Below are 115,343 nucleotides of genomic sequence, written 5' to 3'. Positions count from 1 at the left end.
GCCGATTCCGCCGAGCAGGTGCTGCCGGAAGGCCGGATCCCCGTAGGCCTCCGAGGCGTGGCCGAGGGCTGTGTAGAAGACCCGGCCCGCGCCCTGTTCGCGGCACCACACGAGCGGATGGTCGTCCCCCATCCCGCCTCCCTCGTACGAGGATTCGTCGGCGGAGACGAGCACGCGCACCGAACCTCGCGGGTTCGTGCGGAAGTCGTACCACTCGTCGGTGAACTCCCAGACGGCGGGCAGATGCCGGGTGGCGGGGTGATCCCGGTCCTCCACCACCGCCTTGCCCGGCTGGTGGTCGGGGTGCCGCGCGAACCTGGCCCCGAGCAACTCGCCGTAGTAGGGCCAGCCGTACTCCGTGCAGGCCGCCGCGTGCACCCCGACGAAGCCGCCGCCCGCCTCCACGTACGCGGCGAGGTGCTCCCGGCCGGCGGGCGTCAGGATGTCGCCGCTGGTGGAGAGGAAGACGACGGCCGCGTACGGGCCGACGGGGGCGTCGAAGAAGTCGGGGGCCTCCGTCGCGTGGACGGTGAAGCCGTGGGCGGCCCCGAGCGACCGTACGGCGGCGATGCCGTCGGGTATCGACTCGTGGCGGTAGTCCGTGGTGAGGGTGTGGACGAGGATGCGGGGTTCGAGGTGCTGCGCTGCCATGGGAGCCGACTCTATGGCGCGCTGTCGCGTGGGCCGGAGGGCCGGAGGGCCGGTGGCACACGGGCGGGGGTCCGAAATCTTCGGTCCGGCGGGCCTGCCGAGTGGCTCTCTCCGGTGGCCGCACCACTCGTTCCGCTGCTCGCCCCGACGCCCTCTGTGTGACTCAACCCGACGCGCCCACCTCGTTGTTGGGCGCCCCGTCGCCCACCGGGGGCAGGTCCCCGCGTTCGACCGGCTCGGTTGCGGTACCTTCGGGTGCCGGCGGCAGGAGGGCGGTCAGTTCGGCGGCGTCCGGGTGGTGTGCCGCCTCCGCGGCCTCGCGCAGCACGGCGCGGTCCAGCCGGTTCGCGTCGCCGACGAGCCGGATCACATGGCCGTCGCGCGGCAGGGCGTACTCGTGTTGGCCACCGGCCTTCCGGTACCAGGCGTCCCCGTCGCGCTCACAGGCGACCGACTCGCCCGATCCCTGCCCCACTTGAGTCTTCGGGCAGTTCTCCGCGGTCAACGTGCCCCGGTCCACGAAGAGTTCGAACTGGGTGTGGGTCTTCCGGGACACGTACGCGGTATGGAACCCGTCGCCCCCGAACACCCTCACCGACTGCTGGGCCACGGCGAACCCCGGGGCCTCGGTGACGTAGACGAGTCCCGGGGCGATCCCCAAAGCCCTGGCGCGGGCGGCGAGTTCAGCGGGATCGGCCGGGTCGTCCGGGCTGCCCGTGCCCTTGTCGGCACCGCCTGTCCCCGTGTCGGCACCTGCCGTACCCGTGCCCGCCCCGGCCCCCGCCTCCTCCGTACCGCAGGAAACGAGCAACAGGGGCAGGAACAGCAGCGGCAGGACACGTACGGCACGGTTCATGGGCGCCATCCTGCCGCACGGGTGTTCCCCTCCGGTGCGCGAAAGCCAGGATCTGTCCCGCAGCATCCGCTCCACGGGCAGCATCCGGTTGGCGGGCACCCGCCACAACGGATCGGCACCGCTGTCGGTGAAGGCCCTCCACATGGGCTCGCCGAGGAACTCCCGGTCCGCCGGGACCAGTTCGCCGGGACCGGTTCGCCGGGTCCGCAGGAGTGTGGCAGGTGGCTCGCCAGGGTGACGTCGCCGGTGCGGCAGCCGGCCGACTCCGCATCCGGCACGAGATGGGTGTCCACCTCAATCAGACAGGCGATCCGCGCCTGGGGAGAGCCGGCCTTGTCGTGGCAGCGGCTGTTTCCCGGACGGCCGAAGGCAGCCCTCATCGGCCGGGCTGTCGGCCACGTCCCAGCAGGCGGAGTCCACCGACGGCAGCCGCAGCCCCCGCCAGCAGCAACCCGGAGTGGCCTCGGTGCCCATCGGGGCCGCGGTCGTGGCAGACAGCACCCGCGGCGGCTCCGATCCCAGGCGCTGACGGCTGCCTTCGGCCGTCCGGGAAACAGCCCCGGCCACGCAGGCCCTCGACCAGATGCCGCATCACCCTCCAGCTACGGCGCCGGCGAGAACAGGGCAAGGGCGAGTACGAACTACGCCACCAGCCGGGCCGGCAGCAGACGTCCGCATTGGCCCTAAACCTTGTCCGTTCCCCAGCGGGAGCAACCGGGTCCGCTCGATCTGATCGGCGAATCGCACGGCTTCCCGCTGGCTCTTCATGGTGCCGATCAGGCCGTGTATTTGGGCGCGGGAGTGAAGGCGCGGCGCACGGTTTCCGCGAGGGCTCGGCGTCGGCCTTCGTGTTCGCTCTCGGGGTCGTCCGGAGAGGCGGTGTGGATCAGGCCGACCGGTGACCAGGTCAGCGCCATTGCTGTGACGATCGAGAGCACGTCGGCCGGGTCGAGCGACGGATCGATGTGTCCGGAACGCTGCGCAGTGGTGATCGCCTCCAGCTTGCGTGTCGTCTGAGCATCCATGCTGGTCAGCAGGGGGCCGGTGGGGACGCGCTCCAGGCGTGCCCATGCGGCCAGACGGACCAGCTCCGGGTGGAGCAGGCAGGTGTCGTAGAGGCGGGTGGCATAGTCGGGAAGATCTTCGGCCGTCATCGGCACGGCATGGATGATCTTTTCGGCGTGATCGTTGAAGACCGCGTCGAACAGACCGTCTTTGTTGCCGTAGTAGGCGTACATCTGCGCCTTGTTCGCTCGGGCGTTGGCCGAGATTCTGTCGACCCGGGCGCCGGCGATCCCGTAGGTGGCGAACTCGGCGGCGGCCGCGTCGAGCAAGCGGCGTCGTGTGGCCTGTCCATCCTTCATGCCCTCACTATAACTAACCAGTTTGTTTGACCGAAGGCCAGGGATGCGTCTACTGTCGGCGGAGAAAGTAACCGACTAGTTTGTTACATCATGGAGGTACCTCATGCCGACCGCCTCATCCTTGATCACCACATCGTTCAGCGCGCAGAGCAGTGCGGACGAGGTGGCGGAGGGCATCGACCTCTCCGGCACCCGCGTCATCGTTACCGGCGCCGCCTCGGGCATCGGTGTCGAGACCGCCCGTTCGCTGGCCCGCGCCGGAGCCGACGTCACCTTGGCGGTCCGCGACCTGGATGCCGGAGCTCGGGTCGCACAGGACCTGACCGCGACGACCGGTAACGCCGGCATCCACGTCGCGCACCTCGACCTCGCCGACCAGAGCACGGTCAGTCGTTTCGTCGAGGGCTGGAGCGGCCCCCTCCATCTGCTGATCAACAACGCGGGCATCATGGCCACTCCGGAGCTGCGCACCGCGGAGGGCTGGGAACTGCAGTTCGCCACAAATCACCTCGGCCACTTCGCCCTGGCGCTGGGACTGCATGACGCCCTCGCCGCCGGTGCCGCCGAGCGGGGCGACTCGCGCATCGTGGCGCTCAGCTCCGCCGGGCACATGTTCTCGCCGGTGGACTTCGACGACATCCACTTCCGTCGCCGGGCCTACGACCCGATGATCGCCTACGGACAGTCCAAGACGGCCGTCATCCTGTTCGCACGCGAAGCCACCCGCCGCTGGGCCGACGACGGAATCACCGCCAACGCCGTCAACCCCGGAGGGATCGCCACCGGACTCCAGCGGCACTTCCCGCAGGAGCTGCACGACCAGTTCGCCCAGCACGAAGCTGCCGGGGTCTTCACGTACAAGACCGTGCAGCAGGGCGCGGCCACGACTTTGGTCGCCGCGGTGGCACCGGAGTTCGCGAACACGGGCGGGCACTATCTCGACGACGCCCAAGAGGCGCAAACCGTACCCAACGACGCCGACCCTACTGAGAACCCCCATGCCGTTAAAGAGTGGGCGCTCGACCCCACAGCGGCCAAGGAACTGTGGGCCGTCTCGACCGACCTGCTGCGCAACCCCGCCTGAGTCCAGAGACCCTCGGGGGGCAAGGTCTCCCTGCTTGCAGGTCCCGGCCGCATGTTGGTGGGCGCGGCATACGGAACACCCGTCCGGACCCGGAACCGTATGTCGCCGATCAACTGCCGCCGAGGCCGGACAGGAGGCCACCCCGCTTTCGTGCCTTCGGCAACAACGGCTCCAGTGCCACCCACTGCTCGTCCGTCAGACGACGACGGCTTCCGCGCCCTGTACGCGGGGGACGAGTTCGACCGGAACCGCCACAACAGGTGGTCCCCGGAACAAGTGGTGGACATCGCGCTCGCCCACCCGCCCAACCTCCAGCCGGAGCAGGGAAGCAGGCCCGGTAGGCCCGGCAGGTGGGACCACTCCGACTCCAACTACGTCGTCGCCGGCATGGTCGTCGAGAAGGCCACTGGCGGCACCTATGTGCAGGCGGTCGAGCGTCTAGTCATCCGCCCGCCCAGCAGCGGCAGTTGCTCGACGCGGTCCACGCCGACGGCGACAAGGGCCACGGCGGCATGATCCCCGGCTCCGCGACCCGGACGCTCTCCTCGGCGGACGGCCGGCGCGTCATGACCATGAACCGCAACGGCGACCGGGGCGAGCAGCGACTGGAGGACGCGGCCGTCGGGACCGAGTTCTGCGAGCGCTGACAGCGCCTGCCCGTGCGCGGTGTCGTGTTCACCAGCTGATGCCGGCCGCCACCGGCAGGTGGTCGCTGCCGGTGGCCGGCAGTACCCACGAGCTCCGCGCCTCCACACCGCGGACCAGGATCTGGTCGATCCGTACGACTGGGAACCCCGCCGGCCAGCTGAAGCCGAAGCCGTCCCCGGCCGTCTCCTGGGCCGAGCGCAGCTCCGAGGTGAGGCCGGCGAACGCGCGGTCGTCCGTCGTGCCGTTCAGGTCGCCGAGCAGCACCACCCGCTCGTTGCGCTCGGCCGCGATCGCCTCGCCGAGCTTCTGCGCGCCGTCGTCCCGCTGGCCCGTCGACAGGCCCGCCCTGGGATTGACGCGTACGGAGCCCAGGTGGGCCACATACACCGCGAGCGGCCCCCGGTCCGTGGCCACCGTGGTGCGCAGCGCCCGGGGCGTGGCCGCCTTCTCCTCGGCCGACAGGTTCTCCGCCAGCGGCCCGGCCATGCCCAGCATCGCGACGTCGACCGTCCGGGTGTCCGAAAGCGGCAGCCTGCTCCACAGCCCGACCGTGCCCTTCACCGCGTGGTACGGGTACGCCTTCGCCAGCCCCTTCTCGTACGCGCCCCTGGCCTGCCCGCTCAGCTCCTCAAGGGCAAGCACGTCCGCCCCGGAGGCGGCCAGGTCGCGGGCGGTGCCGGCCGGGTCGGGGTTGCCGGCGCCGACGTTGTGGCTGACCACGGTGAGGTCGCCGCCCGGGTGGGACTTGTCACTGAGCAGCCCGCCGAAGAGGCTGAGCCACACCGTGACCGGCAGCAGCAGCGCGACCACCGCGGAGGCGGAGCGACGCCACAGCGCCCCGGCCAGCAGCACCGGGACGAACAGGCCGAACCACGGCAGGAACGTCTCCACCAGGCTGCCGACGTTCTTGAACCCGTCCGGGATCCGCGCGTGCAGCAGCATGAGCAGGCCGAGGAGCAGCGCGAGCGTCGCGAGCACCGGGCCGCGCTTCCAGGGCTCGGGCCGGGCGCCGGCGCGGATCGCCCGGCGGATGCCCGCGCGCCAGGCAACGGAGCCGTCACCCCAGGGGTCGTCACGCCGTCGGCCGGCGCCGTCCTGTCCGGCCTCGGCAGCCGTGTCCCGCGCGTCGGCGGCCACGGCGGCCACGGGGTCCACGGGTTCCTGAGTGTCCTGCTGGGGAGTGGTCGTCATCGCGTGGAGGCTCCCGGTGGGTCGGGCTGGAGTCGGGTGCGGGGACGGCCACGGCCGGCTCCTGTTCGTGCTGGTTCGCTGCGGGACATGCCCCCAGTCAAGGTGGCGTGGTGTTGCCGGCCCGTATGCGGTTTTCGATATGTCGGCGATATGCGTCGGCTCGTAGCATCGAGCGTATGCGTGTGCTGATCGTCGAGGACGAGCCCTTTCTGGCGGAAGCCATCCGCGACGGTCTGCGCCTGGAAGCGATCGCCGCCGACCTCGCGGGTGACGGCGACACCGCTCTGGAACTGCTGGGCATCAACACGTACGACATCGCCGTCCTCGACCGCGACATCCCGGGCCCCTCCGGTGACGAGATCGCCAAACGCATCGTCGCCTCCGGCAGCGGCATGCCGATCCTCATGCTCACCGCCGCCGACCGGCTCGACGACAAGGCCTCCGGGTTCGAACTCGGCGCCGACGACTACCTCACGAAACCCTTCGAGCTCCGGGAACTCGCGCTCAGGCTCAGGGCACTCGACCGCAGACGCGCCCACAACAGGCCGCCCGTACTGGAGATCGCGGGTCTGCGCCTCGACCCGTTCCGCAGAGAGGTCTACCGCGACGACCGCTACGTCGCGCTGACCCGCAAGCAGTTCGCCGTGCTGGAAGTCCTCGTGGCCGCCGAGGGCGGTGCCGTCAGCGCCGAAGAACTCCTTGAACGCGCCTGGGACGAGAACGCCGACCCGTTCACCAACGCCGTACGCATCACCGTCTCCGCCCTGCGCAAGCGTCTCGGCGAACCCTGGATCATCGCCACCGTGCCGGGCGTCGGCTACCGCATCGACGCACAACCGATCGACACGCAACCCATCGACACGCAACCCATCGACGCGCAACCCGTCGACTCACAACAAGAGGCCGGACGCGGGGGAGGAGACCGTGGGTAGGCGGCCCGGGGTGAGCGTTCGCCTCAAACTCACCCTCAGCTACGCCGGATTCCTCATGATCGCCGGTGTCCTGTTGCTCGGGGCGGTGTGGGTGTTCCTCCTGCGTTACGTCCCCGATCGGGCGATGCTCACGAACCCCGACGACAGGCCCGACGGTGTCTTCCCCATCCGGTCCGTCCTCCTGGACGTCTTCGCTCCGCGGGCGGCCGCGGTACTGGCGTTCCTGCTGGTGTTCGGCCTCGTGGGAGGGTGGATCCTCGCCGGCCGCATGCTCGCCCCGCTGACCCGCATCACGGACGCCACCCGCACCGCCACGAACGGATCGCTCTCCCACCGGATCCGGCTGCCGGGTCGCAGGGACGAGTTCCGTGAACTCGCCGACGCCTTCGACGCGATGCTCGCCCGGCTCGAAGCGCACGTCGCCGAACAGCAGAGATTCGCGGCCAACGCATCCCACGAACTGCGCACCCCGCTGGCGGTCTCGAAGGCGCTGCTCGACGTGGCCCGCGCCGATCCGGACCAGGACGCCGGTGAAGTCATCGACCGCCTCCACGCCGTCAACACCCGGGCGATCGACCTCACCGAAGCACTGCTCCTGCTCAGCCACGCCGACCAGCGGTCCTTCACCCGGGGACAGGTCGACCTGTCCCTCCTGGCGGAAGAAGCCACCGAAACGCTCCTGCCCCTCGCCGAGAAGCGGGGCGTCACCGTCGAGACCTCCGGCGACGTCACCCCCACCCTCGGATCGCACGCGCTCCTGCTGCAGCTGACCACGAACCTCGTGCACAACGCGATCGTCCACAACCTGCCCGAACAGGGCACGGTGCTGGTCGAGACCAGCGCCCGCCCCGACACCGTGGTGCTCACGGTCGAGAACACCGGCGAGAAGCTCACCCCACAGCAGGCCTCCACACTCACCGAACGGTTCCAGCGCGGCACCGAACGCGTACACACCGACCACGCGGGCGTCGGCCTCGGCCTGGCAATCGTCAAGACCATCACCCAGGCACACGACGGAACGCTCACCCTCACCCCGCGCCCCGACGGCGGGATCCGCGTCACGGTGGAACTAGCGGCCGCGACCTCCGGCGCGGGCTGACCAAAAGGCCCTGTTCAGGCCGAGCCGTCCCACAGTTCGGTGCTGTGGGCCCCGGTCAGTGACGCGACCCGGTCGACGACCTCCTCGGCCGGTCGCGGTTCGAGGCGGCGGCCGTCGCGCAGCCGGAGCGCCACCCGGTCGTCCACGGCCTCCTTCGCACCGATCACCGCCTGGTACGGGACCAGACGGGACCCGCGAATGCGGGCGCCCAGGCTGCCGCTCTCCGGTCCGGCGATCTCGGCCCGCAGGCCCCGTTCGGCACAGCGGGCGGTGAGGGAGGCGGCGTTCGGGAGCTCCGCGTCCGAGATCGGCAGGATCACCAGCTGGGTCGGGGCGAGCCAGGGCGGGAAGGCGCCGCCGTGCTGCTCGACGAGGTGCGCCACGGCACGTTCCACGCTGCCGATGATGCTGCGGTGGACCATCACCGGCCGGTGCTTGCCGCCGTCCGCGCCGATGTAGTGCAGGCCGAACCGTTCGGGCTGGTGGAAGTCGACCTGCACGGTGGAGAGGGTGGACTCACGGCCCGCGCCGTCGGCGACCTGGACGTCGATCTTCGGACCGTAGAACGCGGCCTCGCCCTCGGCCGCCTCGTACGGCAGCCCCGAGCGGTCCAGCACCTCGGTCAGCAGCGCGGTGGACCGCCGCCACAGCTCGGGCGCGGCGACGTACTTGCCGCCGGGGCCGGGCAGGGACAGCCGGTACCGGACCGGGTCGATCCCGAGCGCCTCGTACGCCCGGCGGATCATCGCCAGGGCCGCCCCCGCCTCGTCGGCCACCTGGTCCAGGGTGCAGAAGATGTGCGCGTCGTTGAGCTGGATCGCGCGTACGCGGGTGAGACCGCCGAGTACGCCGGACAGCTCGGAGCGGTACATGCCGCCCAACTCCGCCATTCTGAGCGGGAGTTCGCGGTAGCTGTGGGGGCGGGAGCGGTAGATCACCGCGTGGTGGGGACACAGGCTCGGTCGCAGCACGACCTGCTCCGAGCCCAGTTCCATCGGCGGGAACATGTCCTCGCTGTAGTGCGACCAGTGCCCTGAGATCTCGTACAGCTCCCGCTTGCCGAGCACCGGCGAGTACACGTGCCGGTAGCCGGCCCGCCGCTCCTCGCCGCGGATGTACTCCTCCAGGGTGTGCCGTACGGTCGCGCCGTCGGGCAGCCAGTACGGCAGCCCCGCGCCGATCAGCGGGTCGGTGTCGAACAGGTCCAGCTCACGGCCGAGCCTGCGATGGTCGTGGCGGTCACCGGGCTCGTGGCTGCTGTCGGTGTCGTTGTCGTTCATGGTGGCGGTCTCCTCGCGGACGGGAAGGTGTCCGGGCGAGTGACCGGGTACGCCGAAGCCCCGGGGCACTCGCCCCGGGGCTTCGGACTGGCTCATGAGTCAGCGCGCCGGGACATTCTCCGGCGTCGTCGTCATATGGGCGCGCTTCATGACGGGGACGGTAGCAAGGGGATGGTGAAGTCCGCGCGGGGTTTTTCCCCGGCCCGATTTTGGCCCGCCCCGCGGACCTCGCCCGGCCTGCGGACCTCGCCCGGCCCGCTCGGCTGCCGTGCCGATTTCTGCCATCGGTCCGGTCAGGAGTCGTTCTGCGAGTCCTCGGGCGGCTGTTTCCGGGCGAGACCGGATCCGGTCGCGATGCCGAACCCGACGCCCACGCACAGGCCGAGGCCGAGGCCGAGCGCCAGGTTGTCGAACACGAGCAGCCCGAGCACGACACCCATGGACATTCCCACGGCGATGCCCAGTGCCAACGCGATGCCTACGGTCTCGTTGCTGCGCTCTTCTTCGTTCGTCACTTGCCCATTGTCACGCCGCGCGTCATCGAGTGGAACCGTGCCGCCCGCCCCTCCCGCGACCCCGCCGACGCCTGGTCACCGGGATCATCAGCGTGACCAGCAGTCCGAGCGCGGCGGCGACCAGCCACCAGGCGCGAGGTATGAAGCTCTCGTCGGCCGCGTTCTGCGTACGCGCGGCCTTCGGTGCGGACGACTCCGCGGCGGCGGCTCGGGCGGTCGCGGACGGGCTCTCGGTCGCGGCGGCGGTCAGGACGACGTCGTTGCCGTCACCGCCCCGGTAGCTGATCCGGTACTTGGCCTTGTCGACCTCGACCGCGGCGCCTTCCTTCAACCCGGTGAACGTGCCGGTCGTCTTCGCCTTGCCCGCGTGGTCGATCAGCTTGACCGTCTCGGCCTTGGTCTCCGTCTTTGTCTCCGAACCCGAGCGGGCGTCCAGCTTCCCCGCCAGTGTCACCTTGCCGCCGACCTTCAACGCCTCGCCCCCTACGCCGAGTTGACCGCCCGAGCGCTGCGTGTAGTCCCCGGTCACAGTCACCCCGCCCGAGACCTTGCCCGTACTCGTCACCGAGCCTACGACCCTGCCCCTGCCGGACAGGGAGGTGGTCAGGTTCAGGGCCGTGCCGGGTGCCTTGCGGACGTCGAGCCGCGCGTCGGACCCCGTGAGGCGGATCGCCCTGCTGCGGGCCAGGCCCGTACCGTCGAGCGCGAGCGTGCCCTTCGTGACGGTCGTCGTACCGGTGTACGTCACCGCCGCGCCTGTCAGCGTGGTCGTCGCCGCACCCGACTGTGTGAGCGACCCGCTGCCGCTGATCCGGGACAGGGCCAGCGGCTTGGAGGTGTTGCGGACCACCAGCGAGCCGTCGTTCACAACCTTGTAGAGGTCACCCTCGGTGTACAGCCCGCCGTCGCCGCCCGCCTTTCCGCTGCCCAGCCGCAGTACCGCTCCCTTCTGGACGGTCGTGGAGCCGTTGTAGTGCTGAACGGCGGCGAACGTGACGTCGTTGCCTTTCGTCCCCTTGACGACGACGTCCCCGGCGCCGGGCGCGGACAGCGTGTCGTGGAACCGGCCGCCGCCGATGGGGGCGCCGAGCGTCACCGGCCCGTTGTAGTCGAAGGTGAGCAGTGAACGGGACCTGGCGGCAAGCAGGTTGATGTAGACGGTCTCGGCCGTACCCGGCATGAAGATCTTGTTCGTGGTCCCGTCGCCCCACTGGACGTCGGCGCCCTTGATGTTGGTGCCGCGCTTGTTGACGTTCTTCGCAGCGGGCCGCCAGTTGAGCCCCGGGTCGCTGAGCGAGGGGTTGGTGTCCCCGCCCTGGTTCGACCAGCTGTACTGGCCGGTGAGTACGACCTTGCTGCCGGGCCGCGACTGGACGTTGATGTCGCTGCCGTACTCCCGCTGGTAGAAGTTCTGCCGCAGGGTGACCGTCCGGCCGAGCGGGGTGTCGACGGTCCAGGTGCCCTGGTTGAGGATGGCGCGGGCGTTCGGCAGGGACACCGGGTACTCGGACTTGCCCGCGTCCATCTGCGTGCCGTTGTCGATCACCCCGGTGAACGGGTGCGTGCCCGCGATGTCGAGCTTGCCCCACATGAACCGCGGTTGGCTCACCAGCCCCGAACCGCTGATCGTGCCGAGGTTGAAGGTCCGTACGAGCGACAGGCGCAGCGTTCCGTCGACCCTGACGTTGAGCTGGTTCAGCTGGTAGCCCGGGGTGTTGTACGGGAAGTGTCCGATCAGACCCGTGCCGCCGCCCGTTCCGTACTGGAGGGTCGCCCCTCGCTCGACGGTGATCGCGGGCGGGTCCGGGTCGCTCACGGTGGTGTAGGGGTGGTTGCCGCCTTGGGTGGCGACCCGCTGGCGCTGCCGTGACTTGGGCAGGGTGAAGTCGCTGTCCTTGGTGAGGACCAGGGTGCCGGAGCCGCGCACGGTGAGCGTGCCCTCGCCCCGGAACACCCCGTCGTACGTGGTCTCCCCGGGCGGCACGTTCACCACGGTGTCGCCGCTCAGCGTCACGTCCCGGTCGGCGAGCACCGCGGCCGTGACGTCCTTCGCCCCAACGGGCGCCGCGACCGCGCCCGGTGCCATGACTCCTGTCGCGACGACGACGGCGAGCGCTCCGCCGACTCCCGCCGCCCGTACGCGGATGTTCTTGTTCACATCCGTGGAGACGGGCGTGGCCCGGGGCCGATAACAGAAACTTCGGTCGCAAAAGTTTCGCTCCTCGGATCGCTCCCGATCCGTTGACCTCCCCGGAACGCGCCCTTACGGTTTCGGCGTTTCTTAATGTCAGATGTTGTTCGAAATTGTGAACATGAGCGTGGAGGGACACACGCATGAGCCGCAATGACGACGTCGGCCCGCCCGAAGTCCCCGGCCGCAGACTCCTCCTGAAGGGCACCCTGGCCGCGGGCGCTCTCACGGCCGTGCCCGGGGTCGCCGAAGCCGTCACCGCCGAAGCCGCCGACGGGACCGGACCCGGCGGCCGGTACGTCAACCCGCTCGTCCGCAACCGCGCCGACCCGCACATCCACCGGCACAGGGACGGCCACTACTACTTCACGGCCACGGCCCCCGAGTACGACCGGATCATCCTGCGCCGCTCCCGGACCCTGCGCGGGCTGACCAGGGCCGCCGAGTCCGTGATCTGGACGAAGCACGCGAGCGGCGACATGGGCGCGCACATCTGGGCGCCGGAGATCCACCACATCGACGGCAAGTGGTACGTCTACTTCGCCGCCGCGCCCGCGAACGACATCTGGGCCATCCGCATCTGGGTGCTGGAGAACGCGAGCCGCGATCCCTTCCGCGGTGAGTGGGTCGAGAAGGGCCAGTTGAAGACGGCCTGGGAGACCTTCTCCCTCGACGCCACCACCTTCACCCACCGGGGCACCCGCTATCTCGCCTGGGCGCAGCACGAGCCCGGCATGGACAACAACACCGCCGTCTGGCTGTCCGAGATGGCCGATCCGCTGACCCTGACGGGACCTCAGGTCCGCCTCACCACACCGGAGTTGCCCTGGGAGGTGATCGGCTACAAGGTCAACGAGGGCCCGTCGGTCATCAAGCGCAACGGCCGCGTCTTCATGTCGTACTCGGCGAGCGCCACCGACTTCAACTACTGCATGGGCCTGCTGACCGCCGACGCCGACAGCGACCTCATGGACCCGGCCAACTGGTCCAAGTCGCCCACGCCCGTCTTCACCAGCAACGACACCACCAGGCAGTACGGCCCGGGCCACAACAGCTTCACCGTCGCCGAGGACGGCCGCACCGACGTCCTCGTCTACCACGCCCGCCAGTACAGGGACATCGTCGGCGACCCGCTGAACGACCCCAACCGGCACACCCGCATTCAACGGCTCGGCTGGAAGCCCGACGGCACCCCCGACTTCGGCATCCCCGTGGCCGACACCTCGAAGGAGAGTGTCTGAGATGAGACGTGCGTACGCGGTACTCCTGGCCCTCTGTCTGGCGCTGGCCGGCGCACTCGCCACGGCCGGTCCGGCCCAGGCGGCACCCCAGACCGTCACCAACGGCACGCAGTTCACCGACACCGGCGGCAACCCGCTGCACGCACACGGCGGCGGGGTCATCAAGGTCGGCTCGTACTACTACTGGTTCGGGGAGAACCGGAACTCCGACAACACCTTCCGGTACGTGGACGCCTACCGCTCCTCCGACCTGAAGAACTGGGAGTTCCGCAACCACGTCCTCACCGAGGCGAGCGATCCGGAACTGGCGACCGCGAACATCGAGCGGCCGAAGGTCATGTACAACGCGTCCACCGGCAAGTTCGTGATGTGGATGCACAAGGAGAACGGCGTCGACTACGGCGAGGCCCGCGCGGCGGTCGCCGTGTCGGACACCGTGGACGGCGACTACACCTGGCAGGGCAGCTTCCGGCCGCTCGGCACGCACATGTCCCGTGACATCACGGTGTTCGTGGACACCGACGGCGCCGGCTACATGATCTCGGCGGCCCGCGAGAACTACGACCTCCAGATCTACCGCCTGACCGCCGACTACACGGGTATCGCGAGCCTGGTCGCCGACCCCTGGCACGGCGGCCACCGTGAGGCCCCGGCGCTCTTCAAGCGCAACGGCGTCTACTTCATGCTGACTTCGGGCGCGACGGGCTGGAACCCCAACCAGCAGCAGTACGCCACGGCGACCTCGATCGCGGGCCCGTGGACGGCCATGACGAACGTCGGCGACTCGACGACCTACGGCTCGCAGACCGCGTACGTCCTTCCCGTGCAGGGGAGTTCGGGCACCTCGTACCTCGACATGGGCGACCGCTGGGGCAACTCGTTCGGCGGCACGGTCAACGACTCCCGTTACGTGTGGCTGCCGTTGACGTTCCCGAGCTCGACCACGATGTCCATGTCCTGGTCCCCGGAGGTCACCGTCGACACCACCGCCGGGACGGTCACCGGCACGAGCGCCACGTACAACACGCTCATCGCCCGCAACTCCTCCAAGTGCGCCGACGTGACCAGCCAGTCCCAGTGGGCGGGCGCCCAGATCAAGCAGTACACCTGCAACGGCGGCAACAACCAGAAGTACTGGTTCAAGTCCCTGGGCAGCGGCTACTACCAGCTGAACGTGCGGGGCAGCTCCCTGTGCGTACAGGAGAACGCCGACACCGTCACCCAGGAGAACTGCAGCTCCTCCGCGACCAACCAGCAGTGGTCGCTCACCACCAGCGGCTCCTACGTGACCATCACGTCCCGCGCGAGTGGCGAGTGCCTGGACGTGAACGGCGCGTCCACCGCCGACTCCGCCGCGATCATCACGTACACGTGCAACGGGGCGACCAACCAGCAGTGGACCCGAGGGACTTGAGGCACTTGAGGGACTTGGGGTACTTGATTCAGGGACTTGAGGAGTCGCGTTGAGACGCACGGCGATCACCCTGCTGGCCACGCTGACCATCGCCACGGCCCTGTCCGCCGTCCGGGCCCAGGCACACGACCGTGGCATGGGGAAGGGCGCGGGGAAGGGGCTGGGGATGGAGAACTGCACCGCGACGGCATGCCACTTCGACGTCGCGCCCGGCACGTACGACGTACGCGTCCGGCTCGGCGGTGACACGGCGGCGAGCACCGGCATCACCGGTGAGACGCGGCGCACCCTGCTGGCCGAGATGCCCACCGGGGCGGGCGAGCCGGTGACCCGCAGCTTCACCGTGAACGTCCGCACGCCCGAGGGCGAGCCCACCGGGGCCGAGGGCACGCCGGGTCTCGACCTGGTCGTCGGCGGTTCGGCGCCCGCGCTCGCCGACATCCGGGTCACTCCGGCCGCCGCCCGGCACACCCGCCGGATCTTCCTCGTCGGCGACTCGACGGTCTGCGATCAGCCGGGCGACCCCTACTCCGGCTGGGGACAGCAACTCCCGCGGTACCTCCGCAAGGGCGTCTCGGTCGCCAACTACGGTGATTCCGGGGAGAGTACGGTCACCTACCTCGCCGACCCGCGGCTCTTCGCGACCGTCCAGCCGCTGATCCGCAGGGGCGACCTCGTCCTGATCCAGCTCGCCCACAACGACAAGCAGACCGACGAGGCGACGTACCGCGCGAACCTCGAAACACTGGTCGCGGGCGTACGGGAAGAGGGCGGCCGTCCGGTTCTGGTCACTCCCATCGTCCGCCGCTGGTTCAACAGCGACGGCACTCTCAACAACGGCACGGCCCTGCTGGTGAACGGCCTCGGCGTCGACCACCCGGCCGTCACCCGCTCGGTCGCCGCCGCCCACGACGTACCCCTCATCGACCTCACGGCCAGGACAAAGGCCCTGGTCGAGTCGCTGGGCGTCGAGGGCTCCAAGGCGCTCTACCTCTACAACGAGAAGAGGGACAACACCCACACCTCCGCGCACGGCGCGACGGCCTACGCGGAACTCGTCCGCGACGAACTCCTTGCCCAACACCTGGTGCCCGAGCGCCTGGTGAGGTGAGCTGGACCCCTGGGGCGTCCCGTCCGGAACCGGGGCGTCCCAGGTACCACCCGTTCCACCCGAGCGAGACAGGAAGCCCGACCGATGTCCGCAGGCCCCGCCGGAGTCCCCGAGGACCGCACCCTCAGCCCGCACACCGGCTACACGCGCGCCCACTGGGAGGCAGCCGCCGACTCCCTGCTCGCGGCCGTGGAACCGTACGCGACCGGGGACCGCGCCCTCTACCACCTGCCCGGCGAGCACACGAGCTGGTCGGGCCGCCTCTCCGACGGCCTGGAGGGATACGCCCGTACGCTCATGCTGGCGGCCTTCCGCCGCGACGAGAAGGCCCTGGAGCGGTACGCCGAAGGCCTCGACGCCGGAACGGCCGGCGTCTGGCCGCGCATCGAGGACCGCAGTCAGCCACTCGTCGAAGCAGCCTCCATCGCCCTCGCCCTGCGTCTCACCCGGCCTCTCCTCTGGGACCGCCTCGACGACGGCGTACGGCAGCGGGCCGCCGCCTGGCTCGGCGACGCGCTGACGGCCGAACCCTGGCCCTGCAACTGGGAGTTGTTCCCCGTGACGGTCGGCGGCTTCCTGGAGGAGATCGGGTACGAGCCCACGCTGTCCCGCGCCGCGATCGACCGGGGCCTCGACCGCATCGAGCGGTGGTACGTCGGCGACGGCTGGTACACCGACGGCGACGGCCGGGCCTTCGACTACTACAACGGCTGGGCCATGCACCTGTACCCGGTGCTGCACGCCTGGCTGGCCGGCGACGAACGGCTGCTGGACCTCTACGGCGGCCGTCTCTCGGCCCATCTCGCCGACTACGCCCGCCTGTTCGGGGGCGACGGCGTGCCGATGCACCAGGGCCGCTCACTGACGTACCGCTTCGCGACGACCGCCCCCCTGTGGCTGGGCGCGCTCTCCGGCCGTACGCCCCTGCCGCCGGGCGAGACGCGGCGGCTGGCGTCCGGTGCGCTGAAGTACTTCCTCGACCGGGGAGCCGTGGACGACCGCGGGCTGCTGACCCTCGGCTGGCACGGCCCCAACTCGGCTGTTCTGCAAGGCTATTCGGGCCCCGCCTCCCCCTACTGGGCGAGCAAGGGCTTCCTCGGCCTGCTGCTGCCGCCGGACCACGAGGTGTGGACGGCGGAGGAGGAACCAGGACCGGTCGAGCGGGCGGACGCGGTGACGGCCGTCGCCGCCCCCAACTGGCTGCTGCAGTCGACGCGTTCGGACGGGCTCGTCCGCCTCCACAACCACGGCAGCGAGGACGTCCGCTACGACCCGTACTACACGCGCCTCGCGTACTCGACGGTGACGACGCCCTCACCGTCGTACGACAACAGCGTGGTCGTGGGCGACGATCCGAGCCGTACCGGCATCGAGCCGTTGGGCGTGGGCGAGGGCTGGGTGGCCTCCCGGCACACGACGGCCTCCGGTGCCCGCGTAACGAGCCTCGTGCTGGCCGAGGGTGCGGTGGAGGTACGGGCGTTCCGGGTGTCGAGCGCGCCCGAGGGGACGGCGGTACGGGTCACCGGATGGGCGGTGGGGGAGAGTGGCGCGCGGGCCGAACTCCTGCCCGTCCACGGCCTGTTGAGCAAAACCGACGGCTTGGGCGTAACCGAGGGCTTAGACGCAACCGACGACTTGAGGGCAAGCGACGGCCTGGCCGGTGCCACGACCGCCGCGGACACCTTCTTCGTCGCGCTCGCCCGTCTCACCGCCGAGCCGGAGCCCGCCCCGCTGGGGGAGTCGGTGGCCGTGACCGTCGTGGACGGGACGCACACGATCCACGTCCGCTGGAGCGGCGGGGGCGAGGTGCGGGCCCGGCTGGACGACGGCGCGGTCGAGGTCGGGGCCGTCCGGCCGGGCGGCTGAGCACGCGGGTCACAGGCGTGGGTTCTGCGGCAGCCGGGTGATCCCGACGAACACGGCCACGAACACCGCCGTCGCCGGAGCGAAGGCGGCGAACTCGCCCCAGTGCGAATCGTCGAGATCCGGCACCATCGCGGACAGGAGCCGGGCGAGACCCCAGCAGGCCGCCCCCGAGATCAGGAAGGCCGCCCAGCGGTGCCGCACACCCTTGACCACGTCGTCGAGCGCGGCCACCCACACGACGACCGTCATGATCGACGGCGTCAGGACGTCGTCGTCCGGGGTGAACACCGCGAAGAGGGCCCCCACGGCCAGCGCGAACAGCCACGCCCGCACCAGGGGCGGCGCCGCGGCCGGACGGCGTGGCATGTCCAGGGGCAGCCAGAAGAGCCGCCGTACGCTCCGGACGAAACCGTGCTTCCCACCGCCGGCCATCGCGCCGCCCTCCCTGTACCGGGCACGCAGGGGTGCCGACGCTCGTTGAGACGCACCGGTCCCGGCAGGGGTTGCACGGAGAGAGCGGGTCCGCCTCGGGCCGCCCGGGGTCCCGGACCGTTCGGCCGGCGCCGAAGCGTTCCGCCTCTAGCGTTGCCGTATGACCACGTCCGACGCACGCGCAGTAGCTGGGGAACCGGAAACACCCGCAGTCTCGGCGGCCTCCGCCTCCGCCTCCGCCGCCCCGCAGCGCCCGCGGCGCCTGCGGTGTCCGCTGCCTCCGGGGAGGACGCCCCGGCCACCGACGACCGCGATCCGGCGGAAGCCCGTAGGAGACCTGGGCGGCACGTCGTGACCGCCTTCGCCGCACTCCACCACGCCGGGACCCCGCTGCTGCTCCCCAACGCCTGGGACCACGCCTCGGCGGTTGCCCTGGCCGCCCAGGGCTTCGCGGCGGTCGGCACGACCAGCCTGGGAGTGGCCGCTGCCGCCGGACTGCCCGACGGGGCGGCGGCGACCCGCGACGCGACGCTGAACCTGGCCCTCGCGCTGGGCAGCGGCCCGTTCCTCCTCTCCGTCGACGCCGAGGGCGGTTTCAGCGACGACCCGGACGAGGTCGCCGCGGTGGCCCGCGAACTGGCCGCCGTCGGGGCCGTGGGCATCAACCTGGAGGACGGCCGCCCCGACGGCACCCTGGCACCCGTCGGACTCCACGCGGCGAAGATCGCGGCGGTGAAGTCCGCCGTACCGGGCCTGTTCGTGAACGCCCGGACCGACACCTACTGGCCGGGCAACGGCGATGACGGCGGTGACATGGGCGACACGAACCGCCGCCTCGACGCCTACCAACAGGCGGGCGCCGACGGCGTGTTCGTGCCGGGCCTCTCCGAACCGTCCCGGATCACCGCCCTGTTGAAGACCCTGGACGTTCCCCTCAACATCCTCTACTCGCCGACGGGTCCGACCGTGCCCGTACTCGCCGACCTGGGCGTACGCCGAATCAGCCTCGGCTCGCTCCTCTACCGCAGGGCCCTGGGCGCGGCGGTGGAGACGGCGGCCCTGATCCGGGCGGGCCGGTCCGTCGACGGGGCGGCACCGACGTACGGAGAGGTGCAGGCGCTCGTACGGCCGGCCTCAGAACGACCGGACGTCCTTGGGTGACCCTGGTACCGTTGACGCTTTCGTGGGTATAGAACCCTTTGGACTCCGACCGGCGAGAGACCGAGGAACCATGGACATGGAGATCCCCGGCGACAAGCGACTGGCCGCCGCCGTCGTGATGCACGAAGGCCGTGTGCTGCTGGTGCGCCGCAGCGAGACCGAGCGGTTCCTGCCCCTGGTGTGGGGCGTTCCCTGCGGAAAGCTGGAGCCCGGCGAGAGTTCCGCGGACGGTGTGCTGCGGGAGCTCAAGGAGGAGACGGGCCTTCTCGGCGAGGTCGTCCGGAAGGTCGGCGAATCGTCGTTCGTGAGTGAGTACCAGGGGCGCGAGATCAAGAACTGGCAGGACAACTTCCTGGTCAGGCCCCTCTCCTGGCACATCACCCTCCAGAAGCCGGATCAGCGGTACGTCTGGCTGAGCCCCGCCGAACTGCACAGCGTCGACATCGACGCGTACAACCTGGACATCGTCCGACAGGCCCTCACCACGGGCTTCTGACTCTCACGTACTTCTGAGCAACTCCGCCAGCGCGCCGAGTTCGGCCAGATAGTCGGCCACGTCGAGCGGCACCTTCGGCACCGCCCCCGGATGCGGCCCCGCCGCCGTGAACACGTCGGTGTGCTGCCGCCGTCCGCTCCCCGTCTCCAGGAAGAGCGTCACCGTCGGCTCGGCGGTGTCGCACCACGCGCGGTGCAGGGTGTGCGCCGGAAGGGCGTAGGTGCTGCCCGCCGTGTACTCCGCGACCTGCGTGAGGTGCAGCCGCGCCGGACCCGTCGGCTCCAGCAGCCAGTCGGCCGACTCGTCCGCCAGGGACTCCCGGTAACGGTCCGCCTCGACGCCGCCGCCCTCCCGGGGCGCGTACAGCTCCATCGCCAGCCGCCCCCGTACGACATGAGAGGCAAGCGGGGAACGGTGGTTGTGGATGTCCTCCTTGCCGATCGCCCCGCGTCCCGCGTGCCACAGATGGGCGCGCAGCATGTGGTGCGGTCCGCCGTCGACGAGCAGGAGCTTGTCGAAGCCGAGGACATGGCGGTACGAGAGGCGGGCGCAGCCTTCCGGATCGCCCTCGCCGGAGGCGAGTTCGGCGGTCAGCTCCAACAGGCGGTCGGGGGAGCCCAGTTCGGCGACGACCGAGCGGGCCGCCGACACCCGTTCGTGCTCGGGCAGTTCGCCGTCCAGCGCCTCGGCCAGCAGCCTCCGCGCCGCCTGGACCTGCCGACCACCCATGCACGCTTCTCCCGTCTCAGCCATGCGGTTGGTATACCCATACGGCATGCGCCCGCAGTGCCGAAAGACCCTGATATGCCATCCACATCGGGCGCCGCAGCTCGCTGGTGTCGTCGTGGACCCAGGTCCATATCCCGTCCGTCTGTCCCGCCCACACCGCGCTCACCGCGCCGTTCAGACGCTCCCGCCACTCGTCCTCCAGGCCGTCCTCGCGCGCGATGTCCCGGGCGCCGGGGGTGAGCAGGGCGCGGACGATCCAGGAGGCGGTGAAGTGCCGTACGTTCAGGACCTCGTGGCGGGACGGGTCGTCGGTGCGGGGCCTGCGCACCTCCTCGCGAAGGTTCGCCAGATCCAGGCACGCGTCGTGCGGGGCGTCCGGGCAGGCCAGCAGCCAGCGCACGCCGTCCTCGCGGGCCGCGCGGCCGTTGGCGCTCTCGCCGCCCAGCACCCGGGCCGCACGGTCCAGGGCGACCACGGCCTGCGCGGTGTGCAGCGGCGACGGCGGGCCGTGGAACGGCGCGAGCCGGTAGCCCCAGCAACGGCGGTGCTGGCGACGCGGATCGGTGACCGCGCCCTCGACGAGCGCGTCCCGCAGCAGCGGCAGCGCGTCCGAACCGGGCGCGGCACGCAGCAGACCGCGCAGCACGGTCGTCACGACATGCGTCAACTCCCGCCCCGTACGGTCCAGTTCGTGAGTGAAGCCCGCCTCGCAGTGCGCCACCTCGGCCACCAGCCGCTCCCGCGAGGCACCCGCCCGGGCCAGCGCGCCAAGCACCAGGGCGGTCACCTCCGGGCGGGCCTCGGACCCCTGCGAGCGCGCCGACCAGCCGCCGTCGGGCAGCCGCAGCCGCCACAGCGTGTCCACCAGGTCACCCGCGCCGATCCGGCCCTCGGGCATCCCGAGGTCGAGCATGATGTGCAGGCCGTACGCGGTGCCCACCGAGGTCGGCCGGCCGGGGCCGCTCTCGCCGAGGGAGTGCGACCATCCGGTGAGCAGCCCGCGGACCGGGTCGTCGACCACGCAGACCTGCTCGGCGAGGGTGTCGTACGCGGCGGAGAAGAGCGCGGAGAGCGGTCCCGGCCCCGACAGAGCCGCGGCGGAGACTGCCAACGGCTCAGGCGGCACAGGGGAGTTGTCCGCGTACCGGGACCGGAGCAGCGCCGCCGACAGCCAGGCCGCCACCGCCGTCGCGAGGCCGCTCACCACGGCGATCGCGTACCGCGCGGACTCCCCGTCGATACTGTCCGGCAGCACCCCGACCAGGGACTGGAACACCGCGTAGCCGGCGGCCGCGCAGCCGAGCCCGCCCAGCCAGCGCACGATTCGCGCGGGGCGCGGGCCATGGGGCAGGTGCGGATCGGGATCCGGCCTGGACGGCCCGCGTCGGAGCTGCTGTTGGGACACTGCGCGCTCCCTCCCCCAGGGCGGCATCTCAAACCGGCGAAGTTTCCAGTCTAAGTGGTCAGGGGGGCACCTGGGGTAGGGCAACTCGTGCGTGAAAGACGCGAGTTCGTGGGGGCTGGTCGGGCGGTCCCCCGTGCGCTACGGGGCACTCGTCGTCGGCCAGTTCTCCAGCAGCACATGGAGCGCGTCCACCGTCCGGTTCCAGGACGTCTGTACGTCACGGGCGGCGCCGAAGCCGCCGGAGGCCTCCAGGGCGCAGTAGCCGTGGAAGGTGCTCCTCAACAGGCGGACGGCGTCGGTGAGATCGGGCTCGTCGAGGCCGTACGCGCGAAGCATCCCGTACGTGACCTCGGCGGTCCGGGCGAAGGCGGGGGAGGCGGCGACGAGGGTCTGGTCGATACGGATCTGGGTGGCCGCGTACCGCCCCGGCCGCTCCAGCGCGTACTCACGGTAGGCGTCCGCGAAGGCCGCCAGGGCGTCCTTGCCGGCCCGCCCGGCCACCGCCGTGGAGATCCGGTCGATCATCTCGCCGCCCGCGAGGAGCGCCACCCGGGTGCGCAGGTCGTGCAGGTTCCTGACGTGCGAGTACAGGCTCGCGTCCTTCACGCCGAACCGCCGGGCCAGCGCGGACAGCGTGACGCTCTCGAAGCCGACCTCGTCCGCGAGATCGGCGGCGGCCTCGACGAGCCGGTCGGCCGTGATCCCGGCACGGGCCATCGTCGACCACCTTCTTCCTTCTCCTAGGGGTTATAGGTAAAAACCTGGAGATGGTAGCAAGGCGGCGGATCCCGGCCCCGGGGCGCGGGCGGTCAGCCGGCCAGGTGCTTGCCGAAGAACTCGGTGAGCCTGGCGACGGCGGGGGTGACGTACTCGTCCTTGTCGTACAGGTCGATGTGGGTGGCGCCGTCGATGACGAACAGTTCCTTCGGCCCGTCCGCCCGCTCGATCGCCTCCCGGCTGAAGTAGGCGGTCTCCGCCTCCGAACCGGCGATCATCAGCAGGGGACGGGGCGAGATGAGCCGGATCATCGCGTACGAGTCGTACTGGGCGAGCAGATCGACGCTGCGCAGCACCCATCCCCGGTTCGCGCGGGGGTGGTGGCCGCGCGGGGTGCGGTAGAACTCGACCGTCTCCCGGAACTGCCTGGTGGCCGTCGCCAGCAGTTCCTCGGCGTTGTCGGGTATCCACGCCTCCAACTGCGGGGCCGCGCCGCGCGCTTCCGAGGTGCGCAGGGCACCGGCCCGGTCGAGCATGGCCCGGAGGACCGCCGGGTCCTGCGTGCGGCCCAGTCCCTCACGGATCACCGAGCCCATGTCCACGGCGCTGACCGTGGCGACGCTCTTGATGCGGTGGTCGGTCTGCGCGGCGTAGGGGACGTAACCGCCGGACGCGCAGATGCCCAGCGCCCCGATGCGGTCCGGGTCGATGTCGTCACGGGTGGTCAGGCAGGACACGGCGGACTTGATGTCCTCGGCCCGCTGGAACGGGTTCTCCAGACCGCGAGGCTCGCCCTCGCTCTCGCCCTGGTGGGCGGCGTCGAAGACGAGCGCGGCGAACCCGGCAGCGGCCAGCCGCTCCGCGTAGATGCTCGGGCTCTGCTCCTTCACGCCGCCTCCCGGATGGGAGATGACGACGGCGGGCAACCGGCCGCCGAGGCGGTCATCGAGGCGGTCATCGAGGCGGTCGTCGGGGGTGAAGAGAATCCCGGCGAGGGCGAGGTTGTTGCTGGGGAAGGTGACGTTGGCCTTCATATCTCTGCGTCTCCTGGGTGCGGGTGCGGGTGCGGGTGCGGGTGCGGGTGCCGGTGTGCCGTGACCGCGGACGGGGCGGCTGCCTTCGGCGGGGCCTCCCGCCTCGCGGACGGTCCGTCAGCCGGTCACTTCACCGACGCTCGCACTCGATACGCGGGCGGATAAGGGGCGTCTTCTGTCCCCGGACAACCCTGTCCTGGGACACGTCAGGCCCCCTGTCACGGGCACTTCTCTCTGTAAGACTCGTACCTATGAGCAGCGGCAACGCGCACCACAGCGAGCTGGGTGCCTTCCTCAAGGCGCGGCGCATGGAGCTGAGCCCGGCCCAGGTCGGGCTGCCCGACTCGCCGGGCGGCAGGCGCAGGGTCAAGGGGCTGCGCCGGGAGGAAGTGGCCCTGCTGGCGTCGATCAGCCCCGACTACTACACGCGCCTGGAAAAGGGCCGCCGCCAGGCCTCCGAACCGGTGTTGGACACCCTCGCGCGTGTTCTCCGGCTCGACGACAGCGAGCGTGCCTACCTGTTCGAACTGTCGGGCAAGGACGCCGCCCGGCCCCGTCGGCGTACCACGCAGAAGGTCCAGCCACAGCTACGGCGCCTGCTGGACGACCTGGCCACCACACCGGCCGTCGTCCTGGGCCGCCGCACGGACATCCTCGCCTGGAACCCCATGGCCGCCGCCCTGTTCACCGACTTCGCGCGGATTCCCGAGAACAAGCGCAACTTCGTACGGCTGGTCTTCCGCGACCCGGCCATCAGGGCGCTGTACCCGGACTGGGACTGGGTGGCACAGACGAGCCTGGCGCAGCTGCGTATGGAGGCCGCCCGGGATCCGAAGGACCCGCGGCTGGTGGAACTGGTGGGAGAACTGTCGCTCCAGGACCCCGACTTCCGGCGTTGGTGGGGCGCCCATCGCGTCGCCGTCCAGGGCACGGGCACGAAGGTCCTGAACCATCCGATCGTGGGGGAGCTCACCCTCGACTGGTCCTTCCTCACCTGCACAGCCGATCCCGACCAGCAGCTCATCACCCTGACCGCCGAGCCCGACACCCCCAGCCACGACCGGCTGCGGATCCTCGCCTCCTGGGCCGCGCGATCCACCGGCGACTCCGTGGCGGACCGCTAGACGCCGGAGACCTGCCCGGCAGACTGCTTCGCGCGGTCGGCTGCCTTATGCGGTGACCTTGGCGATGAACGCGCCGAGGTTCGCGAGGGTCCGCTGGATCTTCTCCTCCATGGTGAGCGACTCGCGGAGCCGCGCGCCGACGCCCGCGTCCTTCCTGCCCCGCACGTACAGCGGGCAGGCGAGGTCGCTGCACATGTAGGCGCCCACGGAGTTGCCCTGCTGCCCCGCCTTGCCCGCCTTCGTGGCGACCATCAGCGAGACACCCCCGGTGTGGATGGTCAGGCATATCGAGCACATGCTGCGCCGCGTCTGCCCGGAAGCGGCACCGGTGCCGCGCAGTGCGAGCGCCACCGGGCGGCCGTCCAGCTCGGTGGCGAGGTAGGCGCGGTCGGGGGCCTGGGGGTCGCGCCAGCCGAGGAAGTCCAGCTCGTCCCACGGCTGTTCGGCCAGGTCGCGCGGGACGGACAGGCGCTTCGCCTCGCCCTTGGTGCAGTTCACGAACGCGGTACGGATCTCTTGCTCGGTCAGCGGTCTCATGTGAGGTAGGCTAATTTGCCTAAAACTATTAGGCAAATGCATAATGGTTCTCGGGGATAGGGAGGATGGTTATGGTTCGAGTAGGGCTGACCACGGAGCGCCTGACCCGGGCGGGGGCGGAGCTGGCCGACGAGGTCGGCTTCGACCGGGTGACCGTCTCGGAGCTCGCCCGGCGGTTCGACGTCAAGGTCGCGAGTCTGTACTCGCACGTGAAGAACTCGCACGACCTCAAGACCCGGATCGCCCTGCTCGCGCTGGAGGAACTCGCCGACCGGGTCGCCGCCGCCGTAGCCGGACGGGCGGGCAAGGACGCCCTGGCCGCCTTCGCGGACGCCTACCGCGACTACGCCCGGGAGCACCCCGGCCGCTACGACGCCGCCCGGTTCAGGCTCGACCCCGAGACGGCCGCCGCCGGCGCCGGGGTGCGGCACGCGCAGATGACGCGCGCGATCCTGCGCGGCTACGACCTGACGGAGCCCGACCAGACACACGCGGTCCGGATGCTGGGCAGCGTCTTCCACGGCTACGTCAGCCTGGAGATGGCCGGAGGCTTCAGCCACACCGCCGTCCCCTCGCAGGAGTCCTGGGCCTGGACCCTGGACTCCCTCGACACGCTGCTGCGCACCTGGACCACGACCCGAGGCTGAGGCGATGAACACCGGACACGACTGGATCACCACACCTGTCACCGCGGACATCCTGCGCGGCTTCCTCGACCTGGAACCCACCCCACACGGCCTGCTGCCGCACCGCCTGCCCGCCCGGGCCCGCCGGCAGATCCCCGACGACCAACTCGCCGTGGCCGAGGCCCAGCCCTCCGGCGTGCGGCTGGTCTTCCGCACCAGGGCCACCACCATCGAACTGGACACACTGCCCACCAAGCGGGTCCACCGAGGCTTCCCGGCCCCCGCGGACGGCGTGTACGACCTGCTCGTCGACGGCCGCCTCGCCGCCCAGACCACGGTGACCGGCGGCAACGTACACACCATCGTCGACATGGTCACCCAGGCCGCCGAACTGACCGAGGGGCCCGCCGGCACCGCCCGGTTCGCCGAACTGCCCGCGGGTGACAAGGACATCGAGATCTGGCTTCCGCACACGGAGATCACCGAACTGATCGCCCTGCGCACCGACGCCCCCGTCGAGCCGGCGCCGGACAACGGCCGCAAGGTGTGGCTGCACCACGGCAGTTCCATCAGTCACGGCTCCAACGCCACCCACCCGACCGCCACTTGGCCCACCCTGGCCGCGAGCAGGGGCGGGGTGGAACTGGTCAACCTGGGCTTCGGCGGCAGCGCGCTGCTCGACCCGTTCACCGCCCGTGCGATACGGGACACCCCCGCGGACCTGATCAGCCTCAAGATCGGCATCAACGTCGTCAACACCGACGCCATGCGCCTGCGCGCCTTCACCCCCGCGGTCCACGGCTTCCTGGACACCATCCGCGAGGGGCATCCGACCACGCCGCTGCTCCTCGTGTCCCCCGTCCTGTGCCCGGTCCAGGAGGACACCCCGGGCCCCCTCGCGCCCGACTTCGACGGCGTCACCCTGCGCTTCAAGGCCACGGGCGATCCCGCCGAACGCGCCGCCGGGCGCCTGACGCTCAACATCATCCGCGACGAACTCGCCCGGATCGTCGAACAACGGGCGACCGACGACCCGAACCTGCACCACCTCGACGGCCGCGACCTCTACGGCGAGAAGGACTACGCCGAACTCCCGCTGCCCGACGAGGTCCACCCCGACCCCGCCGGACACCGCCGCATCGGCGAGAACTTCGCACGGCTCGCGTTCGGCGACGGCGGCCCGTTCGCAACCAGGGCCGGCTGACCAGTTGTTGAAGGAGCGGCAGCCGTGACAGTGTCCCCGCCGTCCCCCGTCACTACTCGCATCCCCAAGTCCCCGAAGGCGACCATGCTGCTGTCACACCTCCCGGAAGGGCTCCGGGCGCGTCTCGTCCCCGTCGAAGCCGCCGCCACGCTCTTCTGTGCCCTGTGCTGGAAGGTCCTCGCCTTCGCGATGTACGCGGAGGGCTACGACCTCGATCCCAGCGCCCCGGTCCAGCCCGCCGGTGACCAGCAGATCGAGCTGCTCGCCCTGGTCTTCGCCTGCTCGGTCCCGGTGACCTGGCTCCTCGGCAGGGTCGCCCCGCCCGGTCTGCGCAGCGCCCTGGACGACGTCATCGTCGTACGTCTCGCCGTGGCCCTGGCCCTCTCACTGGTGATGTTCCTGGGCCTGCTCACCGGAATGCGCATCCCCCTGCTGGGCTGGAGGATCTGAACCTGAACCTGAACCGGCCACCACGAGCCGAGCCCACTGAACAGCCCGCCCGCACCCGCACACACAGCCGCCCGGACAGGCCGTACAGCACCTGTCCGGGCGGAGGTTTGCCGGTGTCGGGACGTCGCCGACGGGATCAGCCGATCGGTGCGTACACCACACCCAGCTTGTCGATCTCGTCGCCGGAGCGGCCCGTGAAGCCGACGATCTGCCAGCCGGTCGGAGCCGTGTACGTCACCGCGTCGGAGGTGGCCGAACCGGCCGTCACCGTACGGGACTTGTCGGTGGTGAAGGCCGCCGAGAAGACCCTGGTCCGGCCGTCCTTCTGGCCCCGGGTGACCTTGACCGAGGTGAGGTGCTCACCGGTGGCGAGGGTGAGCGAGGCGGCCGTACCGCCCGTGCCGCCGTGGGTCAGGGGCGTACCGCCGTCGAGGGTGAGCGACGCCGAGTCCAGGCGGGAGCCGCCGCGCAGTGTCAGCGTGCGGGGCGAGGGCGTGGCCGGGAGGTCGTCCGAGTCGTTGAAGGCGGTGCCGTGCGGGCCGCCGAACGTGTCGCTCGCCCGGAGCTCGGCGGGCAGCGTCCAGGAGAAGTCGACTGTGTGCGGGAAGTGGTCGGAGAGGTTGCCGCCCGCCGAGTCCAGGAACTTCGCCCACTCGTTGTTGTAGCGGCTCGCGGAGAGGTTCACCAGGTCGCTGCCCCGGTAGAGGACCTTGTCCACGACCTCGCAGTCGTTCGTCGGCGCGGTGGTGGGGCAGACGATCGCGTCGCTGCCCTGGGCCGGGGCGTTGCCGCCGCGCGCCAGCTGGACCCACGCGTCCGTCAGGCCGTTCGCGGTCGACAGCAGGCGGATGTTGTCGCCGGCGCGCGTGTAGCGGGTGTTGGTGTCGCCCATGACGATCACCGCGTTGCCCGAGGAGTTGGCGGTGATGAAGGTCGAGAGCTGCTCGACGTTCTTGCGGCGGGCGGCGTGGGCCTCGTCCGTGTCGTCCGCGTTCGTGTGCACGTTGTAGAGGTCGACGAAGACGCCCTCGGCCAGCCGGACCCGCGCGAGCGAAAAGCCCTTGGGCGTAAGGCAGTTGGTGCCCGTGCAGTCGTTCCACCGCACCCGCTCGAAGTCGTCGAACGCGTAGTCCGAGAGGGTGTTGAGCCCGTCGCCGAAGGGCACACCGCCACTGGTCGCCGTGCGGTACGGGTGGTTGTCGCCCGCGTACAGCGCCGCGTGGTAGTTGAAGTCCTCCTGCACGTTGACGATGTCGTACGCCGCGAGACGCGGGGAGATCAGCGGGGTGTTCTTCTCCGGGTTGCCGGAGCTCAACCCCTCCGGGAGACCGGCGACGTTGTACGTGAGGACGTTGAAGGTGCCGGAGGAGGGGGCGGCCGCAGCGGCGGGCGTCGAGGCGACGGCGGTGAGACCGGCGAGGGCCAACGCGCCGGCCATCAGGGAGCCGATGAGTCTTCTCATGGTGGGGATGTCTCCAGTCCGAGGAAACAGTGGGGAGAGCAGGGAGAACGGGAAGAGCGGAGGAATCTGAACATTGTTCAGGTTCGCGGTCAACCAGTGTGACGGACAAGGGCAGTTGGGGGAACAGTTGAAGACGAGGCGAGCTGCCGCGCCAGGGTCGCCCTGTGATCACTCCGGCGTCGTCCGAAGTTCATGTTTCGCATCGAGTCTCCATACCGCGCGTCCGCACCTGCGGCGCCGGACACAGGAGGCCGACATGGGGCACAGCCACGGACACGGGCATCACCACCGTCACGACCACGACCACGGTCATGACGGCGGTACGAGCCTTCCCGCCGCCTTCGACACCTCCGTACCCGACGAGGCCCTGACCCCCGACCAGCGGTCGCGCCGCTCCATGCTGCGTCGCGCGGGTCTGCTCGGCGCGGGACTGGCGACCGCCGGAGTCCTCGGCGGCGCGACGGGCGGGACGGCCGCCGCTGCCCAGTCGGCGTCTGCCACCCGGCCGGTGTCCGGTGGCCGGAGAAAGAAGGGCTTTCTCTGGCTGGCCGGTGACCACCACATCCACACGCAGTACAGCAGCGACGGCAAGTACCGCGTGGCCGACCAGGTCCGCCAGGGTGCCAAGCACGGTATGGACTGGCTGGTCATCACCGACCACGGCAGCGTCGCGCACGCCAAGATCGGTGTGGACAAGGTCAATCCGGACATCAAGGCGGCCCGTGACGCCTACGAGGACACCCTCGTCTTCCAGGGCCTGGAGTGGAACATCCCGGGCGCCGAGCACGGCACGGTCTTCGTGCACCCCGGCAAGAACGAGGTCTCCGTCCTCAAGCAGTTCGAGACCGACTACGACGGCAGCGTCAAGAACGCCTCCGGCTCCTCGCCCGCCAACGAGGCGCTCGCCGTCGCGGGTCTCGCCTTCCTCGGCGACCAGGTGAAGCGGCGCAAGGTCAAGGACGCGCTGATGCTCGCCAACCACCCGGCGCGTCGCGGTGTCGACTCCCCGCACGAGATCCGCGCCTGGCGCGACGCGACCCCCGCGAGCCACCAGATCGCCGTCGGCTTCGAGGGCGCGCCCGGCCACCAGGCAGCCGGTCTGCCCGCGCCCCTCGGCATGGGCCGGGCCCGCGGCATCTACGACAACAACCCGAGCGTCGACTCCTTCGCCGGCTACCCGCCGGAGAGCTACCGCACCTGGGGCGGCTTCGACTGGATGACTGCCACCGTCGGCGGCCTGTGGGACAGCCTGCTTGCCGAGGGCAAGGCCTGGTGGATCAGCGCCAACTCCGACTCGCACCAGGTCTACGCGGACACCGCCGCGCGCGGCGGCGGTGACTTCAACACCAACGGCCGTTACGACGACCCGGTCTACGGCGGCAAGATCGACATCACCCAGGGCGACTACTGGCCCGGCCAGTACAGCCGCACCCACGTCGGCTCCGACGGCTTCTCGTACGCCGCCGTCATGGACGGCATACGCGCCGGCCGCGTCTGGGTCGACCACGGCCAGCTCCTCAGCGGCCTCGACGTACGCCTCTCCGGCGGCAGCCGCTGGGCCACCCTCGGCGGCGCGCTGCACGTCAAGAAGGGCACGAACGTCACGCTGACCGTGGACATCGCCCTCGCCGACGGCCCCAACTGGGCAGGTTTCACACCCAAGTTGGCCCGCGTCGATGTCATCCAGGGTGACGTCACCGGTCCCGTCGCCGACAAGGACACCTTCACCGCGCCGACCGCCAAGGTCGTCAAGTCGTACCAGGTCGACAAGTCCACCGGCACCGCCCGGATCACGTACTCCCTCGGCCGCGTCGACCGCCCCCTGTACGTCCGCCTGCGCGGCTCCGACGGCAAGCGGTCCGCCGTCGGCTCGCGGGGCGCGGCCGTCGACCCCGCGGGCCCCGCGATCGACGTCGTCGGCGACGCCGACCCGTGGAACGACCTGTGGTTCTACTCGAACCCCGTGTGGGTCCTGCCCGCGTGAACCGGTACGTCATCACGGTCGACACCGACGTACGCGACCTGCGCGCGGCAGACCACCTGCTGCTGGCGCTGGCAGCCGAACTCGCCCTCCCGGAGGGCGAGTTCGGCTGCACCCACCTGGTACGCGGGGAGCGGCCGAGGGTGGTGCTGTCGTTCACGACGGCGTCCGGAGAGGCCGCGCGACTGCTCACGGCCAAGGGGTACGAGGTCACGACCGGCGCACCCGACGCGGTGGGCCGGGCCGTCGTCTACCCGGGGGCGGCTGCCCTGACCGGCACGTTGACGGTCGCGGAGCTGCTGTCCAACTCCGCGATCGACCGCGTCACCGTGCTGGGGTCGGCGGCTGAACCCCCGCCGGACCAAAGGGTGGTGACGAGGGATCATGTCCGCCCACAGTGGCAGGACGGCGAACTCGTCCTGACCCTCATGCCTGCGGTGGGAGGGGTACTGGTCCCGTTCGAGGTCCCGGACCCTACGCCGTGCTGCGCGGACCACTGACCGACGAGATGAAGCCCGCCCAGGCGTCGGGGGAGAGGGCGAGCTGAGGCCCGCGGCTGTTCTTGGAGTCGCGGACATGGATGGCGACGGGGGAGGCGGCGACTTCGACGCAGTCGCCTTCACTGCCACTGCTGTACGTCGACTTGTGCCAGTCCAAGGCCACTTCGACGCAGTCGTCGCCCTCCGAGCCGCTGTAGCTGCTCTTGAACCAGGCCAGTTGGGTCATGCTCGTGCTCATGGCGCCCCTCGCATCTGCTGGAGCAGGCTCACCGTGTCGTCTGGCGTGAGAGCCTGTGAGCGCATCTTGGCATAACGCTGCTGGAGCACGCTGATCGCTTGACGATCGCTGATGAGGTGGCCAGTTTTCTGACCTTCCGCGTAGGCGAGCCATTCGTTCTCGGGGGTCTCCAGCAAGTGCATGGGGCCGTCGAGACCCGCGTGCACGGGCTGCCGGAGTGGCATCAGCTGGATCTCGACGTTCCAGTGCCGGGCGTTCACGTCAAGCAGGTGGTCGATCAGCTCCCGTGTCACGTCCTCGCCGCCCGTATGCCGTTCCAGGACGGCCTGTTCGACGATGAAGCTGAAAGTCGTGGGCCGCTCCCGGCACGTGCTCAGCAGCTCCTGCCGCGCGAAACGCGCGGCCACGCGCTGCTCGACCTGCTCATCGGTCGGCCGTAGCGGCACGCTCCAGATCACCGCTCGTGCGTACGCGTCCGTCTGCAACAGGCCTGGAATCACCCGGCATTCGTACGTGTAGAGACTGATCGCCTGCTCCTCCAAGTCCGCCCACTTGCGGAACCAGGAAGCCAAACCCGGCTGCCGAGTCGCGTACTTGGCAGCGGCCCGCAGCACACCGAACGCATCCAGCACCTCCTCCGCCCGCTCCACATACACCCGCGGCGGTAAGCGGCGCCCCTGCTCGATCGACGCCACCGTCGACGGCTGGTACCGCACCAGCGGTGCGAACTCCTCCTGCGTCAGACCCGCCCGCTTGCGGAAAGCCTTGTGGACCAGCCCGAACGTCTTCAAACTGTCCGACGGCTCGGGCTCGTTCGTCGTGCTGTTGGTCATTGAGACATGGTCACGGACCGTCACCCGTACTGTCCACAGCGTGAACTCGTACGGCGCGCAGCGTACGAGTGGCGGAGCTGGTCGACGGCCCCTCGCCCCGGGACCGTTGACCCATGCAAGGAGACATCCGGGTCCAAGTACCCGACACCGTACGTACGTTCACGCAGCTCTTCAGCTGCACCCCGCGAGGGGCCAGGCTCGCGCGGCGGCTGGTCGCGAACCGGATGGACGTGTGGGGGTTCGCCTACGACAGCGAGGCGAGCGAGGCCGTGACGCTGGTGGTCGCCGAGCTCGCGGCGAACGCGGTGCGGCACGGGCGGGTGAGAGGCCGCGACTTCCGCGTACGGCTGGTGCTGCGGGACTCCGAGGACGCCAGGGACGTCGTACGCGTGGAGGTGGCCGACGGGCGGACCGAGCGGCGGCCGGTGCTCCAGGAGCCGTCGGACGAGGGCGGGCGCGGGCTGCTGATCGTGGCCGCGCTGGCCGAGCGGTGGGGCACGGACCTGTGCCTGGGCGGGACGTACAAGGTGGTGTGGGCGGAGGTCCGGGTGCCGGGCCGGTGACGCCGGTGAGGGAGCAGCCGGCTGGAACTGTGGTGAGGGTCCCAGCCGACGTCGCTCCCCCAGAAAGAAGGTACGGAAGCGGAGGCGCGACGAGTCTCCACTTCCTGCCCGGCCCGTCGCCGATTCGCGCCCAGAAACCGGGTAACCCTCAGGTACGTCAATCGATATACCGATAAATGCCCGGGCGAGTCAGGGAGCGGTTCCATGAGCGATGGCGCCTTACACGTACGCCAGGCCACTGTCGGCGAGTTACAGACGGCAGCGTCGACGGTCCTCGCGCCACTCGCGGTGACGGCGCCAAAAGCGTTGACCCGTACGGGAGTTGGGTCGGGAGTTGGGCCCGGGGGTGTGCCGAACGAGTTCCGGGCCGACATCGACGCGGCGGTCGTCGGACGTGCGGCGGTGGCGCGGATCCGTGGCTCAGGGCATCTGGTCCAGCGGTCGGCGCGCGCGATCTCGTCCACCGACCCCGAACTGCTGAAGATCACGCTGCACAGGACGCCCGAGCCCGCCGCCGCGGACCAGGGAGGAACCCAATCCCGGGCGCACAGCGGCGACTTCGTGGTCTTCGACATGACACGCCCGTACCGATTAGCCGTCGCCGACGGCTGTGACGTCATGGCCGTCGGCATCTCGCGCACCGAACTGGGGCGGCACGCCGACGCGGTGGCCGCTCGGGCCGCCCGCCGCCTGCCCGCCGACGCCGGTGCGCAGGCGGTGTTCGCCACGTTCCTCCAGGGCCTCGGCCGCCACCTCGACGAACTGGCTGGACCGGCGCAGGCCCACGCGGGAGACGCCCTGGTGTCGCTCCTCCTCGCGGCCTTCACGGGGACCGAGCCGGGCCGGACGGACACGGCCACCGAACTGGTCGACCGCATCCGCGTCTACGCGCTGGCGCACATCTCCGACCCGTCCCTGTGCGTCGACTCGGTCGCGGCGGCCCACGGCATCTCGGCCCGCCAGCTCCACCGCCTCTTCCACCGCACCGGCGCCCCCTTCGCGGCCTGGCTCCGCGGCGAACGCCTCGACCGCATCCGCCGCGACCTGCTCGATCCCGCCCACGACGGCCGTACGACAGCCGCCGTCGCCGCCCGCTGGGGCCTCCACGACCCACGCCACCTGGCCCGCGCCCTCAAGTCCCAGTACGGCACGACGGCCCGCGACCTGCGACGGGAGCGGTGACCGAAAACCAGGGCCTCTCCCGTACTCGTCGCCCCGCACTGTAGGCAGGTCCGGGAGGCCCTGGTCCCTGACATCTGTCAGGGACCAGGGCCTTGGAACTGGAGCAATGCTTGGCCACTTGGAAGCGGCCGGACGGCAACAGCCGCCCGGCAGTGACTGAGACGGAGGAAACTTTGAAGGCACGGTTTCGCAAACGGGCGGGCGTGGGCGTAGCGGCACTGCTGATGACGGCGGGCATGGGCGTGGCCTCGGCGCCACCGGCGTCGGCCGCTCCGGCGGACTGCCCCAGCGGATACGTCTGCGTTTGGAACAACGACGTCGCGTGGGGCCAGCCGACGTGGAAGTCGACGGGGAACCTGTACGACCTGCACTCGGACCAGGGCATGTACATCGTCAACAACGGTGTGCGCTTCCCGGGCGCGGACCACATCCGGTACAACCTCACCGCCCAGGCCGGCGGGAACTTCCAGGGGTGCCTGCACTACCCGAACGACCCCAACCAAGTGAACTACGTGGGCCCCATCACCTTGCACAGCGCGGTGTGGGGCGGCGAATGCTGAGCTGATCCCGACCACTCGGGCGACGCGGTCCTGAGTGGCCCTTCGCACAGGTCACGGGGGTGCCTGTGCCAGGGCCGCCAAGGGCCGCGTCACCCACGGCAGGGCACTGGGGCTGATGCGGTCACCCGTTCACACCCGTGTAGTGCCGCAGACTCCACCTCCACAGCCCCCGCGACCCCAGATAGGCCGCCGCCCCGAGCAGCGGTGACACCGCCGCCAGCCAGTACGGGACAGCGGTGTCGTGGCCGGTCAGTACCGCCGCCGGGAAGTACGCGACGAACGCCAGTGGCAGGCCGAACGTGAGGAAGCCGCCCACCGCCTTGGGCAGCACGTTCAGCGGGTAGCTGCCGAACGTGCCCAGCAGTTCCTCCAGCCAGCGGCCCCAGTAGTCGGCGGCCGGGAAGCGCAGTGAGGCGCAGGCGACCACCGTGAACAGGGCCGCCTCCAGGAGCATTCCGCCGAGGACGCAGACCACGAGATAGGTGATCCGGGTCGCCGTCCAGTCCAGGTCGCTGCGGCTCAGGGCACCCGCCATCAGGCCCGCCGCCACGGTCAGGTCACCGATCGCGTTCGTGGGGAAGTAGGAGAGCTGGAGCTGGCGGTAAACGGGCATCGGGCGGACCAGATACGTGTCGATCACCCCCTCCTGGATGTGCCGCGCCAGACCGTGCACGCGCCCCAGGAACAGCACGAACAGTCCGTGCGCCAGCATCCGTGTCGCCGGGATCAGCAGCACGTCCGAGCTGTCCCAGCCGCCCATCCCGCTGAACCGGGTGAGCAGCACGGTCGCGAACACGATCACCGACACCTGCCAGACCGCGCCGATGGCGATCATCATCAGGAACTCGGAGCGATACTCCAGCTGGGCACGGAAGTTGAGCCGGGTGATGCGCCAGACGACGCGCAGAGCCTTGGTCGACATGTCAGCCTCCCTGCGAGATCACGCGCCGGGCGGCCCGCCGCCACAGCAGCCGGGTGAGCAGGGCGAGGGCCACCACCCAGGTGGCCTGTACGGCCAACTGCGGGCCCGCGTCGGACAGTTCGATGCGGCCGACGTACAGCGACAGCGGCACGCTCAGCGTCGCCTGGAACGGCAGGAAGCCGCTCATGGTGATGAACCAGTCCGGGAAGAACCACAGCGGCGCGTACACCCCGGACAGCAGGTTCTGCGCGAAGATCAGGATCAGCATCGCCGCGCCGTTGCGAAGCGTCCAGAAGCACAGCTGGTCGATGGTGAGCATCACGTAGTAGAGGACCCACTGCCCCAGGAACGCGCTGACCGCGAACACCCCCGCCACCGCAGCCGACTTGGGCGGCTCCACGACCCCGGCGGCCAGACAGATCACGTATCCGGCGAGCACCCACACCAGCCCGTACAGCTGCTCGCCGAGGGCGCGAAGCGCGTAGTAGCGCTGGGGCGGGAGCGGGCGCAGGTACCAGTAGACGATCGTGCCGAAGTGCATGTGCTGCTGCACGGTGTCCCGGCCCGCGTACTGGTCCAACTCCCTTATCCGGGTGGCCAGTACGGCCAGTACGGCATACGTGACCGCCTGGTCCTTGGTCAGACCGGCGGTCGTGCCGGTGGCCGCGTACAGGCCGTGCCACAGCGACGCGACCAGTACCACCTGCACCGTGAGCCGGAGCAGCGCGGCGGTCATCCGCGGCGGGGTGTGGAGTTCGCCGAGCGGGGTGACACGGGCGGCCCGCCAGCCCTGGAGGACGGCCATGGTCACTCGCCCCCCGCCTGGACGTACGCGGCACGCATCACGTCCTCCAGGTCGGCCTCGTCCAGGGCGATGTCGGTCACCTCGTACCGCTCGATGACCAGCTTCAGCGCCTGGTGCATGGCCGGAGCCGTGGGCCCGTCGGGTCCGAAGACCACCTGCGGGCCCTCATGGCGAACCAGCACCATGCCCGGCAGCGCCTCGACGGGAGTGTGCGGGTCGGCGAGGGTGACTCGCACCTGCCAGGTCGAGCCGAACTTCCGCCGGATCTCGTCCAGCGTGCCGTCCAGGACGAGTCGCCCGTGGTTGATCAGGACGACCCGCTCGGCGAGCCGCTCGACCTCCGTCATGTCGTGCGTGGTCAGCAGCACCGTCCGCCCGCGCTCCTCCACCTGGTACCGGAGGAACTCGCGGACCTGCTCCTTGACCACCACGTCCATGCCGATGGTGGGCTCGTCGAGGAACACCACCCGTGGATCGTGCAGCAGCGCGGCAGCGAGGTCGGAGCGCACGCGCTGGCCGAGCGAGAGGTGCCGTACCCGGGTGTCCCAGAAGGAGGACAGGTCGAGCAGCTCGTCGAACTCCCGCAGCCTCGTGCGGTGTTCGGCCTCGGGAACGTCGTAGATGTCGCGCAGGATCGCGAAGGACTCCCGCACCGGCAGGTCCCACCACAGCTGGGTGCGCTGCCCGAACACGGCCCCGATGTTGCGCGCGTTGCGCTCGCGCTCCTGGTACGGGACCACGCCCGCGACCCGTGCCTCGCCGGACGTGGGGGTGAGGATGCCGGTGAGCATCTTGATGGTGGTGGACTTGCCCGCACCGTTCGGCCCGAGCAGGGCGAGGAGTTCGCCGGGGGCGACGTCGAAGGTGATGTCGGATACGGCGTCCTTGGCGACCCGCTCCGGGTTGACGAGAGACCTGACGGCGCCCATGAAACCGGGGCGGCGCACGGTGGTGTGGAAGGTCCGGGACAGGCCACGGACCTCGATGGAACCGATCACGCGAGGAACCTCCGGGGGAGCGGCGGGCACACGAACACGGCCGTCCGGCGGGGGGAGCCGGACGGCCATGTGACCGGTAACAGTGTCAGTCTTCGACCGTTGAGAACACAAAGGAGAATTCAGCCGGTTGAACCCGCAGTTGGTACTCCGGCAGCACGCCCGGACCACACGACTGCGAACCGATTCCCTGCTGCCCGTGGTCGAGGTTGACCCACATGGTGTCGCCCGGCGTGAGGTCGGTCAGGTGCCGGGCCGCGTCCAGCTGCTCGGTCGTCCACCGCCGCACGGTGAACGAGTACTCCGGCTCGCCCTCGATCCCCAGGGCTCCGAACTCGGCCCAGCGGACGTCGGCGCGGGCGCCGTTCTCCTGCGGGCGCACGTACGGCGTCTGCAGCTCCTCGATGCTCGCGAGCCACTGCGAGTCCACCGACGCCGCCCTGGTGTCCGGGTACGCCTCACCACCGCCGCCGAACCACGCCACGGTCTCATCGGGCGCCGCCGGCAGCCCCAGCCGGATGCCGAGCCTGGGCAGCGGCACCGTCCAGTCGCCCTCGGGGGTGACCGAGACGGTCAGGCGCAGTCGAGTCCCGTCGGACGTCCACCGGTACACGGTGCGCAGGCCCACCTCCCGGGCGGCCGGTGCCACCCGGGTCCGTACGGTCAGCGCGTCGTCCGCCAACTCCACCGCGTCCAGCCGGTGTTGCATGCGGTGCAGGCCCAGCTCGCGCCACAGCACGCCGAGGCGGACGTCGTCCTGCCAGGACGCGCCGTCGTCGTTGTCGGTGGTGGCACGCCACACGTCCAGGCGCAGACCGGTGACCTCCATCGTGTCGATGGTCCGCAGCATCCCGGTGCGGGCGTCGAAGGAGGCCGGGCCGAGGGTGATCCGGCGGCCGTCGACCGCGGGCCGCGCACCGGTGGCCGCCGGAAGGGGCCCGCGCGGTGTGACGGTCTGCTGTACCCACGCCACCTGGTAGCCGCGGCCCGCCCAGGAGGTGTCCTCGGCGAGCAGCGCGCGGACCGTCCACTGGACCTCCTCGCCCTGACCGTCGGGCGCGGTCGTAGGTAGCTTGACCTCCGCCGACTCCCCTGGTGCGAGCGACGGCACGGTGAGCCGGTGCGCACCTGTGGGGAATCCGTCCACCTGGTACGAGAACTCGAACTCCAGGTGCGAGAGGTCGGCGAAGTCGTACGCGTTCGTCACCCGCACCGTGCCGTTCGCGCCGTCGCCCTCGATCCGGACCGGCTCGATGACCTTCTTGTACTCGGCGAGCCCCGGCGAAGGCCTGCGGTCCGGGAAGAGCAGCCCGTCGCAGACGAAGTTCCCGTCGTGCAGCTCCTCGCCGAAGTCGCCGCCGTACGCGAAGCCGTAACGCTCGTCCTTGACGCCGTGGTCGATCCACTCCCAGATGAAGCCGCCCTGGATCCGGTCGTGCGCCTCGAAGATCCGTTGGTAGTCGGCGATCCCACCCGGTCCGTTGCCCATCGCGTGCCCGTACTCGCACTGGATGAAGGGGAGTTGGCGCCGCCTGAGCGGCCCGCCGTCCAGGCCCTTGCCGATTCGCTCGACCTCGGCGTGGTCCGCGTACATCCGCGAGTACATGTCCGTGTCGCGGCAGTTCGAGTCGCCCTCGTAGTGGATGAGCCGTGAGCGGTCCCGGCCACGGATCCACTCGGCCATCGCGGTCAGCCCGCGCCCGGTGCCCGCCTCGTTGCCCAGCGACCAGATGACGATCGACGGGTGGTTCTTGTCGCGTTCGACCATGCGGGACGCCCGGTCGAGGAGCGCAGGCGTCCAGCGGTCGTCGTCCACCGGGTTGTCCCGCCAGGCCTGCTCGGTGAAGCCGTGGGTCTCCAGGTCGCACTCGTCGACGACCCACAGCCCGTACTCGTCGCACAGGTCGAGGAAGGCAGGGTGCGGCGGATAGTGGGAGGTGCGCACGGCGTTGATGTTGTACCGCTTCATCAGCAGCACGTCCTCGCGCATGGTCTCCAGGTCGAGGCTGCGGCCCGTCTCGGGGTGCCACTCGTGCCGGTTGACGCCCTTGAACAGGACCGCCGTGCCGTTCACCTTGATCAGGCCGTCCGCCCGCACGACCGTACGGAAACCGATCCTGAGCGGCACCCGCTCGCCGTCGGTGACCAGCGTCCCGTCGTACAGGCGGGGTGTCTCGGCGGTCCACGGCCGGACCGGCACGGTCACCGACTCGCCCGTCGCGACATCGATGTCGAGGCCGGGCACGGTCACCCGCCCATCGATGTCGGAGTCGACGCGCAGGGTCCCGGTGCCTTCGAGATGGTCGTACGAGGCGTGCACGAAGAAGTCGAGCGCGCTGCCCGCCGGCCGGTGCAGCAGCGTGACGTCCCGGAAGATGCCGGGCAGCCACCACTGGTCCTGGTCCTCCAGGTACGAGCCCGCCGACCACTGGTGGACGCGGACGGCGAGCACGTTCCCCGACTCCTTCAGGAGGTGCCCGACCGCGAACTCGTGCGCCAGCCGGGACCCCTTGAACTCACCGATGTCCGTCCCGTTCAGCCACACCCGGGCACACGACTCCACCCCGTCGAAACGGAGCACGGCCCCACCGTCCGCGGGCCAGCCGTCCGGGAGGTCGAAGACCCGCAGATGGTCGCCGGTCGGGTTCTGAGTCGGCACCCGCGGCGGATCCACCGGGAACGGGTAGAGGTGGTTGGTGTAGATCGGCGCCCCGAAGCCCCCGTCGCCCTGGAGGACCCAGTGCCCGGGGACCCGCACCTCCGGCCAGTCCCCGGCGTCGAACCCCTCGGCGGCGAACGACTCGTCCTCGGCATCGGCCGTCGCCGAGAGACGGAAACGCCAACTTCCGTTCAGGGAAAGGGAATCGGCGTCCGAGGAGGCGTACCACGCCCGGGGCGGCAGCGCGCCGCTCCCGGGCGAGACGTCCTCGACATAGCCGGTGTCGATGCCGGTGTCGATGCCGGTGTCGTTGGCGGTGTCGTTGTCGACGGAATGGGTGGTGCGGGAAGACATCGGTCTCCTAGGTCAGCCCTTGATGCCCGTCTGCGCGACCCCCTGCACCAGCCAGCGCTGGAGGAACAGGAACACGAGAACCAGGGGCAGGATCGAGACGGCGGTGGCCATGAAGATCAGGTGGTAGTTCACGGTCTGGTTGGTGATGTAGGAGGACAGAGCGACCTGGACGGTCCAGGAGCTGGGGTCCTGGCCGATGACCAGGGGCCACAGGAAGGCGTTCCAGCCGCTGATGAACGTGATCGTGGCCATCGCCGCGAAGAAGTTCAGCGAGTTGGGGACGACGATCCGCCAGTACGCGCCCCAGTAGCCGAGACCGTCCATGCGTGCCGCCTCCTCCAACTCCTTGGGGAACCCCAGGAAGTACTGCCGGAACAGGAAGCAGGTGAAACCACTGAAGAGGCCCGGGATGATGAGACCTCGGTAACTGTCCACCCAGCCCAGCGACGAGACCAGCACGAAGCTCGGTACGAAGGTCACGGCCGTGGGGATCATCAGGGTCACCAGGACCGCGTAGAAGACCTTGTTGGCGTGCTTGTACGGGATGCGGGCGAGGCCGTAGCCGGCGAGCGAGCAGATCAGCAGGATCCCGGTCGTGTGCAGGACGGCGACGACCCAGGAGTTCCACAGGGCCCGGCCGAAGTCGACGGTCTCGTCGTTGAACAGTTCACTCAGGTTGCCCCACTGGAGGTCGGTGGGGAACCACTTCCAGTTCTCGCCCGTGATCTCCGGGTCCGTCATCAGGGCGTTGCGGACGATCAGGTAGAAGGGGACCAGGAAGAGCACGGCGGCCACACAGGTGGCGAGATACAGCCCGGTGTTCCCGAGGACGCCGCCCCCGCGCTTCCTCCGGCGGGCCTTGCCGGTGTCGGGCCGGGCGGTCTTCGTGATGTCGGGCGCGGTGGTGGTCACTTGGATTCCTCGCCCCTTCCGAAGCCCATGATCTTGCCCTGGAACAGCGTCACGAGGCAGATCAGCAGGGTCAGGATGACCGCACCCGCGCTGCCCGCGCCGTAGTCCTGGTTCTCGCCGAGGGCCGTCTTGTAGAGCTCGACGAGGGGCGGCTGACCCCAGGTCGCTTTGCCGAGGAGGGCGAAGAACTCGTCGAAGGCCTGATAGGCGGCGATGAGCAGCAGCAGGATCACGGCGGTCGAAGTGGCCCGCAGCTGCGGCAGCGTGATGTACCGGAAGGTCTGCCAGCCCGGCTTGGCACCGTCGATGGCGGCGGCCTCGTACAGCTCCGACGGGATGTTCTGCAGCGCCGCCAGGAAGAGGATCATGTAGAAGCCGGCCTGCAGCCACAGGCGCAGGGTCACGATGACCAGCCAGTACCAGGGCGGATCGGGGTTGGCCAGCCAGGCCACGTTCTCGACGCCGAACCAGCCGAGGACCGTGTTCATCAGGCCGAAGCGCACGCCGTTGAAGATGGACATCTTCCAGATCAGCGCGGCGGCGACGTAGGAGCACGCGGTCGGCACGAAGAAGACCGACCGGAAGAACGCCTGCATGAACCGCAGCCGGTGCACCAGCAGGGCCAGTCCCAGGGAGAGCGCCCAGGTGGTCGGCACGATGAACGCGGCGAAGACGGTGAAGGTGCCCAGCGAGCGCGTGAAGTCGGGGTTCGTCAGCATCTGCGCGTAGTTGTCGAAGCCGACGAACGTGCTCGGGGTGACGGTGAAGCGTGCCTCGAAGAAGCTGAGGTAGACGCTCCAGCCGATGGGCACGAAGACGAAGATCACCAGGCCGATGAGGAACGGGCCTGTGAAGAGCCAGAAGTTGAGCGTGGCGTTCGCCCGCAGACCCCGCCGCGGCCGGTCCTTGGAGACCTTGGCCGGGGCGGGGGGCGCGAGGTCGCGCGTCGTGGTCGTCGACATGTCGCGATCCGTCCGTCGACTTATCCGAAGAGCTTCTTGAGCTCGCGGTCGACGGTCTTGTCACAGGCGTCGAGCACGGCGTCCGGGTTGCCGTTCTTGCGTACGGCGTTGGCCATGACGTCGTTGAATCCGGCGATCATGGCCTGCGTCCAGCCGATCTTCTCGAAGTGCCCGAAGTCGGTGGCCAGCTTGACGCCCTCGGCCGGCAGCCCCGACTTGAGCTTGGTGGCGTTCTGGGCGATCGAGTTGCGCGGCGGGATGTGGAAGCCGTAGGACAGCGCCCAGTCCTCCTGGTACTTCTTCTGGTCGATCCACAGCCACTTGACGTACTCCTTGGCCGCGTCGACGTTCTTGCCCTTGGCGTTGACGAACATCGACCAGCCGCTGATGAGGACGGACTGCTTGCCGGAGTTGCCGACCTTCGGGAACGGGAAGACACCGACGTCGTCGCCGAGCGCCTTCTGGATCACGGGCATGGCCCACATGCCCGACCACTGGATCGCGGTCAGGCCCTGGGTGAAGGCCGAGGGGTCCCAGAAGTCGGCGGGGGCGTCGAGCAGCAGGTCGCCGCTGGTGAACAGCTTGCGGAGCAGCTTGAGGCCCTCGGCGACACCGTCCGTGTGGTAGGCGATCTGGTTCTTGTCGTCGAGCGTGTCCGCGCCGGCCGACCAGATCAGCGGGTTCTGCACCGAGGTCAGGTCGTTGCCGAGGAAGGCGCCCTTGACCTTGCTGGTGGTGAGCTTGGCGGCGACCTCGATGAGTTCCTCAAGGGTCTGCGGAACCTCGACCTTGGCCTTCTCGAAGAGCGAGGGCCGGTAGTAGAAGAACTGCGGATCGTCGATCATCCGGATCCCGTATATCTTCCCGTCCACCGTGTGCGACGCGATGTCGGCCGGGTTGAAGTCGTCCTTGACCGGGTCGATGAGGTCGGTCAGGTCCGCCACCTGACCGCTCTTGATGAGCTGGAACTGCGGGTGGAACTCGAAGACGTCGGGTGCGTTGTCGGTGAGCAGGGCCGGAAACAGCTTCTGTTCGAAGTTGTTGCCCGTGATCCACTGCGTGGTGACGTTGGCCCCGTCGTACGCCTTCGCGTACTTCTTGATGGCCTGCTCGGTCCCGGCCTCGCCGTACGCGTGGAAGTACTGCACCAGGCCCTTGCCCGAACTGCCGCCGCCCTCACGGCCGGTGTTGCCGCCACAGGCGGCCAGCGGGCCCAGTGCGGCGAGTCCCGCCGCGGCCCGCAGTACGGATCGACGGTCCCAGTTGCTGTTGCTCAGTGCCGACATGTGACGTCCTTGTCTCGAGTACGGCTGCGACTCGAAATCGCTGTGCGGTGGCGGGACGTTAACCTTCGGCTAATGCTTCGGCAAGGGGTTGGACGAAGTCTGTTCGAAGCGTTGTGCCGCGTCCGGGATACCGGACATGGCGGGGTGTGGACGTCAGGAAGACGGTGCCGTACGGCTCTTGGGGGAGGAGGCGCGGCGCGGCGTGGCGGCCCTGCCGATCGCCGGTTTCAGGCCCACCGAGTTGAGAGCTCCCTCCAGCGCGAACGTCGCCGCGCCCAGGCACACGGGGTCCGTGGGAATCGAGGAGAGGACGATCTCGGTGCTGGCCAGCGGCCGTCTCAGCGCGTGCCGGGCCACGGCCTCGCGGACCTCGTACAGCAGCGGCTCGCCGAGCGCTGCCGCGACCCAGCTGCTCAGCACGATCACCTCGGGGTTGAGGAGGTTCACCAGGTCGGCGATCGCGGCGCCGAGATAACGCGCGGTGCCCTGGACCACCTTGGTCGCCACCGGGTCCCGCTCGGCGACCCCACGGGCGAGCGCGTTGATCGTCGCGGTCTGGTCCTCGGGATGCAGCAGGGTGCTCCCGGGGCTCAACTCCCTTAGATTCAGCATGATTCCGGGCGCCCCGACATACGTCTCCACGCACCCGTGGTTGCCGCAGTGGCACGGCCGCCCGTCCAGTACGAGCGTGCTGTGCCCCCACTCGCCTGCGCTGTTGCTCACGCCCCGGTGCAGCCCGCCGCCCAGCACGAGCCCGGCACCGACGCCCGTCCCGAGGTTCACCACCACGGCGTCCCCGCGCCCGCGCGCGGCCCCGAACCACAGCTCGGCGACCGCGCAGGCGCGCAGCGGATTGTCCAGATACAGCGGATACGCGATCTGCTCGGCGAGCAGGTCGAGCAGCGGCACGTCGTGCCAGTCCCAGTTCGGCGCGTACTCCGAGACACCGGCCTCCCGGTCCACCTGGCCCGGCACACTGACCCCGACGCCGAGCACCCGGGCGCCCTCGATACCGGCCTGCGCGACCACCGACCCGACGGCCGAGGCGACATGCCCGACGACCTGCTCCGGACGGATCTCGCCGGGCCGCATGTCCTCGTCGGCACGGGCCAGCACGTCCAGCGCCAGGTCGAACAGCTCGACCCGGACGTACGTCTCCGCGATGTCGACGCCGATCAGGGCGCCCCCCGACGCGTTGACGGCCACGAGGCCCCGCGGGCGGCCACCCGCGGAGTCCTCGAAGCCGACCTCCGTCAGCATCCCCAGGTCGAGCAGCTCACCGACCAGCGTGGCGATCGTGGCGAGGCTCAGCCCGGTGGCGGCGGCCAGCTCCTGGCGGGACGTGGGCGAGTGGGCGATGATCTGGCGCAGCACCCCATAGCGGTTCGCGGTGCGGATGTCGCGTGATGTGCGCTTCACCAGAATGCCCCCTCGGTCCCTCCAGGCCATGGCGGTCCCCGTCGGCCCCGGCGCGGCGCAAGGCTATGACCGTCCGGGGACTTTCGACAAGGGGTTAGGAAAGGGGCTGTACAAAGTCCCCGCCGCTCACAGCGGGCAGGGTCGGGATCGAGCCGTCCACCACCCGCCGGGTCACCCGCCCAGCACCTCACCGACGAACGCGTTGCGGAACGTCCCCGTCGGGTCCAGCTCCTCCGCCAGGTTCCTGAACTCCGCCAGCTGCGGATAGCGTCCGCGCACCACCGGCGCGGCCATCGCGAACACCTTGCCCCAGTGCGGCCGCGGATCGAACGGCGTCAGCGCCTCCTCCACCCGTCGCACCACGGGCAGCACGGCCGCCGTGTCCGCGACCCAGGTGAAGTGGAAGGCCACCGTGTCCCGCCCGTACGCCGGACTCAGCCACTGACGGTCGGCCGCGACCGTACGCACCTCGCAGACCTGCAGCACCGGCGCGATCCTCTCCCGGATCGCGTCGAGCGCGCGCAGCGCACCAGTGGCGTGCGGACGCGGCAGCAGGTACTCCGACTGGAGCTCCGCGCCGCTGCTCGGCGTGAACTCGGGCCGGAAGTGCGGCAGTCGCTCGTGCCAGGGCCCGGGCACCCCGAACTGCTGGGTGCAGTTCCCGGCGGGCATCCCCGGCACCGGATGCATCGCCTCGGTGGCGGGCGCGGCCCACGGAAACCCGTCCCACGGAACATCCGTACGCCGCTTGACCCACGCCTGGACGAAGCCCGACCGCCGCCAGTCGGTGAACAGGCTCACGCTGTACGCCGAGGCCGACACCGTCTCGAAGTCCAGTTCCGCGAGCGGCAGTCGGCCGAACACATGCTGGGCCACCTCGAAGTCCGGCTCCAGGTCGAGCGTGAGCGCGGTGACGACACCGAGCGCGCCCAGCGAGGTCACGGCTCCGCTGAAGCGAGGGTCGCCCCGGCCGATCGTCAGGGCCGAGCCGTCGGCGAGGACCAGCTCCACCTCCCGTACGGGCGCGGCCAGCGAGCCGTTCGCGTTCCCCGAGCCGTGTGTGCCGGTCGCCACCGAACCCGCCACCGAGATGTGCGGCAACGAGGCCATGTTGGGCAGCGCGAACCCCCGCTCGTGCACCGCCCGTGCCAACTCCGCGTACCGCACCCCGCCCGCCACTCTGACCGTACGGGCCCCGGCGTCCACCTCGACCGACGGCGGCAGCGCGGTCAGCGACAGGAGCACACCCTCAGCATCCGGGTCGGCGATCTCGTTGAACGAGTGCTCGCTGCCGAGGACCCGCACCCGGTCGGCACGCGAGACGAGGGCCCGCAACGCGTCGAGCGACCGCGGCCGCTGCAGCTCCTTGGCGGAGTACGTGATGTTCCCCGCCCAGTTGGTCAGAGCCTCTGCCATCCGTGGGTCCTTCCCGGAAGTTCTCGGTGACCGGTGAACCAGCCACATTGGAACTTACCTCGCCCATTCCGACTTGGGGGCGCGGGGAACTGCGCGCCCAGCCACAGCGAACCCGCACCCACACACTCACCGTCGGGACCCTGCCCACTCACCCTCGGGACCCCGCCCATTCACCCTCGGGCCCCGGTCCGTTGACCCTCTCGCTCCGCGAGACCTACCGTAGAGACCGGTTGCTATAGACGCACAACCGACCCGGAAGGTCACCCCACCTTGCGCCCACGCCCCGCCGCACTTTTCGCCATGACAGCCGAGAACGTGCCCCAGATCTTCCCTCCGGACGTACTGGCCCGCCTGGGCGACGCGGTAGAAATCGATCCCACTCTGACGGCGGAGAACTTCACCGACACCCGGGTACGGGACGCCCTCGCCGACACGGAGATCCTGATCACCGGCTGGGGCTGCCCCCGCATCGACGAGGCGGTCCTGGACGCCGCCCCCAAGCTGCGGGCGATCCTCCACGCGGCCGGCTCGGTCAAGGGACTCACCTCGCCCGCGGTCTGGGAACGCGGCATCACCGTCTCCTCCGCGGCCGGCGCGAACGCCCTTCCCGTGGCCGAGTACACGCTCGCCATGATCCTCCTGGCGGGCAAGGACATGTTCGCCCAGCGAGACCGCCTCCGCGCCCAACGGGCCTTCCCCTACGGGGAGATCATGCCGGGCGTCGGCAACTTCGGCCGCCGCGTGGGCGTCGTCGGGGCCTCCCGGATCGGCCGTCGCCTCATCGAACTGCTGCACCCCTTCGACCTGCGGGTCACCCTCGCCGACCCGTACGTCGACGCGACGGAGGCCGCCGCCCTCGGCGTACCCCTGCTGCCGCTCAACGACCTGCTGGCCACCAGCGACATCGTCACCGTCCATGCCCCGCAGACCCCCGAGACCCACCACCTCATCGGCCGCCGCGAACTCGCCCTGATGCCCGCGGGATCCGTGCTCGTCAACACGGCCCGCGGCGCCCTCCTCGACCACGACGCCCTCGTCGAGGAGCTGCGCGCGAACCGGCTCAGCGCGATCCTCGACGTCACCGACCCGGAGCCGCTGCCCGCCGACTCGCCGCTCTTCGACCTGCCGAACGCGTTCATCACCCCGCATCTCGCGGGCTCGCAGGGCAACGAGGTGGCCCGGCTCGGCCTCGCCGTCACGGAGGAGGCCGAACGCCTGCAGTCCGGACGGGAGTTGGCCCACGCGATCGACCCCGCCGTACTGGAGCGCACCGCATGACCTCGATCCTGACCGCGCCCTGGCCGGTGGTGCTCGTACGGCAGGACGACGGAGCCCGTGACGGGCGGTGACGCCTCCACGGTCCGGGATGTCGCCGCGCGCGCCGGCGTCTCCGCCTCGACCGTCTCCCGGGTCCTGGGCGGCACCTACCCCGTCGCCGCGACCACCCGCGCCCGGGTGCTCAAGGCGATGCGCGAGCTCGACTACGTGGTCAACGCGCACGCCCGCGCGCTCGGCGGCTCCACCAACAAGACCGTGGCGTTCATCGTGGACGACGTCACAGGACCCTTCTACGCCCACATCGCACGCGGCGTGGAGGAGCAGGCGTCCGCCGAGGGCAGGCTCTGCATGCTGTGCACCACGCACGGCGATCCGCAGCGCGTCCTCACCGTCGTCGAGACCATGCGCGAACAGCGGGCCGACGCCGTGATCGTCGTCGGCGGCGCCTGGGAGGACAAGGCCCACCAGGACCGTATGACGCACTTCGCGCACGCCCTGGACCGGGTGGGTTCGCGGCTCGTGCTCGTCGGCAGGCCGCCGCTCGGCCCGGGGGTGCCCGCCACGGTCGTCGAGTACGACAACGAGGGCGGCGCCTTCGCGATGACCACCCATCTGCTCACCTCGGGCCACCGGCGCGTCGCCTACCTCGGCCGGGTGGCCGGCCTGTCCACCAGCGACCAGCGCCTCGGCGGCTTCCGGCGAGCGCACGAACTGCTCGGGCTCGCACCGGACCCGGCCCTGATCCTGGACGGCGCGTTCAGCCGCTCGCACGGCTGTCAGGGGACCCGTCAACTGCTCGCGTCCGGCGCCGACTTCACCGCGGTGTTCGCCGCCACCGACATGGTCGCGGCGGGCGCGCTGCAGGCGCTGCGCGAAGCGCGCGTGAGCGTCCCCGACGAGGTGTCCGTGGTCGGCTACGACGACGTGCCGCTGGCCCTGGACCTCTTCCCGGCCCTCACCACCGTCAACGTCCCGCACGAGGAACTGGGCCGCGCCGCCGTCCGGTTGGCCCTGCACCGCGCCGAACTCCCCGACAGCCAGCACCTGGTGCTCGGCACCCACATCGTGCTCCGGGACTCGACTCGACGACCGGGGCACTGACTTCCCTGGCTCCGTCCCCCGCGGCTCCTCCTGCTCCGGGGGTCTGCTCCCCGGGGATGCGCGGAGCCTCCGCCCCGCGACCAGGAGGGACCGGCCACCAGGAGGGACCCGGCACCGCGGGCCCGGGAGGAGGGGCATACCGTGAGGAGTCGAGCACAGCAGCCGGGAGCACGGGGAGCTAGGAGGACGGGATGGGCAGCCGTACCGCGCTGGTCGAGGACCTGATGGAGAGGTTCCCGCACGTACCGCGCGAAGCCGTCTTCAAGGAGGACCTGCTCCGTGGGGGCGTGGCCTTCGACGACTCCGCACTCAGCGACAACGAGGACGGGGACGTCAAACCGAAGTCGTACTTCATCTTCTCCTTCGACCACGGCACCCTGCCCGAGCTGGGCGAGGCCGCGCTCAGGCGCCCGCCCGAGGAGATCATCCTCACCGGCGGCCCGTACGACCTGCGCCGGACCGTTGTGTCCGTGCGAGTGAACCCGTCCTCGCCGTACCGCGTGGCCGCGAGCGAGGACGGCGTGCTCGGCCTCTACCTCGACGGGAAGCGGATCTCGGACGTCGGCGTCCCGCCGATGCCGGAGTACTACCGGCACAAGCTCACCAACGGGAAGTCCGTCATGGAGGTGGCCCCGACGATCCAGTGGGGCTACCTGATCTACCTGACCGTCTTCCGGGTCTGCCAGTACTTCGGCGCCAAGGAGGAGTGCCAGTACTGCGACATCAACCACAACTGGCGCCAGCACAAGGCGGCGGGCCGCCCGTACACCGGGGTCAAGGACGTGGACGAGGTCCTCGAAGCCCTGGAGATCATCGACCGTTACGACACGGCGAAGACCTCCACCGCCTACACGCTCACCGGCGGCGCGATCACCTCCAAGCTCCAGGGCCGCGACGAGGCCGACTTCTACGGCATGTACGCCAAGGCGATCGAGGAGCACTTCCCGGGCCGCTGGATCGGCAAGGTCGTAGCCCAGGCACTCCCGCGCGACGACGTACAGCGCTTCAAGGATCACGGCGTGCAGATCTACCACCCCAACTACGAGGTGTGGGACGAGTACCTGTTCAAGATGTACTGCCCGGGCAAGGAGCGGTACGTCGGCCGGGACGAGTGGCACAAGCGCATCCTGGACTCGGCGGAGGTCTTCGGCGCGCGCAACGTGATCCCCAACTTCGTCGCGGGCGTGGAGATGGCGGAGCCCTTCGGCTTCACGACGGTCGACGAGGCCATCGCCTCCACCACCGAGGGCCTGCGCTTCTTCATGTCGCAGGGCATCACACCCCGGTTCACGACCTGGTGCCCGGAGCCGACGACACCGCTGGGCAAGGCCAATCCGCAGGGCGCGCCGCTGGAGTACCACATCCGTCTGCTTGAGGCGTACCGCTCCACGATGGAGGACTTCGGGCTCTCCTCGCCGCCCGGATACGGCCCGCCCGGGCCGGGCAACGCGGTCTTCTCGGTCAGCTCGTTCATGGACAGCCTCCCGGCGAACGAGGCGGCGGAAGAGGCGCCCGCAGTCTGAGGTGACGGGGCGGACGAAGACGTACGGCAGTTCCAAGGACAATCGGTTGAGTCATTTGGGGCTGCCGGGACGTACCACTGGTGTACGACTGAAGCACGGCTGAGGCCGAGGGGCCTGGTGGGACGTGCGACCGGCGGTAACCGGATGTGCAAGTGCCGCTTGTCAGTTGTGCAGGAACCGTGAAAAACTCTGGTCCCGTCGCAGACGTCCCCTCAACTCCCGTATTACCCAGGTGAGTTGACCCCGCTTGTGGATGCAGGTGAAGTCCCCGCCCATGCCAGACCTGCCGACCCCTCAGGACGCCGCCGAGGCCACTCTGTTCTCGGAGTGCTGGGACGCGGTCCTTTCGTACGCCGATCTCTGTACCGGCGCTTCTTCCCATGCCCGCCAACTGGCCTCCGAGGCGTTCTCGCTCGGCATACGCGAAGCGCGTGCCGTGGAGACCGAGCCCGGTGGCAGGAACTTCGGGCGCCGGGCCCGCACCCCCCTGCTGCCCCGAATACCGTTACTCCTGACCGCCGTACGCCAGACCACCGCCATCTGGGAGGCGAGGGGCCAGGGCGATCGCCTGGACCCCGACCTCCGCCTGTGGCTCAACTCCGACAAGGCCGCCCGCTTCTCGGGACCGCCCCTGCACCGGCCGCTCGCCCTGCGCGGACTGCGGGACATGCAGGAACCGGATGCCGCGCTGCTGTGGCTGGCGGAGGTCGAGGCGCTGCCGGTGACCTCCGTGGCCCGCCGGCTCGGCCTCGACCCGGAGGGCGCGGCCGAGGAACTGCACCAGGTGCGCGGGGTGTTCCGCGACCGCTGCCACCGCAACCACCTCGACACACCGCTCTCCGAGGAGTGCCGCAGCTACGCCCGGCTCCTCGACGCGGTCACCCGCTCACCCGCCGCCGAGGTACCGGACGACCTGTCGTGGCACCTCGCGCGGTGCGTCGAGTGCGCGGAGGCCGCCGCCTGTCTGCGGCTGGCCGGCGGAGGACTGCCCGCCGCACTCGCGGGCGGGGTCATCGGCTGGGGCGGGCTCGCCTACCTCGAACGACGCCGCAGAGCCGTCGAGTCGGGGCTCAGCCGAGGCGCGGCCGACGACGAGCCGGACGGTGACGCGGCGGAAGGGCGCCGCGCCCGGATAGGCCGGGTCGGACTGATCGCCGCCGCCGTCGGAGTCTCTCTCCTGGCACTGGCGGTCACGCTGGCGCCGTTCGGTGAGGGCGACAGCTCAGGCTCCCTGGAAGGGACGGCGGGCCGGCAGCCCGTGGGTCAGCCGGTCCCCTCGTCGGACCCCGTGCCGTCGGGAGCGGGTAACGACTCGACCGCCTCCTCCACGTCCTCCCCGCAGGCATCCGAGTCGCGGACGGACGAGGACGCCGGTACGGGCTCGGCATCGGAGAAGGAACCCCAGGGCGACTCCACGTCCGCGGCCGAGCAGGACGGCGCAGACCCCAACCCCAGTGAACCCGCCGTCTGCCACGCCCGGTACGAGCTGGTCAACGAGTGGCCCGACGGCTTCCAGGCCACCGTCACCGTCAAGTCCGACTACGCCCTCAACAACTGGCGCGTCAGCTGGACCTTCCCCGACGGCCAGAAGGTGACCCAGATGTGGGACGGCAACTTCGACCAGGACGGCTCCCGGGTCAGCGCGAGCGCGGCGGACTACAACAAGTCGGTCGCCGCGGGCGGCTCGTTCGCCGTGGGATTCCTCGGCTCCTGGAAGCCCGGCAACGGCAACGGGGAGCCGGACGAGTTCATGCTGAACGGCCGCAGTTGCACACACAGCTGAGCCGGGCCGAGCCCCGGCCGGTAAATCGATTGGCCAGGGCGAAGGAGCGGGCTAGGGTCGGACCGTTCTCGTGGTGGGTCTCCACCACCGACGTCATGCTGGTGTGATCAAGGAGGTGTGATCGATGGCCGTCACTGAGCTGGGCGCCGCCCGCATCCGGAAGTTCATCGAATCCACCTCTGTGGTCGCCGGCTGACATCCTTCTTCTCCGCGCCCGAGTGCGCGCGGCCGGGGCCACCCCTCGAAGGGGCACCCCTTGTCTTCCTCTTCTTCACCGTCTTCTTCGGCCCACCCGCTCGCGCCCTATGGCTGGGACGACGAGTGGGCCGCTGAATTCGCCCCCCACCTGGAGCGGGGGCTCATCCCGGGCCGGGTCGTACGGGTCGATCGCGGACAGTGCGATGTGATCACCGCCGACGGACTCGTCCGGGTCGACACCGAGTTCGTGACGCCGAACGACCCACTGCGCGTCATCTGCACCGGCGACTGGGCCGTCGTCGACGCGGGCGGGGACCCCCGATACGTACAGGCGTATCTGCCCCGCCGCACGGCCTTCGTACGCTCGACCTCCTCCAAACGCTCGGAAGGACAGATCCTCGCCGCCAACGTCGACTTCGCGATCATCGCGGTCTCCTTGGCGGTGGAGCTGGACCTCGGCCGGATCGAACGGTTCCTGGCGCTGGCCTGGGAGTCCGGGGCACAGCCGCTGGTAGTGCTCACCAAGGCGGACCTGGTACCGGACGCGGTGGGCCTGTCGTACCTGGTCCAGGACGTCGAGACGACGGCACCGGGCGTACAGGTGCTGGCCGTCAGTTCCATGGACGGAGACGGCCTGGACGTCCTGGGCGCCGTCGTGTCCGGCGGAACGTCCGTCCTCCTCGGACAGTCGGGCGCGGGCAAGTCGACGCTCGCGAACGCGCTCCTCGGCGAGGACGTGATGGCCGTCCAGGCGGCACGTGACGTGGACGGCAAGGGCCGCCACACGACCACGACCCGCAACCTGCTCGTCCTCCCCGGCGGCGGCGTACTGATCGACACACCGGGGCTGCGCGGGGTTGGACTCTTCGACGCCGGGAACGGCGTCGGGCAGGTCTTCTCGGAGATCGAGGAACTCGCCGCCTCCTGCCGCTTCCAGGACTGCGCGCACGAGGCCGAGCCCGGCTGCGCGGTGCTCGCCGCCGCGGACTCCGGGGTCCTGCCCGAGCGACGACTGGAGAGCTACCGCAAGCTGCTCCGCGAGAACCAGCGGATCGTGGCCAAGACGGACGCGCGGGCCCGAGCGGAACTCCGGAAGGAGTGGAAGCGGAGGGGCGCGGAGGGCCGCGCCGCGATGGAGGTGAAGCGGGGGGTGCAGGGGCGCTGAGTTCGCCTGCGGGCGCGTGGGAGCTGGGTGCGCAGTTCCCCGCGCCCCTGGGTGGGAGGGGTTGGGGTCGGTGTTGCAGCTGAAGGTTCGTTGCCGCTGAGCGCGCAGTTCCCCGCGCCCCTAGGTGGGAGGGGGCTGAGGCTGCCATCCATCCGCGGACCGCGGACCACGGTCGTGCGCCTGTGTGCCTTTGTGACTGTCGGTGGTTTGTGGCTGTCCCCCATCGGGCCGCAAGCCGCCGACGCAGGCGGGGCGGGGCCGTGCCGGTATGTCAACGTTCGCGACGTACGGCTCCCGCTGGAAACGCCCACCGATGGCACTCAGGGCAGTACGCCCGGAAGTCGCGAACGTGACATACCGGCACGGCCCCGCCCCACCCACCAACCGAGAGCGTCACGTCCGATTTCCGCTAGCCACACCCTCGGCGGCAGCGCAGACTGGAGGGGTGATTGACGAAGAGACCAGGTATGGAGCGGTGCGGAGCAGGGACGCCCGGTTCGACGGGGAGTTCTTCTTCGCCGTGGAGACGACGGGGATCTACTGCCGCCCGAGCTGCCCCGCGGTGACGCCGAAGCGGGAGAACGTCCAGTTCTACCCGACGGCCGCAGCCGCGCAGAGCTCCGGGTTCCGAGCCTGCCGCAGGTGCCGCCCGGACGCCGTGCCGGGCTCCGCCGAGTGGAACGTACGCGCGGACGTCGTGGGTCGCGCGATGCGGATGATCGGCGACGGCGTCGTGGACCGCGAGGGAGTCGCCGGCCTCGCCGTGCGCCTCGGCTACAGCGCCCGCCAGGTGCAGCGGCAGCTCACCGCGGAGGTGGGCGCGGGCCCGGTGGCCCTGGCACGGGCCCAGCGGGCCCACACCGCCAGGGTGCTGCTGCAGACCACGGAGCTGCCGATCACGGAGATCGCCTTCGCGGCCGGGTTCGCGAGCGTGCGGCAGTTCAACGACACGATCCGCACGGTGTACGCCTCGACACCGACCGAACTGCGCGCCGCCGTTCCCCGCCGGGGTGCAGCCGCGCGTCGCGCGGCCACTCCGTCGGCGGGGATCCCGCTGCGGCTGGCGTACCGCGGGTCCTACCAAGCCGGCGAGGTCTTCGACCTGCTGGCAGCCGAGGCCGTCGCCGGTGTCGAGGAAGTGACGAACGGTACGGGCTCCCGTACATACCGCCGAACCCTGCGCCTGCCGTACGGCAAAGGCATCGTGGCCGTCGGCGAGAGGCCCTCCAGGACCTCGGCCCACGCGGCCGGCTGGCTGGACGCCAGGCTGCACCTCACCGACCTGCGCGATCTCACCACAGCAGTGCAACGACTGCGGCGCCTCCTGGACCTGGACTCCGACCCGTACGCAGTGGACGAGCGGCTGGGAGCCGACGAACGCCTGGCACCGCTGGTCGCGGCAAGGCCGGGACTGCGTTCGCCGGGCGCCGCCGACCCGGAGGAACTGGCCGTACGCGCACTCGTGGGCCGGGACGAGGCCGAGCGCCTCGTGAGGGCGTACGGGAAGCACCTCGACGCACCCTGCGGAACGCTCACGCACGTCTTCCCCGAGCCGGCCGCCCTCGCGGAGGCGGGCGGCACCCTGGGCGCACTCGCCACAGCGCTCGCCGACGGCAGCCTGCGCCTGGACCCCGGGGCGGACCGCGAGGAGGCGCAGGCCGCGCTGCTCGCGCTCCCCGGCATGCACCCGCGGACCGTGGCAGTCATCCGCACCCGAGCCCTCGGCGACCCCGACGTGGCACCACCGGACGAGGACGTCCCCGACGCCTGGCGCCCCTGGCGCTCCTACGCCCTGCACCATCTGAGGGCGGCCGGCCAGATCCCACCCACCACGAGCACGACGAGCGACCTGGAAGAGCACCGATCATGACGAACGTCCACTACGCCGAGCTCGACAGCCCGGTCGGCCAACTCCTGCTCACAGCGGACGAGTCCGGCGCCCTGACGTCCCTCTCGGTCCCCGGACAGAAGGGCGGCCGCACCGTCCAGCCGGACTGGCGGCCCGCACCCGGTCTCTTCCGGGACGCCCGACAGCAGCTCGCGGCCTACTTCGCCGGTGAACTCAAGGAGTTCCAGCTGGAGTTGAAGGCGAGCGGTACGGAATTCCGGGAGAAGGTCTGGGGCGCCCTCGACTCGGTGCCCTACGGGGCGACCACCACGTACGGGGAGATCGCCGCGCGGATCGGCGCGTCGGGCGTCGCCGTGCGGGCCGTCGGCGGGGCGATCGGTGCCAATCCGCTGCTGATCGTCAGGCCGTGCCACCGAGTGATCGGCGCGGACGGTTCGCTCACCGGCTACGCGGGCGGCCTGGAGCGAAAGCTCCAACTGCTGAGGCTGGAAGGACGATAGACGGCGGGAGATGGCGGGCCCCTGCTCAGACAGCGGGCCCCTGCTCAAATAGCGTGCGCCCTACTCCTCTTCCAACCCCCAGCTGTGGATCCGCCGAGGGTGGATCCGGATCAGCTCCTCACTGAAGTGCGGGCCCAACTCATTTGGCCCCGTGAGGAGTTCGGCCTCGCCCCGGATGTCCACTCCGCGCACCTTCCAGGGACGAAGGCTGACGATGTCGTCGACGACGAGGGCGACCTTGGGGTTCTTCTGGAGGTTGCGCCACTTCTTGGTGGTGCCCATGGCGTATCCGCCGATCAGGATCGTGCCGTCGTCCTGCGGATAGAAGCCCACGGGGTTCGCCTGCGGCTGCCCGTGCTGGTCGACGGTGGCCAGCCGACCCAGTCGCTGGGACTTTAGGTACACCCGTTCGGCTTCACTGAATGCGGTCATAGCTGCAGCCAAACACGGATTTCGCGTCCGGCGCATCGGATCCTGACCCCAGGACCTGTCCGACAGGCCCTGGGGCCGGAGCTCCGCACCCGGCCGGACTCCGTCGGCGGAAGGCAGTGACGCATGGTCAGACAGACGCTGGTCGCCGTGGCCGGAGGGCTGGTGCTCACGCTGATGGGCACGGGCGTCGCCCACGGAGGCAGGGAGCCCCTCGCGCGAACAGCGCCCGCGCGCTGGACAGGCACCTGGGAAGGCTCCGCCTCCGGAACCACGGCCGCTCTTCCCGGCGCCTCGATCCGAAACGTCGTCCACACGAGCGTCGGCGGCACGGCAGTCCGCGTACGGATCTCGAACCGCCTCGGCACCCTGCCGCTGGCCCTCGGCGGAGCCACGGTCGCCCGACAGCTGAGGAACGCCCCCAAGAGCCCGGACGCCCTGCCCGGCACGATGCGCACGCTCACGTTCGGCGGGCGGAAGAGGATCACCGTGCCGGTGGGCAGGGACGCGGTGAGCGACTCCGTGACGCTGGCCGTCCCGGCGGCCACCAATCTCCTCGTCACCCTCCACACACCCGGGGACTCGGGCCCGGCCACGTACCACCGGGACGCCCTGCAGACCAACTTCGTCGCCCCGAAAGGCAATCGGGTCGCCGACGTGAGAGGTACGGCGTTCACGACGACCACGCGCTCCTGGTACTACGTGACCGGTGTCGACGTACGACGGGCGCAGACCGCGGGAAGCGTGGTCGCGCTCGGCGACTCCCTCACCGACGGCTCCGGTTCGACGCCGAGTACCAACCGTCGCTGGCCCGACCGCCTCGCAGAGCGTCTACGGCGCCTGCCCGGGAACCGTCAACAGGGCGTACTGAACGCGGGAGTAGCCGGAAACCGGCTGCTGCTCGAAGGCCGGGGACCCAGCGCCCTGGCCCGGTTCGACGCCGACGTCCTCTCCCGCACCGGAGTGCGCACGCTGATCGTGATGGAGGGCGTCAACGACATCAAGAGCGCGCCGAACCAGACCGACCCGGCCGCCCTCGGTGCCGCGTACCGAGAGATCGTGCGGCGTGCCCACGCCCGAGGCATCCGCGTCGTGGGAGCCACACTCACCCCGTTCGGCGGCTACGGCGGATACACGGACAGGCGTGAACGCGTACGGCAGGAGGTCAACCGGCTCATCCGTACCGGCGACCTGTTCGACGCGGTCGCGGACTTCGACGCCGTCGTCCGCGACCCGTCCCGGCCGAACCGCATGCTGGCCGCCTACGATCCGGGCGACCACCTCCACTTCAACGACGCGGGCATGCGGGCCCTCGCCGACAGCATCGACCTGAGGGCTCTGGCGGGATAGCTCAAGGGGCGGCCGGCAGCCCCCACCGCGGGGCCTCCTCGTTCGGCTCGACGGGTGCGATGCGCAGGTCCGGCCGGTCGCCCTTGGCGGTGATGAGCGCCGACTCGCCCTTGCGCAGGGTGACTTGGATCGCCCCGTCGCCCACGGCCTTGTACCGCAGGGGCCGCCCGTGGCCGTCCCGCACGTCGATCGCGCCGGCCATCCCATGCCGTACGACGCAGGGGGCGCCCGCCTCGCTGACCAGCCGCACCCAGCGAGTCTTCCCGCCCTTCCGCACCGCGCTGAGCAGGAAGGCTCCCTGGGTGCGGAAGTCGTGCACCGTCAGATCGGCCCAGGCGGCGGGCAGGGCGGGGAAGACACGGATGACGTCGCCCCAGGACTGGCAGATCATGTCGTGGACCGACTGGGCGGCGGAGAGCGGGGTCTCGATGACCGGGCCCGACTCCTTGTACATGGTGTTGGGCTGGATGAAGCGGGTCATCAGCTGGCCCAGGTACGACAGCGCGTCCTCGCCCTTCCCCAGCAGCGCCGACATCGAGGCGGCGCCCGTGAACGTGTAGCCCTGGAGGGCGCCCTCGAAGCCGACCCAGTGGGCCAACGACTTCTCGATCAGGGCCTTTTCGTCCGGGGTGTCGCCCGTCAGCTCGTACAGCGGGTAGACGGCCAGGAGGTGGGAGTAGTGGCGGTGCGACTTCGCGAAGGGGATGTCCGCACCGATCATGAAGCCGTTCGCGTCGGTCGGGTACGCGGCCCGCTTGGCCAGGACCTCGCGCCAGCGGGGCGCCAACTTGTCGTCGATGCCTAGGAGTTCGGCGGAGTCGAGCAGCGTGCGGCAGCCCCAGGTCAGCAGCATCAGGTCGTAGTTGCAGTCCCGGGAGTTGCCGCCGTACTCGGGTGAGAAGGTCGCCGGGAGGTGCAACTTGCCGTCCGCGCCCGGCTCCAGGAAGTGCAGGTAGTAGTTGACCGCCTTGCGCAGGAGCGGGAAGAGGACGTCCCGGAGGATCGACTTGTCCATGGTGTGGCGGTAGCTGAGCCAGACGTTGTGCAGGGCCCAGGTGAGGTTGCCGACCTCGGGGGTCGGCGGCTCCTGGCCGGGGATGCCGACGCCGTAGCCGAGTACGGGGTCCGTCGCGCCGCCGTTGACCAGCGAGGCGTCGGTGGTGCGCGGGATGCCCAGCGAGTCGCCGCGGTAGGCGGGCGCCATCTCGGCCTTGAGGTGGTCGCGGAACTCGCTCAACGACCGGGTCACGGCGTCGAGTTCGAGGTGGTTGGAGCCGTGGATCAGCCAGTACTCCAGCTGCACGTTCAGGTTCCACCAGGTCGCGGGCCAGGGCGTGGGCTCCAGCCAGGGGCCGCTCGTGGCCATCGCGGGGGCGTCACGACGGGCCGCGGACGCCGTCTTGTAGAGCTGGATCCAGTAGAAGCGCTGGATGCGCGCGTCCGGGAGGGAGAGGAAACTCTTGCGGTAGAAGGCGTGCCACCAGGCGCGATGCGTCAACGCCAGTGTGTTGTACGGCAGGAGTGCGGACGCGCGGACGGTGGCCAGGGCCTGCCGCAGTGCCGTCGACTTCGGGTGGGAGTGCGCGACGTTGACGTACAGGGTCCGCCGGGAGCCCAGTGTCCGCTCGCGCCACGCGGTGACGTGCTGGCCGCCGGAGAAGAGCGGTTGGACGGCCGCGGATATGCCGTCGTGCTTCTCGATCTCGGCGGGCGGGTTGCCCGTGTATCCCGGCGGGACCGGTTTGAAGGCGGCACGGGGGCTGATCGCGTCCGCCGGGTGGAACACCCACCGGAAGTCGCGCTCGCCGCTGCTCGGTGTCACCTCGACGGCGAGTACGGAGCGGGTGGTGTGGATCAGGGCGCGGATCGTGAGGGTGCCGCGGTCCGTGGTGAGCGTGCCGGTCAACTCGGCGTCACGCAGCCCGAGTCGCCAGTCGAGCCCGGTGATCGCGCCCACCGGCTCCAGGGTGAAGTGGCCGATGGGCAGCCGGGCGAGACCGAAGAGGGAGCCGAACTGCGGGCGGTGGTCCTGCACTTCGGAGTGCTGGATGTTGAAGCGGACGGCCTCGGTCTCCCGGCCCGGTTCGGCGTAGATCCCGGAACCCAGGAAGCCGTTGCCCAGGTACGGGCCCTCGTACCAGGTCTTCGGCATCCGCTCCCAGACCAGGTCGGCGTCGTCGAGGACGGTACGCCAGGGGTCGGCTGACGTGGAGGGGGCGTATGGGGCGGAGGGGGCGCTTCCATGGTCGGCCGCGCTCGCCTGTGCCGGGAGGCCGGTGGCGAGAAGTGTCCCGCCGAGGGCGGATCCGGTGGCGAGCACGGTTCGTCTGGACGGGCTGGGCATTGCGCCTCCTGGCGGCTCGTTCTACTGCGTGCACTCCGGGAGATTCATCGGAGCTATCCCAAGGCGCAACGTAGAGAAGGTGCAGGATGCCGTCAATATAAAGGGAGAGATCCGATGTGTGGAGTGTGCGGGTGGAGCGTGCGGCAGAGGATCACGGGCCCCAGATCACAGCTCCCAGCCACGCCCCCGCGATCAGCAGGCAGGCGAACAGCTCCACCAGCACGCTGGTCCCGCCCGCCCGCATCACCGAGCGGACCGACGCCTTCGCCTCCCCGGGGCCGCCGAGCCGCAGCCGCTCGGCGAGATAGGCGCCGCCGAGATAGCCGGGTATCGCGCCCAGCACCGGCAGCAGGAAGAAGCCGAGCAGGGCCCCGACGCCCGCGTACGCCGCCATGCGCGGGGTGGCGCCGCTCGCGCGCAGCCTGCGCGGTGGCAGCCGCCAGCGGATCACCTGGGCCAGGAACAGGACGGCCGTGGCGCCCACCAGCACGGCCCACGAGAGCGCCCGCGGATCCTCGAACGCCCACCACAGGACCGCGGCCCACACCAGCCACGACCCCGGCGCGCCGGGTACCAGCACTCCGCTCAGGCCGAGCAGCAGCACCACACCGACCAGCAGGAGTTCCCACGCTCCCATCTGTCCAGAGTGCGGGAGAGCGGGCGAAACCGCAGGTCAGTCCTGTCGCTCCCGGGCCACCCAGCCCTTCTCGTACGTGTGCCAGCCCAGCTGGAGTCGGGTCGTCACGCCCGTCAGCTCCATCAGCCGCTTGACCCGGCGCTGCACGGTCCGCAGGCCCAGGTCGAGCTGCTTGGCGACGCTCGCGTCGGTCAGCCCGGCGAGCAGCAGGGAGAGGATCTCCAGGTCGGTGCCGTCCGGCCCGTCCCGCTCCTCCTCGGTGACCGTGCCGGGCGCACCGAGCCGCAGCGGCAGCGCGTCCCGCCACACCGCCTCGAACAGGCCCGACAGCGATTCCAGCAGCCCGCTCGCGTGGACCACGAGGGCCGCGGGCTCCAGGGTCCGCGAGGTCAGCGGCACCATGGCGAGGGCCCGGTCGGCGATCACCAGCTTGGTGGGCACCGTGTCGACGACCCGTACCTGTTCGTCGCGGTCGAGCGCGGCGGACAGCTCGGCGATGCCGTTCGGCAGGTGCAGCACCGACCGCTCGACGACCACGCGGTAGCGGACGCCGCGGTCGGCGGCCTGCTCCTCCGCGTCGTTGTCGGTGCCGGAGACGACGACCGGGTTCCCGGTCACCAGGGCGCACACCTCGTCGCTCGCGCCGAGCTGCAGCTGCAGGAACCGCTGGGCGACCGCGGCCGCGCCGGTCACCACCTCGACCAGGTCGTGCGCGGCGGGCTCGACGGCCCGGGCGCGGTACTCCTCGGCGAGCAGCGCGGCCGTCAGCTCCGCCTGATCCAGCTCGTGGCGGCGCTGGGTGAGCAGCGCGCCGATCGCGACACCGGGCGGCGCCGCGACCCAGCGGCCCGGCCGGGCCGACGACTGGGCGGCCAGACCGTGCCGCTCCAGCCGGCGCAGCGCGCGCTCGGTGTCGTGCTCGCCGAGCGTGAGCCGCCGGGCGAGATCTGGCACGTCGGCGGCGCCCACGGACACCAGCGCCCGGTAGGCCGACTCGTGTGTCTCGTCCAGCCCTATCGCTGCCAGACCTGTCGCTCCCAGCATGCGGCGACGCCCCTCCCCGAAGACCCGGCCGTGGCGGAAAACGGCCACGGCGTAAAACCGCCTCGGCACATCATCGCGGTACCCCGCGTCTCTCTGCCAAGGTGGCGCCACCGCAGCACAACGCGCGGGCCGTGGCGAGGACCCGCCACGGGCCGGGAGGGCCGAGTACGCGGTGCGTGGGTGCGGGGCGGCGGACGGGCCGCGACCGCCGGGCACAGCTGACCCTCAGGAAAGCCGGTCACACTCAGGGCCGAACCGGGTGACTCCCAGGAGAACTGGGGAACTCGGCCGTTCAGACCGTGACCCGGGCGTACGGCGTGTGCGTACGGCGTACGCCGGGGGCCCGCGGTCACACCGGCGCCGCCGGGCGGTTCTCCCGTGGGGGGTGGGATCGCCCGGCGGTTTCGTATCACCGTTCGACGCCCAACCCCGTGGCCGGTTTTTCCGGATGCACCGTTTTCATCCGGCCTCCGCGGTGGACAATTAGGGGCATGAGCCAGCAGGGGGAGAAGCCCACCGGTCATGAGGACGACTGGTGGGGGCAGCTGTACGACGACTCCACGGGGGACACGGGGCCCGCGGCCGCGGCCGACTCCCTCGACGACCGCTTCGCCTCGGCGTCCGACACCCTGGGCGCCCCGGCCGACGCGCCCCCGCCTCGGCCCGTCACGGGCCCGGGAATCCCACCACCCCGCACCCGAACACCGCCCGAACGCCACCACCTCGGCAACGGCTCGGACCCGTCCGAGCCGAAGACCGACGCCGACACCGGGCCCACGCCCGGCGGCCCCGTGCCGGACGGCCCCGCGGTCACCGGCTTCGGCACCGGCTGGCCGGTGGCCGGCTGGGGCCCCAGCGAACGCCAACCGCCGGAGGCAACCGGCGGTCCACTTCCTGGCGGGCCTGCGCCTGGCGGCTCTGCGGCTGCCGGAGAGGCACTCCGGCCTGGGGAGCCGGAGAACGACCCGCTGCGGCGCAGCGGGCTTCAGCGGCAGCGGGCGCCCTGGGAGGCCCCGCCCGCCGAACCACCGGCCCAGACCTCCTTGCCGCCGGGCACCCAGCAGCAGAGCCCCGAGCCTCGGGGCTTCCACCCGCCGGTTCCTCAGCCGTCGGGTCCTCGACTGCCAGGCCCCCAGTCACCAGCCCACCAGTCAGCAGCCCCCCAGCCGCCGGGGTTCCATGCGGTGGTGCCCCTCAGCGGTACGTCCGCGGAGGCGCCCGGTGCCGGGACATCCGCGTCACGAACGCCCTCCGACGCATCACCGCCGCCCTCCGAGGCAGCCCCCTACGCCCCGCCCGCCACCCTCGTCGACGCCCCGGTCGGTACCTCCTCCGACCAGCAGCCCCCCGTACAAGCCCCCGCACAAGCCTCCGTACAGGCCCCCAACCTCCCCGCCCCCGTCGACTACGTGGGCTCCGGGCCGCCCACCTACGACGCCGAGCCGACCGCTCTGCCTCCCGCCGACGTGGACGATCTCGACGATCTCGTGGCGGACACCGTGCTGGACGGGGCGGCGTACGGGACGTCGACGCTGCGGGCCGCGTCCGTGCGCGGGGACTCGGCGCGCTACCGGGGCGAACCGCGCAGGGACTCCCTGCTCACGGCCCGCTTCGGCGTCGGGGACGGCGCCCTCGTGCTGGTCGCGATGGCGACCGGGGCCCGCGCCACCCCCGGCGCGCACCGGGCCGCCGCCGAGGCGTGCCAGTGGATCGGGCGGGCCGTCGGCCGCAGCCACGCGCGCCTGGCCGAGGACATCAGGGCCGCCCGGCGGGGCGACCTCAAGTCGGGACTGCACCGGCTCACCGACCGCAGCCTCGGCAAACTGCGGGCCACCGCCGCCGAGCAGGGCATCGAACCGGAGGAGTACACCGCGAGCCTGCGCTGCCTCCTGCTCCCCGCAGACCCCGAGTGCCGTACGCGCGTCTTCTTCGGTGTCGGAGCGGGCGGCCTCTTCCGGCTGCGCGACGGCGAGTGGCAGGACATCGAGCCGCATGCCGCCGACACGGCGGGCGAGGCCGTCGTCGGCTTCGGATCGCTGCCGCACGAGACCCCCGACGGCGACCGGCTCACCATGGACCTCGGCATCACCACACCCCCGAGCCCGTACGAGCCCGCCCCCGAACCGCCGCCCCGCGACCCGTTCCGCTTCCGGGCCTCCGTCGCCCGCCCGGGCGACACCCTCCTGCTGTGCACCAGCGGTCTCGCCGAACCCCTGCGCGGCGAACCCGCCCTGGTCGAACACCTCACCTCCCGCTGGTCGGACGGCGACCCGCCCGGCCTCGCGGCGTTCCTCGCGGACACCCTGGTACGGGTCAAGGGGTACGCCGACGACCGGACGGCGGCGGCCGTTTGGGAGGCGTAACCGCGCCCGCTGTGAATTCATGGGACATGAAAGGGAACCTGTGACAGCGGAAGTGAGCCGAAGACAGGAAGTCGGCTGAGGACAGCTAAGGGGCGCGTGACTCATGGCCAAGCAGAACGTCGCCGAGCAGTTCGTCGACATCCTCGTCCGCGCGGGCGTGAAGCGCCTGTACGGAGTCGTGGGCGACAGCCTCAACCCGGTGGTCGACGCCATCCGACGCAACGCGGCCATCGACTGGATCCACGTCCGCCACGAGGAGACGGCCGCCTTCGCGGCGGGAGCGGAGGCCCAGATCGCGGGCCGGCTCGCCGCCTGCGCCGGCTCCTGCGGTCCCGGCAACCTCCACCTCATCAACGGCCTCTATGACGCCCACCGCTCCATGGCCCCGGTCCTCGCCCTCGCCTCGCACATCCCCTCCAGCGAGATCGGCCTCGGCTACTTCCAGGAGACCCATCCCGACCAACTGTTCCGCGAGTGCAGTCACTACAGCGAGATGATCTCCAACCCGAAGCAGATGCCCCGGCTGCTCCAGACCGCCATCCAGCACGCGGTCGGACAGAGCGGCGTGAGCGTCGTGACGCTGCCGGGCGACATCGCCGACCAGCCCGCCCCCGACAAGGCCGTCGAGACCGCCCTCGTCACCTCCCGCCCCAGCGTCCGCCCCGGCGACACCGAGATCGACAAGCTCGCCGCGATGATCGACGAGGCCGACAAGATCACCCTCTTCTGCGGCAGCGGCACCGCCGGCGCGCACGCCGAGGTCATGCGGTTCGCCGAGAAGATCAAGTCCCCGGTGGGGCACGCCCTGCGCGGCAAGGAATGGATCCAGTACGACAACCCGTACGACGTCGGCATGAGCGGCCTCCTCGGGTACGGCGCCGCCTACGAGGCCACCCACGAGTGCGACCTGCTGATCCTGCTCGGGACGGACTTCCCGTACAACGCGTTCCTGCCCGACGACGTCAAGATCGCCCAGGTCGACGTACGGCCCGAACGTCTGGGCCGCCGCTCGAAGTTGGACCTCGCGGTGTGGGGCGACGTGAAGGAGACCCTGCGCTGTCTCACCCCGAAGGTGAGCCCCAAGAGCAACCGCCGCTTCCTCGACAAGATGCTGAAGAAGCACGCCGACGCGCTCGAAGGCGTGGTGAAGGCGTACACGCGCAAGGTCGAGAAGCACGTCCCGGTCCACCCCGAGTACGTCGCCTCCGTCCTGGACGAACTCGCCGACGACGACGCCGTGTTCACGGTCGACACCGGCATGTGCAACGTATGGGCGGCCCGCTACATCTCGCCCAACGGCCGCCGCCGCATCATCGGTTCCTTCTCGCACGGCTCGATGGCGAACGCGCTGCCGCAGGCCATCGGCGCGCAGTTCACCGACCGCGGACGCCAGGTCGTCTCGATGTCCGGCGACGGCGGATTCTCCATGCTGATGGGCGACTTCCTCACCCTCGTCCAGTACGACCTGCCGGTGAAGGTCGTCCTCTTCAACAACTCCTCCCTGGGCATGGTCGAGTTGGAGATGCTGGTCGCCGGACTTCCCTCGTACGGGACCGCCAACAAGAACCCCGACTTCGCCGCGGTCGCCCGCGCCTGCGGTGCCTACGGCGTACGCGTGGAGAAGCCCAAGCAGCTCGCGGGCGCGCTGAAGGACGCCTTCAGGCACAAGGGCCCGGCGCTCGTCGACATCGTCACCGACCCGAACGCCCTCTCCATCCCGCCGAAGATCAGCGCGGAGATGGTGACCGGGTTCGCGCTGTCGGCGTCGAAGATCGTGCTGGACGGGGGAGTCGGCCGGATGCTGCAGATGGCCCGCTCCAACCTGCGCAACGTGCCGCGACCGTAGGCCACTTCCTCGCCGTGGGTCAGCTGCTCAGGGCGCCAGGAGTCAGTCGGTGCGGGGGACCCACTGGCGGTCCGAACCGACCGAGCCGTACCAGTAGCGCGGAAGACCCTCGACGCCGCTGGTACGGAACGGCTTGCCGTGGTCGTCGACGCGGATCGTGCCGGTGCGTCCCTGGGACGACCAGTCGAGTTCCAGGTACCAGCTGCAGTCGCAGGAATTCGTCCGTGCGTTGACGAGCAGCACCTCCGGGTCCTCGGCGGACACCCGGTAGGGCATACGCATCGCCGGGATCGGCCCGTCGACGTCACCGCCCGCGACCGCGCGTGCGATGGGCCGGTCCTTGTCCAGGTCGACGGCGAAGGAGCGCGGGGTGACCGCGCCTCCGCAGCCCTCGTCCATGGAGTAGCCGGCACCCCGCAGTTGGGCCGAGCGTCCGACGACCCGTACCCGGAGGGCCTCCAGGACGACGGCGGTTGACGACTTTCCCTGTACCGAGATGTTCACGATCGTCTCGCGCCCGTGCACCGCGTTCTGCGTGGCCGCCCACCTAGCGGCGTCCTGCGTGATCGGAGGCGGGGGTACCTGTTCCGGCTTCTTGTCGATGACGTACTCGTGGCCGCAGTCGAACGTCCAGCCGTGCGAGTTCGCGGTCCAGGTCAGTGGGAGACCGGTGGAGCCGGAGCCGTTCGGGCGGCCGGCGTTCCCCGACGGTTCGCCGTCCTTGCCGGGGGGCTTGGACGCCTTTCTCCTGCCGCTGGGCGACGGCGAGGACGAGGGCGATCCGGAGACCTTGGGGGACGGGCTCGTGGACCCGCGGTCACGTGGGTCGTCGGTGGCCGCCGTCGCGGTCGGGCCCTCGCTCGGGCCGACGATCCGGGAGGCGTCGTCGGACCGACGGTTGTCGGACAGCGCGGACAGGCTGCCCAGCGTGACCAGCAGCACCGTCACCACAGCGGCGGTGACCGTGACCCGCCGCCGGTACCAGGCCCGGCGGAGGCGCGGACCTGAGCCGCCGGAGGAACTGGAAACGGTCGGCACACTCGATACGGACTGGGACTCGGGTTCGGGTCCTGACTCCGAGCCCGAGGGACCCGACTCCGACTCGTCGCTTCCTTCGGGACCGCCGACCTTCTCGGGGCCGCCCTCGGACTCGGCACGGCCTCCCCCGGAGCGGGCGTCCGCTGCGTCAGCGACCGGAGCCGGAGTTGGAGTTGGAGTTGGAGTTGGAGCCGAGGCTGAAGGCGGATCCGGCTCCAGCTCCGGACTCTCCGACGCCCCCGGCGTCCGCGGTCGCTGTCGGGCCGCCACCGCCAGGATCCAGAGGCGGTGGAGTTCGAGCCGCTCGGCCGGTGTCGCCCCGCACAGTGCGGCGAACCGCTCCACGGGTGCGAAGTCGAGTGGCACCGCGTCACCGGCGCAGTAGCGGTGCAGTGTCGAGGTGTTCATGTTCACCCGGCGCGCGAGGGCGCCGTAACTGCGGTCCGTGCGCGCCTTCAGGCGCCTCAGCAGTGCCGCGAACTCCTCGACGTCGTCGTCCCGAGTCGACACCGTGCCCCCGTGCTTCTCGTCGTGGCCCCCTGGTCCAAGGGGCGGTTCCCGTCCCGGGAGGGCATCCCAGGCACTCCATATACCTGCACGTCAGATGGCCTGGGATGGTTCCACCGTCGCGGATCCGGCGCTGTCTGTTGCGCAGGCCCCGAGTGACGGCTGATGCTCTTGGTGTCGCACCGACCGCCGCCGGACCGACCACCCGGTGGCAGCCCACGACCGGGACCGGCGTCGACACCCGTGCACGCGGATCCTTCCCACGTGCACCCCACTTCACCGACCCGCTCGCCGACCCGGGCGGATCGATCATGCACTCATACACAGGGGGACCCATGTCCAAGCGCACCCGAGCGGCCTCGCTCACCACCTTCGTCGCCGCGAGCGTCGCTTTCGGTGCGGTGCTCGCCGGCCCGGCCGACGCCACCGGGAAGGACACGAGCGCCTCGAAGCACGCCTCCACGAGCGCCTCGGCGAAGGTGAAGGCGGGGGCGTGGCCGAAGTTCCTGTCGGCCTCGCAGCTCCCGCCGCACCCCACGTCCTCCTGGACGGCGGGCAAGGTCACGGACGGCGTGCCGGACGAGCTCCGGTTCTGCGTCGAGGACACTCTGCCGGGCTACGACTCCCGGTACCGCGACTTCCGGACCGACCTGGAGACCAACGCCCAGCAGCTCACCTTCGTCGTCGGCACCAGCGCCAAGGCCAAGGCCCTGGCCACGCGGCTGAACAAGGACATCCGGGCGTGTGCCACACGGATCGAGCGGTCCGACCCGGAGACCGAGGCCGCGCTGAAGGACTACGGCAAGCTGTCGGTCGAGGAGGGCGCCCACGCCTACGGACTGCACACCGAGACGTCCTGGGGCGCCACCGACATCAACCTCTACTCGGTCGGCCGGGACGGGCGGGCCGTGACCTTCGTGCGCTGGGCGCAGATGGGTGACTTCTCCGACGCACCGGTGAAGGCGTTCAAGAAGACGACCACCACAGCGGTCAACAGGCTCTACTGACCGCTACCGGGGGGAAAGTGCTGGAGCCGCCCTCCCGCCACGGGGGTGTGAGAGGGCGGCTCCTCCGCACGAGCAGCACGTACGAGCCATGACCCGGCGAGAACCGGCCGCAGCCGGTTTGCGTCATTGATCTGCGCACTACAATCCTCGCGACCTCATCGGGGGAGAGCCGTCGTGGAAACGATCATTGTCCAGTTGCCGGGTCCGTCGTGGGCGGACGGCGAGCACGACCGACGCGGACCCGGGCTGCTGCACCTGGGGCCCGGCGACATGGCCGACTTCGGGCGTGGCGGGCCGGGTGCCGCGGACCTGGCGGTCGTCCTGGCCGACCCGGGCATCTCGCGGCGCGCGGGACGGCTGGAGGCCGCCGAGGACTACTGGCGGCTGTCCAACTTCAGCCGGACCGCGGGCTGTGTGGTGGAGAACCTGGAGGGCGCCGGCGAGTACATCACGGTGGCCCCCGGCCGCCTCGGCGCACCGGTCCCCTTCGAGTTCTCCCGTGTCGTGCTGCCCGCCCTGAACGGAACCGTCGACTTCAAGGTGTTCGCTCCGCAGCACGCCTACCTCGACGAGCGGTCCGTACCCGGCGCCGGTGACCAGACGGTCAACCCCTTCGCCCTCGACCAGACGTCGAAGTACTTCCTGGTCCTGGTGGCGCTGTGCGAGCCGCGGTTGCGAGAGCCCTCGGACACGACGCTCCCCGGCGCCGGAGAGATCGCGGAACGGCTGCGTCCGCTGGACTCCTGCCGCGACCTGTCCCGCTCCGCGGTCAACTACCACATCGACTACCTGTCCTTCGCGAAACTGCGCCTGGACCAGGGGGACATGGAAGGGGAGCAGGGCGGCCGTACCGGTGCCAAGCGCGCCCGACTGGTGGCGTCGGCGCTCCGGTTCGGCCTCGTACGCGAGGAGCACCTCGCCCTGCTCCCGAGTCGGCCGACGAGCCGGACGGCCAGTCGCCGGCCGGCACAGGAAGCTCCCGCGTGACACCGTCGTCCAGTGCGGAAGGCTCCGACCCGCCTCCGCCCCTCGAAGAAGGCCCCGCATTGACCCCCCGCACAGGCCCCTCGCCACATCTCCCAGCAGGCTTCCGCATCGACGGCTGGGAGCTCGGCGCGCCCATCGGATCCGGCGCCTGGGGCACCGTCCACGAGGCCCGTTCCGTCGCCGACGGCACCCCGGTCGCGGTGAAGGTGCTGCGCACCGACGCCCTGGCCCCGGGACAGCGGGCCGCCCTCGGTGAACTCGTCCAGCGCGAGGTGCGGTTCAGCCGGGAGGCGGACCACCCCAACCTCGTACGGACGCATGCCGTTTGTACGGTCGAGGCGCCGGAGCATCCCGATCTGGACGGTGCGATCGCCCTGGTCATGGACCGTGCCGAGCGCAGCCTCCAGGACGTGCTGGACGCCACGGAGGCCGGTCGGCCGGTCCCCGACGCGGATCGCGTACTGCGTTCGGTGGCCGCCGGTCTCGCGCACATGCACGGCGCCGGCTGGGTGCACGGTGATCTGAAACCGGCCAACATCCTGCTGAGTACGGACGGCGAAGTGTGGCTCGCCGACTTCGGTGTCGCCGCGGAACTGGAGGGCACCCACGCCCACATGCCGCCGCTCGGCACGCTCGACCATCTGCCGCCCGAGTGGTGGTCGCAGCGCACCGACGCGCGGGGCACGGTCGTCCGGACGACCGCCGACATCTGGGCCTTCGGCGTCCTCGCCCACCAGGTGCTCACGGGCGGGCTGCACCCGTTCCCGGGGGCCACCGCCAGGGCCCGCTCCCTCGCCGCCCAGTCCTACGCACGCGGTACCGCACCGCTGCGGCTGGACGCCGACATCGAGGAGAGCAGGCGCCGGCTGATCGCCGACTGTCTGTCGTCGGACCACGCCACGCGTCTCCAGTACACCGCCGACGTCCTCAAGGCCCGCGTGGACGAGCTCTCCGGTGTGCCCCGCCGTCGCCGGCGGCTGGTCCCGGCCGTCGCGGCCGTCCTGGCGGGAGCCGCCGTCGTGACCGGCGTACTCCTGCTGCGGGACGACGGCGGCGCCGACGACAAGGGCGGCCCCGGCGCGTCCGCCACAGCCACGGGCACCGCCACGGGCAGTCCGGTGGCGGTGGCCGCGGGGGAGATCCCGCAGGACTCGGACGTGCCCAAGGCGCTGCGCCCGGTCATCGTGAAGGCCGCACACCGCTGCACCGACAAGGAGATCACCCCCATCGTGCTCGCCGCCATGCTCAAGGCGGAGAGCGGGTTCGACGCGAAGGCGGCCCGCCCGGCCTCCGAGGAGTTCGGCATCGCGATGTGGACGCCCTCGGTGTTCCGCGCCTGGGCCGTGGACGGCGACGGCGACGGCGACAAGGACCACATGTCGCCGCCCGACGCGATCTCGACGATGAGCCTGTACGTGTGCTGGCTCGACCAGCGTTTCAAGGAGGCCGGGCTGCCGGAGAAGGACCTCGTCAAGCTCGTCGTGGCCGGCTACCGCACGAGTGACCGCACGATCATCGAGGAGCGCGGTGTCCCGGAGCGCGTGCGGCCGCACGTGGACAAGGTGATGCGCTATCTCGCCGAGTACGAACGGTGACTTTCACACCGACGGTGACCTTCTCGCCGACCACGAACGGTGAGCCGGGACCCGGTCGGTGACAGGGTCCCGGCTCACCGACTCACGCTCCGGCTACGCCTTCACCACGCCTCGGCTACGACCCGGCGCAGTCCGGCACGTCCGGCAGCCGGTTGTCGGGCGAGCTGATGTAGATGTTGGAGATGTAGCCGCCGTACTGGGGCAGATACGCCCACCAGTCGTTGGTGTAGGGCGGCACGCTGACGGTCTGGCCCTTCTTCTGGCAGCCCACCAACACCTCGACCCCGGCGGGCAGTTGGGTCATCGGCGGGTTGGCGGTGGACGGGTCCCGGCGGACGTTCACGTGCTCGCTCCAGGTTCCGTACCACTTGCCCGTCGGCCGTACCCCGCCGGGCACGTTCAGGGAGCGGGTCAGCCGGCCGATGTCGGTGTAGGCCTTGCCGTACGACGTGCCGGCCGGGTGGAGCGTCAGGACGGCCACGATCGAGCGGTCGCCCGCGCCCACGGTGCCGGTGCTGTGCAGCGCCGGGCGGGTGAGGTCCACGGCCGCGGCGGCGCGGCCCTCCGGAGCGGCGGTCCGCGCGCCGGTGCTCGCGCGCTTGGCGGCGGCCGTGCCCGTCGAACTGCACGTGCCCTCCGGGTACGACGAGCCCGCCCAGCCCTGCTTCACGGCCCAGGGGCGATCGAACGCCCCGGCGATGCCGAAGTGCTGGTCGAAGTCGTCCGAGGCACAGCGCGTGGACTGGCGCAGGTTGCCCATGACGAAGTCGCGCACGGGGGCCGGTGCCGTGTCCAGGAGGTAGCGGTAGATCTTCACGGTGTCGCGGGCGGACAGGGCGGTGTAGCCCCAGTAGCCCGGGTAGCCGGCGGGCGGCCCCGCGGTGTCGGTCAGGCCGAGCCGGGAGACCATCCGGTCGATGATCGCCGAACCGCCGTAGTTGGACCAGTAGTAGTCGGCCGCGTCGTCGTCGCTGCTGCGCAGCATGGGCTCCAGACGGGCCAGGTCGGCGGCCGGGACGGAGTACGACGGCCCGCGGTTCCACAGGAAGTCCAGGGTCAGCAGCAGCTTGACGACGGACGCGGACCTGAACGGCGCGGCGGCGTTGACCTGTTCGGTGAAGGCACCCGTCTGCCGGTCGAAGACGGCGACCCCGGCGGTGACGCCGTCGGGGATCTCGGCGGCGGCGGGTGCCTGGACGGCGGCGGTGGCCGGTGTGGCCGCGCCGGAGGTCAGGACCAGAAGTGCGGCGGCGGACGCGAGAAGTGTTCTCCACACGTGTCCGGCCGTTCCGCGAAGGCGCGCGGTGCGGTGCATGGTGGTTGTCTCCCCCTGGAGGAACGGCGCGGCCCCGACGACTGCCGGGACCGCACCGGCCGGGTTTCGAGCGGCGGACGGCGAAGGCCGGGTCAGTCCAGGTGCGGCCTGAGGTAGATCGAGTTGATCGGCGTGAGGTCGGCGTACACGCCCGTTCCCTCGGCGAGCATGTCGGCCGTGCAGTCCGTCCCGCTGCTGTAGCACAGCAGCGCGAGCGCACCGTCGTACTGGTTGTTGAGGACCCAGTGATTGCCGTACTGGTTCTGGAGGTTGTGCGTGCCGTACGTCCAGTAGATGTGGCTCGGGCTGACGGCGGGGTTCTGGTTCTGCGGGTAGACGCACACGGCGCCGTACGGGCAGCCGGCCCACTCGTCGGCCGCCTGGGCCTCGGTCGTGCCGACCGCCGTCAGGGCCGCGGTCGCGAGAGCGAGTGCGGCGGCGGCGCGAAGCAGTCTGCGCATGGTTGTGTCTCCTCCGTGGAGTCGGTGAACTCGAACCCTAGGAAGAGAAGCGGGCGACCGGTCCTGACGAATGTCAGGTTGACTGCGACCGGATCAGCAGCGCGGCATAGGTAGTTGGTCCGAGCGCGAGTGGTCGCACGGTACCCGGGACCGTAGGCGCGACAGGGTTCGGCACGGCCGGGTCGGCCGTCGGCCCCGCGGGCGGATGTACCGGCCCGTCTCATCGCGCGCGTGGACGCGGGGATCAGGTGTGATCGCGCCGGCCGGCCCTCGTGGGGCTCCACCTGTGACTGTCCGTCGGGCGGCGGCGACTCGGGCGGGTGGTTCGGCGCGCGACTTTTCCGGACGGCGGCAGGGCATCTCCGTACGTATCAGGGGCGGTTGACGATTCGACATGAGTGTCGTGATCCGGGCCGGGGCATGCATTCCGTGAACGTGTTCGAGCCGGAGGGGAATCGACAGCAGCGCGCGGGCGGGGGTCATGAAGAGGCAGGCACGAGGAGGCGGTCCCGTCGTATCCGGGGCCTTCTCGGCGAAGACGGGACAGACGACCACGACGGCGGGGGACACAGCGGACGGAACGACCGACCAGCACGGCGTTCCGCAGCTCAGGCTCAGGCTCGGGCGCTGCGACCTCCGGGCGGTGCCCCAGGTCCGCAGGGCGCTGCGGGACCTGCTCGCCCACTGGGGGCGGCCCGGCCGATCCGAGATAGCGGAGTTACTGACCAGCGAGATCGTCACCAACGCCCTCGTCCACACCAACCATGACGCGCTGCTGACAGTCACCGTCGGCCCGCGCGGACTGCGGGTGGAGGTGAGGGACTTCGTGGGACACAGGCCGAGACTGCGCGTACCGAACGCCGACGACGGTACGCACGGCAGGGGCCTGATCCTGGTGCAGTCCCTCGCGGACGCCTGGGGCGTCCGGGTCCACGGGGTGGGGAAGGTGGTGTGGTTCGAGCTGGACGGGGGACTGGCGTGACACCGGACGGGACGGCGACCTGACACCGAGCAGGGCGCGGACGTGGAACCGGACGGGGCGGCGACATGGAACTGGACGGGGGCGCGGCATCAACTGCCGCGCCCCCGTCCAGAGTTGAGGCCTCGGGGGCCCCGGTCCGGATCAGCCGAACTGCTGCTCCAGGTCCTTCAGCTTGCGCTCAAGGGAGTCGAGTCGAGGTAGCGCCATTGTGTCGTCCTCCGCGGTGAGATCGACCGTCGAGGACTCACTGCCTCGGCGGACGGGCTGCAACGAGGGTCGGGCGGCGCGTGCGGGCAGTTCCGGCGTTGCTATGGCAGGCTCCGCGGCGACCTGGGTGGCCGCCGGGGCCGGCTGGAGTTCCGCCTGACGGCCCCCGCCGCCGCGGCCGATCATTCCGCGGTGGCCGCGGGTGATCGCCTTGATGCGGGCACGGTCCAGCTTCTCCTGGTCGCGCCGGCGCAGACGGTTCTGCTCCTTCTCCCGCTTGTCCTCACGGACCTCCTCGACCGCCTCGTCCAGGCTGCGCACGTTCTCGAGCAGCATCAGCGACCAGGCGCCGTAGGTCTCACGAGGGGCACGCAGCCACCGTACGATCCGGATCTGCGGCAGCGGCCGGGGCACCAGGCCCTGCTCGCGCAGGGCGGCACGACGGGTCTGCTTCAGTGCGCGGTCGAACAGGACAGCGGCCGACAGGGACATGCCGGCGAAGAAGTGCGGGGCGCCCGCGTGGCCGAGACCCCTGGGGGCGTGAACCCAGTTGAACCAGGCGGCGGCGGCCGCGAACGTCCACACGAGTATCCGGGAGCCGAGCGCCGCGTCACCGTGGCTGGCCTCGCGCACCGCGAGTACGGAGCAGAACATCGCCGCGCCGTCCAGGCCGAACGGCACCAGGTACTGCCAGCCGCCGGACAGGTTCAGGTTCTGCTCGCCGAAGCCGACCAGGCCATGGAAGGAGAGCGCGGCGGCGACCGCGGCACAGCAGAAGAGCAGTACATAGGAGGCGGTGCCGTAGACGGCCTCCTTGCGCCTGCGGCGCTCTTCCGTGCGCTCCCACGAATCGTCGGCGTGGGTCTTCGCCCCGGCGCGCTTGCCACGCGCGAGCACCGCAACCGCCGCCAGCAGGCCCAGGAGCAGCACGGCGCCGGGAAGCAGCCAGTTCAGCGATATGTCGGTCAGTCTCATCTGGGGTCCCTTGCATTGGGATAGGGCGTAACGCCCGCCATAGTGGCCCAATCCCGTGCGTCCTCAGAGGGTTTCGGGGCAAGAGGCCGCCAAGGGAGTGCAAGGGTATGCGCGAGGACGGCATTCTCCTCGAACTGCCGCTTGAGGAGCGGGAGTTGAGTTCGAGTTAGATTACCCTTACGGGTGGTTCCACGGAAAGTTCTTGCGGCAAGTGAGGACTTTGTGAATCGACTGTAACCAAAGAGCTCGGCCGGGGCGCCGTCAAGGTGCCTGGTTCCGTGCCGAGTTGATCTTACGTGACGTGCGGTCGGCCCTTTACCACGGGATCAGCCCGCGGTGGCCGCCGCCTCCGCCGTCAGTTTCGCGATGCGGACCGCCTCTGAGTTGCGCGGGCAGTTGGCGCAGGTGTCCTCGGCGTCGAGGGTGTAGTAGAAGCAGCAGCTCGCCCGGTCGCGGGTGGACAGGCACTCGCCGTTCGAACCGGTCACCTCGCGGAAGCCGGCCGTGCCGACGTAGGGCCGGGTCGTGCCGGGGAACAGCCGCTCCAGCTCGTCCTTCGCCCGCCGCTGCTCGCCCAGGAGCCCGGCGACGTACCAGAGGCTCTCGACGACATCGTCCGTGGCCGTGCCCCACAGAGCGCGGCCACGGCGACGCGTCCGGGGGCCGAACGCGTCGAGGACCGGCGTCAGGTGCTCGGCCACGGCGGCCCGTACCGCCGCGCGCAGGGCCTCCTCGTCGGGGACGACGCGTGCGCCGGGCAGCGTGGCGGCCGGGTCGTCGGGCAGACAGGCGAACTCGCCGACGCGTACGGAGATGGTGCCGGGCATGCGCTGGAAGGTGACGTGCTCCACCGGAAAGCGGGGCACCCGGCGCAGCAGGAACCACGGCACCGTGATCAGCAGACAGGCCGGCCAGGCGTAGCGGTGCAGTCCGAAGCTGGCGATCACGTCCGGACGGCCTCGCTGCCCGTGGTCGGTGAGCACCTGGTCGTCGTCCCACGCGAGGAACGCGTCCAGGTCGGCCCCGCCCGCCGCGAGCCCGGCGACGGCGATGTGCCCGTCGCCGGCAGGAGCCGGTTCGCGCGGTGCGAGTTCCGTGACGCCCAAAGTCGGGAGTACCTCGGTCATCCGCGTGTACGCCGCTGTGAGGACCGAGTCCACCGGGCGTACGTCTGTGCCGGGCGAGGTCTCGGCCGGGGCGGGAGCGGACATGCAAGGACCCCGTTCCGTGATCGATTGCAGGTAAGGCTTACCTTACCCGATACGATCGAGGTTTACCCTGTTCTGTCGGGGTCGCTCCGGACCCCGACCGAAATACTCACCACCACTGCCCGTTCTGGAGGAGGCTCCCGTGGAGAAGGCCGGTTCGCGCGAGGCGTACGGCTCCGCAGGAGATCCTTCGGAGACCGCTCCCGGCGCGGAAGCCCCACGGGTGCCCCAGCAGCAGGCCCGGGCGGCGGGCGAGGGCCGGGGCAGCGCGGCCGGGCGGGCGTTCCGCGAAGACGCCCCCCGGGACGCCGCCGCACCCGGCACCCGGGCTTCGGCCCCCGCCGCTCCCGCTCCCGCTTCCGTCGAGCACACCGCCCGCGGGGAGCACACGCACAGCGAGACGCCGATTCCGCAGCCGAGGGTGACGCGGGAGGGGCTCCCGGCGTCGGCGGACGCGCCGGGAACCGGTGCCCGCCGGACTTCGACGGACGCTTCCGGCCGCCCGGGCGCCCCGGAGGCACTCGGAGACCCGTGGCACCACGGAACCTCCGGAGCCCCCGTCGCTCCCGGTGGCTTCGGAGGGCCCGGAAGCCACGGCACGCCCGCAGGACTCGGAGCGCCGACCGCACCCGGAGCGCCGAGCACACCCGCGGCGCCCGGCGGCCCCGGCGTACACGATGGCCCCGGCGTGCACGATGGATCCGGCGTACGCGACGGCTCCGGCTCGCGGGGCGTCCCCGCCGCCCGTACGTCTTCCGCGCCTCCGTCTCCGTCCGCGGCCCCCCGCCCCGCGATTCAGCGAGCCTCCGTCCGCGGCCAGATCCTCGACGCGCTGCGGGCCGCCCTCGTGGCCGGCGAACTCGCCCCCGGTGAGGTCTACTCGGCCCCCGCGCTCGGCGAGAGCTTCGGCGTCTCGGCGACGCCCGTGCGCGAGGCCATGCAGCAACTCGCCGTCGAGGGAGCCGTCGAGGTCGTACCGAACCGGGGCTTCCGCGTGGTCGAGCGCGGCGCCCGCGAACTGGCCGAACTCGCCGAGATCCGCGGGCTGATCGAGGCGCCCGTGATGCTGCGGCTGGCCCGCACCCTGCCGGCCGACGACTGGGAGGACCTGCGCCCCCTCGCGGAGGAGACGGCCCGGGCGGCGGCCGTCGGCTGCCGGGCGACGTACGCCGAGGCCGACCGCGCCTTCCACCGGGCGCTGCTCGCCCTCGCGGGCAACGAGCAACTCCTGCGCATCGCGGACGACCTCCACCGGCGGGCGCAGTGGCCCCTCGGCGGAAGCCCCACGGCCCGCGCCCGCCTTGAGCTGATGGCGGACGCGGCGCAGCACCTCGCCCTTCTGGACGCCCTGTCCGCGCAGGACCTGTCGGCGGTCGAGGCCCTGCTGCGGGAGCACTTCGTCAGCATGTGAGCGCGCCCCCCAAGGGGCGCGGGGCTGTGACATCCGCGGCTCCGCCGCTGGGCGCCACCAGCCCCCACTCACCGAACACGACACACAGGCCGGCGGCAGCCAAGCGGCTCAGCCGGCTCAGGCCGTTGCCGCCGGTGGCGTCAACTGGTCCGCCAGCCACGTCGGTACGCCTCCCAGGAGGCGGAACAGGCGTCCCGCCTCGGCGCGCAGCCGGGTGGCCTCCGGCTCGCTCTCCGCGTCGGCCAGGGAGGCGAGGGCCGGAGCCGTGCCCACCAGATAGCCCAACTCCTCCCGGATACGCAGGGATTCACCGAAGCCGTGCCGGGCCTCCGCCAACTCGCCCTCGCGCAGGGCGAGTCCGGCGAGATGGCGCCAGGTGAAGGAGAGCAGGAGGGAGTTGTCCTGGGCGGTGGCGCCGGCGTGGGCGCGGCGGTAGGCGGCGCGCGCGGACTGCGGGGAGTGGGCGAGGTTCTCGGCGAGCAGCCCGCGCCGGAAGTCGAGCAGGGCCCGGCCCGGAGCGCCCGGCGCGATCAGAGCCGCCGCACGGCCGAGCGCGGCCCGAGCCTCGTCGGCCCGGTCGCGGACGGCGAGCAGTGTGGACGCGTACGCGAGCTGCCCGCGCTCGCACGCCGCGGCGCCCCGCTCGTCGTCGGACTGGGCCAGCGCCTCCGCCGTACGCAACGCGTCCTCCGCCTCCGCCCAGCCCTGCTCGGTGTAGAGGCACCGCTCGACGAGGAGCGAGGCCCGCTGGAGCGCGGCCGATGCCGTGTGCGGTTCGAGGAGCGCCGCCGCGTCGGCCCAGCAGGCGCGTGAGCGCAGCCGCCACACCGCGGTCTGGAGTGGATCGTCCCCGGCAGTCGTCCCGTAACCAGACATGGCGGTATGCGCCACGTTGCCCTCCCCGAGCACGCCATTGAGCTGTTGAGTGGTGGCGGCATCTCAGCACGAATGCACTCGCCCGGCCAAGGGGGTGGGTGAAGGATTTCACAAAGTCGTGGGACAAGGGGTGCGATGGCGAAGGCACTTGGTGCCATCTGCCGCATACGCTTGTGACCTCAGCTCATCCGCAACGCGAGGAAGAAGTCGAGCTTGTCCTCCAGGCGGGAAAGATCGCGACTCGTCAACTGTTCGATGCGTCCCACCCGGTAACGCAGCGTGTTGACGTGCAGGTGCAGACGGGCCGCACACCGGGTCCAGGAGCCGTCGCAGTCGAGGAACGCCTCAAGGGTCGGGATCAGCTCGGCGCGGTGGCGCCGGTCGTAGTCGCGGAGGGGATCGAGGAGCCGCGCTGTGAAGGCGCGACGCACGTCGTCCGGAACGAAGGGCAGGAGCAGGACGTGCGACGCCAGCTCCTGGTGCCCGGCCGCGCACACCCGGCCCGCCCGCGCCGCCGCGACCCGGCGCGCGTGCCGGGCCTCCTCCAGAGCGCCGCGCAGCCCCTCCGCCGAGTGCACGGAGGCGCTGACGCCGAGCGTGAGCCGCCCGTCGTCGTCTAGGCCGGCCGACAGCGGGTCCCGTACGGCCGCCAGGAGGGTGTCCGCGTGCAGCCCGGCCTCCGAGCCGTCGTGCTCCGAGGAAACCGCCGGAAGCGGTACGAGCGCGATGGCCTCCTCACCCGTATGGGCGACCGCGATCCGGTCGGACGGTTCGGGACCCGACGACAGCGGGTCGACGAGGATCTCCTCAAGGAGCGCCTGCGCCACCGGACCGCCCTCGATCTCCCCGCCGTCCCACTCGACCCGGGCGACCACGACCTGCCAGTGCGGGGCCGCGCCGAGCCCCGGCAGCAGCACGGGCGCCGCGACCCGCAGCCGTGCCGCGATCTCGCCGGGCGCGGCACCGGCCTGCACCAGTTCGAGGACCTCCTGCGCGAGCCGCCGCCGCACCGTGCGTGCCGCGTCGCGGCGGTCCCGCTCCACGGAGATCAGCTGGGTCACGCCCTCCAGCAGGTCGAGCCGCTCCGCCGGCCAGTCCCCGGCATCGGCCTCGACCGCGAGCAGCCAGTCCGACAGAACCGTCTCGCGGACGTCCCGGGCGCCCGGTGCGCCCGCGACACCCGCCGTGCCCGTGCCCCGGCCGGTGCTGCGGATCGGGAAGAGCGAGTACGTCGTACCGCCCACCGCCACCCGGTACGGCCCGCGCCGCCCGGTGCGGACCGCCGCCAGATGCTCGCCGGCCAGTGCAGCGCACACCGCGCTGGGCAGTCCCGGCTCGGCACCGGGGGAGCCCGCGATGAGGCGCCCGGCGGGGGAGAGCACCCAGGCCCGCAGGTCCAGGTCGGAGCCGAGCAGATCCAGGACCACGTCCGGGCCGCCGCCCGCGGGACCCGAGGTCATCATCCGCCGGTGCCGGTCCACCACGGCCGCCAGATCCCCGGCACGCTCGCCCGACACCTGCCGTACGACGTGCTCGGTGATCGTCGCGAAGGCCACCGACTCGTTGACGGCGAACAACGGCAGCCGGTGCCGCGCACAGGCCGCCACCAGGTCCTCCGGGACGCAGCCCAGTTCGGCCTCGCCCGCGGCCAGCGCGGTGACCCCGGCGCTCGCGAGGATCCGTACGAAGGGCTCCGAATCGGTGGCGTCGCGGCGCCAGGCGAGCCCCGTGAGCACCAGCTCGCCGCCCGAGAGGTAGCGGCTGGGATCCCGCAGGTCCGTGGTCATCACGCCACGGACCGTGCGGTCCAGCTCGTCCTCGCCGCCGAGCAGCAGCAGGCCCAGCGCGTCCGTGTCCAGCAGTGCGCGCAGCCGCATTCTCGTCGCCGCCGTTCTGTCTCGAAAACTACGATGGATCTGGATGGTTCTGGAGGGACCCGAGGATGGGTGCCCCGTGCACGGGCTCCCGGAATCCGCAGCGTGGGCCCGAGGGGTCCGGTGGACGGTGGTTCCGGCCCCCATGGCCTGTGTCCTGGGCTTTCGCGACATGTGGTCGCTGATTCCCGAGGCCGCGTGTGGTGTTTCCCTGGGAAAGCGGGGAGGTTACCGATGACCTCTGTTCATACGAATCTACAAGATGCGCGCCCTGGCCAGCGAACTCCTTCATGGTTTCGGTGACTGACCCAGGTGCGGGACGGCGCTGTGTACTGATTTCAATACACGTGAACAACGTATGAACGAGCCGGGCCCGCCGCACACGAACTGGCTTGAACAGAACCATCCACGAGACGAAGAAGAGAGCCGGTCATGGACTTCCTTCGCCCCGCCAGCTGGGAGGAGGCGCTCGCCGCGAAGGCCGAGCACCCCACCGCTGTGCCGATTGCGGGTGGCACCGACGTGATGGTCGAGATCAACTTCGACCACCGCCGGCCCGAGTACCTGCTGGACCTGAACCGCATCGGCGAACTGGGTGAGTGGGAGGTCGGCGAGGAGTCCGTCCGCCTCGGCGCCTCCGTCCCGTACACGGCGATCATGGAGCGGCTGCGCGGCGAGCTGCCCGGCCTGGCCCTCGCCTCCCACACGGTGGCCTCCCCGCAGATCCGCAACCGCGGCGGCGTCGGCGGCAACCTCGGCACCGCCTCCCCGGCCGGCGACGCCCACCCCGCCCTCCTCGCGGCGGGCGCGGAGGTCGAGGTCGAGTCCGTTAGGGGCTCCCGGCTCATCCCGATCGACGCCTTCTACACCGGGGTGAAGCGCAACGCCCTCGCCGCCGACGAGCTCATCCGGGCCGTCCACATCAAGAAGGCCGACGGCCCGCAGCAGTACTCGAAGGTCGGCACCCGCAACGCCATGGTGATCGCGGTCTGCGCCTTCGGTCTCGCCCTGCACCCCGACACCCGCACGGTCCGCACCGGCATCGGCTCGGCCGCGCCCACGCCCGTACGGGCCAAGGCCGCCGAGGAGTTCCTGAACGCGGCGCTCGAAGAGGGCGGCTTCTGGGACAACGGCAGGATCATCACCCCGTCGGTCGCCAAGCAGTTCGCCCAGTTGTGCTCGGCCGCCTGCAACCCGATCGACGACGTCCGGGGCACGGCGAGCTACCGCCGCCACGCGGTCGGCATCATGGCCCGCCGCACGCTCACCTGGACGTGGGAGTCGTACCGCGGCACCGCCGCCCGCACGGAGGGAGTCGCGTAATGCGCGTCAATTTCACGGTCAACGGCCGTCCGCAGGAAGCCGACGACGTCTGGGAGGGCGAGAGCCTGCTCTACGTCCTGCGCGAGCGCATGGGTCTGCCCGGCTCCAAGAACGCCTGCGAGCAGGGCGAGTGCGGCTCCTGCACGGTCCGCCTGGACGGCGTACCGGTCTGTTCGTGTCTGGTCGCGGCCGGCCAGGTCGAGGGCCGCGAGGTCGTCACCGTCGAGGGCCTCGCCGACTTCGCCGAACAGCGCGCGGAGCACGGGAGTTGCGCTTCCGGAGCTTCCGGAGCCTGCGGTACGCCCTTGGACGCGGCGAAACAATGGGAGGCCAGGCCTTCCGACTCGCAGGCCGGAGAGGGCACCGAACTCTCCCCGATCCAGCAGGCGTTCATCGACGCCGGCGCCGTCCAGTGCGGCTTCTGCACGCCCGGCCTGCTGGTCGCCGCCGACGAGATGCTGGAGCGCAACCCGACCCCGAGCGACGCGGACATCCGCGAGGCGCTGTCGGGCAACCTCTGCCGCTGCACCGGCTACGAGAAGATCATGGACGCGGTCCGCCTGGCGGCCGCCCGACAGGGAGAGGCGGTCTGACGATGGCCGGCAAAAGCGCCCCCCTCGGCACGCCCACCAAGGTCACCCAGGGTTCCCGGACCAAGGGCGGCATCGGCGAGTCCACCCTCCGCCCGGACGGCATCCTCAAGGTCACAGGCGAGTTCGCGTACTCCTCCGACATGTGGCACGAGGACATGCTCTGGGGCCAGATCCTGCGCTCCACGGTCGCGCACGCCGAGATCGTCTCCATCGACACGGTCGAGGCGCTGAAGACCCCCGGCGTCTACGCCGTCATGACGTACGACGACCTGCCGACCGAGGTGAAGAACTACGGCCTGGAGATCCAGGACACCCCGGTGCTCGCGCACGGCAAGGTCCGCCACCACGGTGAGCCGGTCGCGATCGTCGCCGCCGACCACCCGGAGACCGCGCGCCGCGCCGCCGCCAAGATCAAGGTCGAGTACCGCGAACTCCCGGTCATCACCGACGAGTCGTCCGCGACCGCGCCCGACGCGATCCTCGTCCACGAGGGCCGCGACGACCACCACGCCGGCCACGTCCCGCACCCGAACATCGTGCACCGCCAGCCGATCATCCGCGGTGACGTCGAGGCGGCCCGTGAGCGAGCCGACTTCGTCGTCGAGGGTGAGTACACCTTCGGCATGCAGGACCAGGCATTCCTCGGCCCCGAGTCCGGCCTCGCCGTGCCCGCCGAGGACGGCGGCGTCGACCTCTACGTCGCCACCCAGTGGCTGCACGCGGACCTCAAGCAGATCGCGCCCGTCCTCGGCCTGCCCGAGGACAAGGTCCGCATGACGCTCTCCGGCGTCGGTGGCGCGTTCGGCGGCCGCGAGGACCTGTCGATGCAGATCCACGCCTGCCTCCTGGCACTGCGCACGGGCAAGCCGGTCAAGATCGTCTACAACCGCTTCGAGTCCTTCTTCGGCCATGTCCACCGCCACCCCGCGAAGCTCCACTACGAGCACGGGGCGACCAGGGACGGCAAACTCACGCACATGAAGTGCCGCATCGTCCTGGACGGCGGCGCCTACGCGTCGTCCTCCCCGGCGGTCGTCGGCAACGCGGCGTCCCTCGCGGTCGGCCCGTACGTACTCGAAGACGTCGACATCGAGGCCATCGCCCTCTACTCCAACAACCCGCCCTGCGGCGCCATGCGCGGCTTCGGCGCGGTCCAGGCGTGCTTCGCCTACGAGGCGCAGATGGACAAGCTCGCCGACAAGGTGGGCATGGACCGGGTCGAGTTCCGCCGGCTGAACGCGATGTCCCAGGGCACGGTCATGCCGACCGGCCAGAGCGTCGACTCCCCGGCCCCGGTCGCCGAACTCCTGCGCCGTGTCAAGGCGATGCCCCTGCCGCCGGAGCAGCAGTGGCTCGCGGCCGGCGAGGCGGCGGACGTCCGCCAACTGCCCGGCGGCCTCTCCAACACCACCCACGGCGAAGGCGTCGTACGAGGCGTCGGCTACGCGGTCGGCATCAAGAACGTCGGCTTCTCAGAGGGCTTCGACGACTACTCGACTGCCAAGGTCCGCATGGAAGTTGTCGGCGGCGAACCGGTGGCCACCGTCCACACCGCGATGGCGGAGGTCGGCCAGGGCGGCGTCACCGTCCACGCGCAGATCGCCCGCACCGAACTGGGCGTCGCCCAGGTGACGATCCACCCGGCCGACACCCAGGTGGGCTCGGCCGGTTCGACCTCCGCGTCCCGCCAGACGTACGTCACCGGCGGCGCCGTCAAGAACTCCTGCGAGCTGGTCCGCGAGAAGGTCCTGGAGATCGGCCGCCGCAAGTTCGGCTCGTACCACCCCGCCTGGGCCACCGCCGAACTGCTCCTGGAGGGCGGCAAGGTCGTCACCGACGGCGGCGAGGTGCTGGCCGACCTGGTGGACGTACTCGAAGGCGAGGCCGTCGAGGTCGAGGAGGAGTGGCGGCACCGGCCGACCGAGCCCTTCGACCTCCGTACGGGCCAGGGCTTCGGCCATGTCCAGTACTCCTTCGCCGCCCACCGCGCGGTCGTCGAGGTGGACACCGAGCTGGGCCTGGTGAAGGTCATCGAACTGGCCTGCGCCCAGGACGTCGGCAAGGCGCTCAACCCGCTGTCCGTCATCGGCCAGATCCAGGGCGGTACGACCCAGGGCCTGGGCATCGCGGTCATGGAAGAGATCATCGTTGACCCGAAGACGGCCAAGGTCAGGAACCCTTCCTTCACCGACTACCTCATCCCCACGATCCTCGACACGCCGACCATCCCCGTCGACGTGCTCGAACTCGCCGACGACCACGCGCCGTACGGGCTCCGTGGCGTCGGCGAGGCACCGACCCTGTCGTCAACTCCGGCTGTCCTCGCGGCAATCCGGAACGCGACGGGCTTGGAGCTCAACCGGACGCCGGTCCGACCGGAACACCTCACCGGCACCTAGGGCCCTTCTGATGGATCTCCGCGGCGTCGCGACGCCCGGCACGCACGCTCGCCGCACGGCGCGAAGGGCCAGGTGGCTCCGCCACATGACCCTCCACACCGCACGCCGATCGCACGCACCGACCGCCGCTCCTTCTCCCACGGAGATCCATCAGAAGGGCCCTAGCCCTCCGGGGGTTGAAAGAAGAGTTTCTCCGGGGGGACTCCGCCCCCCAACCCCCCTTTGTTCGTCTCGGGCCGTCCCCCGGGTCGTGCATGCACCTTCCCAAAGCCCGCGCCGCCACGGCGGCTTGCGCGGGTGCCCCTTTGAACCTTGGGAGACGGCACCATGACCCAGCAGTCACTGGAGCCCAGGACCACAGCCGAAGACGCGGGTACGGGTACCCGCGTCCCGGCCGGCAGGTCCTGGCTCGACCGGTACTTTCACATATCCAAGCGAGGCAGCTCGGTCGCGCGTGAGGTGCGCGGCGGCGTCACGACCTTCATGGCGATGGCGTACATCCTGCTGCTCAACCCCCTGATCCTGTCCGGCAAGGACGCGGCGGGGGACACGCTCGGCCAGCAGGCCCTGATCACCGCGACCGCGTTCGCCGCGGCCTTCACCACGCTCCTGATGGGCTTCTTCGGCAAGGTGCCGCTCGCCCTGGCCGCGGGACTCTCCGTCTCCGGCGTCCTGTCCTCGCAGGTCGCACCTCAGATGACCTGGCCGCAGGCCATGGGCATGTGTGTGATGTACGGCGTCGTGATCATGCTCTTGGTGGTCACCGGGCTGCGCGAGATGATCATGAACGCGATCCCGCTGGCCCTGAAGCACGCGATCACGATGGGCATCGGCCTGTTCGTCGCCCTCATCGGCCTGGTGAAGGCCGGCTTCGTCCACCAGGGCAAGGCGACCCCGCTCTCCCTCGGTGCGACCGGTGAACTCGCCGGCTGGCCGGTCCTGCTGTTCGCCGTCACCCTGCTCGCCATCTTCATGCTCCAGGCACGCGGCATCCCCGGCGCGATCCTGATCGGCATCGTCGGCGGCACCGTACTCGCCGTCGTCCTCAACGCACTTGACGTCATCGACCCCAAGCAGTGGGCCAGCGGCACGCCCGAGCTGCACGGCAGCGCGGTGTCCATGCCGGACTTCTCGATCTTCGGAGACGTGGAGTTCGGCGGCTGGGGCCAGGTAGGCGCGATGACGGTCGGCATGATCGTCTTCACCCTGGTCCTCGCCGGGTTCTTCGACGCGATGGCCACCATCATCGGCGTCGGCACCGAGGCCGAACTGGCCGACGACAAGGGCCGGATGCCGGGCCTGTCCAAGGCGCTGTTCATCGACGGCGCCGGCGGTGCGATCGGCGGCGTCTCGGGCGCCTCCGGCCAGACGGTGTTCGTGGAGTCCGCGACAGGCGTCGGCGAAGGCGCCCGCACCGGCCTTTCGTCCGTCATCACGGGCCTGTTCTTCGCGGCCTGTCTGTTCTTCACCCCACTGACGGCGATCGTCCCCGGCGAGGTCGCTGCCGCGGCCCTGGTCGTCATCGGCGCCATGATGATGATGAACGCCCGGCACGTCGACTGGGCCGACCGCGCCACCGCGATCCCGGTCTTCCTGACGGTCGTGATCATGCCGTTCACGTACTCCATCACCGCGGGCGTCGCGGCCGGAGTCATCAGTTACGTCGCCATCAAGGTCGCCCAGGGCAGGGCCCGGGAGATCGGGGCGTTCATGTGGGGCCTGACGGCGATCTTCGTCGTCTACTTCGCCCTGAACCCGATCGAGAGCTGGATGGGCGTGCATTAGGCACCCGGGCGCCCACGCATCCGCTGCCCTCCCCACAACCACCGTCAGGAGACCGAGACATGCTGGACATCGCCGAAGAGCTGCACCGGTGGGTCGAGCAGGGACGCGACTTCGCCGTGGCCACCGTGGTGGCCGTCGGCGGCAGCGCGCCCCGCCGCCCGGGCGCCGCCCTGGCCGTCGATTCCGACGGCACGGCGATCGGCTCGGTCTCCGGCGGCTGTGTGGAGGGCGCGGTGTACGAGCTGTGCCAACAGGCGTTGGCGGACGGGAAGCCGGTCCTCGAACGCTTCGGCTACAGCGACGACGACGCGTTCGCCGTGGGCCTGACCTGCGGCGGCATCATCGACATCCTGGTGACCCCGGTACGCGCCGAGGACTCCAACCGGGCGATCCTCGCTCCGGCTTTCGCCGCTGCCGCGCGTGGGGAGGCGGCGGCAGTGGCGCGTATCGTCTCCGGACCTACGGAGCTAGTGGGCCGAGCCGTGCTGGTTGGCCCGGAAGGCTCGTACGAGGGCGGATTCGGCGCACACCCCGAGCTGGACCGCACCGTCATGGGGGAGGCGCGGGCCTTCCTGGACGCGGGCCGCACGGGCACCCTGGAGATCGGAGAGCAGGGCTCTCGCTGCGGAGCACCGCTCACACTTCTTGTCGAGTCGTCGGTCCCGCCACCCCGGATGATCGTCTTCGGCGCGATCGACTTCGCCTCCGCCCTGGTCCGCATCGGCAAGTTCCTGAACTACCGCGTCACGGTGTGCGACGCCCGCCCGGTCTTCGCGACCTCGGCGCGCTTCCCGGAGGCCGACGAGATCGTGGTCGACTGGCCGCACCGCTACCTGGAGCGCACGCAGGTGGACGCCCGCACGGTCCTGTGCGTCCTGACCCACGACGCCAAGTTCGACGTACCCCTCCTCCAACTCGCACTTCGTCTCCCCGTGGCGTACGTAGGCGCGATGGGCTCCCGCCGCACCCACCTGGACCGCAACGAACGCCTCCGCGAAGTCGGCGTCACCGAGCTGGAGTTGGCCCGGCTCAGGTCTCCCATCGGGCTGGACCTGGGTGCTCGTACGCCCGAGGAGACGGCCCTGTCCATAGCCTCGGAGATCGTCGCGAACAGGCGAGGCGGCACCGGAATCCCACTGACCGGCGCCCACACCCCCATCCACCACGACATGTCGTCGACACCGAAGCCCACCGCGCGAATAGGTGCGGTGGCCTGACGCACGCGCACCCGCCCCGGTCGAGGCACCAACCCGTGGTGCCGGCCTGCGGGGGGCTGATCAGACGTGGGCGAGCAGCCGCTCCAACGGCCGAGGCGTCCGCTCCAGATCCAGACTCTCGACCATCCCGCGCGCGTACTGGGCCTTGCGGCCACTGTGTGTCCCCAGAAACCTCCGCAGTTGCTGCTCCACGGTCCGCTCCCGCTGAGCGGGCTGGTTCCGGAAGGTACGGAACGGCCGTGACTCCCCCTGATCCACCACCACCTGCTGCACGACCTCGACGCCCAGGGACCGGATCAACTCGTCCTCCAGATCCACGTCGCACACGTAGAAGCCGAGCGGTTCCAGCCCCTCGGGCGGGATGTCGGAACCGAGCCCGGCCCGCTCCAGCGCGCGCCGGAAGAAGCGCTCCTCCCCGACATCGCACAAGCCGGCCAGCCGCACCCCGAGCCCCTGAGGCCCACACAGATCGACGAACCTGCCGACACTGGTCGCACCCCCGAGCGGCACGACCGACACACCCTCACCATCCAGATCCCGACCACGCCGCACGGCCAACGCCTCGACGGCGACCTGATCACTGCCCCCTTCGACGAGCACGACCGTACGCAGCCCGACCCCACCGGCCAGCTCCCGCGCGGCCACGGCAGCCGCCGACGCCCCCACCCCACCGGCCGCCCACTCGACAACGGCCCGACGGAATCTCTCCATGTCGCTCATGGAATCCAGTCTCGCAACTTCACTCGGCCGCACTCCACAGACTTTTGGCATCCGTAGGACCGCGTTGTCAGTGGGGGCTGAGATCGTGCCCCCGTGAGTGAACTGGTCGAGCATGTCGACGAGCAAACCCCCGCTACCGACGGCCAGCCCATGCCGACCGCCCAGTACTCGAACCGCCCATTCAACAAGCCGCCGGCCAACCGGTGCTCTTCGAGGCCGAGCGAGATTGGTACCCACTGAGCGTCACTCCAGGACCCTGACCTGCCTTCACGGCTGCGGCAGCTCAGTGTTGAGTCTGTCGGCAGGCACTCGCTCGATGCGGGTCCAGCCCCTCCAGCCCCGCTCCTCCAGGATCGCCAACAGCCGCGCAGCGTGCGGTGAGGACTCGACCATGGTTGAGTCCAGCAGGTCGACGAACTGGTCGTCGATGCCGTCGTCGGCACCCACCTCGCCGGCTTCCACAGCGAGAATCATCAAGCGCTCCATGATGTCGGCGACTTCGACGATCCGCGGATCGTCGGCCGGCCAGTCGAGTGCCCCGCTGAGAAGGCTGTAGAGCTTCACCATGTCGGGGTCGTCCAGCTCCTCGTGCTTCTTGGCGATCACGGAGTCGATCGAATGCGGCACCTGGGCGGCGATCATGATCCAGGCGTCCCGCTCCATCTCGATGTACCGCTCCTCAACGCCGAGACCGCGCAGCCGGTCGAGGTAGTCCACAACGCTCTGCGGAAGCGCCAGGTGCTCTCCGGCGGCAAGCCTGGCGAGTCGGCTGCGAGTGTTCTGCAGCCGCCGGATCTCGGCGCGCAGGGCCTTGTCGATCTCCTGAACGCCGCCGGCGAAGTCCTCCGGGCCGGCGGCGAGGAGTTCCTGCACCCGAGCCAGCGGCACGCCGGCGTCTGCGAGGGTGCGGATCCGGATCAGTCGCACGACCGCGACAGCGTCGTAGGTCCGGTATCCGGACCGGTCGCGCTTGGGCTCCGGCAGCAACCCGATCCGGTGGTAGTGGCGTACCGCCCGCACCGTCACCCCGGCGTACTCCGCAAGCTGGCTGATGGTGAGCATGGGTCTCAGCCTGCCTCAGGCGATCTTCCGGCGATAGGCGGCCATCGCGAAGATGTACGCCACGACGAGGATGCCGACGCACCACGCTAGGGCGGTCCAGATGTCGTCGCCGACCGGCTTCTGGGCGAACAGGTTGCGGATCGTGTTGACGATCGACGTCACCGGCTGATGTTCGGCGAACCAGCGCACCGGGCCGGGCATCGTCTTTGTGGGCACGAATGCCGAACTGACGAAAGGCAGGAAGATGAGCGGGTAGGCGAACGCGCCCGCTCCCTCGACCGTCGACGCAGAGAGCCCGGGAATCACGGCGAGCCAGGTCAGCGCCAGGGTGAACAGGAGCAGGATGCCGGCGACCGCGAGCCATGCAGACACTCCTGCCCCGGAGCGGAAGCCCATGAGCACAGCGACGCCCACGACGAGCACGAGCGCGATCAGGTTGGCGACCAGAGAGGTGACGACGTGGGCCCACAGCACACCCGACCGAGCGATCGGCATGGACTGGAATCGTTCGAAGATCCCGCTCTTCACATCGGTGAACAGCCGGTACGCGGTGTAGGAGATGCCTGAGGCGATGGTCATGAGCAGGATGCCGGGCAGCATGTAGTTCACATACGAAACCGACCCGGTATCGATGGCGCCGCCGAACACGTAGACGAACATCAACATCATGGCGACCGGCGTGATGGCGGTCGTGATGATGGTGTCCATGCTGCGTGTGACATGGCGCAGGGTCCGCCCCGTGAGCGCGACAGTGTCGTTGAAGAAGTACGCGGTCATCGTCGTCCCCCAGTTGTCGTGCCAGTGATGTCGCTCTTGTCCATGCCTCCGATGACTGCGAGGAAGATCTCCTCGAGAGTCGGCTGCTTCTCGACGTACTCGACCTTGGCGGGTGGGAAGAGCTGCTTGAGCTCGGCGAGAGTGCCGTTCACGATGATCCGGCCCTGGTGGAGGATCGCGATCCGGTCGGCCAGCTGCTCGGCCTCGTCCAGATACTGCGTGGTGAGCAGCACCGTCGTTCCATCGCCGGCAAGCTCCTTGACCGCATCCCACACCTCGATGCGGGCCTCGGGGTCAAGACCGGCCGTCGGCTCATCCAGGAAAATCACCGGCGAATTCCCTATGAGGCTCATCGCGATGTCCAGCCGGCGGCGCATCCCACCCGAATACGTGGACACTCGCCGCGCGCCCGCCTCGCTCAGCGAAAAACGCCTCAGCAGGTCATCCGCGATCGCGCCCGGGTCCTCGACGTGGCGCAGCCTGGCGACGAGGGCGAGGTTCTCCCGACCGCTGAGGATCTCGTCAACGGCCGCGAACTGCCCGGTGAGACTGATGGACTCCCGCACGTTCGCCGGTTGCGTGGCAACGTCGAAGCCATTGACGCTCGCCGCCCCCGCCTCGGCTTTCAGGAGCGTGGCGAGGATTCTCACAGTCGTGGTCTTGCCCGCCCCGTTGGAACCGAGCAGGGCGAAGATGCTGCCCGGCGCCACGTCGAAGTCCACACCGCGCAGCACTTCGAGCTTCCCGTACGACTTCTTGAGACCTTGCACGCGAATCGCCGGACCGGCGATCGATTGGGCTGTCATGGTCATCTGCCTCCTTCGCGGAGCTGTTCCAGGCGACTGCGTGGAAGCTCCTCCCAGGAAGGATGGAGGGTTGACCCAGCGTCAAGGTCAAGCCCGTCCCGACCACGGCATCCAGATCGCCGGTCGGCCAGACACATCGCCGCAATGACGGGCCGCTCGCCCCGATCTCGTTCGGCCGCGAACCCGCCATGCTCAGAGCTGTCGATGACCCACTCCCACTCGGGTTCCTGCTACTCCTCGCCCAGAAAGCAACGAACCCGCCCGCTCCGGTCGGCGGCGCCGTGGGACGTGGGCGAGTCGTACGAGGCGGCGGCCCGCGAGCTGACGGAAGAACTGGGCGTCCGTGTGCCGGTGCACTTCCTCTTCAAGTTCCTTTGCCGGGAGGGGATCAGTCCCATATGGCTCGGAGTGCATGATGCCGTCGACGAATGGCGCTTCGTCCCGGCGGGACAGGAAGCCCTGCGCCAGTATCTGGAGTACGGATTCGAGACTCTCAGGGCCGCACCAACAGCAACCGCACAACCCGCCCGAACACCCGCCGGGCCACCCACCCCACCAAGGAATCAAAAATCCGAGGCACCCCCCGCACCCTCAACTCCTCCCGCCACACCACCCGCGAACCACCGCCGACCCCCGAACCCACCTCGATCTCGGCCCACCCGGTGACAAAGCTCCCCCGCTTGACGAGCCGACAGAACCCGCTCCGCTCGCCCAGGGGCGGCCGCCAGACGACAACCTCCATACGATCGTCGAACCCCACCCGCCCCACCCCCGTCCGCGCCACGAACACGGTGCCTTCTCCGCCAGTCCTTGCCCCCGTCACCACAAAGACCCGGGTCAACGGCACCACATCGGCATGCCGCTCCCACAGCGTGAGCCGCCGCCACGCTTCACCGGCACTGAGGACACTGTCCCGTCGCACACAAAACTGAACCACGCCAGGATCGTATGCACTGAGCCGAGCCGCACCCGCCGACGCACCCGGGGCGGGGCCGTGCCGGTATGTCAACGTTCGCGACGTACGGCTCCCGCTGGAAACGCCCACCAAGGAGACTCAGGGCAGTACGCCCGGAAGTCGCGAACGTGACATACCGGCACGGCCCCGCCCCACCGCACCGGACCAGAAGCGCCCTATGGCCGCCCCGAACTCATCCGGCACCATGACCCCCAGCCCGCCCGACGACCTCAGACGTCCAACAGATCCCGCACCCGAACAGGCAGCCCGGTCTCGAACGACTCGTTGGCGGCGAGCCCGGTGACCAACGACTTAGCCCCGTCAACGGCGTCGGCCGCCCGCCCCAGTGCATCCCTACCGGACCGGGGACCGAACAGATCGGCCAGCATCCGCACATCCCCACCCCCATGCCCACCCTGGGCGGCACCCTCCCCGCCGCCAACCTTCACCTCACGAGGCGGCTCCCAGAACCGCCGCAACAGCAACTCCGTACGCCCGACCTCATCCCCCACAGCCGCCCCGTGCATAACAGGACTTGCCCCATCGGCCCGCACCCCCGACCGAGTCCACGTCGACTCCTCCACCAACAACTCCAGCCGTCCCTCACTCCCGTTGAAGGCGACGCGATACCCCTCCCAGGGGGAGTAGGCGGTCAGGTGGTAGCTCAGCGACGCCCCAGAGGCGTACCGCACAAGCACAGCCATGTCGTCCTCGATGCTCACCCCGGGCCCGAACACGTTCTGGTCGCGGTGATACCCGTCCTCGGCCTCCGCCTCCAGATAGAGCGCACGCAGCACCTCGGAGTCCGCAAGTCGCACCGCGAAGGGATCATCCTCCGCCGCAGCAGCCCCATGAGCCCGGGCATAGGGCCGAGCGAGCCCCCGCCGCCGCCCGGCGTCCTCGCCGTAGAAGAACAGCCCGCCCTGTGCGAACACGGTTTCCGGCTCCGTGCCCAACCACCAGTTGACCAGGTCGAAGTGATGCGTGGCCTTGTGCACCATCAGTCCACCGGAGTTGGCCTTGTCCCGGTGCCACCGCCGGAAGTAGTCCGCGCCGTGCCGCAGATCGAGAAGCCACTCGAAGTGCACCGACCCGACCTCACCGATCTCCCCGGCCGCGATGACTTCCCGTACGGCCGAATGCACCGGGTTGTAGCGGTAGTTGAAGGCCACCCGCACATCACCCCCGGTCCGCCGCCGGGCATCGAGAATGCGGCGGGCGTTGTCGGCGTCCGTGGTCATCGGCTTCTCCGTGACGACGTCGCACCCCGCCTCCAGCGCCCGCACGATGTAGTCGTCGTGGGTGCGGTCGACACTGCACACCACCACGAGATCCACCCGCTCACGCCGCAGCATCACCTCGAACTCCTCGGCGGAGTAGGCGGGCACGGGCCCCCGCCCAGGATGATCGGCCGCGATCCAGTCGTTGTGGACGGCCATACGGCGGGAGTTGACGTCACAGAAGCCCACCAGCTCGATCCGGTCCGAGTACGGCCCGGTCAGCGCCTCGGTGAACATCCGCGCACGGGCACCCAACCCCACCACGGCACAACGACGACGCTTCTCTTCGGCAGACGCGACAGACGCGGCAGACGCGGCAGACGCGACAGGCGAGACGGGCGCGACGGCTGCGCCAGAAGCGATGCACGGGTCTTGTTCTGACATCAGGACCTTCCCTAGGGTCGTACCGGGGGGTGGAAGCGCTTTCTAGCGAAAGAGGTGACCCACTCATGCCCGGAAACAGGACAAGGAAGTCCTGGCAGTTCCGCGGAACGGCCGTGGTCCTTGCGCTCAGCGCAGCGGTCCTCACGGGCTGCTCCGACACGGGCGAGTCGAGCAGCGCAGGCGGCAACGTCGTTCTGCGCTACACCTGGTGGGGCAACCCGGACAGAGCGGCCCGAACCCAGGAGGCCATCGACCTCTTCGAGAAGAAGTACCCGGACATCGCTGTCCAGGCCTCCTTCTCCGGCTACGACGCCTACAAGCAGAAGCTCGCCACCCAGGCCGCCGGCGGCGACGCCCCCGACGTGATGCAGCTCGACTACCGGATGATCGACCAGTACGCGTCCGGCGGCGTCCTCCTCGACCTGGGGAAGCAACAGGCCGTACGGACCGAGGAGTTCGACCGCGGCCTGCTCGCCACGGGGGTCGTGGACGGCAAGCAGTACGCGGTCCCCCAGGCCCGCGGCACGGAGACCGTCGCGTACGACACCAAGGCGTGGGAGGCGTCCGGTGTCGAGAAGCCGCGGAAGGGCTGGACCTGGAGCGACTGGGCCGACGCCATGCGCGCCCTCGCCGAGGAGACCGGAAAACCCGGCGCCACCGACCCGGGCCAGAGCGAGGACGTCTTCGAGGTGTGGCTCCGCGGCCAGGGCAAGGCCCTCTACACCAAGGATCGTGAACTCGGCTTCACCGCAGAGGACTTGACGCGCTGGTGGACCTTCACCGACAGACTCCGCCGCGAGGGTGCGGTGTCGCCCGCCGAGCAGACCACCCAGCTCGACGGAGCCGTCGAGAACACCGCGCTCGGCCGCGGCAAGGCTGTCTCCGACTTCAACTGGGACGCCCCGTCGAGCGGTTACACGGCCCTCGTCCCTACCGGAGTGACCCTCGCACCGATGCCGTCCGGCGAGGACGGCACCCCCGGCCAGTACTTCAAGCCGTCGATGTTCATGGGGGTCGCGGCCGACTCGGGCCATCCCGAGGAGTCGGCCAAACTCATCGACTTCATGCTGAACGACAGGGAGGCCGCGAAGATCCTGGGCGCGACCCGCGGAATCCCGGTCAACGAGTCGATCCGCACGACACTGGCCCCCGAACTGAAGGACTTCGACAAGACGGTCGCCGACTACCAGGCGTCCGTGGACGGAACCCTCAACTCCCCGCCACAGGCGCCGCCTTCGGGCGACAGCGCCCTGCAGACCACCTTCCAGCGGGACTACGACCAGGTGTCCTACGAGCAGATGTCGCCCCGCGAGGCGGCCGAGGACTACGTCACCGAGGCGAAGGCGGAGCTGAGGTCATGACCACCACCGAGATGCCGGCAACCGCCCGTACCGGCAAGCCTTCCACGCCACCGAAGCGACCCGGCAAACGCCAACGCGAGGGCGCTGCCTGGGTGTTCCTCTCCCCATGGGTCCTCGGCGCCGCCGTGCTGACCCTGCTCCCGATGGCCGTCTCGCTCTATCTCTCCTTCACCGACTACGACTTGTTCAACCCGCCCCGGTGGGTGGGCCTGCGCAACTACACGCAGATGTTCACCGAGGACCCGCGCTACTGGCGGTCGGTCGTCGCGACCCTCACGTACGTCGTCATCGCCGTGCTCCTCCAACTCGGCCTCGCCCTGGTCGTCGCGCTCGCGCTGAAGTCCATGCGACGCGGCAGGGCGTTCTACCGCTCGGCCTTCTACGCGCCCTCCCTGCTCGGCGCCTCCATGTCCATCGCGCTGGTGTGGCGGGCGGTGTTCAACGACGGCGGCACGGTCGACAACCTGCTGGGCACGGGCGGCTGGGTCAACCGGCCGGGCTGGGCGCTGTTCGCCGTCGCCCTGCTGACGGTGTGGCAGTTCGGCGCCCCCATGGTCATCTTCCTCGCCGGACTCCAGCAGATCCCCTCGGAGCTGTACGAGGCGGCGGCCGTGGACGGAGCGAGCCGCCGGCGCCAGTTCCTGTCCATCACCGTGCCCATGCTCTCCCCGGTGATCTTCTTCAACCTGGTGCTCCAGACCATCCAGGCCTTCCAGGTCTTCACCCCCGCGTTCGCGGTGAGCGCGGGCAAGGGCGGCCCCGCCGACTCGACGCTCTTCTACACGCTCTACCTCTACGACCGCGGCTTCGTCGCCTCCCACATGGGCTACGCCTCCGCGATGGCCTGGGTACTGCTCCTCGTCATCGGCGCGGTCACCGCCGTACTGTTCCGGACCTCGCGCTCCTGGGTCTTCTACGCGTCCGACACCGAAGGGGGAGTCCGATGACCACCGCAACTCCCGCCGTGCGCAAGCCCGTTGCCCGGCGCCGCGTCGCCCTGCACCTCGGCTGCCTGGCCGCGCTGCTCGTGATGCTGTACCCGCTGGCATGGCTGCTCGCGACCTCGCTCAAGCCCGCCGACGAGGTGATCGCCAGCCTCGACCTGCTGCCCAGCAGCCTGGAGTGGTCCAACTACAAGACGGCCCTCGACGGCGTGAACGACGTCTCCGTGTGGCAGTTGCTCGGCAACTCGCTGTTCATCGCGGGCGGCGCGGTCGTCGGCAACGTACTGAGCTGCTCGCTGGCCGCGTACGCCTTCGCCCGGCTGCGATTCCGCTTCCGCGGCCCGCTGTTCGCCTTCATGATCGCGACGATCATGCTGCCGCACCACGCCGTACTGATCCCGCAGTACGTCATCTTCAACCAGCTCGGCATGGTGAACACCTACTGGCCGCTGATCCTGCCCAAGTTCCTTGCCACGGAGGCCTTTTTCGTCTTCCTCATCGTGCAGTTCATGCGGGGGCTGCCGCGAGAGCTGGAGGAGGCGGCGCGGATCGACGGCTGCGGCCCGTTCAGGAGCTTCTTCCTGGTGATCCTGCCGCTGACGCGACCCGCGCTGATCACGACCGCGATCTTCACCTTCATCTGGACCTGGAACGACTTCTTCACCCAGCTGATCTACCTCTTCTCACCGGAGAAGTTCACGCTCACGCTGGCGCTCAGGTCGTTCGTGGACGCCTCCAGCCAGTCCGCGTTCGGTCCGATGTTCGCCATGTCGGTGATCGCCCTCCTCCCGATCGTCCTGTTCTTCCTCGCCTTCCAGCGGTTCCTGGTCGAGGGCATGGCGAACTCCGGGATCAAGGGATGAGCGCAGGACAGGCCCGCGAGACGGGCGAGATCTTCGGGCCGCGCATGACGCTGTTCGCCGACGTGCTGAGCGTCGGCGTCTGCACGGCCCTCGTGTCGCTGCCGGTCGTCACCCTGCCGGCGGCACTGTCCACGGCGTGCGCGGTGCTGCGCGGCGCCCGGGAGGAGCAACCGGCCACGGCGGGACGGTACTTGACGATGCTGCGTCGCCGTCTGCGCGCCGGGGACCTCGCGGCCGGGACGCTGTTACTGGCCGGCGTCCTGCTGCTCTGGGCGGACCTCGCCCTGGCCCGCGCCGGACTGCCGGGTGCCCCGCTGTTCGCGATCGTCGCCGCCGCCATCGGCGCGTACGCGGCCGTCGTGGGCCTTCGCGCCTGCGGGCGCCCCGAGTCGCTCACCGACTGGCGGGCGGCCGTGGCCGGGGCCGCCCGGGACTCCGTACGGGACGTGGGCGGCAGCGGTCTCGTCCTGCTCGCCGTCGCGGCGGCCGTGTTGTGCGCCTGGATGCTGCTGCCGCTGGCGTTCCTGGCGCCGGGACCACTGGCGCTGGCGCTCACGGCGGTCGACGTACGGATGCCGCACCGGCCAGGAGGGGGCCAGGAGGGATGACAGCACTGCCCGAGTGACGTACGCCATAGGCCCGTGCCGGAACTCATAGGAGTGCGCGCCCGACTTCTGGACCGTCACGGCCCGGACCGGCCGACGCCGTGCGATCTGGAGAACCGGAATGGGCGAGTCCCGACAATCCTCCCCGAGCGTGGGCGCCGACGTGGGCGTGGCGCTGCGGAAACTCGTGCCGCCGCCCGCGCTGTGCGGCTTCCTCCTGCTGCTCGCGCTCATGTTCGTGGCGTCGTACGCCGCCGGTGCCGCCGTCGGTCCCGTGGCACCCGGCATGCACGAGACCGGCACGAGCCGCGACGGAGACGACGGCGGTGACGGAGACGGCGGCGGGGGCGGCATGGACATGGACACGGACATGGGTGACACACACGGGACCGGCGGCCGATGAGCCCCGAACCGGTGGCCGTCGTCGTGACGACCGACCTGACCGTCGGCGGGATGACTTGCGCGGCCTGTGTGAACCGCGTCGAGAAGAAGCTCGCCAAGCTGGACGGAGTCACCGCGACCGTCAACCTGGCCACCGGCCGGGCCCGGGTGACCCATCCGGCCCATGTCCCACCCGAGGAACTCCTCGCCACGGTCGAGAAGGCCGGCTATTCGGCCGCTCTCCCCGCCCCGCCCGAGCGGCCGGAACGTCAGGGCGAGAGCGAGGGCGAGCCCGAAGACGCCCGGCAGGAGCGCGAGCGGCTGACGGTCACGGCGCTGCTCGCCGTGCCGGTGCTCGTCCTGTCGATGGTGCCCGCGTGGCAGTTCCGCAACTGGCAGTGGCTGTGCTTCGTACTGGCCGCCCCGGTCGCGGTGTGGGGCTCCTGGCCGTTCCACGTACGGGCGTTGCGGGGGCTGCGGCACTCGACGGCGACCATGGACACGCTGGTCTCCCTGGGCGTGGTGGCCTCCTTCTCCTGGTCGGCGTACGCGCTGTTCCTCGGCGGCGCGGGCGAGCCCGGGATGCGGATGCCGTTCAGTCTCCTGCCCTCGGCGTCGGAGGGCGTCGCGCACATCTATCTCGAAGCGGCCGTGGGCGTACCGCTGTTCGTGCTGGCCGGCCGTTTCCTGGAGGCACGGGCCCGGCACGGGACAGGGGCCGCACTGCGCTCGCTCGCCCAACTCGCCACCAAGGAGGTCTCGGTACGCGAGGGCGGCTCCGAACGCCTCTTGCCCGTCGAGCAGTTGAGGACGGGGCACGTCTTCTTCGTACGTCCCGGGGAGCGGGTCGCCACCGACGGGCAGGTGACGGAGGGCAGTTCGGCCGTGGACCTGTCCCTCGTCACGGGCGAGAGCGAGCCGGTCGAGGTCGGACCGGGCTCGGCGGTGGTGGGCGGTGCCGTCAACGCCGGCGGGCTGCTGCTCGTACGGGCCACTGCGGTCGGTGCCGACACCCAACTCGCCCGAATCACAAAATTGGTGACGGAAGCTCAGGCGGGGAAGGCGCGCGCTCAGCGGCTGGCCGACGCGGTGGCCGGGGTGTTCGTGCCAGTGGTGCTGGCGCTCGCCGTGACCGTGCTCGGATTCTGGCTCGGCGCCGGAGCCGAACCGCAGGCGGCGGTCACCGCGTGCGTGGCGGTACTGGTCGTGGCCTGTCCGTGCGCGCTGGGTCTGGCGACACCGACCGCGCTCATGGCGGCCACCGGGCGCGGCGCCCAACTGGGCGTCCTGGTCGGCGGACCGCAGGCCCTGGAGTCGCTCCAGCACATCGACACAGTCGTACTCGACAAGACCGGCACCCTCACCTCCGGCCACATGAGCGTCGCCCGGGTCACCGCCGTGCCCGGCGGACTCGGGCGGGAGGCGGTACTGCGACTGGCCGGCACGGTGGAACAGGGCTCCGAGCATCCACTGGGGCGCGCGATCGTCGCGTACGCCCAACGGGCCGTGCCCGAGCGGCCGTTGCCGGACGTGGGGGAGTTCAGCGCCGAGGCGGGCCGTGGTGTCCGGGGCCGGGTCGAAGGCAGGCTGGTCGAAGTCCTCGCACCGGACGGCGAGTTGCCCCCGGCGCTCACGGACGCGCTGGCGGGGGCGGAAGTCGCCGCGTACACCCCGGTCGTTGTTCTGGTGGACGGCGAGCCCGAGGCGCTGATCGAGATCGGTGACGTCGTGCGGCCCGGGAGCTACCGGGCGGTCGACCGGCTGCGGAGGCTGGGGGTGCGGCCGGTGCTCGCCACCGGGGACCGGGAGGCCCCGGCCCGGGCCGTCGCGTCCGCGCTCGGCATCGAGGAGGTGCACGCCCGCTGCACTCCAGAGGAAAAGGCCACTCTGGTACGGGAGTTGAGGGAGGACGGCCGCCGGGTCGCGGTCGTCGGCGACGGTGTGAACGACGCCGCCGCGCTGGCCGGCGCCGACCTGGGGATCGCCATGGGCGGCGGGACGGACGCGGCCATCGGAGCCGCCGACGTGACGCTCGTACGCGGTGACATCGAGGCCCTGGCGGACGCCGTACGACTCGCCCGGCGCACCCTGGGCACGATCAGGGCCAACCTCCTGTGGGCCTTCGGCTACAACGCGGTGACCGTGCCGCTCGCCATGGTGGGCCTGCTCAATCCGATGGTGGCCGCGGCTGCCATGTCGGTGAGTTCGCTGCTCGTGGTCGGCAACAGCCTGCGGCTGCGAGCCTGGCAGCCGACGCGCACCCGGAGCCGCACACGATGACGCGGACGACGACGATGACGACGACCGAGCTGCATCATCCGTGGCGTCCGACCCGGCGCCGCCTCACCGACACCCTGCTGGCCGCCCTCGCGCCCGTTGCCGCGTGCAGCGTCGCGCTCGGCGCCCTGACCACCTGGATCGCCACCGGCCGAGCGGGCGACCCGGCACGGATCGAGGTCACCGCCGGACGCGTCTTCCTGCCGTACGGCGACACCCGGGACACCGCCGCGTTCTTCCGGATCACCAACTCCGGGGACGCGGACGACCGGCTCGTCCGCGTCGAGTCGCCCGGTGCCGGCGGTGAGGTCACGCTCGGGCGTCACCGCACCACGGGCGGCGCCGCCGCGTACCGGGCTCCGGTGGCCTCGGCCGCCGTCCCGGCCCACTGCAGCCTCACCATGTCCCCGCACGGCCTCGACGTGATCCTGCGGGCGGGCCCGCGGTGGGAACTCGGCGATCCGGTCCGGTTCACGCTGCACTTCCGGCGCAGCGGGCCGGTCACGGTGGAGGCGGTCGTGGTCAGCCCGGGCGATGTGAGTGCCTCACCGTGACGACCGGTCGGCGGATGTGGGGACGAGGCCCTTGACCGCGGGGCGGGGGTGGGGCACGCGCACGGTACGGGCCGCGGTGTTCGCGGCCGTCTGCGTGGTGCTCGCCGCCCTCGGGCACGTGATGATGTCCGGCTCCCCGGTGCCCTGGTGGACGATGGCCGCCGGGGGTGTGATGACGGGCGGCGCGGGCTGGTGCCTGGCCGGCGGTGAACGCCAACTGCCGCTGATCGTGACCGTGGTGGCCGTCGCCCAGGGGCTGCTCCACGCGGGGTTCCCGCTCGCCCGGCCAGCCGCGCCGTCGGTGGGCTCGGGCTCGGGCGGCGGGGCCTCCATGCCGATGGCAACCGCCGGGCGCGACATGGGCGCTCCAAGGCGGGCCCGTACCGCGGTGCCCCTGTCCCTGGGGCCCGCACGCCGCGCCGACGACGGCGGCCCGGCCTCGACGGTGGCGCGGGCAGGCCGGGATCTGGCCTGAACGGTCCGCATGCCGCCGATACTCCGCTTCCCGGCAGCCGCTCCGCGCGATAGTCGCGGGGCGTTCCGGGGCATGTCCCGGTCCGCCGACCGCCCGTCCCGATCCGGTGCGCGGGCCCGAACGAGAAACTGAGAGCGAAGAGTTGACTCCCGAGAACACCCACAACCCGTCCGAGACCTCAGACGCCGCCGGCCCGGCCGGGTCGCCGGAACGACCGCCGTCCTGTCGCGACCTGGTCGGCCTGCTCGCCCAGAACGACCGGCGTTCGGCGTACGCGGCCCTGGTGCTCGGCGCCACGACCCTGGAGCAGGTCGCGGAACGCACCGGGCTGCGCCCGGCGGCCGCGGCGATGGCACTCCAGAAACTGGCGGAGGGAGGGGTGGCCCGCCACGACCAGGCGCAGGGCACGTACGTGCTCCTTGACGACACCTTCCGCCTCGCCGTGCGTGAGGAGGTGCGGCTGACCGGCCGGGGTGGCGGGGACGGGGCGGGCGCCTACTTCCGAAAGGGCCGACTGACCTCGATACCCGGAAACGCGCAGGTGCGGAACCGGGTCCTTTCGGTCGTCGCGGACTCCTTCGAGAAGGGCGTCACCTATCCGGAGTCCAAGGTGAACGCCATCTGCGGCGGCTGGCTCGACGACTGGGTCAGCCTGCGGCGCGCGCTGGTCGACGAGGGGCTGCTGCGCCGGGACGCTGCCGCCCGGTACGAGCGGGTCTGACGGAGGCCGCCGCCATGACGCCGCTGTCGGCGTCGCGGCCCAGTTCCCGTCGAGCCGCTTTCAGGATGCGCGGGCGGGTCAGGGAGGACTGTCGAGCTAGTTGCACATCGATGGGCAATAAACTAGCCTGCACATTGATGGGCAATTAAGTCGCCCCGCTCGTCCCGCTCACCCCTCCCAGGAGCCTCCGATGCCGCTCTTCGCCAATACGCCTGTCGAGAAGATGACAGGGCCCTACTCGCGGCGCCGGCTCGCCCTGCTGGTGCTGTGTCTGAGCCTGCTGATCGTGGTCATGGCGAACACGTCGCTGATCGTGGCGGCGCCGGACATGACCAAGGACCTGGGCCTGAGCAGCAGTGACCTGCAGTGGGTCATCGACGGCTACACCGTTCCGTACGCCGCGCTGATGCTCGTCCTCGGCTCGATCGGCGACAAGTACAGCCGTCGCGGGGCGCTCGTCGCGGGTCTGGTGATCTTCGCGGGCGGTTCGGTGATGGGCAGCCTGGTCGACGGGACGGGCCTGGTGATCACGGCCCGCGCGATCATGGGTGTCGGCGCGGCGGTGGTCATGCCGGCCACGCTGTCGCTGCTGGTCGCGATCTTCCCGAAGGAGGAGCGGGCCAGGGCGATCACGGCCTGGACCGCCACCTCCGGCCTCGCCATCGCGGTCGGCCCGCTGGTGGCCGGCTGGCTCCTGGAGGACCACGCCTGGGGCTCGACCTTCCTGATCAACGTCCCCATCGCCGTCGTCGCCGTGATCGGCGCGCTGGTCCTGGTGCCGCCGTCGAAGGCGGCGAACGCGGGCCGGATCGACTACGTGGGCGGCCTGCTGTCGATCGTCTCGGTCGGCTCGCTGGTCTACGCGATCATCGAGGGCCCGCACTTCGGCTGGGGCACCGGCCCGGTCGCCGCCGCGCTGGTCGCGGGCGTGGGCCTGCCGGCCTTCGTGCTCTGGGAGCTGCGTCACCCGCACCCGATGCTGGACGTACGCAGGTTCGCCCAGCGTCCCTTCAGCGGCTCGATGCTGGCGGTGCTGTTCTTCTTCTTCGGTACCTTCGGGGCGATCTACTACTCCACCCAGTTCCTGCAGTTCGTCCTCGGCTACGGCGCGCTGGAGACCGGCGTCCGTCTGCTGCCGCTGGCCGGTGCGGTGTTCGTCGGCGCCGCGGCCACCGGGCGCCTGACCCCGAAGCTCGGCATGAAGGCGATGGTGGTGGCCGGCATGGCGATCGGCACCGCGGGCGTCCTCCTGCTCACCCGGATCGACACGGGTTCGACGTACGCCGACTTCCTGGCGCCGATGATGATGCTCGGGCTCGCGATCGGTCTGAGCGTGTCCCCCGCCACCGACACCATCATGAGCTCCTTCCCGGAGAGCGAGCTGGGCGTCGGCGGCGGCGCCAACGACACCGCGCTGGAACTCGGCGGCTCCCTCGGCATCGCCGTACTGGGCTCGCTGCTGGCCACCGCCTACAAGGACCGGCTTGCCGACCTGGTCGGCGGGCAGCTGCCGGCCTCCGCGATGGAGACGGCCAAGGACTCGGTCGGCGGCGGTCTGGCGGTCGCCGAGCAGATCGCGAAGACCCCCTCCGCCGGACCCCAGCAGGCGCAGGCCCTGATCGACGCGGTGCACGAGGCCTTCGCCCACGGTGTCGCGCACACCAGCCTGATCGGCGGAATCATCATGGCCGCCGGAACCGTGATCGTCCTCGCGGTCCTGCCCGGCCGCAAGGCCGTGAAGCACGACGACCAGGAGGAGCCGGAGGAGAGCCCGAAGGAGCGCGTGGACGTCGCCTGAGGACGCACACGCGGGTCGGCTCCCGAACCCGAAGAACTGAGCCGACCACCAGGAGGCCGGACCTGAGGTCCGGCCTCCTTCACCCACGACGGGTCGTGCCCGAGCGGCGCACGGCCCGGGCGGTGCCGGGCGGGCCCCACCGGCCGAGGCCGGGGAGTGGGACCGGGCGGTCCCAGGAGCCGTAGGCCTCCGTCGTGGGAGAATCGGAGAGCCCTTCCCACCCCCTGCACCCGCGAGGACGTGCCGTGCCCAAGCCCGTGGTCCGTGAGCCGTTGCGAAGCAATTCGCGTTCCAACCGGGCCCGCATCCTCGCCACCGCCCGACAGGAGCTCGGGCGGAACCCCGACGTCACCCTGGAGGAGATCGCGCGGGCGGCCGGCGTGGTCCGCCGCACGCTCTTCGGGCACTTTCCGGGGCGCGCGGCCCTGCTGGACGCTCTCGCGGAGGAGGCGTCCGAGGCCCTGCGCGGCGTTGTGGCCCGTAAGCCGGACGTGGTGGAGGCACCCGAGCGGGCGCTCGCGCGCTTCGTCCTGTCGATCTGGTCGGTGGGGGACCGCTACCGGCTGCTCCTGGCGCTCGCCCGCCAGGATCTGGGCATGGAGCGGGTGTCCGAGGTGCTGGCCCCGGCCCGCGACGAGGCGACAGCCGTCCTCGAACGAGGGCAGCACGCGGGCGTGTTCCACGACCACCTGCCGGCGGTGGTCCTCAGTTCCGCCCTGGAAGCCCTGACCATCTCCCTGCTCGAAAGCGTCAACGCGGGGACGTGGGAGGACGACGGCACGCGGACCGCCGTCGCCACGCTGGTCGCGGCGGGCGTACCGGAGAAGGAGGCGTCCGCGGTCGTCGAGGGCGTCGCGTCGGAGGAACGCGCCGAGGCCGCCGACGCGTAGGGGCCGTCGCCCTGTGGCGCACGAGCCCGTATGGGGCATGTCCCGTACGGGGCATATGGGGTCGTGCGAGGCCCGAGGGAACCTGTTCGTCATGTCGTGGCATCTTGATCATCGGAAGGAAAGCCACGCCCGCACGAACAGGAAGTACGCCTTGGACACCACAGGATCCAGCTCCCGTCTCAGCTCCAGCTCCAGCTCCAGCTCCAGCTCCGGTTTCGGTGCCGGCTCCCGCGCCCGCTTCAGCTCACACCCGAGCCGCCGCACGGCACTGGCCCTGGGCGCCGGAGCGGCGCTGGCGGTCACCGTCCCGACCGCCGCGCATGCCTCGGCCCCCGGCGGAGAGAGCCTCGCCGGGCAGCTGGGTGACCTGGAGCGGGAGTACTCCGCGCGGCTCGGGGTCTTCGCCCACGACACGGCCACGGGCCGGACCGTGGCCTATCGCGCCGACGAACGTTTCCCGATGTGCTCGGTGTTCAAGACGCTCACGGCCGCGGCCGTCCTGAGGGACCTCGGCCGCGACCGCGAGTTCCTGGCCCGGCGCATCCGGTACACCAGGGAGTACGTCACGGCCTCGGGCTACGCCCCGATCACGGGCACGGACGAGAACGTCGCGAACGGCCTGACCGTCGAGGAGCTGTGCTCCGCCGCCGTCTCCCAGAGCGACAACGGCGCCGCGAACCTCCTCCTGCGCGGGCTGGGCGGACCGACCGCGATCACCCGGTTCTCCCGCTCGACCGGGGACCGGATCACCCGGCTCGACCGGTGGGAGCCCGAGCTGAACTCGGCGGAACCGTGGCGGAAGTCCGACACCACCAGCCCACGCGCCATCGGGCGGACCAGCGCGCGGCTCGTGATCGGCGGGGCGCTCCCGGCCGAGGACCGCGAACGGCTGACCGGGTGGTTGATCGCCAACACCACCAACACCGAGCGCTTCCGCGCCGGCCTGCCCAGCGACTGGATCCTCGCGGACAAGACCGGGGGCGGTTCGTCGTACGGGGTCGCCAACGATGTCGGCGTCGTATGGCCTCCCGGCCGTCCGCCCGTGGTGCTGTCCGTCCTGTCGACCAAGTACGCCGCCGACGGGCCCCAGGAAAACCCGCTGGTGGCCCGGGCGGCCGCGTTGGTGGCGGCAGAGCTCACCTGACGCCGCAGGGGGGAGCGTGCATCCTCCTGTGGCGGCCACGAGTCGCCGTCGCTGCTCCGCCGGCTCCCCGAGAGTGCGCTCCTCGCCCGCCGGGCGCGGACCACGCGTACGCCAGGACGGCCCGATGAACGATCAGATGGCCCGGCCTGCGCTGACTCCGGTCCGGGGCTCGGCTCGTATCGCCGTCGCCGCCCGCTGACCTTTCTGGAGAACGGCTACCACCTCGTCAGTTCCCTGGGTGATGGCGCCACGGTGCTCTGCGCGATCGCGTTCCTGGCCTGGCTGTGGCGCGTGCGGGACAACGCGCGCGTTCTGTCGCGACAACGGCCGCGTTACGCCTCGCCGTGGGTCTACGCGGGCTGGATCGTGCCCGTCCTGAACCTGTGGATACCCCGCGGGATCGTCGCGGACGTCCACCGGGCGAGCGCCCCTGGGGCACGGCTTCCCCGCGCCGTGAACTGGTGGTGGGGTCTGTGGCCGGCAGGGATGCTGGGCGGGGTGGGGCTGATGTACGCGGACTCCACGGACGAGGTCATCGTGCGTGCCTACACGGACGTACACCTGCTGCTGGCGGCCGACGCGGCCGTCGTGGGCGCGGCCGTGGCGTGCGTGTTCGTGGTCCGCGCGCTCAGCGCGGCGCAGCAGCCGGGCATGGACGAGCCTTCGCGGCACGGCGACGCCCGGCTGTCCTGGCCCGCGGACCCGGCCGTCCGGCCGGGGACACAGTGTCCCCGGCCGGACGGCCGGATCGGTCAGGTCGGTCAGGTCGGTCGGGTCAGTCAGCGGTGGGCAGTTCGGCGCGGACCGCCTGCGCTGCCGCGACCAGGTTGTCCAGGGACGCCCGGGTCTCGGGCCAGCCGCGGGTCTTCAGGCCGCAGTCGGGGTTGACCCAGAGCCGTTCGGCCGGGATGGCCTCAAGTCCCTTGCGCAGCAGGGCGGCTGCCTCGTCCGTGCTCGGCACGCGCGGGGAGTGGATGTCGTAGACGCCGGGTCCGGCCTCGCGCGGATAGCCGTGCGCGGCCAGTTCGCGGGCGACCTGCATGTGGGAGCGGGCCGCCTCCAGGCTGATGACGTCCGCGTCGAGGTCGTCGATGGCCTGGACGATGTCGCCGAACTCGGCGTAGCACATGTGGGTGTGGATCTGGGTGTCCGGTCGGACACCGGCGGTGGTGAGCCGGAACGCCTCGGTGGCCCACGCCAGATAGCCGGGGCGGTCGGCGGCCCGCAGCGGCAGGGTCTCGCGCAGCGCGGGTTCGTCGACCTGGATGACCGAAGTCCCGGCCGTCTCAAGGTCGTTGACCTCGTCGCGCAGGGCGAGGGCGACCTGCCGGGCGGTGTCGCCGAGGGGCTGGTCGTCCCGGACGAAGGACCAGGCGAGCATGGTGACCGGCCCCGTGAGCATGCCCTTGACGGGGCGTTGGGTCAGCGACTGGGCGTACGTCGTCCAGCGCACGGTCATCGGCTCGGGGCGGGAGATGTCGCCGGCCAGGATCGGCGGACGGACGTAACGGGTGCCGTAGGACTGGACCCAGCCGTGCTGCGTGGCGAGGTACCCCGTCAGCTGCTCGGCGAAGTACTGGACCATGTCGTTGCGTTCGGCCTCGCCGTGCACGAGGACGTCCAGGCCGGCCTTCTCCTGGAACGAGATCACCTCCTGGATCTCGGCCCTGATGCGCTCCTCGTAGCCGGCCGTGTCGATGCGCCGGGCGCGCAGGTCGGCGCGGGCGACGCGCAGTTCGGCGGTCTGCGGGAAGGAGCCGATGGTGGTGGTCGGCAGCAGCGGCAGGCCGAGGTGGGCGCGCTGGGCGGCGGTGCGTTCGCCGTACGGCTGGGAGCGGCGGGCGTCGGCGTCCGTGACCGCACCGACCCGCGCGCGCACAGCGGGGTCGCGGGTGATGGGCGAGTTCGCGCGGGAGGCCAGGGCGGCCCGGTTGGCGGCGAGTTCGCCGGTGATCGAACCCGTGCCCTGGGCGAGACCCTTGGCGAGGGTGACGGTCTCGGCCGTCTTCTGCCGGGCGAAGGCGAGCCAGCGCAGGATCTGCGGCTCGATGTCCCGTTCGGCGGTGGCGTCGAGCGGCACGTGGAGCAGTGAGCAGGACGCGGCCACGTCGACCCGGTCGGCCAGCCCGAGCAGGGTGCCGAGCGTGGCGAGCGACGCCGACAGGTCGTTGACCCAGATGTTGCGGCCGTTGACCACGCCCGCGATCAGGCGCTTGCCGGGCAGTCCGCCCACGGCGGCGAGCGCGTCGAGGTTGGCGGCTGCCGCCTCGGTGAAGTCGAGGGCGAGGCCCTCCACCGGCGCCTTGGCCAGCACCGGCAGCGCGTCGCCGAGCCGGTCGAAGTAGGAGGCGACCAGCAGCTTCGGACGGTCGGTGAGCGCGCCGAGATCGCGGTAGGCGCGGGTGGCGGCGTTGAGTTCGGCGGGCGTACGGTCCTGGACCAGGGCCGGTTCGTCGAGCTGCACCCACTCCGCGCCCGCCGCCCGCAGGTCGGAGAGGACCTCGGCGTACACGGGCAGCAGCCGGTCGAGCAGGGTCAGCGGGTCGAAGTCGGCGGCCACACCGGGTGCGGGCTTGGCGAGCAGGAGATAGGTGACGGGGCCGACGAGGACCGGCCGGGCGGTGAGGCCGAGCGCGAGGGCTTCGCGGAGCTCGGCGACCTGCTTGGCGGAGTCGGCCGTGAAGACGGTGTCCGGGCCCAACTCCGGGACCAGATAGTGGTAGTTGGTGTCGAACCACTTCGTCATCTCCAGCGGCGCCACGTCCTGGGTGCCGCGGGCCATCGCGAAGTAGCCGTCGAGCGCGTCGGCCTCGACCGCGGCGCGGTGGCGGGCGGGGATCGCGCCGACCATGACGCTGGTGTCCAGGACATGGTCGTAGTACGAGAAGTCGCCGGTGGGCACTTCGTGGATGCCGGCCTCGGCCAGCTGCCGCCAGTTGGCGCGGCGCAGTTCGGCGGCGGTGGCCCGGAGGGCGTCGGCGTCGACGCGGACCTTCCAGTACCCCTCGATCGCCTTCTTCAGTTCCCGGCCCCTGCCCTGACGGGGGTAGCCGTACACGGTGGCCCGTGCCGCCGCGGCTGCGGACTTCGATGTCACGGAACTCTCCTTCGCGAGATGTCTCCCTGAGATCCCGGGACGGACGTGAGCGCGAAGGGGGTGACGAACCCGGCGGAAGCATCTCGCGCGGCAAGGCGCGATCGTCCGCCGGACATGTACGCCGACCTGCCCACGAGGTCACCGGGGTGTCCGCGCACAAGTGGTTTGCGCGCGGGCAGTTGGCAGGTCTTCGGACTCGCGGGCACACCCTCCGTACGGAGGACACCTACTGGCCGTCGCTTCCCAAGCCCCGCTTCATGGGGCCCAGTGCGTATGACGGCGGTCGTTCCCGCTCACCGCTGCGGGGCAGTCCCGGATTCCCACCGGGTTCCCTCTTGCGACGCATCCCGCCTGGCGGACGGGGCGAACCAGCTACGCGGGCCAGCCTAAGGGTTGGGGGTCGGACGCGTCGATTTTTTAGATGCCGGCCGGTGGCGGCTGATCGCGCCCCGCGGCGGAGCCGCAAATCGGTACAGCCCCGCGCCCCTGAGGCGGCTCAGTCCGGCCGGGGTCCGAATGCCCTCAGGATTCGTTCGGCCGCCAGTGTCGCCGTCAACTCGCCCTCTCGTACCTGCCGTTCGAGGTCCGGCGCGAGGGCGCGTACGGCAGGGTCGGCGTGCAGTCGGCCCAGAAGCTCGTCGCGCACCATCGTCCAGGTCCAGTCGACCTGCTGGTCACGGCGTTTGGCGGCGAGGCGGCCCGCGGAGTCGAGGAGCGTACGGTGCTGTTCGAGGCGCTCCCAGACCGTGTCCAGGCCGGTCGACTCACGGGCGCTGCAACTCAGCACCGGTGGCGTCCAGGCGGCGTCGGCGGGATGCATCAGCCGCAGCGCGCCCGCCAACTCCCTTGCCGCGCCCCGGGCATCGCGCTCGTGCGGCCCGTCCGCCTTGTTGACGGCGATCACGTCGGCCAGCTCCAGGACACCCTTCTTGATGCCCTGCAACTGGTCCCCGGTGCGGGCGAGGGTGAGGAGCAGGAAGGAGTCGACCATGTTCGCGACCGCGGTCTCGGACTGGCCGACGCCGACCGTCTCCACGAGTACGACGTCGTAACCGGCCGCCTCCATCACCACGATCGACTCCCGGGTCGCCTTCGCGACTCCGCCGAGCGTGCCCGCGGTGGGGGAGGGCCGGATGAAGGCCGCCGGATCGACTGCCAGGCGTTCCATACGCGTCTTGTCGCCCAGGATGGACCCGCCCGTCCGGGTCGACGACGGGTCGACGGCGAGCACCGCGACCCGGTACCCGAGCGAGGTGAGCAGCGTCCCGAACGCGTCGATGAACGTCGACTTGCCCACGCCCGGCACACCGCTGATGCCGATCCGCCGCGCCTTCCCGCTGTGCGGCAGCAGCTCGGTCAGCAACTCCTGCGCCATCGCCCGGTGTTGGGGCCTCGTCGACTCGACGAGTGTGATGGCCCGCGCCACCAGCGCCCGCTTCCCGTCGAGCACGCCCTTCACATAGGTGTCGAGGTCGATCGCCATGGGGCTCAGAGTTCGTGGCCGAGGTCGGTGGCCAGGCGCTCGACCAGGTCGTACGCCGCGTCCGGGATCACCGTCCCGGGCGGGAAGACGGCCGCCGCGCCCATCTCGATCAGCGTGGGCACGTCCTGCGGCGGAATCACCCCGCCGACCACGACCATGATGTCCTCGCGCCCCTCCTCCGCGAGCGACTCCCTGAGCGCCGGTACGAGGGTCAGGTGCCCGGCGGCCAGCGAGGACACCCCGACGATGTGCACGTCCGCCTCGACGGCCTGGCGGGCCACCTCGCCCGGCGTCTGGAACAGCGGGCCGACATCGACATCGAAGCCGAGGTCGGCGAAGGCGGTCGCGATCACCTTCTGGCCGCGGTCGTGGCCGTCCTGGCCCATTTTGGCGACCAGGATGCGCGGGCGGCGGCCCTCGGCCTCCTCGAAGGCGTTCACCAGCGTGCGGGTGCGCTCGACGGACGGGGACTCGCCGGCTTCGGTGCGGTACACACCGGAGATCGTACGGATCTGGCTCGAGTGCCGCCCGTACACCTTCTCCAGGGCGTCGGAGATCTCGCCGACCGTGGCCTTCGCGCGGGCCGCGTTCACGGCCAGCTCCAGCAGGTTGCCCTCACCGCCCGCCGCCCGGGTCAGCGCGTCCAGCGAGTCCTGGCAGGCCCGCTCGTCGCGCTCCGCGCGCAGCCGCCGCAGCTTCTCGATCTGCTGGGTCCGTACGGAGGAGTTGTCGACCTTGAGGACGTCGATCTGCTCGTCGGTCTCGACGCGGTACTTGTTCACGCCGATCACCGGCTGGCGCCCGGAGTCGATACGGGCCTGGGTACGGGCCGCGGCCTCCTCGATGCGCAGCTTGGGGATGCCCGCGTCGATGGCCTTGGCCATACCGCCCGCCGCCTCGACCTCCTCGATGTGCTGCCAGGCCCGGCGCGCGAGGTCGTACGTCAGCTTCTCGATGTACGCGCTGCCGCCCCACGGGTCGATCACCCGGGTCGTGCCGGACTCCTGCTGGATCAGCAACTGGGTGTTGCGGGCGATGCGGGCGGAGAAGTCGGTGGGCAGGGCGAGCGCCTCGTCCAGGGCGTTGGTGTGCAGCGACTGGGTGTGGCCCTGGGTGGCCGCCATCGCCTCCACGCACGTACGCGTCACGTTGTTGAACACGTCCTGCGCGGTCAGCGACCAGCCCGAGGTCTGCGAATGGGTGCGCAGGGACAGGGACTTGGCGTTCTGCGGGTCGAACTGCTTGACCAGCTTGGCCCACAGCAGCCGCGCGGCCCGCATCTTCGCGATCTCCATGAAGAAGTTCATGCCGATCGCCCAGAAGAACGAGAGCCGGGGCGCGAACGCGTCCACGTCCATCCCCGCGTCCCGTCCCGCCCGGATGTACTCGACTCCGTCGGCCAACGTGTACGCCAGCTCCAGGTCGGCCGTCGCGCCCGCCTCCTGGATGTGATAGCCGGAGATGGAGATGGAGTTGTAGCGCGGCATCCGCTGCGAGGTGAAGGAGAAGATGTCGGAGATGATCCGCATCGACGGCTTCGGCGGATAGATATAGGTGTTGCGGACCATGAACTCCTTGAGGATGTCGTTCTGGATGGTCCCGGCCAACTTCTCGGGCGGTACGCCCTGTTCCTCCGCGGCGACGATGTAGAGCGCCAGCACCGGCAGCACGGCGCCGTTCATCGTCATCGACACGGTCATCTTGTCCAGCGGGATCCCGTCGAACAACTGCCGCATGTCGTAGATGGAGTCGATGGCGACACCCGCCATGCCGACGTCACCGGTCACCCGCGGGTGGTCGCTGTCGTAACCCCGGTGCGTGGGCAGGTCGAACGCGACGGACAGACCCTTCTGGCCGGCCGCCAGGTTGCGCCGGTAGAAGGCGTTGGACTCCTCGGCCGTGGAGAAGCCGGCGTACTGGCGGATCGTCCAGGGCTGGTTGACGTACATCGTCGGGTACGGGCCGCGCAGATACGGGGCCACGCCCGGGTACGTACCCAGGAAGTCCAGGCCCTCCAGGTCCTGCCCGGTGTAGAGGGGCTTGACCGCGATGCCCTCCGGGGTCTCCCAGAGGAGGTCGTCGCCGCCGGCCGCCTTCTTGACGGCGTCGCGCCACTCGTCGGGGCCGCCGTCCGCGGTCGGGACCCCCAGCTCGATCCCGGAGAAGTCGGGGATTCGTCCCGTCGGTTTCATCAGGACACTCCCATGCGGTCGAGGGTGGCGGACAGTACGGCTACGGCGTCACAGCCCGCGAAGACGTAGGCGTCGACACCGGAGTACTGCCCGGGACGTCCGGCGAGGAACACCTGCGCGGCGCCGGCCGACTTGAGGGACGCGGCGACCTCGGCGGCCTGTTCCTCGTACAGCGCGTCACTGGAGCACAGGCAGGCCTCGGTGGCCCCGCTGTCCTCGAACCTGCCCTCGGTGACGGGTTCGATGCCGCCCGCCTGGAACAGGTTGGAGGCGAAGGTGAGGCGGGCGGTGTGCGCGGCGGCCGGGCCGAGGGCGGCCAGGAAGATCCGCGGCCGGGTGCCGGTCACCGCCAAGTGGGCGTCGGAGCGGGCGCGCAGGGCCTCGTACGCCTCGTCGCGCCGCACGCGGGGGAGTCCGCCGGACGGGGGCTCGGGTGCGGGCTCGCGTGTCACCGACCGCTCGGCGAGGTTCGGGAACTCGTTGACCCCGGTGACGGGTTCGCGCCGCTTGGCCAGCTTCGCGCTGCGCGCCGCCCAGGTGGCGGCCAGCTCCTCGCCGACCCGACCCGACCGCAGGGCCGCCGCCTGGCCGCCCTCCTGATCGATGGACTGGAAGAACTCCCAGCCCGCGTGGGCGAGTTCGTCGGTGAGCCGCTCCACGTACCAGGAGCCGCCCGCCGGGTCGATCACCCGGGCGAGATGCGACTCCTCGACCAGGATCGTCGAGGTGTTGCGGGCGATCCGGCGCGCGAACGCGTCCGGCAGGCCGAGTGCGTGGTCGAAGGGCAGCACGGTGACGGACTCGGCGCCGCCGACCCCGGCCGCGAGCGTCGCGACCGTGGCGCGCAGCATGTTCACCCACGGGTCCCGGCGGCTCATCATCACCGGCGAGGTCACCGCGTGCTGCACCTGTCCGCCTGGCGCCCCGCAGACCTCGGCGACCCGCGCCCAGAGCCTGCGCGCCGCGCGCAGCTTGGCGATGGTCAGGAACTGGTCGGCGGTGGCCGCGTACCGGAACTCCAGCTGCGCACAGGCCTGTTCGACGCTCAGCCCCGCCCCGGTCAGCTCCCGCAGATAGGCGACACCGGTCGCCAGCGAGGAGCCCAGCTCCTGCGCGGCGGACCCGCCGGCCTCGTGGTACGGCAGCGCGTCGACCGTCAGCGCCCGCAGCCCCGGGTACTCCTCGGCGCACAGCCGCGCGAGAGCGGCGACGGGCGCGAAGTCGAACCCGCCGTCCCCCGTACGGGCCTCATGGCCGAGGGGATCGGCGCCGAGGTTGCCGCGGGCGGCGTCGCGTGCGACACCCCGCTCCTCGTACAGCCGCAGCAACTCCCGTGCGGCGGGCTCGACTTCACGCCCCGCCTCCAGGACGACAGGTGCCAGGTCGAGGTAGACGCCGTCGAGGACCTGGCCGAGCGACGACACGGGGAAGCCGCCCGCGCCGACGGCCAGCCACAGCGAGGCGACCCCGTTCTCCAGGTCCGCGAGGACCGCGCCGTTGTCGGCGGCCGTGTGCCGCTGCCGTACGTCCCAGCCGCCGAGGGTGTTGCCCTCGGCACGGCCGCCTCTCACGAAGGGGGCGAAACCGGGCAGGCCGGGATCCGGCGCGGAGTCGTGTGCGCTGTAGAGGGGCCGGGCGCGCAGCCCGTCCTCGAGCGTGGTGGACAGGGCGTCCTCAGCTGCGTCGTCCGAGACTTCCTTGCCCGACTTGCGCAGTACGCCCGCCACGAGGCGTTGCCACTGCTCATGGGTCGCGTCAGGGAACTCGGCGGCCAGCGAGAGCCCGTCGTCAGGCAGGACCGTCATGCTCGGATGCTAGGTCAGAACCACAGGTGAGCAGCAGAGGGACCCGCTGTGACCTTGACCTCCCAGGGGTCCCCTTGATCCTTGGACAGGGTTCGTACTACGGACGGCGGTGGCACGGCGTCCCCGGAGATCGTCCACGCCCACTTCTCGAACAGTTCTCGCACACAAGGGCGGCCTGGCGTGGACCGCCCGTGGGCCCGTCGGCCGCTGCCAGAGGGCGGGGGCCGGTGGCGCATCCGCTGCGGGGCGGTAAGTGTCTGCTCAGTCCCGGCGACACGCCGTATGCACGGCGTGTCGCCGGGACTCAGACCCCACTTGCCCTCGCCTTGGCGGGATTCGCCGGCAGCGGCAGCAGCCGCCGTACGACGGAACGGGCTCCTGGCTGCGAGACGGACCGCCGGCCCGGGAGCGTGTCTGTGAGCAGGTCCATCGTCGCCCGTAGCGCCTCCCGTTCCGGGGGCAACCGTCATGACTCCCCGCTGCTCGTGCCCACCCTGGAGGCCGCGAAGAAGCAGGTCGGTGTGTTTCCCGAGCAGGTCAACGTCAACTTGGACCGGGGCTACGACCGTGACAAGACCCGAGCCGCGCTCGAGGAACTGGGCTTCACCGGCGAGATCGCCCGCAAGGGCGTGCCCGCACCGATCCAGGCCGGCAAGAGGTGGGTCGTGGAGCGGAGCCACGCATGGATGAACGGCTTCGGCAGGCTCCGCCGCTGCACCGAGAAGCGCCAGTGCGTTGTGGACTTCCACCTCTACCTGTCCGCCGCAATCGTCACGCTCCGCATGCTCATCCGCCGCGTGACCCCGCTCTACCGCTGGGACGGACGGCCTGCCACCAAGAGACTCGAGTGACGCCTGCTGACGGGCGTCCGTCTGCGTCGGGCGGACAAGCACTGCCGCACGCCTGGGGAAGGCGCGCTGCTCAACGAGGGCAGGGCCGGCCCGCGCTCCTGGCTGTGGCAGCCGTGGTGATGATGGCGTCGAGCCGGTCCCGGGTTTTCACCAGGGTGCTGACCTGCGCATCGATGCGGCCCCGCTCGGCCGACAGCCGGTCGAGCAGCTCGGGGGTCACGTCACCGGTCTCGACACACGGCAGCTGTTCCACGATCGCCCTGCTCGACAGCCCTGCGGAGTACAGCTGCTGAATCAGCTGGACGGGGTCGACCGCGCTGTCCGGGTACTGCCGCTGGCCG

The 115,343-nt window shown here is 70.7% G+C and carries 98 protein-coding genes, 2 pseudogenes and 1 riboswitch (1 of these 101 running past the window's edge); of the genes and pseudogenes, 54 read left to right on the top strand and 46 right to left on the bottom strand.

What is annotated here, in order from left to right; translation table 11 throughout:
- The 3 genes from ACH4YP_RS13300 to ACH4YP_RS13290 all read right to left on the bottom strand — a co-directional run.
- Positions 1–651: the 5' portion of a ThuA domain-containing protein gene (locus ACH4YP_RS13300; RefSeq protein WP_398490624.1), read on the bottom strand. The gene continues 27 nt to the left of window position 1, outside the view; the window shows 651 of its 678 coding nt (coding positions 1–651); the start codon lies at positions 649–651; its stop codon lies off the left edge, out of view.
- Positions 652–814: 163 nt separating this feature from the next.
- On the bottom strand, positions 815–1,507 hold the full coding sequence (locus ACH4YP_RS13295) for a hypothetical protein (protein ID WP_398490623.1): 693 nt from the start codon (positions 1,505–1,507) through the stop codon (positions 815–817).
- A 776-nt stretch (positions 1,508–2,283) separates the two neighbouring features.
- On the bottom strand, positions 2,284–2,871 hold the full coding sequence (locus tag ACH4YP_RS13290; RefSeq protein WP_398490622.1) for a TetR family transcriptional regulator: 588 nt from the start codon (positions 2,869–2,871) through the stop codon (positions 2,284–2,286).
- A gap of 103 nt (positions 2,872–2,974) precedes the next feature.
- On the opposite strand from ACH4YP_RS13290, the gene ACH4YP_RS13285 reads away from it, so the two are divergent.
- From ACH4YP_RS13285 to ACH4YP_RS13275, 3 genes are all read left to right on the top strand, one after another.
- A complete protein-coding gene (locus ACH4YP_RS13285) occupies positions 2,975–3,955 on the top strand; it encodes an SDR family NAD(P)-dependent oxidoreductase (protein ID WP_398490621.1) in 981 nt (326 codons plus the stop codon).
- A gap of 174 nt (positions 3,956–4,129) precedes the next feature.
- On the top strand, positions 4,130–4,471 hold the full coding sequence (locus tag ACH4YP_RS13280; RefSeq protein WP_361066244.1) for a hypothetical protein: 342 nt from the start codon (positions 4,130–4,132) through the stop codon (positions 4,469–4,471).
- Positions 4,468–4,602 carry a hypothetical protein gene (locus ACH4YP_RS13275; protein WP_398490620.1) on the top strand — a complete coding sequence of 45 codons (135 nt, stop codon included), beginning with the start codon at positions 4,468–4,470 and terminating at the stop codon, positions 4,600–4,602. Before ACH4YP_RS13280 ends, ACH4YP_RS13275 begins: the two co-directional genes overlap by 4 nt.
- Positions 4,603–4,630: 28 nt before the next feature.
- On the opposite strand, the gene ACH4YP_RS13270 is transcribed toward ACH4YP_RS13275, so the two are convergent.
- Positions 4,631–5,794, bottom strand: coding sequence for an endonuclease/exonuclease/phosphatase family protein (locus tag ACH4YP_RS13270; protein WP_398490619.1), 1,164 nt, complete (start codon positions 5,792–5,794; stop codon positions 4,631–4,633).
- A gap of 176 nt (positions 5,795–5,970) precedes the next feature.
- Here ACH4YP_RS13270 and ACH4YP_RS13265 point away from each other — a divergent pair, with 176 nt between their 5' ends.
- Both ACH4YP_RS13265 and ACH4YP_RS13260 read left to right on the top strand, forming a co-directional pair.
- On the top strand, positions 5,971–6,726 hold the full coding sequence (locus tag ACH4YP_RS13265) for a response regulator transcription factor (RefSeq protein ID WP_398490618.1): 756 nt from the start codon (positions 5,971–5,973) through the stop codon (positions 6,724–6,726).
- Between the two features lie 10 nt (positions 6,727–6,736).
- The gene (locus ACH4YP_RS13260; protein ID WP_398490617.1) at positions 6,737–7,825 is read left to right on the top strand and encodes a sensor histidine kinase; all 1,089 of its coding nucleotides are present in this window, start codon (positions 6,737–6,739) and stop codon (positions 7,823–7,825) included.
- A 14-nt stretch (positions 7,826–7,839) separates the two neighbouring features.
- On the opposite strand, the gene thrS is transcribed toward ACH4YP_RS13260, so the two are convergent.
- The 3 genes from thrS to ACH4YP_RS13245 form a co-directional block, all read right to left on the bottom strand.
- Positions 7,840–9,105 carry a threonine--tRNA ligase gene (thrS, locus tag ACH4YP_RS13255; protein WP_398490616.1) on the bottom strand — a complete coding sequence of 422 codons (1,266 nt, stop codon included), beginning with the start codon at positions 9,103–9,105 and terminating at the stop codon, positions 7,840–7,842.
- 293 nt (positions 9,106–9,398) lie between these two features.
- Positions 9,399–9,620: a hypothetical protein gene (locus tag ACH4YP_RS13250; protein ID WP_361066260.1), complete on the bottom strand. Its 222-nt coding sequence runs from the start codon at positions 9,618–9,620 to the stop codon at positions 9,399–9,401.
- Positions 9,621–9,642: 22 nt separating this feature from the next.
- On the bottom strand, positions 9,643–11,706 hold the full coding sequence (locus ACH4YP_RS13245) for an autotransporter (protein WP_398490822.1): 2,064 nt from the start codon (positions 11,704–11,706) through the stop codon (positions 9,643–9,645).
- Positions 11,707–11,954: 248 nt separating this feature from the next.
- On the opposite strand from ACH4YP_RS13245, the gene ACH4YP_RS13240 reads away from it, so the two are divergent.
- The 4 genes from ACH4YP_RS13240 to ACH4YP_RS13225 all read left to right on the top strand — a co-directional run bounded on the left by ACH4YP_RS13240 (position 11,955) and on the right by ACH4YP_RS13225 (position 17,443).
- Positions 11,955–13,052, top strand: a complete 1,098-nt coding sequence (locus ACH4YP_RS13240) for a family 43 glycosylhydrolase (RefSeq protein ID WP_398490615.1) — start codon at positions 11,955–11,957, stop codon at positions 13,050–13,052.
- A 1-nt stretch (position 13,053) separates the two neighbouring features.
- Positions 13,054–14,466, top strand: a complete 1,413-nt coding sequence (locus tag ACH4YP_RS13235; RefSeq protein WP_398490614.1) for an RICIN domain-containing protein — start codon at positions 13,054–13,056, stop codon at positions 14,464–14,466.
- A gap of 49 nt (positions 14,467–14,515) precedes the next feature.
- Positions 14,516–15,577 carry a rhamnogalacturonan acetylesterase gene (locus ACH4YP_RS13230; protein WP_398490613.1) on the top strand — a complete coding sequence of 354 codons (1,062 nt, stop codon included), beginning with the start codon at positions 14,516–14,518 and terminating at the stop codon, positions 15,575–15,577.
- Between the two features lie 84 nt (positions 15,578–15,661).
- The gene (locus ACH4YP_RS13225) at positions 15,662–17,443 is read left to right on the top strand and encodes a DUF2264 domain-containing protein (protein WP_398490612.1); all 1,782 of its coding nucleotides are present in this window, start codon (positions 15,662–15,664) and stop codon (positions 17,441–17,443) included.
- 9 nt (positions 17,444–17,452) lie between these two features.
- On the opposite strand, the gene ACH4YP_RS13220 is transcribed toward ACH4YP_RS13225, so the two are convergent.
- A complete protein-coding gene (locus ACH4YP_RS13220) occupies positions 17,453–17,875 on the bottom strand; it encodes a hypothetical protein (RefSeq protein ID WP_398490611.1) in 423 nt (140 codons plus the stop codon).
- A 351-nt stretch (positions 17,876–18,226) separates the two neighbouring features.
- Here ACH4YP_RS13220 and ACH4YP_RS13215 point away from each other — a divergent pair, with 351 nt between their 5' ends.
- Complete coding sequence (locus tag ACH4YP_RS13215; protein WP_398490821.1) at positions 18,227–19,036, top strand: isocitrate lyase/phosphoenolpyruvate mutase family protein; 810 nt, start codon at positions 18,227–18,229, stop codon at positions 19,034–19,036.
- Between the two features lie 70 nt (positions 19,037–19,106).
- On the top strand, positions 19,107–19,532 hold the full coding sequence (locus ACH4YP_RS13210; protein WP_361066277.1) for an NUDIX hydrolase: 426 nt from the start codon (positions 19,107–19,109) through the stop codon (positions 19,530–19,532).
- Between the two features lie 3 nt (positions 19,533–19,535).
- On the opposite strand, the gene ACH4YP_RS13205 is transcribed toward ACH4YP_RS13210, so the two are convergent.
- From ACH4YP_RS13205 to ACH4YP_RS13190, 4 genes are all read right to left on the bottom strand, one after another.
- Complete coding sequence (locus ACH4YP_RS13205; protein WP_361066305.1) at positions 19,536–20,261, bottom strand: hypothetical protein; 726 nt, start codon at positions 20,259–20,261, stop codon at positions 19,536–19,538.
- Between the two features lie 16 nt (positions 20,262–20,277).
- Positions 20,278–21,666, bottom strand: a complete 1,389-nt coding sequence (locus ACH4YP_RS13200; RefSeq protein ID WP_361066280.1) for a hypothetical protein — start codon at positions 21,664–21,666, stop codon at positions 20,278–20,280.
- 138 nt (positions 21,667–21,804) lie between these two features.
- A complete protein-coding gene (locus ACH4YP_RS13195) occupies positions 21,805–22,383 on the bottom strand; it encodes a WHG domain-containing protein (protein WP_361066282.1) in 579 nt (192 codons plus the stop codon).
- Positions 22,384–22,475: 92 nt separating this feature from the next.
- Positions 22,476–23,417: an alpha/beta hydrolase gene (locus ACH4YP_RS13190; RefSeq protein WP_361066285.1), complete on the bottom strand. Its 942-nt coding sequence runs from the start codon at positions 23,415–23,417 to the stop codon at positions 22,476–22,478.
- Between the two features lie 251 nt (positions 23,418–23,668).
- Between ACH4YP_RS13190 and ACH4YP_RS13185 the strand changes: the two genes are divergently transcribed.
- Positions 23,669–24,541, top strand: a complete 873-nt coding sequence (locus ACH4YP_RS13185) for a helix-turn-helix domain-containing protein (protein WP_398490610.1) — start codon at positions 23,669–23,671, stop codon at positions 24,539–24,541.
- Positions 24,542–24,586: 45 nt separating this feature from the next.
- Here the strand turns inward: ACH4YP_RS13185 and ACH4YP_RS13180 are convergent, their stop codons facing one another.
- Positions 24,587–25,078, bottom strand: a complete 492-nt coding sequence (locus ACH4YP_RS13180) for an FBP domain-containing protein (protein ID WP_398490609.1) — start codon at positions 25,076–25,078, stop codon at positions 24,587–24,589.
- Between the two features lie 71 nt (positions 25,079–25,149).
- Here ACH4YP_RS13180 and ACH4YP_RS13175 point away from each other — a divergent pair, with 71 nt between their 5' ends.
- Genes ACH4YP_RS13175 through ACH4YP_RS13165 form a run of 3 tightly spaced genes read left to right on the top strand, consistent with a single transcriptional unit; the run spans position 25,150 to position 27,358 of the window.
- The gene (locus ACH4YP_RS13175; RefSeq protein WP_398490608.1) at positions 25,150–25,725 is read left to right on the top strand and encodes a TetR/AcrR family transcriptional regulator; all 576 of its coding nucleotides are present in this window, start codon (positions 25,150–25,152) and stop codon (positions 25,723–25,725) included.
- A 4-nt stretch (positions 25,726–25,729) separates the two neighbouring features.
- Complete coding sequence (locus ACH4YP_RS13170) at positions 25,730–26,908, top strand: GDSL-type esterase/lipase family protein (RefSeq protein ID WP_398490607.1); 1,179 nt, start codon at positions 25,730–25,732, stop codon at positions 26,906–26,908.
- 24 nt (positions 26,909–26,932) lie between these two features.
- Positions 26,933–27,358, top strand: coding sequence for a hypothetical protein (locus ACH4YP_RS13165; RefSeq protein ID WP_398490606.1), 426 nt, complete (start codon positions 26,933–26,935; stop codon positions 27,356–27,358).
- Positions 27,359–27,494: 136 nt separating this feature from the next.
- Here ACH4YP_RS13165 and ACH4YP_RS13160 read toward each other — a convergent pair whose 3' ends face one another.
- Complete coding sequence (locus ACH4YP_RS13160; RefSeq protein ID WP_398490605.1) at positions 27,495–28,820, bottom strand: jacalin-like lectin; 1,326 nt, start codon at positions 28,818–28,820, stop codon at positions 27,495–27,497.
- A 256-nt stretch (positions 28,821–29,076) separates the two neighbouring features.
- On the opposite strand from ACH4YP_RS13160, the gene ACH4YP_RS13155 reads away from it, so the two are divergent.
- Positions 29,077–30,804, top strand: coding sequence for a PHP domain-containing protein (locus ACH4YP_RS13155; protein WP_398490604.1), 1,728 nt, complete (start codon positions 29,077–29,079; stop codon positions 30,802–30,804).
- Complete coding sequence (locus ACH4YP_RS13150) at positions 30,801–31,301, top strand: hypothetical protein (RefSeq protein ID WP_398490603.1); 501 nt, start codon at positions 30,801–30,803, stop codon at positions 31,299–31,301. Before ACH4YP_RS13155 ends, ACH4YP_RS13150 begins: the two co-directional genes overlap by 4 nt.
- On the opposite strand, the gene ACH4YP_RS13145 is transcribed toward ACH4YP_RS13150, so the two are convergent.
- Positions 31,276–31,539: a DUF397 domain-containing protein gene (locus tag ACH4YP_RS13145; protein WP_398490602.1), complete on the bottom strand. Its 264-nt coding sequence runs from the start codon at positions 31,537–31,539 to the stop codon at positions 31,276–31,278. The genes ACH4YP_RS13150 and ACH4YP_RS13145 overlap by 26 nt on opposite strands.
- Complete coding sequence (locus ACH4YP_RS13140; RefSeq protein WP_398490601.1) at positions 31,536–32,372, bottom strand: Scr1 family TA system antitoxin-like transcriptional regulator; 837 nt, start codon at positions 32,370–32,372, stop codon at positions 31,536–31,538. Before ACH4YP_RS13140 ends, ACH4YP_RS13145 begins: the two co-directional genes overlap by 4 nt.
- 113 nt (positions 32,373–32,485) lie before the next feature.
- On the opposite strand from ACH4YP_RS13140, the gene ACH4YP_RS13135 reads away from it, so the two are divergent.
- From ACH4YP_RS13135 to ACH4YP_RS13125, 3 genes are all read left to right on the top strand, one after another.
- Positions 32,486–32,935, top strand: coding sequence for an ATP-binding protein (locus tag ACH4YP_RS13135; protein ID WP_361068112.1), 450 nt, complete (start codon positions 32,486–32,488; stop codon positions 32,933–32,935).
- A gap of 348 nt (positions 32,936–33,283) precedes the next feature.
- Positions 33,284–34,117: an AraC family transcriptional regulator gene (locus ACH4YP_RS13130; protein ID WP_398490600.1), complete on the top strand. Its 834-nt coding sequence runs from the start codon at positions 33,284–33,286 to the stop codon at positions 34,115–34,117.
- A gap of 173 nt (positions 34,118–34,290) precedes the next feature.
- Complete coding sequence (locus ACH4YP_RS13125) at positions 34,291–34,677, top strand: peptidase inhibitor family I36 protein (protein ID WP_361068106.1); 387 nt, start codon at positions 34,291–34,293, stop codon at positions 34,675–34,677.
- Between the two features lie 121 nt (positions 34,678–34,798).
- Here ACH4YP_RS13125 and ACH4YP_RS13120 read toward each other — a convergent pair whose 3' ends face one another.
- The 9 genes from ACH4YP_RS13120 to ACH4YP_RS13080 form a co-directional block, all read right to left on the bottom strand.
- On the bottom strand, positions 34,799–35,599 hold the full coding sequence (locus ACH4YP_RS13120; RefSeq protein ID WP_361068103.1) for an ABC-2 family transporter protein: 801 nt from the start codon (positions 35,597–35,599) through the stop codon (positions 34,799–34,801).
- Between the two features lies 1 nt (position 35,600).
- Positions 35,601–36,404, bottom strand: coding sequence for an ABC-2 family transporter protein (locus tag ACH4YP_RS13115; protein WP_398490820.1), 804 nt, complete (start codon positions 36,402–36,404; stop codon positions 35,601–35,603).
- 2 nt (positions 36,405–36,406) lie between these two features.
- Positions 36,407–37,402: an ATP-binding cassette domain-containing protein gene (locus ACH4YP_RS13110; RefSeq protein ID WP_361068100.1), complete on the bottom strand. Its 996-nt coding sequence runs from the start codon at positions 37,400–37,402 to the stop codon at positions 36,407–36,409.
- An 85-nt stretch (positions 37,403–37,487) separates the two neighbouring features.
- Positions 37,488–40,412 (bottom strand): glycoside hydrolase family 2 TIM barrel-domain containing protein, encoded by a 2,925-nt coding sequence (locus ACH4YP_RS13105; protein ID WP_398490599.1) that lies wholly within the window; start codon positions 40,410–40,412, stop codon positions 37,488–37,490.
- A gap of 12 nt (positions 40,413–40,424) precedes the next feature.
- Positions 40,425–41,324, bottom strand: a complete 900-nt coding sequence (locus ACH4YP_RS13100) for a carbohydrate ABC transporter permease (protein ID WP_398490598.1) — start codon at positions 41,322–41,324, stop codon at positions 40,425–40,427.
- Positions 41,321–42,286, bottom strand: a complete 966-nt coding sequence (locus ACH4YP_RS13095) for a sugar ABC transporter permease (protein ID WP_361068094.1) — start codon at positions 42,284–42,286, stop codon at positions 41,321–41,323. Before ACH4YP_RS13095 ends, ACH4YP_RS13100 begins: the two co-directional genes overlap by 4 nt.
- A 20-nt stretch (positions 42,287–42,306) precedes the next feature.
- Positions 42,307–43,572 carry an ABC transporter substrate-binding protein gene (locus ACH4YP_RS13090; RefSeq protein WP_398490597.1) on the bottom strand — a complete coding sequence of 422 codons (1,266 nt, stop codon included), beginning with the start codon at positions 43,570–43,572 and terminating at the stop codon, positions 42,307–42,309.
- Between the two features lie 153 nt (positions 43,573–43,725).
- Positions 43,726–45,021, bottom strand: a complete 1,296-nt coding sequence (locus ACH4YP_RS13085; RefSeq protein ID WP_361068088.1) for an ROK family transcriptional regulator — start codon at positions 45,019–45,021, stop codon at positions 43,726–43,728.
- A gap of 141 nt (positions 45,022–45,162) precedes the next feature.
- A complete protein-coding gene (locus ACH4YP_RS13080; RefSeq protein WP_398490596.1) occupies positions 45,163–46,407 on the bottom strand; it encodes an FAD-binding protein in 1,245 nt (414 codons plus the stop codon).
- Positions 46,408–46,677: 270 nt separating this feature from the next.
- Here ACH4YP_RS13080 and ACH4YP_RS13075 point away from each other — a divergent pair, with 270 nt between their 5' ends.
- From ACH4YP_RS13075 to ACH4YP_RS13045, 7 genes are all read left to right on the top strand, one after another.
- Positions 46,678–47,685 (top strand): hydroxyacid dehydrogenase, encoded by a 1,008-nt coding sequence (locus ACH4YP_RS13075; RefSeq protein ID WP_398490595.1) that lies wholly within the window; start codon positions 46,678–46,680, stop codon positions 47,683–47,685.
- A 57-nt stretch (positions 47,686–47,742) separates the two neighbouring features.
- A complete protein-coding gene (locus tag ACH4YP_RS13070; RefSeq protein ID WP_398490594.1) occupies positions 47,743–48,786 on the top strand; it encodes a LacI family DNA-binding transcriptional regulator in 1,044 nt (347 codons plus the stop codon).
- A gap of 191 nt (positions 48,787–48,977) precedes the next feature.
- Positions 48,978–50,309 (top strand): radical SAM protein, encoded by a 1,332-nt coding sequence (locus ACH4YP_RS13065; RefSeq protein ID WP_361068077.1) that lies wholly within the window; start codon positions 48,978–48,980, stop codon positions 50,307–50,309.
- A 274-nt stretch (positions 50,310–50,583) separates the two neighbouring features.
- Positions 50,584–52,092: a cellulose binding domain-containing protein gene (locus tag ACH4YP_RS13060; protein ID WP_398490593.1), complete on the top strand. Its 1,509-nt coding sequence runs from the start codon at positions 50,584–50,586 to the stop codon at positions 52,090–52,092.
- Between the two features lie 256 nt (positions 52,093–52,348).
- Positions 52,349–53,455 (top strand): ribosome small subunit-dependent GTPase A, encoded by a 1,107-nt coding sequence (gene rsgA / locus ACH4YP_RS13055; RefSeq protein ID WP_398490592.1) that lies wholly within the window; start codon positions 52,349–52,351, stop codon positions 53,453–53,455.
- A gap of 448 nt (positions 53,456–53,903) precedes the next feature.
- Positions 53,904–55,325 carry a bifunctional transcriptional activator/DNA repair enzyme AdaA gene (locus ACH4YP_RS13050; RefSeq protein ID WP_398490819.1) on the top strand — a complete coding sequence of 474 codons (1,422 nt, stop codon included), beginning with the start codon at positions 53,904–53,906 and terminating at the stop codon, positions 55,323–55,325.
- Positions 55,322–55,804 (top strand): methylated-DNA--[protein]-cysteine S-methyltransferase, encoded by a 483-nt coding sequence (locus ACH4YP_RS13045; RefSeq protein WP_398490591.1) that lies wholly within the window; start codon positions 55,322–55,324, stop codon positions 55,802–55,804. Before ACH4YP_RS13050 ends, ACH4YP_RS13045 begins: the two co-directional genes overlap by 4 nt.
- 60 nt (positions 55,805–55,864) lie before the next feature.
- Here the strand turns inward: ACH4YP_RS13045 and ACH4YP_RS13040 are convergent, their stop codons facing one another.
- Positions 55,865–56,236 carry a PPOX class F420-dependent oxidoreductase gene (locus tag ACH4YP_RS13040; protein ID WP_398490590.1) on the bottom strand — a complete coding sequence of 124 codons (372 nt, stop codon included), beginning with the start codon at positions 56,234–56,236 and terminating at the stop codon, positions 55,865–55,867.
- Positions 56,237–56,359: 123 nt separating this feature from the next.
- Between ACH4YP_RS13040 and ACH4YP_RS13035 the strand changes: the two genes are divergently transcribed.
- Complete coding sequence (locus tag ACH4YP_RS13035; protein ID WP_398490589.1) at positions 56,360–57,583, top strand: SGNH/GDSL hydrolase family protein; 1,224 nt, start codon at positions 56,360–56,362, stop codon at positions 57,581–57,583.
- Between the two features lies 1 nt (position 57,584).
- Here ACH4YP_RS13035 and ACH4YP_RS13030 read toward each other — a convergent pair whose 3' ends face one another.
- The 3 genes from ACH4YP_RS13030 to ACH4YP_RS13020 all read right to left on the bottom strand — a co-directional run bounded on the left by ACH4YP_RS13030 (position 57,585) and on the right by ACH4YP_RS13020 (position 61,608).
- Entirely contained in the window at positions 57,585–59,927 is a 2,343-nt protein-coding gene (locus ACH4YP_RS13030) for a glycosyl hydrolase family 95 catalytic domain-containing protein (RefSeq protein WP_398490588.1), read from the bottom strand.
- Between the two features lie 151 nt (positions 59,928–60,078).
- Entirely contained in the window at positions 60,079–60,564 is a 486-nt protein-coding gene (locus tag ACH4YP_RS13025) for a DUF456 domain-containing protein (RefSeq protein WP_361067174.1), read from the bottom strand.
- Between the two features lie 36 nt (positions 60,565–60,600).
- The gene (locus ACH4YP_RS13020) at positions 60,601–61,608 is read right to left on the bottom strand and encodes a helix-turn-helix domain-containing protein (protein WP_361067177.1); all 1,008 of its coding nucleotides are present in this window, start codon (positions 61,606–61,608) and stop codon (positions 60,601–60,603) included.
- Positions 61,609–62,099: 491 nt separating this feature from the next.
- On the opposite strand from ACH4YP_RS13020, the gene ACH4YP_RS13015 reads away from it, so the two are divergent.
- The gene (locus ACH4YP_RS13015) at positions 62,100–63,971 is read left to right on the top strand and encodes a protein phosphatase 2C domain-containing protein (RefSeq protein WP_398490587.1); all 1,872 of its coding nucleotides are present in this window, start codon (positions 62,100–62,102) and stop codon (positions 63,969–63,971) included.
- Between the two features lie 103 nt (positions 63,972–64,074).
- Complete coding sequence (locus ACH4YP_RS13010) at positions 64,075–65,817, top strand: pyruvate dehydrogenase (protein ID WP_361067183.1); 1,743 nt, start codon at positions 64,075–64,077, stop codon at positions 65,815–65,817.
- 42 nt (positions 65,818–65,859) lie between these two features.
- Here the strand turns inward: ACH4YP_RS13010 and ACH4YP_RS13005 are convergent, their stop codons facing one another.
- Entirely contained in the window at positions 65,860–67,365 is a 1,506-nt protein-coding gene (locus ACH4YP_RS13005; RefSeq protein WP_398490586.1) for a helix-turn-helix domain-containing protein, read from the bottom strand.
- A gap of 332 nt (positions 67,366–67,697) precedes the next feature.
- Here ACH4YP_RS13005 and ACH4YP_RS13000 point away from each other — a divergent pair, with 332 nt between their 5' ends.
- From ACH4YP_RS13000 to ACH4YP_RS12990, 3 genes are all read left to right on the top strand, one after another.
- Positions 67,698–68,369, top strand: a complete 672-nt coding sequence (locus ACH4YP_RS13000) for a hypothetical protein (protein ID WP_398490585.1) — start codon at positions 67,698–67,700, stop codon at positions 68,367–68,369.
- Between the two features lie 174 nt (positions 68,370–68,543).
- Positions 68,544–69,356 carry a serine/threonine protein kinase gene (locus ACH4YP_RS12995; RefSeq protein WP_398490584.1) on the top strand — a complete coding sequence of 271 codons (813 nt, stop codon included), beginning with the start codon at positions 68,544–68,546 and terminating at the stop codon, positions 69,354–69,356.
- A 59-nt stretch (positions 69,357–69,415) separates the two neighbouring features.
- Positions 69,416–70,951: a serine/threonine-protein kinase gene (locus ACH4YP_RS12990; protein WP_398490583.1), complete on the top strand. Its 1,536-nt coding sequence runs from the start codon at positions 69,416–69,418 to the stop codon at positions 70,949–70,951.
- A gap of 115 nt (positions 70,952–71,066) precedes the next feature.
- Here ACH4YP_RS12990 and ACH4YP_RS12985 read toward each other — a convergent pair whose 3' ends face one another.
- Positions 71,067–72,266 carry a hypothetical protein gene (locus ACH4YP_RS12985; protein ID WP_361067197.1) on the bottom strand — a complete coding sequence of 400 codons (1,200 nt, stop codon included), beginning with the start codon at positions 72,264–72,266 and terminating at the stop codon, positions 71,067–71,069.
- Positions 72,267–72,358: 92 nt separating this feature from the next.
- Positions 72,359–72,727 (bottom strand): hypothetical protein, encoded by a 369-nt coding sequence (locus tag ACH4YP_RS12980; RefSeq protein WP_361067200.1) that lies wholly within the window; start codon positions 72,725–72,727, stop codon positions 72,359–72,361.
- A 481-nt stretch (positions 72,728–73,208) separates the two neighbouring features.
- On the opposite strand from ACH4YP_RS12980, the gene ACH4YP_RS12975 reads away from it, so the two are divergent.
- Positions 73,209–73,709 carry an ATP-binding protein gene (locus ACH4YP_RS12975; RefSeq protein WP_361067203.1) on the top strand — a complete coding sequence of 167 codons (501 nt, stop codon included), beginning with the start codon at positions 73,209–73,211 and terminating at the stop codon, positions 73,707–73,709.
- 141 nt (positions 73,710–73,850) lie between these two features.
- Here ACH4YP_RS12975 and ACH4YP_RS12970 read toward each other — a convergent pair whose 3' ends face one another.
- Complete coding sequence (locus tag ACH4YP_RS12970; RefSeq protein WP_361067206.1) at positions 73,851–74,891, bottom strand: DUF2637 domain-containing protein; 1,041 nt, start codon at positions 74,889–74,891, stop codon at positions 73,851–73,853.
- Positions 74,892–75,217: 326 nt separating this feature from the next.
- Positions 75,218–76,102 (bottom strand): (2Fe-2S)-binding protein, encoded by an 885-nt coding sequence (locus tag ACH4YP_RS12965; protein ID WP_398490582.1) that lies wholly within the window; start codon positions 76,100–76,102, stop codon positions 75,218–75,220.
- A 685-nt stretch (positions 76,103–76,787) separates the two neighbouring features.
- On the opposite strand from ACH4YP_RS12965, the gene ACH4YP_RS12960 reads away from it, so the two are divergent.
- A complete protein-coding gene (locus ACH4YP_RS12960) occupies positions 76,788–77,510 on the top strand; it encodes a GntR family transcriptional regulator (protein ID WP_398490818.1) in 723 nt (240 codons plus the stop codon).
- 117 nt (positions 77,511–77,627) lie between these two features.
- On the opposite strand, the gene ACH4YP_RS12955 is transcribed toward ACH4YP_RS12960, so the two are convergent.
- Complete coding sequence (locus ACH4YP_RS12955; RefSeq protein WP_361067210.1) at positions 77,628–78,401, bottom strand: hypothetical protein; 774 nt, start codon at positions 78,399–78,401, stop codon at positions 77,628–77,630.
- Positions 78,402–78,565: 164 nt separating this feature from the next.
- The gene (locus tag ACH4YP_RS12950; protein WP_398490581.1) at positions 78,566–80,263 is read right to left on the bottom strand and encodes a PucR family transcriptional regulator; all 1,698 of its coding nucleotides are present in this window, start codon (positions 80,261–80,263) and stop codon (positions 78,566–78,568) included.
- A gap of 429 nt (positions 80,264–80,692) precedes the next feature.
- Here ACH4YP_RS12950 and ACH4YP_RS12945 point away from each other — a divergent pair, with 429 nt between their 5' ends.
- The 5 genes from ACH4YP_RS12945 to ACH4YP_RS12925 all read left to right on the top strand — a co-directional run bounded on the left by ACH4YP_RS12945 (position 80,693) and on the right by ACH4YP_RS12925 (position 87,577).
- Positions 80,693–81,583 (top strand): FAD binding domain-containing protein, encoded by an 891-nt coding sequence (locus ACH4YP_RS12945; protein WP_398490580.1) that lies wholly within the window; start codon positions 80,693–80,695, stop codon positions 81,581–81,583.
- Positions 81,583–82,176, top strand: a complete 594-nt coding sequence (locus ACH4YP_RS12940; RefSeq protein WP_361067219.1) for a (2Fe-2S)-binding protein — start codon at positions 81,583–81,585, stop codon at positions 82,174–82,176. Before ACH4YP_RS12945 ends, ACH4YP_RS12940 begins: the two co-directional genes overlap by 1 nt.
- A gap of 2 nt (positions 82,177–82,178) precedes the next feature.
- On the top strand, positions 82,179–84,575 hold the full coding sequence (locus tag ACH4YP_RS12935; protein ID WP_398490579.1) for a xanthine dehydrogenase family protein molybdopterin-binding subunit: 2,397 nt from the start codon (positions 82,179–82,181) through the stop codon (positions 84,573–84,575).
- Positions 84,576–84,902: 327 nt separating this feature from the next.
- On the top strand, positions 84,903–86,360 hold the full coding sequence (locus ACH4YP_RS12930; RefSeq protein ID WP_361072804.1) for an NCS2 family permease: 1,458 nt from the start codon (positions 84,903–84,905) through the stop codon (positions 86,358–86,360).
- Between the two features lie 59 nt (positions 86,361–86,419).
- Positions 86,420–87,577, top strand: coding sequence for an XdhC family protein (locus ACH4YP_RS12925; RefSeq protein WP_398490578.1), 1,158 nt, complete (start codon positions 86,420–86,422; stop codon positions 87,575–87,577).
- 60 nt (positions 87,578–87,637) lie between these two features.
- Here the strand turns inward: ACH4YP_RS12925 and ACH4YP_RS12920 are convergent, their stop codons facing one another.
- The 5 genes from ACH4YP_RS12920 to ACH4YP_RS12900 all read right to left on the bottom strand — a co-directional run bounded on the left by ACH4YP_RS12920 (position 87,638) and on the right by ACH4YP_RS12900 (position 93,561).
- Complete coding sequence (locus ACH4YP_RS12920) at positions 87,638–88,297, bottom strand: TOPRIM nucleotidyl transferase/hydrolase domain-containing protein (RefSeq protein WP_361072798.1); 660 nt, start codon at positions 88,295–88,297, stop codon at positions 87,638–87,640.
- Positions 88,298–88,564: 267 nt separating this feature from the next.
- A complete protein-coding gene (locus ACH4YP_RS12915) occupies positions 88,565–89,359 on the bottom strand; it encodes a MerR family transcriptional regulator (protein WP_398490577.1) in 795 nt (264 codons plus the stop codon).
- A 15-nt stretch (positions 89,360–89,374) separates the two neighbouring features.
- Complete coding sequence (locus tag ACH4YP_RS12910) at positions 89,375–90,136, bottom strand: ABC transporter permease (RefSeq protein WP_361072792.1); 762 nt, start codon at positions 90,134–90,136, stop codon at positions 89,375–89,377.
- A complete protein-coding gene (locus ACH4YP_RS12905) occupies positions 90,133–90,942 on the bottom strand; it encodes an ATP-binding cassette domain-containing protein (RefSeq protein ID WP_361072806.1) in 810 nt (269 codons plus the stop codon). The genes ACH4YP_RS12910 and ACH4YP_RS12905 overlap by 4 nt, the downstream gene beginning before the upstream one ends.
- Before the next feature lie 1,185 nt (positions 90,943–92,127).
- A complete protein-coding gene (locus ACH4YP_RS12900) occupies positions 92,128–93,561 on the bottom strand; it encodes a Gfo/Idh/MocA family protein (protein WP_398490576.1) in 1,434 nt (477 codons plus the stop codon).
- A gap of 65 nt (positions 93,562–93,626) precedes the next feature.
- Between ACH4YP_RS12900 and ACH4YP_RS12895 the strand changes: the two genes are divergently transcribed.
- The 13 genes and pseudogenes from ACH4YP_RS12895 to ACH4YP_RS12835 form a co-directional block, all read left to right on the top strand.
- Positions 93,627–94,922: an ABC transporter substrate-binding protein gene (locus tag ACH4YP_RS12895; RefSeq protein WP_361071341.1), complete on the top strand. Its 1,296-nt coding sequence runs from the start codon at positions 93,627–93,629 to the stop codon at positions 94,920–94,922.
- The gene (locus ACH4YP_RS12890; RefSeq protein ID WP_398490575.1) at positions 94,919–95,869 is read left to right on the top strand and encodes a carbohydrate ABC transporter permease; all 951 of its coding nucleotides are present in this window, start codon (positions 94,919–94,921) and stop codon (positions 95,867–95,869) included. Before ACH4YP_RS12895 ends, ACH4YP_RS12890 begins: the two co-directional genes overlap by 4 nt.
- The gene (locus ACH4YP_RS12885) at positions 95,866–96,729 is read left to right on the top strand and encodes a carbohydrate ABC transporter permease (protein ID WP_398490574.1); all 864 of its coding nucleotides are present in this window, start codon (positions 95,866–95,868) and stop codon (positions 96,727–96,729) included. The genes ACH4YP_RS12890 and ACH4YP_RS12885 overlap by 4 nt, the downstream gene beginning before the upstream one ends.
- Complete coding sequence (locus ACH4YP_RS12880; protein ID WP_398490573.1) at positions 96,726–97,337, top strand: hypothetical protein; 612 nt, start codon at positions 96,726–96,728, stop codon at positions 97,335–97,337. The genes ACH4YP_RS12885 and ACH4YP_RS12880 overlap by 4 nt, the downstream gene beginning before the upstream one ends.
- Before the next feature lie 148 nt (positions 97,338–97,485).
- Positions 97,486–97,737: a hypothetical protein gene (locus ACH4YP_RS12875; RefSeq protein WP_398490572.1), complete on the top strand. Its 252-nt coding sequence runs from the start codon at positions 97,486–97,488 to the stop codon at positions 97,735–97,737.
- A complete protein-coding gene (locus ACH4YP_RS12870; RefSeq protein ID WP_398490571.1) occupies positions 97,734–99,995 on the top strand; it encodes a heavy metal translocating P-type ATPase in 2,262 nt (753 codons plus the stop codon). Before ACH4YP_RS12875 ends, ACH4YP_RS12870 begins: the two co-directional genes overlap by 4 nt.
- Positions 99,992–100,546, top strand: coding sequence for a copper chaperone PCu(A)C (locus ACH4YP_RS12865; protein ID WP_398490570.1), 555 nt, complete (start codon positions 99,992–99,994; stop codon positions 100,544–100,546). Before ACH4YP_RS12870 ends, ACH4YP_RS12865 begins: the two co-directional genes overlap by 4 nt.
- A 31-nt stretch (positions 100,547–100,577) precedes the next feature.
- The gene (locus ACH4YP_RS12860) at positions 100,578–101,021 is read left to right on the top strand and encodes a hypothetical protein (protein WP_398490569.1); all 444 of its coding nucleotides are present in this window, start codon (positions 100,578–100,580) and stop codon (positions 101,019–101,021) included.
- Between the two features lie 142 nt (positions 101,022–101,163).
- Positions 101,164–101,742, top strand: coding sequence for a DUF2087 domain-containing protein (locus ACH4YP_RS12855; protein ID WP_398490568.1), 579 nt, complete (start codon positions 101,164–101,166; stop codon positions 101,740–101,742).
- Positions 101,743–101,932: 190 nt separating this feature from the next.
- Positions 101,933–103,540: an MFS transporter gene (locus tag ACH4YP_RS12850; protein WP_398490567.1), complete on the top strand. Its 1,608-nt coding sequence runs from the start codon at positions 101,933–101,935 to the stop codon at positions 103,538–103,540.
- Between the two features lie 245 nt (positions 103,541–103,785).
- Positions 103,786–104,430, top strand: coding sequence for a TetR/AcrR family transcriptional regulator (locus ACH4YP_RS12845; RefSeq protein WP_361071363.1), 645 nt, complete (start codon positions 103,786–103,788; stop codon positions 104,428–104,430).
- 268 nt (positions 104,431–104,698) lie between these two features.
- Positions 104,699–105,574: a class A beta-lactamase gene (gene bla, locus ACH4YP_RS12840; protein ID WP_398490817.1), complete on the top strand. Its 876-nt coding sequence runs from the start codon at positions 104,699–104,701 to the stop codon at positions 105,572–105,574.
- A 156-nt stretch (positions 105,575–105,730) separates the two neighbouring features.
- A pseudogene (locus ACH4YP_RS12835) lies at positions 105,731–106,219 on the top strand (DUF4328 domain-containing protein); the annotation flags it as partial.
- 130 nt (positions 106,220–106,349) lie between these two features.
- Here ACH4YP_RS12835 and metE read toward each other — a convergent pair.
- The 4 genes from metE to ACH4YP_RS12815 all read right to left on the bottom strand — a co-directional run bounded on the left by metE (position 106,350) and on the right by ACH4YP_RS12815 (position 114,151).
- Positions 106,350–108,671 (bottom strand): 5-methyltetrahydropteroyltriglutamate--homocysteine S-methyltransferase, encoded by a 2,322-nt coding sequence (gene metE / locus ACH4YP_RS12830; RefSeq protein ID WP_398490566.1) that lies wholly within the window; start codon positions 108,669–108,671, stop codon positions 106,350–106,352.
- 163 nt (positions 108,672–108,834) lie between these two features.
- Positions 108,835–109,059: riboswitch (cobalamin riboswitch) on the bottom strand.
- A gap of 108 nt (positions 109,060–109,167) precedes the next feature.
- Complete coding sequence (gene meaB / locus ACH4YP_RS12825; protein WP_398490565.1) at positions 109,168–110,154, bottom strand: methylmalonyl Co-A mutase-associated GTPase MeaB; 987 nt, start codon at positions 110,152–110,154, stop codon at positions 109,168–109,170.
- Between the two features lie 5 nt (positions 110,155–110,159).
- Entirely contained in the window at positions 110,160–112,346 is a 2,187-nt protein-coding gene (gene scpA / locus ACH4YP_RS12820) for a methylmalonyl-CoA mutase (protein ID WP_398490564.1), read from the bottom strand.
- Positions 112,346–114,151 (bottom strand): methylmalonyl-CoA mutase family protein, encoded by a 1,806-nt coding sequence (locus tag ACH4YP_RS12815; protein ID WP_398490563.1) that lies wholly within the window; start codon positions 114,149–114,151, stop codon positions 112,346–112,348. The genes scpA and ACH4YP_RS12815 overlap by 1 nt, the downstream gene beginning before the upstream one ends.
- Before the next feature lie 455 nt (positions 114,152–114,606).
- Between ACH4YP_RS12815 and ACH4YP_RS12810 the strand changes: the two are divergent.
- Positions 114,607–115,002, top strand: a pseudogene (locus tag ACH4YP_RS12810) (transposase); the annotation flags it as partial.
- Between the two features lie 70 nt (positions 115,003–115,072).
- Here ACH4YP_RS12810 and ACH4YP_RS12805 read toward each other — a convergent pair.
- A partial coding sequence (locus ACH4YP_RS12805; RefSeq protein WP_398490562.1) for a MerR family transcriptional regulator occupies positions 115,073–115,343 on the bottom strand: 271 nt, incomplete at its 5' end.

Origin of the sequence: Streptomyces sp. NPDC020747 (assembly GCF_044334695.1) — a bacterium.
GTDB lineage: Bacteria > Actinomycetota > Actinomycetes > Streptomycetales > Streptomycetaceae > Streptomyces.
This window is presented reverse-complemented; position numbering and strand designations above follow the sequence as displayed.

Coding starts and splice junctions, on each gene's coding strand:
- ACH4YP_RS13010 (WP_361067183.1), top strand. CDS start 64,075: ATGGCCAAGCAGAACGTCGCCGAGCAGTTCGTCGACATCCTCGTCCGC.
- ACH4YP_RS13140 (WP_398490601.1), bottom strand. CDS start 32,372: ATGACCAACAGCACGACGAACGAGCCCGAGCCGTCGGACAGTTTGAAG.
- ACH4YP_RS13040 (WP_398490590.1), bottom strand. CDS start 56,236: ATGACCGCATTCAGTGAAGCCGAACGGGTGTACCTAAAGTCCCAGCGA.
- ACH4YP_RS12930 (WP_361072804.1), top strand. CDS start 84,903: ATGACCCAGCAGTCACTGGAGCCCAGGACCACAGCCGAAGACGCGGGT.
- ACH4YP_RS12965 (WP_398490582.1), bottom strand. CDS start 76,102: ATGTCCGCTCCCGCCCCGGCCGAGACCTCGCCCGGCACAGACGTACGC.
- ACH4YP_RS12945 (WP_398490580.1), top strand. CDS start 80,693: ATGGACTTCCTTCGCCCCGCCAGCTGGGAGGAGGCGCTCGCCGCGAAG.
- ACH4YP_RS13135 (WP_361068112.1), top strand. CDS start 32,486: ATGCAAGGAGACATCCGGGTCCAAGTACCCGACACCGTACGTACGTTC.
- ACH4YP_RS13090 (WP_398490597.1), bottom strand. CDS start 43,572: ATGTCGGCACTGAGCAACAGCAACTGGGACCGTCGATCCGTACTGCGG.
- ACH4YP_RS12910 (WP_361072792.1), bottom strand. CDS start 90,136: ATGACCGCGTACTTCTTCAACGACACTGTCGCGCTCACGGGGCGGACC.
- ACH4YP_RS12940 (WP_361067219.1), top strand. CDS start 81,583: ATGCGCGTCAATTTCACGGTCAACGGCCGTCCGCAGGAAGCCGACGAC.
- ACH4YP_RS13115 (WP_398490820.1), bottom strand. CDS start 36,404: ATGGCCGTCCTCCAGGGCTGGCGGGCCGCCCGTGTCACCCCGCTCGGC.
- ACH4YP_RS12865 (WP_398490570.1), top strand. CDS start 99,992: ATGACGCGGACGACGACGATGACGACGACCGAGCTGCATCATCCGTGG.
- ACH4YP_RS12920 (WP_361072798.1), bottom strand. CDS start 88,297: ATGAGCGACATGGAGAGATTCCGTCGGGCCGTTGTCGAGTGGGCGGCC.
- ACH4YP_RS12900 (WP_398490576.1), bottom strand. CDS start 93,561: ATGTCAGAACAAGACCCGTGCATCGCTTCTGGCGCAGCCGTCGCGCCC.
- ACH4YP_RS13160 (WP_398490605.1), bottom strand. CDS start 28,820: ATGAGAAGACTCATCGGCTCCCTGATGGCCGGCGCGTTGGCCCTCGCC.
- ACH4YP_RS12885 (WP_398490574.1), top strand. CDS start 95,866: ATGACCACCGCAACTCCCGCCGTGCGCAAGCCCGTTGCCCGGCGCCGC.
- ACH4YP_RS13060 (WP_398490593.1), top strand. CDS start 50,584: ATGCCAGACCTGCCGACCCCTCAGGACGCCGCCGAGGCCACTCTGTTC.
- ACH4YP_RS12905 (WP_361072806.1), bottom strand. CDS start 90,942: ATGACAGCCCAATCGATCGCCGGTCCGGCGATTCGCGTGCAAGGTCTC.
- ACH4YP_RS12950 (WP_398490581.1), bottom strand. CDS start 80,263: ATGCGGCTGCGCGCACTGCTGGACACGGACGCGCTGGGCCTGCTGCTG.
- ACH4YP_RS12935 (WP_398490579.1), top strand. CDS start 82,179: ATGGCCGGCAAAAGCGCCCCCCTCGGCACGCCCACCAAGGTCACCCAG.
- ACH4YP_RS13015 (WP_398490587.1), top strand. CDS start 62,100: ATGAGCCAGCAGGGGGAGAAGCCCACCGGTCATGAGGACGACTGGTGG.
- ACH4YP_RS13225 (WP_398490612.1), top strand. CDS start 15,662: ATGTCCGCAGGCCCCGCCGGAGTCCCCGAGGACCGCACCCTCAGCCCG.
- ACH4YP_RS12970 (WP_361067206.1), bottom strand. CDS start 74,891: ATGAGACTGACCGACATATCGCTGAACTGGCTGCTTCCCGGCGCCGTG.
- ACH4YP_RS13275 (WP_398490620.1), top strand. CDS start 4,468: ATGATCCCCGGCTCCGCGACCCGGACGCTCTCCTCGGCGGACGGCCGG.
- ACH4YP_RS13210 (WP_361066277.1), top strand. CDS start 19,107: ATGGACATGGAGATCCCCGGCGACAAGCGACTGGCCGCCGCCGTCGTG.
- ACH4YP_RS13065 (WP_361068077.1), top strand. CDS start 48,978: ATGGGCAGCCGTACCGCGCTGGTCGAGGACCTGATGGAGAGGTTCCCG.
- ACH4YP_RS13270 (WP_398490619.1), bottom strand. CDS start 5,794: ATGACGACCACTCCCCAGCAGGACACTCAGGAACCCGTGGACCCCGTG.
- ACH4YP_RS13235 (WP_398490614.1), top strand. CDS start 13,054: ATGAGACGTGCGTACGCGGTACTCCTGGCCCTCTGTCTGGCGCTGGCC.
- ACH4YP_RS13295 (WP_398490623.1), bottom strand. CDS start 1,507: ATGAACCGTGCCGTACGTGTCCTGCCGCTGCTGTTCCTGCCCCTGTTG.
- ACH4YP_RS13195 (WP_361066282.1), bottom strand. CDS start 22,383: ATGGCCCGTGCCGGGATCACGGCCGACCGGCTCGTCGAGGCCGCCGCC.
- ACH4YP_RS13180 (WP_398490609.1), bottom strand. CDS start 25,078: ATGAGACCGCTGACCGAGCAAGAGATCCGTACCGCGTTCGTGAACTGC.
- ACH4YP_RS13045 (WP_398490591.1), top strand. CDS start 55,322: ATGACGAACGTCCACTACGCCGAGCTCGACAGCCCGGTCGGCCAACTC.
- ACH4YP_RS12850 (WP_398490567.1), top strand. CDS start 101,933: ATGCCGCTCTTCGCCAATACGCCTGTCGAGAAGATGACAGGGCCCTAC.
- ACH4YP_RS12985 (WP_361067197.1), bottom strand. CDS start 72,266: ATGCACCGCACCGCGCGCCTTCGCGGAACGGCCGGACACGTGTGGAGA.
- ACH4YP_RS12815 (WP_398490563.1), bottom strand. CDS start 114,151: ATGACGGTCCTGCCTGACGACGGGCTCTCGCTGGCCGCCGAGTTCCCT.
- scpA (WP_398490564.1), bottom strand. CDS start 112,346: ATGAAACCGACGGGACGAATCCCCGACTTCTCCGGGATCGAGCTGGGG.
- ACH4YP_RS13035 (WP_398490589.1), top strand. CDS start 56,360: ATGGTCAGACAGACGCTGGTCGCCGTGGCCGGAGGGCTGGTGCTCACG.
- ACH4YP_RS13175 (WP_398490608.1), top strand. CDS start 25,150: ATGGTTCGAGTAGGGCTGACCACGGAGCGCCTGACCCGGGCGGGGGCG.
- ACH4YP_RS12980 (WP_361067200.1), bottom strand. CDS start 72,727: ATGCGCAGACTGCTTCGCGCCGCCGCCGCACTCGCTCTCGCGACCGCG.
- ACH4YP_RS13085 (WP_361068088.1), bottom strand. CDS start 45,021: ATGGCCTGGAGGGACCGAGGGGGCATTCTGGTGAAGCGCACATCACGC.
- ACH4YP_RS13190 (WP_361066285.1), bottom strand. CDS start 23,417: ATGAAGGCCAACGTCACCTTCCCCAGCAACAACCTCGCCCTCGCCGGG.
- ACH4YP_RS13095 (WP_361068094.1), bottom strand. CDS start 42,286: ATGTCGACGACCACGACGCGCGACCTCGCGCCCCCCGCCCCGGCCAAG.
- ACH4YP_RS13020 (WP_361067177.1), bottom strand. CDS start 61,608: ATGCTGGGAGCGACAGGTCTGGCAGCGATAGGGCTGGACGAGACACAC.
- ACH4YP_RS13030 (WP_398490588.1), bottom strand. CDS start 59,927: ATGCCCAGCCCGTCCAGACGAACCGTGCTCGCCACCGGATCCGCCCTC.
- ACH4YP_RS13025 (WP_361067174.1), bottom strand. CDS start 60,564: ATGGGAGCGTGGGAACTCCTGCTGGTCGGTGTGGTGCTGCTGCTCGGC.
- ACH4YP_RS13285 (WP_398490621.1), top strand. CDS start 2,975: ATGCCGACCGCCTCATCCTTGATCACCACATCGTTCAGCGCGCAGAGC.
- ACH4YP_RS12925 (WP_398490578.1), top strand. CDS start 86,420: ATGCTGGACATCGCCGAAGAGCTGCACCGGTGGGTCGAGCAGGGACGC.
- ACH4YP_RS13145 (WP_398490602.1), bottom strand. CDS start 31,539: ATGAGCACGAGCATGACCCAACTGGCCTGGTTCAAGAGCAGCTACAGC.
- ACH4YP_RS13240 (WP_398490615.1), top strand. CDS start 11,955: ATGAGCCGCAATGACGACGTCGGCCCGCCCGAAGTCCCCGGCCGCAGA.
- ACH4YP_RS12915 (WP_398490577.1), bottom strand. CDS start 89,359: ATGCTCACCATCAGCCAGCTTGCGGAGTACGCCGGGGTGACGGTGCGG.
- ACH4YP_RS13170 (WP_398490607.1), top strand. CDS start 25,730: ATGAACACCGGACACGACTGGATCACCACACCTGTCACCGCGGACATC.
- ACH4YP_RS13120 (WP_361068103.1), bottom strand. CDS start 35,599: ATGTCGACCAAGGCTCTGCGCGTCGTCTGGCGCATCACCCGGCTCAAC.
- ACH4YP_RS13080 (WP_398490596.1), bottom strand. CDS start 46,407: ATGGCAGAGGCTCTGACCAACTGGGCGGGGAACATCACGTACTCCGCC.
- thrS (WP_398490616.1), bottom strand. CDS start 9,105: ATGAACGACAACGACACCGACAGCAGCCACGAGCCCGGTGACCGCCAC.
- ACH4YP_RS13220 (WP_398490611.1), bottom strand. CDS start 17,875: ATGGCCGGCGGTGGGAAGCACGGTTTCGTCCGGAGCGTACGGCGGCTC.
- ACH4YP_RS12880 (WP_398490573.1), top strand. CDS start 96,726: ATGAGCGCAGGACAGGCCCGCGAGACGGGCGAGATCTTCGGGCCGCGC.
- ACH4YP_RS13000 (WP_398490585.1), top strand. CDS start 67,698: ATGTCCAAGCGCACCCGAGCGGCCTCGCTCACCACCTTCGTCGCCGCG.
- ACH4YP_RS12870 (WP_398490571.1), top strand. CDS start 97,734: ATGAGCCCCGAACCGGTGGCCGTCGTCGTGACGACCGACCTGACCGTC.
- ACH4YP_RS13205 (WP_361066305.1), bottom strand. CDS start 20,261: ATGGGTGGTCGGCAGGTCCAGGCGGCGCGGAGGCTGCTGGCCGAGGCG.
- ACH4YP_RS12890 (WP_398490575.1), top strand. CDS start 94,919: ATGACCACCACCGAGATGCCGGCAACCGCCCGTACCGGCAAGCCTTCC.
- ACH4YP_RS13185 (WP_398490610.1), top strand. CDS start 23,669: ATGAGCAGCGGCAACGCGCACCACAGCGAGCTGGGTGCCTTCCTCAAG.
- ACH4YP_RS12975 (WP_361067203.1), top strand. CDS start 73,209: ATGAAGAGGCAGGCACGAGGAGGCGGTCCCGTCGTATCCGGGGCCTTC.
- ACH4YP_RS13105 (WP_398490599.1), bottom strand. CDS start 40,412: ATGTCTTCCCGCACCACCCATTCCGTCGACAACGACACCGCCAACGAC.
- ACH4YP_RS13245 (WP_398490822.1), bottom strand. CDS start 11,706: ATGGCACCGGGCGCGGTCGCGGCGCCCGTTGGGGCGAAGGACGTCACG.
- ACH4YP_RS13155 (WP_398490604.1), top strand. CDS start 29,077: ATGGGGCACAGCCACGGACACGGGCATCACCACCGTCACGACCACGAC.
- ACH4YP_RS13265 (WP_398490618.1), top strand. CDS start 5,971: ATGCGTGTGCTGATCGTCGAGGACGAGCCCTTTCTGGCGGAAGCCATC.
- meaB (WP_398490565.1), bottom strand. CDS start 110,154: ATGGCGATCGACCTCGACACCTATGTGAAGGGCGTGCTCGACGGGAAG.
- ACH4YP_RS12895 (WP_361071341.1), top strand. CDS start 93,627: ATGCCCGGAAACAGGACAAGGAAGTCCTGGCAGTTCCGCGGAACGGCC.
- ACH4YP_RS13290 (WP_398490622.1), bottom strand. CDS start 2,871: ATGAAGGATGGACAGGCCACACGACGCCGCTTGCTCGACGCGGCCGCC.